The organism is Pseudoalteromonas sp. 2CM39R, from assembly GCF_023161845.1.
The window spans coordinates 519,043-634,385 of record NZ_JALNTM010000003.1; the positions used below are offsets into that span (position 1 = coordinate 519,043).

The 115,343-nt window shown below is 39.2% G+C and carries 100 protein-coding genes and 2 pseudogenes (2 of these 102 only partly in view); 33 read left to right on the plus strand and 69 right to left on the minus strand.

The window, feature by feature from the left end; all coding sequences use genetic code 11:
• Positions 1-1,286: the beginning of a glycosyl hydrolase family 18 protein gene (locus MTF66_RS09580; RefSeq protein WP_138621752.1), read on the minus strand. The gene continues 1,888 nt to the left of window position 1, outside the view; only the first 1,286 of its 3,174 coding nucleotides appear in the window; its start codon is at positions 1,284-1,286; its stop codon lies beyond the left edge, outside the window.
• 262 nt (positions 1,287-1,548) lie between these two features.
• Complete coding sequence (locus MTF66_RS09585) at positions 1,549-4,053, minus strand: S8 family serine peptidase (protein ID WP_248527108.1); 2,505 nt, start codon at positions 4,051-4,053, stop codon at positions 1,549-1,551.
• Between the two features lie 572 nt (positions 4,054-4,625).
• On the opposite strand from MTF66_RS09585, the gene MTF66_RS09590 reads away from it, so the two are divergent.
• The 4 genes from MTF66_RS09590 to MTF66_RS09605 are packed head-to-tail and all read left to right on the plus strand — an operon-like array spanning position 4,626 to position 7,750.
• Positions 4,626-6,128 carry a curlin gene (locus MTF66_RS09590; RefSeq protein ID WP_010389315.1) on the plus strand — a complete coding sequence of 501 codons (1,503 nt, stop codon included), beginning with the start codon at positions 4,626-4,628 and terminating at the stop codon, positions 6,126-6,128.
• Positions 6,129-6,168: 40 nt separating this feature from the next.
• Positions 6,169-6,561 (plus strand): curli production assembly/transport protein CsgE, encoded by a 393-nt coding sequence (locus MTF66_RS09595; RefSeq protein WP_010389316.1) that lies wholly within the window; start codon positions 6,169-6,171, stop codon positions 6,559-6,561.
• On the plus strand, positions 6,555-6,977 hold the full coding sequence (locus MTF66_RS09600; RefSeq protein WP_010389317.1) for a curli assembly protein CsgF: 423 nt from the start codon (positions 6,555-6,557) through the stop codon (positions 6,975-6,977). Before MTF66_RS09595 ends, MTF66_RS09600 begins: the two co-directional genes overlap by 7 nt.
• The gene (locus tag MTF66_RS09605; protein WP_010389319.1) at positions 6,977-7,750 is read left to right on the plus strand and encodes a CsgG/HfaB family protein; all 774 of its coding nucleotides are present in this window, start codon (positions 6,977-6,979) and stop codon (positions 7,748-7,750) included. The genes MTF66_RS09600 and MTF66_RS09605 overlap by 1 nt, the downstream gene beginning before the upstream one ends.
• Positions 7,751-7,782: 32 nt before the next feature.
• On the opposite strand, the gene MTF66_RS09610 is transcribed toward MTF66_RS09605, so the two are convergent.
• From MTF66_RS09610 to MTF66_RS09625, 4 genes are all read right to left on the minus strand, one after another.
• Entirely contained in the window at positions 7,783-8,472 is a 690-nt protein-coding gene (locus MTF66_RS09610) for a LuxR C-terminal-related transcriptional regulator (protein WP_010389322.1), read from the minus strand.
• A gap of 110 nt (positions 8,473-8,582) precedes the next feature.
• On the minus strand, positions 8,583-10,085 hold the full coding sequence (gene treF / locus MTF66_RS09615; protein WP_138621748.1) for an alpha,alpha-trehalase TreF: 1,503 nt from the start codon (positions 10,083-10,085) through the stop codon (positions 8,583-8,585).
• Between the two features lie 15 nt (positions 10,086-10,100).
• Entirely contained in the window at positions 10,101-11,339 is a 1,239-nt protein-coding gene (locus MTF66_RS09620; RefSeq protein WP_138594315.1) for a sugar MFS transporter, read from the minus strand.
• 169 nt (positions 11,340-11,508) lie between these two features.
• Positions 11,509-12,516, minus strand: a complete 1,008-nt coding sequence (locus MTF66_RS09625; RefSeq protein WP_054201369.1) for a LacI family DNA-binding transcriptional regulator — start codon at positions 12,514-12,516, stop codon at positions 11,509-11,511.
• 280 nt (positions 12,517-12,796) lie between these two features.
• Between MTF66_RS09625 and MTF66_RS09630 the strand changes: the two genes are divergently transcribed.
• On the plus strand, positions 12,797-15,046 hold the full coding sequence (locus tag MTF66_RS09630) for a TonB-dependent receptor (RefSeq protein ID WP_054201370.1): 2,250 nt from the start codon (positions 12,797-12,799) through the stop codon (positions 15,044-15,046).
• Positions 15,047-15,081: 35 nt separating this feature from the next.
• Here the strand turns inward: MTF66_RS09630 and MTF66_RS09635 are convergent, their stop codons facing one another.
• The 3 genes from MTF66_RS09635 to MTF66_RS09645 are packed head-to-tail and all read right to left on the minus strand — an operon-like array spanning position 15,082 to position 16,742.
• On the minus strand, positions 15,082-15,699 hold the full coding sequence (locus MTF66_RS09635; RefSeq protein WP_076921961.1) for a GDSL-type esterase/lipase family protein: 618 nt from the start codon (positions 15,697-15,699) through the stop codon (positions 15,082-15,084).
• 2 nt (positions 15,700-15,701) lie between these two features.
• Positions 15,702-16,226 carry a DsrE family protein gene (locus tag MTF66_RS09640; RefSeq protein ID WP_248527109.1) on the minus strand — a complete coding sequence of 175 codons (525 nt, stop codon included), beginning with the start codon at positions 16,224-16,226 and terminating at the stop codon, positions 15,702-15,704.
• A 51-nt stretch (positions 16,227-16,277) separates the two neighbouring features.
• A complete protein-coding gene (locus tag MTF66_RS09645; RefSeq protein ID WP_248527110.1) occupies positions 16,278-16,742 on the minus strand; it encodes a flavodoxin family protein in 465 nt (154 codons plus the stop codon).
• A 98-nt stretch (positions 16,743-16,840) separates the two neighbouring features.
• Between MTF66_RS09645 and soxR the strand changes: the two genes are divergently transcribed.
• Entirely contained in the window at positions 16,841-17,299 is a 459-nt protein-coding gene (gene soxR, locus MTF66_RS09650) for a redox-sensitive transcriptional activator SoxR (protein ID WP_248527111.1), read from the plus strand.
• Between the two features lie 68 nt (positions 17,300-17,367).
• Here soxR and MTF66_RS09655 read toward each other — a convergent pair whose 3' ends face one another.
• The 39 genes and pseudogenes from MTF66_RS09655 to tagH all read right to left on the minus strand — a co-directional run bounded on the left by MTF66_RS09655 (position 17,368) and on the right by tagH (position 58,766).
• Entirely contained in the window at positions 17,368-18,534 is a 1,167-nt protein-coding gene (locus tag MTF66_RS09655) for a lipase family protein (protein ID WP_248527112.1), read from the minus strand.
• Between the two features lie 27 nt (positions 18,535-18,561).
• Positions 18,562-19,059: a DUF6795 domain-containing protein gene (locus MTF66_RS09660; RefSeq protein ID WP_338390801.1), complete on the minus strand. Its 498-nt coding sequence runs from the start codon at positions 19,057-19,059 to the stop codon at positions 18,562-18,564.
• Between the two features lie 37 nt (positions 19,060-19,096).
• Positions 19,097-19,606, minus strand: coding sequence for a DUF6795 domain-containing protein (locus MTF66_RS09665; protein ID WP_082360125.1), 510 nt, complete (start codon positions 19,604-19,606; stop codon positions 19,097-19,099).
• Between the two features lie 179 nt (positions 19,607-19,785).
• Positions 19,786-20,571 carry a hypothetical protein gene (locus tag MTF66_RS09670; protein ID WP_054201376.1) on the minus strand — a complete coding sequence of 262 codons (786 nt, stop codon included), beginning with the start codon at positions 20,569-20,571 and terminating at the stop codon, positions 19,786-19,788.
• Between the two features lie 60 nt (positions 20,572-20,631).
• Complete coding sequence (locus MTF66_RS09675) at positions 20,632-20,898, minus strand: hypothetical protein (protein WP_054201377.1); 267 nt, start codon at positions 20,896-20,898, stop codon at positions 20,632-20,634.
• 102 nt (positions 20,899-21,000) lie between these two features.
• The gene (locus tag MTF66_RS09680; protein ID WP_054201378.1) at positions 21,001-21,585 is read right to left on the minus strand and encodes a hypothetical protein; all 585 of its coding nucleotides are present in this window, start codon (positions 21,583-21,585) and stop codon (positions 21,001-21,003) included.
• Positions 21,586-21,587: 2 nt separating this feature from the next.
• A complete protein-coding gene (locus MTF66_RS09685; RefSeq protein WP_028834225.1) occupies positions 21,588-22,352 on the minus strand; it encodes a ChaN family lipoprotein in 765 nt (254 codons plus the stop codon).
• Between the two features lie 3 nt (positions 22,353-22,355).
• Positions 22,356-22,538 carry a hypothetical protein gene (locus MTF66_RS09690; protein WP_241773564.1) on the minus strand — a complete coding sequence of 61 codons (183 nt, stop codon included), beginning with the start codon at positions 22,536-22,538 and terminating at the stop codon, positions 22,356-22,358.
• A gap of 79 nt (positions 22,539-22,617) precedes the next feature.
• The gene (locus tag MTF66_RS09695; protein WP_054201379.1) at positions 22,618-23,097 is read right to left on the minus strand and encodes a hypothetical protein; all 480 of its coding nucleotides are present in this window, start codon (positions 23,095-23,097) and stop codon (positions 22,618-22,620) included.
• Entirely contained in the window at positions 23,090-23,401 is a 312-nt protein-coding gene (locus tag MTF66_RS09700) for a hypothetical protein (RefSeq protein ID WP_075170028.1), read from the minus strand. Before MTF66_RS09700 ends, MTF66_RS09695 begins: the two co-directional genes overlap by 8 nt.
• A gap of 90 nt (positions 23,402-23,491) precedes the next feature.
• A pseudogene (locus MTF66_RS38650) lies at positions 23,492-23,556 on the minus strand (Mobile element protein); the annotation flags it as partial.
• A gap of 143 nt (positions 23,557-23,699) precedes the next feature.
• Complete coding sequence (locus tag MTF66_RS09705) at positions 23,700-24,293, minus strand: hypothetical protein (protein WP_024602679.1); 594 nt, start codon at positions 24,291-24,293, stop codon at positions 23,700-23,702.
• Positions 24,294-24,297: 4 nt separating this feature from the next.
• Positions 24,298-25,056, minus strand: coding sequence for a ChaN family lipoprotein (locus MTF66_RS09710; RefSeq protein WP_024602678.1), 759 nt, complete (start codon positions 25,054-25,056; stop codon positions 24,298-24,300).
• Between the two features lie 173 nt (positions 25,057-25,229).
• Positions 25,230-26,402, minus strand: a complete 1,173-nt coding sequence (locus MTF66_RS09715; protein WP_024602677.1) for a lipase family protein — start codon at positions 26,400-26,402, stop codon at positions 25,230-25,232.
• Positions 26,403-26,419: 17 nt separating this feature from the next.
• Positions 26,420-26,911: a DUF6795 domain-containing protein gene (locus MTF66_RS09720; protein WP_054201381.1), complete on the minus strand. Its 492-nt coding sequence runs from the start codon at positions 26,909-26,911 to the stop codon at positions 26,420-26,422.
• Between the two features lie 32 nt (positions 26,912-26,943).
• Positions 26,944-27,804 (minus strand): immunity 49 family protein, encoded by an 861-nt coding sequence (locus tag MTF66_RS09725; protein WP_096042754.1) that lies wholly within the window; start codon positions 27,802-27,804, stop codon positions 26,944-26,946.
• A 22-nt stretch (positions 27,805-27,826) separates the two neighbouring features.
• Positions 27,827-32,542, minus strand: a complete 4,716-nt coding sequence (locus MTF66_RS09730; RefSeq protein ID WP_248527113.1) for an RHS repeat-associated core domain-containing protein — start codon at positions 32,540-32,542, stop codon at positions 27,827-27,829.
• Positions 32,542-33,387, minus strand: a complete 846-nt coding sequence (locus tag MTF66_RS09735) for a hypothetical protein (protein ID WP_138621723.1) — start codon at positions 33,385-33,387, stop codon at positions 32,542-32,544. The genes MTF66_RS09730 and MTF66_RS09735 overlap by 1 nt, the downstream gene beginning before the upstream one ends.
• Positions 33,384-34,409: a hypothetical protein gene (locus MTF66_RS09740; RefSeq protein ID WP_138621721.1), complete on the minus strand. Its 1,026-nt coding sequence runs from the start codon at positions 34,407-34,409 to the stop codon at positions 33,384-33,386. Before MTF66_RS09740 ends, MTF66_RS09735 begins: the two co-directional genes overlap by 4 nt.
• 2 nt (positions 34,410-34,411) lie before the next feature.
• Complete coding sequence (locus MTF66_RS09745) at positions 34,412-34,702, minus strand: PAAR domain-containing protein (protein WP_010389361.1); 291 nt, start codon at positions 34,700-34,702, stop codon at positions 34,412-34,414.
• A 38-nt stretch (positions 34,703-34,740) separates the two neighbouring features.
• Positions 34,741-35,100, minus strand: a complete 360-nt coding sequence (locus MTF66_RS09750; protein WP_054201386.1) for a hypothetical protein — start codon at positions 35,098-35,100, stop codon at positions 34,741-34,743.
• A complete protein-coding gene (gene tssI, locus MTF66_RS09755; RefSeq protein ID WP_054201387.1) occupies positions 35,100-36,953 on the minus strand; it encodes a type VI secretion system tip protein TssI/VgrG in 1,854 nt (617 codons plus the stop codon). Before tssI ends, MTF66_RS09750 begins: the two co-directional genes overlap by 1 nt.
• Before the next feature lie 74 nt (positions 36,954-37,027).
• Complete coding sequence (locus MTF66_RS09760; protein ID WP_010389365.1) at positions 37,028-37,507, minus strand: type VI secretion system tube protein Hcp; 480 nt, start codon at positions 37,505-37,507, stop codon at positions 37,028-37,030.
• Between the two features lie 220 nt (positions 37,508-37,727).
• Entirely contained in the window at positions 37,728-40,346 is a 2,619-nt protein-coding gene (tssH, locus tag MTF66_RS09765; protein ID WP_055011524.1) for a type VI secretion system ATPase TssH, read from the minus strand.
• Positions 40,347-40,368: 22 nt separating this feature from the next.
• The gene (tssG, locus tag MTF66_RS09770) at positions 40,369-41,358 is read right to left on the minus strand and encodes a type VI secretion system baseplate subunit TssG (protein ID WP_054201389.1); all 990 of its coding nucleotides are present in this window, start codon (positions 41,356-41,358) and stop codon (positions 40,369-40,371) included.
• A complete protein-coding gene (gene tssF / locus MTF66_RS09775) occupies positions 41,355-43,181 on the minus strand; it encodes a type VI secretion system baseplate subunit TssF (RefSeq protein WP_054201390.1) in 1,827 nt (608 codons plus the stop codon). The genes tssG and tssF overlap by 4 nt, the downstream gene beginning before the upstream one ends.
• A complete protein-coding gene (gene tssE / locus MTF66_RS09780) occupies positions 43,178-43,663 on the minus strand; it encodes a type VI secretion system baseplate subunit TssE (RefSeq protein WP_010389371.1) in 486 nt (161 codons plus the stop codon). The genes tssF and tssE overlap by 4 nt, the downstream gene beginning before the upstream one ends.
• A gap of 15 nt (positions 43,664-43,678) precedes the next feature.
• Positions 43,679-44,458, minus strand: coding sequence for a type VI secretion system accessory protein TagJ (locus MTF66_RS09785; protein WP_054201391.1), 780 nt, complete (start codon positions 44,456-44,458; stop codon positions 43,679-43,681).
• Between the two features lie 2 nt (positions 44,459-44,460).
• Positions 44,461-45,987: a type VI secretion system contractile sheath large subunit gene (gene tssC / locus MTF66_RS09790; protein ID WP_010389374.1), complete on the minus strand. Its 1,527-nt coding sequence runs from the start codon at positions 45,985-45,987 to the stop codon at positions 44,461-44,463.
• A 37-nt stretch (positions 45,988-46,024) separates the two neighbouring features.
• On the minus strand, positions 46,025-47,515 hold the full coding sequence (gene tssC / locus MTF66_RS09795; RefSeq protein ID WP_010389377.1) for a type VI secretion system contractile sheath large subunit: 1,491 nt from the start codon (positions 47,513-47,515) through the stop codon (positions 46,025-46,027).
• The gene (gene tssB / locus MTF66_RS09800) at positions 47,512-48,015 is read right to left on the minus strand and encodes a type VI secretion system contractile sheath small subunit (protein ID WP_010389380.1); all 504 of its coding nucleotides are present in this window, start codon (positions 48,013-48,015) and stop codon (positions 47,512-47,514) included. Before tssB ends, tssC (MTF66_RS09795) begins: the two co-directional genes overlap by 4 nt.
• Before the next feature lie 15 nt (positions 48,016-48,030).
• Complete coding sequence (gene tssA, locus MTF66_RS09805) at positions 48,031-49,146, minus strand: type VI secretion system protein TssA (protein WP_248527115.1); 1,116 nt, start codon at positions 49,144-49,146, stop codon at positions 48,031-48,033.
• A 203-nt stretch (positions 49,147-49,349) separates the two neighbouring features.
• Positions 49,350-50,147, minus strand: a complete 798-nt coding sequence (locus MTF66_RS09810) for a protein phosphatase 2C domain-containing protein (RefSeq protein WP_248527117.1) — start codon at positions 50,145-50,147, stop codon at positions 49,350-49,352.
• The gene (gene tagF / locus MTF66_RS09815) at positions 50,140-50,868 is read right to left on the minus strand and encodes a type VI secretion system-associated protein TagF (protein WP_010389388.1); all 729 of its coding nucleotides are present in this window, start codon (positions 50,866-50,868) and stop codon (positions 50,140-50,142) included. Before tagF ends, MTF66_RS09810 begins: the two co-directional genes overlap by 8 nt.
• Complete coding sequence (gene tssM / locus MTF66_RS09820; RefSeq protein WP_010389390.1) at positions 50,850-54,359, minus strand: type VI secretion system membrane subunit TssM; 3,510 nt, start codon at positions 54,357-54,359, stop codon at positions 50,850-50,852. The genes tagF and tssM overlap by 19 nt, the downstream gene beginning before the upstream one ends.
• A gap of 10 nt (positions 54,360-54,369) precedes the next feature.
• Positions 54,370-55,650 (minus strand): type VI secretion system protein TssL, long form, encoded by a 1,281-nt coding sequence (gene tssL, locus MTF66_RS09825; RefSeq protein WP_054201393.1) that lies wholly within the window; start codon positions 55,648-55,650, stop codon positions 54,370-54,372.
• A 22-nt stretch (positions 55,651-55,672) separates the two neighbouring features.
• A complete protein-coding gene (gene tssK, locus MTF66_RS09830; protein ID WP_010389395.1) occupies positions 55,673-57,001 on the minus strand; it encodes a type VI secretion system baseplate subunit TssK in 1,329 nt (442 codons plus the stop codon).
• 16 nt (positions 57,002-57,017) lie between these two features.
• Complete coding sequence (gene tssJ / locus MTF66_RS09835; RefSeq protein ID WP_010389398.1) at positions 57,018-57,482, minus strand: type VI secretion system lipoprotein TssJ; 465 nt, start codon at positions 57,480-57,482, stop codon at positions 57,018-57,020.
• Between the two features lie 15 nt (positions 57,483-57,497).
• Positions 57,498-58,766, minus strand: coding sequence for a type VI secretion system-associated FHA domain protein TagH (gene tagH, locus MTF66_RS09840; protein WP_054201394.1), 1,269 nt, complete (start codon positions 58,764-58,766; stop codon positions 57,498-57,500).
• 393 nt (positions 58,767-59,159) lie between these two features.
• On the opposite strand from tagH, the gene MTF66_RS09845 reads away from it, so the two are divergent.
• Both MTF66_RS09845 and MTF66_RS09850 read left to right on the plus strand, forming a co-directional pair.
• Complete coding sequence (locus MTF66_RS09845) at positions 59,160-61,133, plus strand: serine/threonine-protein kinase (protein ID WP_010389402.1); 1,974 nt, start codon at positions 59,160-59,162, stop codon at positions 61,131-61,133.
• A gap of 178 nt (positions 61,134-61,311) precedes the next feature.
• On the plus strand, positions 61,312-61,656 hold the full coding sequence (locus tag MTF66_RS09850) for a PEGA domain-containing protein (protein ID WP_138594345.1): 345 nt from the start codon (positions 61,312-61,314) through the stop codon (positions 61,654-61,656).
• Positions 61,657-61,703: 47 nt separating this feature from the next.
• Here the strand turns inward: MTF66_RS09850 and MTF66_RS09855 are convergent, their stop codons facing one another.
• Positions 61,704-62,063, minus strand: coding sequence for a DUF1294 domain-containing protein (locus tag MTF66_RS09855; protein ID WP_248527119.1), 360 nt, complete (start codon positions 62,061-62,063; stop codon positions 61,704-61,706).
• Between the two features lie 48 nt (positions 62,064-62,111).
• On the opposite strand from MTF66_RS09855, the gene MTF66_RS09860 reads away from it, so the two are divergent.
• A complete protein-coding gene (locus MTF66_RS09860; protein ID WP_075170044.1) occupies positions 62,112-62,642 on the plus strand; it encodes a hypothetical protein in 531 nt (176 codons plus the stop codon).
• A 75-nt stretch (positions 62,643-62,717) separates the two neighbouring features.
• Here MTF66_RS09860 and MTF66_RS09865 read toward each other — a convergent pair whose 3' ends face one another.
• Positions 62,718-63,260 carry a carboxymuconolactone decarboxylase family protein gene (locus MTF66_RS09865; protein WP_054201398.1) on the minus strand — a complete coding sequence of 181 codons (543 nt, stop codon included), beginning with the start codon at positions 63,258-63,260 and terminating at the stop codon, positions 62,718-62,720.
• A 112-nt stretch (positions 63,261-63,372) separates the two neighbouring features.
• Here MTF66_RS09865 and MTF66_RS09870 point away from each other — a divergent pair, with 112 nt between their 5' ends.
• Positions 63,373-63,960: a TetR/AcrR family transcriptional regulator gene (locus MTF66_RS09870; RefSeq protein ID WP_248527121.1), complete on the plus strand. Its 588-nt coding sequence runs from the start codon at positions 63,373-63,375 to the stop codon at positions 63,958-63,960.
• A 64-nt stretch (positions 63,961-64,024) separates the two neighbouring features.
• On the opposite strand, the gene MTF66_RS09875 is transcribed toward MTF66_RS09870, so the two are convergent.
• The 5 genes from MTF66_RS09875 to MTF66_RS09895 all read right to left on the minus strand — a co-directional run bounded on the left by MTF66_RS09875 (position 64,025) and on the right by MTF66_RS09895 (position 69,493).
• On the minus strand, positions 64,025-66,142 hold the full coding sequence (locus tag MTF66_RS09875; protein ID WP_010389410.1) for a methyl-accepting chemotaxis protein: 2,118 nt from the start codon (positions 66,140-66,142) through the stop codon (positions 64,025-64,027).
• Positions 66,143-66,253: 111 nt separating this feature from the next.
• Positions 66,254-67,474 carry an organoarsenical effux MFS transporter ArsJ gene (arsJ, locus tag MTF66_RS09880; protein ID WP_109875106.1) on the minus strand — a complete coding sequence of 407 codons (1,221 nt, stop codon included), beginning with the start codon at positions 67,472-67,474 and terminating at the stop codon, positions 66,254-66,256.
• Positions 67,475-67,489: 15 nt separating this feature from the next.
• Entirely contained in the window at positions 67,490-68,503 is a 1,014-nt protein-coding gene (locus MTF66_RS09885) for an ArsJ-associated glyceraldehyde-3-phosphate dehydrogenase (RefSeq protein WP_010389412.1), read from the minus strand.
• Between the two features lie 22 nt (positions 68,504-68,525).
• Complete coding sequence (locus tag MTF66_RS09890; protein ID WP_008108943.1) at positions 68,526-68,879, minus strand: metalloregulator ArsR/SmtB family transcription factor; 354 nt, start codon at positions 68,877-68,879, stop codon at positions 68,526-68,528.
• A gap of 185 nt (positions 68,880-69,064) precedes the next feature.
• Positions 69,065-69,493: an organic hydroperoxide resistance protein gene (locus tag MTF66_RS09895; RefSeq protein ID WP_008108945.1), complete on the minus strand. Its 429-nt coding sequence runs from the start codon at positions 69,491-69,493 to the stop codon at positions 69,065-69,067.
• Between the two features lie 130 nt (positions 69,494-69,623).
• Between MTF66_RS09895 and MTF66_RS09900 the strand changes: the two genes are divergently transcribed.
• The 5 genes from MTF66_RS09900 (at position 69,624) to MTF66_RS09920 (ending at position 75,938) form a co-directional block, all read left to right on the plus strand.
• Positions 69,624-70,112 carry a MarR family winged helix-turn-helix transcriptional regulator gene (locus MTF66_RS09900; RefSeq protein ID WP_008468659.1) on the plus strand — a complete coding sequence of 163 codons (489 nt, stop codon included), beginning with the start codon at positions 69,624-69,626 and terminating at the stop codon, positions 70,110-70,112.
• Between the two features lie 348 nt (positions 70,113-70,460).
• The gene (gene astB / locus MTF66_RS09905; protein WP_248527122.1) at positions 70,461-71,807 is read left to right on the plus strand and encodes an N-succinylarginine dihydrolase; all 1,347 of its coding nucleotides are present in this window, start codon (positions 70,461-70,463) and stop codon (positions 71,805-71,807) included.
• Between the two features lie 128 nt (positions 71,808-71,935).
• Positions 71,936-72,934, plus strand: coding sequence for a DUF4382 domain-containing protein (locus MTF66_RS09910; RefSeq protein ID WP_248527123.1), 999 nt, complete (start codon positions 71,936-71,938; stop codon positions 72,932-72,934).
• Positions 72,935-72,990: 56 nt separating this feature from the next.
• The gene (locus MTF66_RS09915; protein ID WP_248527124.1) at positions 72,991-73,668 is read left to right on the plus strand and encodes an SDR family oxidoreductase; all 678 of its coding nucleotides are present in this window, start codon (positions 72,991-72,993) and stop codon (positions 73,666-73,668) included.
• 182 nt (positions 73,669-73,850) lie between these two features.
• Complete coding sequence (locus MTF66_RS09920) at positions 73,851-75,938, plus strand: bifunctional diguanylate cyclase/phosphodiesterase (protein WP_010389421.1); 2,088 nt, start codon at positions 73,851-73,853, stop codon at positions 75,936-75,938.
• Positions 75,939-75,975: 37 nt separating this feature from the next.
• Here the strand turns inward: MTF66_RS09920 and MTF66_RS09925 are convergent, their stop codons facing one another.
• The 7 genes from MTF66_RS09925 to MTF66_RS09955 form a co-directional block, all read right to left on the minus strand.
• Positions 75,976-76,773, minus strand: coding sequence for a response regulator (locus tag MTF66_RS09925; protein WP_109875101.1), 798 nt, complete (start codon positions 76,771-76,773; stop codon positions 75,976-75,978).
• 120 nt (positions 76,774-76,893) lie between these two features.
• Positions 76,894-79,821, minus strand: coding sequence for a TonB-dependent receptor (locus tag MTF66_RS09930; RefSeq protein ID WP_248527125.1), 2,928 nt, complete (start codon positions 79,819-79,821; stop codon positions 76,894-76,896).
• A 241-nt stretch (positions 79,822-80,062) separates the two neighbouring features.
• Positions 80,063-80,878 (minus strand): TlpA disulfide reductase family protein, encoded by an 816-nt coding sequence (locus MTF66_RS09935; protein ID WP_248527126.1) that lies wholly within the window; start codon positions 80,876-80,878, stop codon positions 80,063-80,065.
• A 154-nt stretch (positions 80,879-81,032) separates the two neighbouring features.
• Positions 81,033-81,752, minus strand: a complete 720-nt coding sequence (locus tag MTF66_RS09940) for a Sir2 family NAD-dependent protein deacetylase (RefSeq protein WP_248527127.1) — start codon at positions 81,750-81,752, stop codon at positions 81,033-81,035.
• Positions 81,753-82,034: 282 nt separating this feature from the next.
• Positions 82,035-82,280: a YfhL family 4Fe-4S dicluster ferredoxin gene (locus MTF66_RS09945; protein WP_055011536.1), complete on the minus strand. Its 246-nt coding sequence runs from the start codon at positions 82,278-82,280 to the stop codon at positions 82,035-82,037.
• 10 nt (positions 82,281-82,290) lie between these two features.
• Positions 82,291-83,676 (minus strand): tRNA 5-hydroxyuridine modification protein YegQ, encoded by a 1,386-nt coding sequence (gene yegQ, locus MTF66_RS09950; protein ID WP_248527128.1) that lies wholly within the window; start codon positions 83,674-83,676, stop codon positions 82,291-82,293.
• Positions 83,677-84,041: 365 nt separating this feature from the next.
• Positions 84,042-85,367, minus strand: coding sequence for a methyl-accepting chemotaxis protein (locus tag MTF66_RS09955; RefSeq protein ID WP_248527129.1), 1,326 nt, complete (start codon positions 85,365-85,367; stop codon positions 84,042-84,044).
• A gap of 270 nt (positions 85,368-85,637) precedes the next feature.
• Here MTF66_RS09955 and ndk point away from each other — a divergent pair, with 270 nt between their 5' ends.
• The 9 genes and pseudogenes from ndk to der all read left to right on the plus strand — a co-directional run bounded on the left by ndk (position 85,638) and on the right by der (position 95,648).
• Positions 85,638-86,069 carry a nucleoside-diphosphate kinase gene (ndk, locus tag MTF66_RS09960; RefSeq protein WP_008111339.1) on the plus strand — a complete coding sequence of 144 codons (432 nt, stop codon included), beginning with the start codon at positions 85,638-85,640 and terminating at the stop codon, positions 86,067-86,069.
• 183 nt (positions 86,070-86,252) lie between these two features.
• On the plus strand, positions 86,253-87,383 hold the full coding sequence (locus tag MTF66_RS09965) for a bifunctional tRNA (adenosine(37)-C2)-methyltransferase TrmG/ribosomal RNA large subunit methyltransferase RlmN (RefSeq protein ID WP_010389431.1): 1,131 nt from the start codon (positions 86,253-86,255) through the stop codon (positions 87,381-87,383).
• A gap of 114 nt (positions 87,384-87,497) precedes the next feature.
• Positions 87,498-88,397: pseudogene (gene pilW / locus MTF66_RS09970) on the plus strand (type IV pilus biogenesis/stability protein PilW); the annotation flags it as partial.
• A gap of 372 nt (positions 88,398-88,769) precedes the next feature.
• Positions 88,770-89,639: a RodZ domain-containing protein gene (locus tag MTF66_RS09975; RefSeq protein ID WP_248527130.1), complete on the plus strand. Its 870-nt coding sequence runs from the start codon at positions 88,770-88,772 to the stop codon at positions 89,637-89,639.
• A 5-nt stretch (positions 89,640-89,644) separates the two neighbouring features.
• The gene (ispG, locus tag MTF66_RS09980; RefSeq protein ID WP_008111348.1) at positions 89,645-90,763 is read left to right on the plus strand and encodes a flavodoxin-dependent (E)-4-hydroxy-3-methylbut-2-enyl-diphosphate synthase; all 1,119 of its coding nucleotides are present in this window, start codon (positions 89,645-89,647) and stop codon (positions 90,761-90,763) included.
• A 187-nt stretch (positions 90,764-90,950) separates the two neighbouring features.
• Complete coding sequence (gene hisS, locus MTF66_RS09985) at positions 90,951-92,231, plus strand: histidine--tRNA ligase (RefSeq protein ID WP_010389440.1); 1,281 nt, start codon at positions 90,951-90,953, stop codon at positions 92,229-92,231.
• Positions 92,232-92,275: 44 nt separating this feature from the next.
• Positions 92,276-92,896 carry a tetratricopeptide repeat protein gene (locus MTF66_RS09990; RefSeq protein ID WP_054201417.1) on the plus strand — a complete coding sequence of 207 codons (621 nt, stop codon included), beginning with the start codon at positions 92,276-92,278 and terminating at the stop codon, positions 92,894-92,896.
• 10 nt (positions 92,897-92,906) lie between these two features.
• A complete protein-coding gene (gene bamB, locus MTF66_RS09995) occupies positions 92,907-94,085 on the plus strand; it encodes an outer membrane protein assembly factor BamB (protein ID WP_248527131.1) in 1,179 nt (392 codons plus the stop codon).
• A 93-nt stretch (positions 94,086-94,178) separates the two neighbouring features.
• Complete coding sequence (der, locus tag MTF66_RS10000; protein WP_010389444.1) at positions 94,179-95,648, plus strand: ribosome biogenesis GTPase Der; 1,470 nt, start codon at positions 94,179-94,181, stop codon at positions 95,646-95,648.
• 54 nt (positions 95,649-95,702) lie between these two features.
• Here the strand turns inward: der and MTF66_RS10005 are convergent, their stop codons facing one another.
• Together MTF66_RS10005 and MTF66_RS38470 are read right to left on the minus strand one after the other, a co-directional pair.
• Positions 95,703-96,209, minus strand: a complete 507-nt coding sequence (locus MTF66_RS10005; RefSeq protein WP_010389445.1) for a zf-TFIIB domain-containing protein — start codon at positions 96,207-96,209, stop codon at positions 95,703-95,705.
• Between the two features lie 40 nt (positions 96,210-96,249).
• A complete protein-coding gene (locus MTF66_RS38470; RefSeq protein WP_282454060.1) occupies positions 96,250-96,372 on the minus strand; it encodes a hypothetical protein in 123 nt (40 codons plus the stop codon).
• Between the two features lie 264 nt (positions 96,373-96,636).
• Here MTF66_RS38470 and MTF66_RS10010 point away from each other — a divergent pair, with 264 nt between their 5' ends.
• Positions 96,637-98,364, plus strand: coding sequence for a DUF885 family protein (locus tag MTF66_RS10010; protein ID WP_248527132.1), 1,728 nt, complete (start codon positions 96,637-96,639; stop codon positions 98,362-98,364).
• Between the two features lie 131 nt (positions 98,365-98,495).
• Positions 98,496-99,806, plus strand: a complete 1,311-nt coding sequence (locus MTF66_RS10015; protein WP_248527133.1) for a DASH family cryptochrome — start codon at positions 98,496-98,498, stop codon at positions 99,804-99,806.
• A gap of 40 nt (positions 99,807-99,846) precedes the next feature.
• Here the strand turns inward: MTF66_RS10015 and MTF66_RS10020 are convergent, their stop codons facing one another.
• The 3 genes from MTF66_RS10020 to MTF66_RS10030 all read right to left on the minus strand — a co-directional run bounded on the left by MTF66_RS10020 (position 99,847) and on the right by MTF66_RS10030 (position 103,322).
• Positions 99,847-100,305 (minus strand): thioredoxin family protein, encoded by a 459-nt coding sequence (locus MTF66_RS10020; RefSeq protein ID WP_248527134.1) that lies wholly within the window; start codon positions 100,303-100,305, stop codon positions 99,847-99,849.
• A gap of 62 nt (positions 100,306-100,367) precedes the next feature.
• Positions 100,368-102,323, minus strand: a complete 1,956-nt coding sequence (locus tag MTF66_RS10025) for a hypothetical protein (protein WP_248527135.1) — start codon at positions 102,321-102,323, stop codon at positions 100,368-100,370.
• Between the two features lie 120 nt (positions 102,324-102,443).
• Entirely contained in the window at positions 102,444-103,322 is an 879-nt protein-coding gene (locus tag MTF66_RS10030; RefSeq protein WP_248527136.1) for a LysR family transcriptional regulator, read from the minus strand.
• A 96-nt stretch (positions 103,323-103,418) separates the two neighbouring features.
• On the opposite strand from MTF66_RS10030, the gene MTF66_RS10035 reads away from it, so the two are divergent.
• Genes MTF66_RS10035 through MTF66_RS10050 form a run of 4 tightly spaced genes read left to right on the plus strand, consistent with a single transcriptional unit; the run spans position 103,419 to position 109,227 of the window.
• Positions 103,419-104,987: an NADH-quinone oxidoreductase subunit L gene (locus MTF66_RS10035; protein WP_248527137.1), complete on the plus strand. Its 1,569-nt coding sequence runs from the start codon at positions 103,419-103,421 to the stop codon at positions 104,985-104,987.
• On the plus strand, positions 104,984-107,410 hold the full coding sequence (locus MTF66_RS10040) for a YbcC family protein (RefSeq protein ID WP_248527139.1): 2,427 nt from the start codon (positions 104,984-104,986) through the stop codon (positions 107,408-107,410). The genes MTF66_RS10035 and MTF66_RS10040 overlap by 4 nt, the downstream gene beginning before the upstream one ends.
• Before the next feature lie 3 nt (positions 107,411-107,413).
• A complete protein-coding gene (locus MTF66_RS10045; RefSeq protein ID WP_248527140.1) occupies positions 107,414-108,211 on the plus strand; it encodes a DUF6671 family protein in 798 nt (265 codons plus the stop codon).
• 8 nt (positions 108,212-108,219) lie between these two features.
• Positions 108,220-109,227 (plus strand): L-threonylcarbamoyladenylate synthase, encoded by a 1,008-nt coding sequence (locus tag MTF66_RS10050; RefSeq protein WP_248527141.1) that lies wholly within the window; start codon positions 108,220-108,222, stop codon positions 109,225-109,227.
• A gap of 2 nt (positions 109,228-109,229) precedes the next feature.
• Here MTF66_RS10050 and MTF66_RS10055 read toward each other — a convergent pair whose 3' ends face one another.
• The gene (locus tag MTF66_RS10055) at positions 109,230-111,407 is read right to left on the minus strand and encodes an EAL domain-containing protein (RefSeq protein ID WP_248527143.1); all 2,178 of its coding nucleotides are present in this window, start codon (positions 111,405-111,407) and stop codon (positions 109,230-109,232) included.
• Positions 111,408-111,915: 508 nt separating this feature from the next.
• Here MTF66_RS10055 and MTF66_RS10060 point away from each other — a divergent pair.
• Positions 111,916-112,401 (plus strand): hypothetical protein, encoded by a 486-nt coding sequence (locus MTF66_RS10060; RefSeq protein WP_008114385.1) that lies wholly within the window; start codon positions 111,916-111,918, stop codon positions 112,399-112,401.
• A 36-nt stretch (positions 112,402-112,437) separates the two neighbouring features.
• Here the strand turns inward: MTF66_RS10060 and MTF66_RS10065 are convergent, their stop codons facing one another.
• A complete protein-coding gene (locus MTF66_RS10065; RefSeq protein WP_138621663.1) occupies positions 112,438-113,643 on the minus strand; it encodes an anhydro-N-acetylmuramic acid kinase in 1,206 nt (401 codons plus the stop codon).
• A 152-nt stretch (positions 113,644-113,795) separates the two neighbouring features.
• On the opposite strand from MTF66_RS10065, the gene MTF66_RS10070 reads away from it, so the two are divergent.
• Together MTF66_RS10070 and MTF66_RS10075 are read left to right on the plus strand one after the other, a co-directional pair.
• Entirely contained in the window at positions 113,796-114,302 is a 507-nt protein-coding gene (locus MTF66_RS10070; protein ID WP_055011550.1) for a GNAT family N-acetyltransferase, read from the plus strand.
• A gap of 160 nt (positions 114,303-114,462) precedes the next feature.
• A protein-coding gene (locus tag MTF66_RS10075) for an NADP-dependent oxidoreductase (RefSeq protein ID WP_138621661.1) crosses the window boundary here: on the plus strand, positions 114,463-115,343 show its 5' portion. Its footprint extends 148 nt past the window's final position; 881 of the gene's 1,029 nt are visible here — the first part of the coding sequence; the start codon lies at positions 114,463-114,465; its stop codon lies off the right edge, out of view.

Genomic DNA, 115,343 nt, shown 5'->3' on the forward strand with positions numbered 1-115,343 from the left:
CCGGTTTCAGCCCAACCACCTACAGATATGAGTGTTTTTACATCTGGGTGTTGTTTTTTGTATTTGTTTAACAGGTTAAAGTGACCTTTGTAGTTAAACTCTGGGTCCATTTCAGCGCCAACTACGCCCGGCCATTCCATATTAGTAGCAGGATTATTTACTGAAGTAGGATCGCCAATAGATACTTTGTTGTTTGCATCAACATGGGCAAATGCATAGTTGATGTGGGTGATTTTATCCCACGGAATATCGTTCACTAAATAACTGGGTTGACCATTAGCGCCATTACGCCAGCTAGTAAAGTATCCAATTACACGGCGTGGATGATCTGGGCCCATGATCTCACGGCCATCAGCGTCATAAATCGTACAGTAAGGCGTGTTTACACCGGGAGTTTGATATAAACCTTGGGGACGACAGTCAGTGCCCGTAACTGGGCCGGTATTTTCATCAACAACCGTTAATACTTTTGTTACTTGCGCTGTTGCACCGTCGTTATCTGTCACCGTTAGGGTGAAAGTTGCCTGACCAAGTGCCGTTGCTTGCCATGCAAAACTGCTCGCTGGTGAGCTTGATTGATGAACATCCACCCCGTTTGCTGCAAAGCTCAGAGCCGTTACTTGGCCATCACTATCAGTTCCAGAAAGTGCAAACACCACCTGCGAACCAACAACTAGTTGATCCGGTAGCGTGCTAAATGAAATAGCGGCAACTGGTGCTTGATTAACAGGGTCAACAATCACTGAATCACTTACACTTATCGTATTAACAACTTCAGCAGAGTTCGCGCCTTTATCGTCTGTTGCTACAGCACTAATTTGATGTTCGCCCGCAATAGCTTGCCAGTTAACACTAAACGGCGCAGTGTTATCAACCGCAATGGAAGTACCGTCTATAAAAAACTCCACACCTGCAACCGAGCCATCTGAATCAGTTGCTTGCGCCAAAATGACAACGCTGTCTTTATCGTTAAATAAAGAACCATTCCCAGGTGTTATCTCAGTAATTATAGGCGATTGATTATCATTGACAGCGCTGTCACATACATCCAAAAGTAACCAGTCTTGATATTGACCTGCATTCTCCAAAGGATTGGCTTGTGTCCACCACTTGGCTTCATAGGCATTATTTTGTGCCTTAACTTGGCTTCCTGCTGTATGAGTTTGCCCTAACTCCCATGCCGTTAATGTACTGCAATCAGTTGATGCGTATACATTTAAACTAAATGCACTTAGAGATAAGGCACTTAATTTGAAGGCATTTTTTATTATTTTCCGTGAGCTCATTTGCTCCTCCGCTTAGTGTGTTAAGAAATGCTATTGTCAGTTTCCATTTATGAAACTAGCATGAACAAAGTAAATATCAAGTAAATAAAGTGTAATTAATGAACAAAAAAAGCATTAATTAACTAATTAATAATATAAGACTAGTTATTTATACGTATAAAAATCCATTCATATACTAAGCTCAAATAAATGACACTTATCAATCGAGCATAAAAAAGCCCAGAAAACTGGGCTTGGTTTACATTAGGAATGTATGTTTTATTTAATTAAATGAAACCGTAATAATATTCGAACATACGTTTTCAGATACACATAACTGATAGTCGTATGCAGGTAATGTTGCGTTACGAACGTAGTCACGATAACGACCATTGTCTGATACGGTGCCTACTAGTTCACCATTTCGGTATAAGCTAAGTGACTCAGCACCCACTTCTTCCCAGTTTAACTCTACACGCATAGTATCAAGACGTGACTTATTAGCGCGTTTTAGACTCAACTCAATTTCAACATCACTCACAACAACTGTTTGTGTGAATGTATCTGAGTTGTTTTCACTATCTGTTACAGTTAGTTCAACTTCATAACTACCTGATTCAGCGTAGGCATGAACAGGGTTTGCATCAGTTGAAGTTGCACCGTCACCAAAGTCCCAGCTCCACTGTGAAATATCATCATTTGCATCACGACTTGTATCTACAAATGTTGCTGTTAAGCCTTGCGTATCAACATCAAAACCAGCGCGAGGCGGTTGAGGGCTTACTTCACCTATAGCACTAAATGTAAGTGACCAACCATTTATAGTGCCGGTATCTGAGCCTGCAGTATCTTCAACATGAAGTGTCCAATCACCTGTTGCAACTTCACCGTTAAATGCACTTGAGGTAAATGCTTTAACAATATCATCTTGACTACCGCCTTCATTGCTTTGCAATGTTACTTCATTACCTTGCGCTGAAATAAGTGTAAGTACTAAATCGCCAGACCAAGTATGCGAAATGTCTACATCAGCAGTGGTACCAAAAATAGTTAAATCATCGGCTACTGTTATGACAGAGCTTGCACCTTCCGGAGAATTATCTGGAATCGCAACACTTTCATCACTAGTGTAAGTAAAGTCGTTCAAACCAGCAGGTTGCAACATTAAGCTTACTGTTTGCTCTTTAACTTGCTCGTCTGTTGTCGCGGTTACAGTAAAGTCATAATTCCCCCACTGAGTTTCGCTATTAGTTGCCACTGTAAGTACAACTTCATCGCCTGGACGAGCAGTAGTTGCGCTTAGTGATGCATCAGCAAGATCAGCAGCCAAAGCCAGTGAAACGTCGCCATCCCATTGTGCAATTGAACCAATCGTAAAGGTATAAGTGACTGTATCACCTACAGTTGCTTGCTGAGAAACAGGCGATACAGATAATTTAAACCCAGGAGTTGGATCAGCATCAATCAGTGCTTGGTTTATATTTAGGCGTGTACCTGCAACCGTTTTACCATTTAATGCCGCATTAGCATCACCACTAGACATAAGTAATTCTTTAAGCTCTAGTGTTGTTAAATCAGGATTAACTGACAGTACAAGTGCAGCAGCACCGGCTACATGTGGCGTTGCCATTGATGTACCAGAGTAACTTGCATAGCCGCCACCAGGAATGGTTGATAAAATCGCACTACCTGGCGCGCCCATATCAACACTGGTTAAACCCCATTGTGAAAAACCAGACATATTGTCGCGACTATCTGTGCTTGCAATAGATAATACATTATCATTTTCATAATTAGATGGGTAATGAGGGTTTACATCGTTGTCTACAGCATCATTACCAGCAGCAGCTACAAATAAAATATCAGCTTCTTCACTGGCAGTAATCGCATCAGCAAGTGCTTGGCTATAACCACCACCGCCCCAGCTATTGTTTAATACACGAAGGTTAACACCTGAGTTTTTAAGGCCTACCATGTAGTCAATACATTTAATAGCGCCAGATGTAGAACCTGTACCATCTGCAGCTAAAAACTTACAACCTGCAATAGATACATCATGGTTTACACCTACAATTCCCACACCATTGTTACCACTGGCACCAATTGTACCTGATACATGTGTACCGTGGCCTTCGTCATCCATTGGGTCGCCAGCATCGGTAATCGCGTTAATACCGTGCACGTCATCAACATAACCGTTACCATCATTATCGATACCATCGCCAGCAATTTCACCGCTATTTACCCACACATTCGCAGCTAAATCAGGATGACTATAATCTACACCGGTATCAATAACACCCACAACAACATCACGGCTACCAGTTGAAATTGACCATGCTTCTGGTGCATCAATATCAGCATCAGCAGTGCCATCAGTTTGGCCTTCATTATTTAAGCCCCATAAATCTTCAAAGCGAGGATCGTTTGGTGTTGCTGCAATGCTCACACGATAGTCAGGCTCAACATACTCAATGGCTTGATGAGATTTTAAGCGCTCAATAGCTTCTTTAGCACTCATTCCAGATACTTTAAATTTAGCAAGACGACCAGAAAATAACGAAGTGAAGTTATCATCAACTTCATCGCTGTTTAAATCAGATATTTTTGCTTTAACTAAAGAGCGGGCTTGCTTCCGCATTTCTGGCGAAGCATTCTTTTTATATTTAACAATAATCGAGTCACTGCTCGCGGTTACTTTTTGAGTTGTACTGTTAGCATCAGGTAATTTAGCTGCAGCTAAACAAGGTAAAAGTGCAAGTGTAATAATAGATAATTTTGTTTTCATCGTTTTATCCGTAATTAAGTTAACTTAGCTTTACTAAGTAGAAAATTTACGTCTAAGAATTTAAGAAATCACGTGGCAAGCTTTAAGAAAACGGCTAAATAACGACTAACTCAAGTAAAAAAAGCAAAACAAGGTACAAAACCATCATTTTTAACTAGAAATATAGCGATAAAAACATAAAAAACATCCATTTTAATGAGCAAAACCCATAAACTTTAACATGCCATTAACCCATTATTTTTTACTAGATTTTACTGTAAATTTAATTCAACCCCAAAATAACACTTCAAGGCATTGAAAATAAAGCACTTTAAATACCATTAAAAAAGATGATTCAAAATAAGTTCATTGAAGAATACAGTGATTGAGCAGTTATGAATTAGGTAACGGTAAATTTACTTATTAAGTACAAAAAGCCGGTTTCTACTTTCATAATTAAAACGCACCTTACGTTTAAGAATAAAAAAGTTAATCACACATTATCACAGCACGGCATGCTGTAACGACAAACACCTTATTAAAACTCAATAAATAATCAAGGTGTTTAATTTTGTATTTCAAGGAGAATAATAATGAGACTAAATAAGTCAATTCTTAGCTGTGCTATTGCAATCGCAATGGGATCAAGCTTTGCTGTTCACGCCAACACGGCAGATAAAAATGTATCGACCTCACCTTTAAGCGCACAAGTTTCAATTCAAAGCGATTCAAACTCAATTACTTTAGAGCAAGTCCTTAACAATAATACTGCGGTGCTCATGCAAGACGGTGACAGTAACACCATGATTGTAGAAACCGTTGGTGAAAACAATACAAATGAAGTCACCCAATTACAGTTTGGCAATTACACTAAAGTAACGACCGTTGGCGACAATAACGATCAAGCCTATTTTCAAGATGGTACTGCAAATGGCGCATTAACAGAGGTTACAGGTAATAATAATAATGTTTACGTTAGCCAAAACGGTCAAGGCTTTTTAGTTAACAACGAAGCTATTAATATTGTAACTGGCGATGATAACTACGTTGAAGTAGAGCAAGGCTCTGGTGGACATTGGTTTTACAACATGGACATGCAAGGCAATGCCAATGAAATTACTGCTTTTCAAAGCGGTGAATGGAGTGAAGCCGAAGTATCAATGCTAACCGGTGATGATAATTTAATATACCTTAGCCAAGCAGGCTTCTGGAACACATTTAAAGTTACTTCGCTACAAGGCAATGATAACGAAATTGATGTTGTGCAAGAAGGTGACAGAAATGCGGTCACTTTTAATAATATTTCAGGTGATGTTAATGAAATTCTCGTTGAGCAAGAAGGCAATACAAATGCGGTTGCCTTCACTGATGTAGTCGGCAGTGAAAACAGCATTGATATCGACCAAGAAGGTACTGATAACGTAGCCGATTCGGCTTTGTTCGAAGGCCAAGGTAATGAAGTTGAAATTACCCAAGTTGATACTGAGAACATGGTTACTGCAGAACTTATTGGTGACAATAATGAGTTAAAAGCAAACCAAAATGGTGCATCTAACGAAGCATACATGGGTGTATTAGGCTCAAATAACGAATTTGATATTAATCAAATGGGAAATTTAAATTCAGCGCATTTAGCTAACTTTAATGGCTCAGACAATGACGTTAATCTAACTCAAGCCGGTGATGAGAATGCAATTTTAGTTCAGTCTTCTTACCCGAATATGGCATTAACATCTAACAATAATGATATCGATATTAACCAAACTGGTAATCAGAACGAGGCAATCGTAACTCTTGCTGGTATCTTAGATAGTAACTCAAACCAAATTGATATTGCCCAAAATGGCGACATCAACCTTGTGGATATGATGGTTGAAGGAAATGGTCATAGCGTTGATATTTCACAAGAAGGTATTGGAAACTGGGTTATTGGAACTGATGATTCAGCATTTTTACTCGGTGGTGAAAATGTAGCATTTAATGTTACTCAAACTGGTAATGATAATATTGTTGAAGGCGCTGTTATTGGTTTTAATAGCACTGTTTCTGTTACTCAATTGGGTGATGGCAATACAACAACAATTACACAAATGTAATTGATAAATGAGAGGGAGATTGACTCTCCCTTTTTTCTTTATGATAAAAACAAAACACACCTACTTACTTGCCGTTTTACTCTTTTGTTCACCAGTGGTAACGGCTGCTGATGACCTAGAGATAGATGGTTTATTGCTCGATCGTAGTATTAGTCGCTTTGGTCATCAGTTTTATTACGAATTTTCTAATTACTGGCGAGATCTCCCCTCTACCGCTGGCTTTAATATAGAGATTAAAGAAACCGTCATTCCAAAAGCAGGTACGAAATTAACCTTAATAATGAATAATCAAGTTGTTTATGCAACATACTTAGGGCGAAGACTAGAGCCACTTGATGAACGTGTAGAACAAGCTGTTTACACAGTTATAGACGCCATGGCGCGTTCCAATATGAAAGTCTCCTCTCCTGATATGGCATTAAATGGATGGTAAAAATGAAAAAAATAGCATTAACAATAATAACAACTTTAAGCTTTTCAGTCTCCGCTACTGAAATTATTTATACCCCTATTAACCCGAGCTTTGGCGGTAATCCACTCAATGCCAATATGTTACTTAGTAAGGCACAAGCACAAAATAAACATAGAGCACCGGTTGTCGAAAAAGGATACGCTGAGCAATTTCAAGACTCATTAGAGCGAACATACTTAAACCGTATGGTTAGAGAAATAACAGATATGGCCTTTGGCGAAAATATTGAAGACAGTATTTTTAACCAAGACTCTATATTTATGAGTGGTGATTATCAAATAGAAGTCATCACCAGCACAACCGACACAATCACTGTAAAAATAACAAACATAATTGATGACTCTGTGGTGATCATTGAAGTTCCGAGGTTTGGATAATGTATAAAGTAATTATAATAACAATCGCTCTTTCTCTTAGTGGTTGCTCTACTATGGGTAATTTAATTCCTCCATCAAAACAAAGTGCGGTAACGTTAGAGCCAACAGATGTTTTTTCTGATTTAAAAAGCTTACCTAAACCTGCGGGTAGCATTCCAGTTTCGGTTTATTCATTTCGCGATCAAACCGGTCAATATAAACCACAGACTAATGTTAGCTCGTTTTCAACGGCCGTCACTCAAGGTGCAAACTCTATTCTAGTGCAAGCATTACATGAGTCTGACTGGTTTACGCCGGTTGAACGTGAGGGTTTGCAAAATATTTTGACTGAACGAAAAATTATTAGAGCGGCACAAGCGACTAACCCTAGTCAAGGCGAGCTACCGCCATTAACCACCGCTAAAATTATTTTAGAAGGTGGCATTATTAGCTACGATACCAATGTAAAAACTGGCGGATTAGGGATGGAATACTTTGGTATTGGTGCCTCTGAGCTATATCGTGAAGATGCAATCTCAATTTATTTGCGCGCAGTCGATGTAAGAACTGGGCAAGTACTGTTATCAGTAGCCACCAGCAAAAAAGTATTGAGCCAAGAAATGCGAGCAGGCTTCTTTAGATATGTTAGTTACAAACGTTTAGCCGAAGCCGAAGCTGGATTTAGTGATAACGAACCTATGAGTATTTGCGTGACACAAGCCATAGAAAAAGCGCTTACTGATTTAATTACTAAAGGCATAGATCGAGGACTTTGGGCTAAAAAACAAGCTTAAAAAATAAAAGGCTATACATATAGCCTTTTCATTTAATTATCTAATGGAAGTAATACCGAAATATAGCGCTGTGCCCAATTTGCAAGCTCTATACGGTTACGCGATTGAGTCTTTTTAAACGCACTATAAAGGTGGGTTTTCACTGTGTGATCACTAATATTGAGTTTGTTCGCTATTTTATCGTTACTCGCACCCTGCGCTATTAATTGAATTACCGATTTTTCGCGTTTAGTTAAGTTTTCGTAATCCGATTTACTAAGTACTATGTCGTCGTGCAATAAATTGTGAGATGAGGCTGCATTTAATATATCTTTGAATGCACCAGAAATCACTTTACGAGTAAACCATAGCTCGCCATCGGTTATTCTTACAAGCGCTTTAAAAATATCCTCTGCAGCATCTGAGCTATAAAAAACACCATTGAAGTGGTTTAATAATAAGTTTTTCTCACATACAGCACTTGATTCAACATTAAATAAAATCACCTTATGTTGCTTAGCTAAACAAATTAATTCGGCAGGAATCAATGAGTGCCAATCTTTATCAGCACCATCGATGAGGAACAACTCAACATTATCTCGTTGCCCAATTTTAGGAAGCGCATCATCCATTTTAATATCTTTAAACAATACATTTAACGTATTTAAAACAGTAGTGTAGCTAGCTGCATAAGCAGAAGATTTAAACGTTGTTTTGATAAATGCACACTTCTTATTTAACATAAAATTCATCCTTGAAACGTTTATGTCACATTACCTAAATTAACTACAAAACACAATGCTCTTTTGGTATACCTTAGTAGTGGATTACTCTGTAAAGCAGTTAAGGCAAATCAACCTTTAGTAAGCATATAAAAGCGCGATGTTACACCGTTAGTCCAACCAAATCCTTGTTGTACTTGATATTCCCCCCCGCTGGCTTTTTTTTGCGGTGTGCATACGTTATATTTTTCGAGCAAGCATTTATTTTCAATAAAGTCTTGTTCTACCATTGTTAGCCAGTTTTTCATTATGCGTGTAGCTAATTGTTCAATACCATAATTACGCAAGCCTTTTACCGCAAACCATTGCAATGGAGCCCAGCCATTCGGGCTGTCCCATTGCTGTGGAGTATCAACAACAGTGGTTACAATGCCGCTTGCTTTTAAAAACTGCTCGCTCAATACGTTTGCAACCAGTTCAGCTTGCTGTTGCGAGGCTAAATTAACAAAAAGCGCGGTACTTGCCGCTGCACTTAAAATGACAGACTGGCTAGATAGCTTATGATTATAGTCAACAAAAAAGCTCTGCTCACTACTCCAAAGATATTGATTAATAAGCGACTTTCTTTTTACAGCATAGTTGCTGTACGTTTGTGATTGTTGCTCATTGCCAAGCAATTTAAAACATTCACTAAGCTGATTTTCTAAATTGTACAGTAGGCAATTTAGATCTATAGGTACAATATCTGTTGTTTGAATTGAGCTTAATAAATTTGGCTCGGCTAACCAGCGCGAGCTAAAATCCCAGCCAGACTCGCATGCGGCACGAATATTACGATAAAACTCAGGTTTTTTATCATCACTAAACCCTGATGCAAGCGCTAAGTCTTCTCTTAATGACTCTGCGCGAGGAGCCGCCTCATCATCCCAATAGCGATTTAATACCCCACCACATGGCATTGTTACCACGCGTTTTACACTTGTTTGCGCATCATCGAGTGTATCTGCTCCTTGCATCCAAAATGCGTGCTCTTTTCTTAAAGCTTCAACACACAATCTAAGCCAAGCTAAATTATGTGTTTTACTGTGAGTGTGCTGCCATAAAAGATCAACCATCAGCGCTAAAATAGGCGGTTGTGAACGCGATAAATAATAACTGCGGTTACCATTGGGAATACAGCCGTAATCATTAATTAAATCTATAAAATTCTGTAGCATGTCTTCTACTACATCACTTTTATCTGCATCAATTAAACCCAGCGCAGTAAAATAACTATCCCAATAATAAATTTCTTGAAAACGTCCACCAGGTACAATATAGCTGTGCTTTAAAGCGAGTAAAGAATTAGCTTTGGGTGTATCGGCTTCACGTCGAAGGCCGCTCCACAGTGAGTTTATGTAGCCTTTTACACTGGTGGTATTTGCAGCCGCTTTCATTGTTAATAAAGGCGTTGTTATAAAATGCGCATCAACAAAGTCTCTTAATTGAGTTTTATCAAGGGGTGCTATTTGCTCATACTGTATACAGGCACTTTGCCAATCAACACGCGCGGTTGCATCAGCAAACGTTTTACAGTCGCTAAATATGTGCTGCGACTGTACATCTTTAAATAATTGGCTATTAAAAAAACTCATAACTGTCCTAATCTATTAACTATTGACTGCGTGTTGTGAAATGGCATGGGTGCGTTTTTTAAAAATAATCACGCTAATAAAAATTAAACTAATGGGCACAAGTGAAAGATAAAAAGCATGCTGGCCACTAAAGTGCTCAAATACATACCCGGTTATCACCGACCCTGTGGTGCCACCAAGTGCTGAAAACACAACGATTAACCCTGTCATTGCAGCATGTTGATGCTTTTGAAGCGCACTGAGCATGACTGAGTTGAGTACCGGATAAATGGGCGCCATAAAAAAGCCAATTAATGGCAAAACAAACGCCGCCAGAGGCGCATCAAATAAACTATTCACCTCGCTTTTAGGTAAGTTTTCCGTTAGTGGTAAGGTAATAATGATCAATGCAGCCATAGCAACTAAACAACAGCTAAGTACTACAAACCAATGAATATGCTTTAATACTTGGCCCGCCACTAAGCGCCCTAAAGCAAGAGCTGCGGCAAAAATACTCGCTAGTTGTATACTAATAGCTACTGGTAATTGCAAAACTTGATTATTAAATGTAGGCAACCAAGTCCCTACCCCTTGCTCGATTAACACATACAAAAATGCACTAATAATAAAAATCAGCACTAACGGTTGATAGGTAAGTTTGAGCATAGCAATAAAGTCATTCCAACCCGAGTTGCTTCTTTGACCTTTGATAGCAGGCTTTATTGGTGCTATCACAACACTAACAACCACCAAAAGCGTAAGCGCTGCTAATAGGTAATAAACATTCAACCACGCATTGCTATCAACAGGGTCTATAAATGCGGTGAATACCCAATAGCCACTTAATACACCCACCATAAAAATGCCTTCTATGGTGTTCAGTAATGATGAGTGACTATTTGCATCCTCAGTCACTTGGCCAATAATTGAATAAACCGACACCTTAACGACCGCAAAACCACAACCCACAGCAGCAAATAACACTTTAAACATGTAAAAGTCACTTATTACAGCCGTACTCAAACACGCTATAGCGACAACTATCAGTGCTAGCAGCATTGCAAGCTTGTAGCCTAAACGTGGTATAAATGAAGCAACAACAAATGACATTATTGCAATTGATAAGTCTTTAAACCCCTCTAAAACCGAGGCTTCGGTTTTGCTTACTCCTAGTGTGTTTATAGCCTGCAAAATAACAGTGCCTACGCTATTTAATAGTATTGCGAAAATAAAATAGCTTGCAGCAATTGCCAGTGTGATTTTTATTTTACTCATTGCTTGCCTCGTTTATAGCTACATACGCCATAACTTTTATAAAGCAAATTACCCATAGCTGGTAAATTACCGTGTGTGTTAGTCAGTAAATCCAGAGTTTAGTGTAGAACAAATACCATTGCAATCGTTTGCATTTTAAATTTAACAATTAATATACACGCATACTAGATTAACGTTTGCTTGACTGGCGAGTAATTAATTCTATATCAATAACTTGTGATTCGGCTTTTTCACCTGAAAACTGCTGTATTAACTTTTTAACTAACAAAGTCGCAGCAAATTGGGTGTTTTGTTTAATTGTAGAAAGTGAAGGGTGGCTAATATCAGCCATGGCAATGTCATCAAATCCAACCAGTGCCACATCGTTGGGAATACTTACATAGCGCTCTTTCAGCGCTTTCATCGCCCCCAGTGCAACCATGTCACTACAGGCCATTATCGCGTCAAAATATAAGCCTTTTTCACGTAATAACTGATTAATTACTTGATACGCTGAGCGACTGGTAATATCAATGGATATAACATGCTGCTCAAGTTTATGAGTAGAAAGTGCAGCAGCGTAACCACGATGCCTTTCACTAATTTCACCATGCTCAGGATCGCCTAAAAATAAAATACTTTTAGCACCGTGTTCTATTAAATGAGCGGTCGCTTGCATTCCTCCTAAGTAGTTATCGCTGCCGACAATAGGATAATTGCTTTGTGTTTTTGGATCCCCCCATACAACTAAAGGAATACCCGCATCGGCAGCCGCTTCTATATTAGTTTGGTTTTTTCCTTGCCCCACAACAATAATACCGTCTGCTCGGCGGCCATTAATAAAGTAATTAGCCCAGTCATCTTGCGCCATAATAGAGTTAGATAACAACAACTCTAAACCCTGTTGATTAAGCGCAAGGTTAATTTCGCTCACTACCTTGAGTAAAAATGGATCGCTGATTGACTGCTCGGTTTGCTCATCAAGATTAATAATAACGGCAACAACATTGGTTTTTTGCGTACGTAAACGGCTAGCTGCCGTGTTAAGGCTAAAATTATGTTTTTTTGCAAGCTGCTGAAGCTTGTCGCGGGTTTCTTGTTTTATAAGCGGGTTATTATTCAGCGCGCGCGAAACCGTTGAGGTAGACACCCCTGCAAGCTTTGCTAAATCAGCTAATTTAATTTTTTTATTATTCATAAAACTCTAAACGCTCCACTGCGGCTGATGCTATATCTAACTTGCTGACAATATAGCATTATTATTTTTTACTGGCTTGCCCATTAACTTAAAAATTACGCTCTTGTGTAATTACGCTCAATAAAACAACAGCCCATATTAATAAATAATTTACAAATAAACATTGCAAACGTTTGCATTTATCTCTAGAGTTTCAATTTATACAGCTTGTTTACATTAAAATTTAATCAATCTCGCTGTAATACACACTGTTTAACACACTAAAAACGGGATCTCACACATGAAATTCAATAGAGCAAAAAGCATGCTAGCCTGTGCAATTACTTTAGCCCTAAGCACACACGCTGCTGTTGCAGCAGAACAAGCAAAAGAAAAAAAAGTTGAGCGAATTGTCGTTTCTGGTACCCCCGCAGGTGTTGGGATCAGAAAAATTGATGCCAGCTACGCAGTAACAAATATTGATTCATCACAAATTATAAAATTATCACCAAAAAGTACTGCTGACTTATTTAAAGCTGTTCCCGGTGTGTGGGTAGAAAGCTCTGGTGGTGAGTCTGGTGCCAACGTATTTGTACGTGGTTTTCCAGGAGGTGGTGATGCGCCATTTTTAACACTCAGTATTGAAGGCTCGCCAGTTTACCCTGCGCCTACTCTTTCATTTTTAGAAAACTCATCGTTATTTAGAATCGATGAAACGATTGAAACAATGGAAGCACTGCGTGGTGGTCCTAACCCTGTGCTATCCAATGGTCAGCCTGGTTTAACAACCAACTTTAGGTTAAAGCGTGGCAGTGAAGATACTCAAGGCTTATTTAAATACACCACCTCAGATTACGACTTACAACGGGTTGATGCTGTGCTAAGTGGTGAAATCACCGACGACCTATATTTCATGGTAGGCGGCTATGTTAAAAGCTCACCGGGTATTCGTGATGCAGGGTTTACCTCAGAAAAAGGAAGCCAATTTACAATTAACATTACTAAAGAGTTAGACAATGGCGAGCTTAACTTTTATACCCGTCAAACAGACGATCACGGTGCTTGGTACTTACCCACCCCATTAAACGTTGACGGTATTGACGCCCAGTATACTCAATTAGGCACACTTAACCGTCAAGCGACGATTTTTACCGGCCCAGATGCGCAAGCACACGATATTGACCTAGGTGATGGCCGAGGATGGGATGGCCATGTATCCGGCGGTAGCATTAAACTAGAATTTGATAATGGCTGGCAATTTATAGATCGTTTTAATATTACTAAAGGCGATGCCAATACATTTGGCCTAGTACCTAATGGTTCAGCAACGACAATTGGTGAAGTGGCTGACAATGGTCAAACGGCATTCGGTGCAGTGACTAACACCGAATATGCTAGTGACACCGCGATTCAGCAACTGGGTCGCTGGGTAGTATTAAAAGAAATAAGCTCGTTTACTAACGACTTAGCCTTTTCAAAGCAATTTGGCGATTTATCGGCCACTTTTGGTTATTACACCGCAAGCACATCTGCGAGCGATTGGTGGAGCTTAGGCAATACGGCGTATCACGTGCTGGAAGCCGGTGGTGAGTCATTAAATGGCATTGAATGTAACCAAAGCACTGACGGGTGTGGTTTTAATTACGATATTAGCTCAACAGGCGATGCACGCACCAATGCTTTTTACTTTACAGGCCAATACAAATTTGCAGATGCATTTACGCTTGATTTAGGTGTACGTAAAGAAAACCATGACGTGCAATACAGTGTTGATGAAGACCTTGACGGTATTATCACTAAAGCCGTTGATTACGATGAAAGTAAAACCTCATGGACAACCGGTCTAAACTATTCAATTAATGACGACATGGGCGTGTTTGCACGTGTTAACCGTGGTTATAAAATGCCATATTTTGATGACTTTAGAGATAACTTTGGCGCATACCAAGGGGGTGAAAAACTAATTAAAGAAGTAACGCAGGGCGAACTAGGTTACAAACTTATTTCAGACTCTACCGACTTCTACGCCACCTTTTTTGTCAATGAAGTAAAAGGCGATACCTTTGTAAGTCGCCCAGGAGTACCGGCTGAAATTTTAACCAACGAAGCGTATGGTGTTGAACTTGATTATAACTTTAATCATGAATCTGGCTTTTCTGTTAATTTAAATACCACATTACAACAGACCGAAATCACTGAAAGCCCTGAAAATAAAGGTAACGACGCACAGCGCCAACCTAAATGGCAAGTACGTGTAACACCAAGCTATGACTTTGAAGTAGACGGCATGTATGCCACTTTATATGGTACCTTGTCAGCAGTGGATGACCGCTTTGGTAATAACGAAAACACCGTGACACTTGATGGCTACGAAAAAGTAGACTTAGGTTTAATTATTGAACCAATGGAAGGCATTAAACTGCAATTAGCCATAGATAACCTAACCGACGAGCAAGGTATCACTGAAGGCGACCCGCGCAATGCCGACGCCCCCAATGGCCGTTACATTATGCCACGTACAACACGCTTAAGTGTTAGTTACGCATTTTAATACACTCCCTAAGTAATAAATTAAAGTCGCGGTGATTAATATACTGCGGCTTTTTTTATTATAGGTGTCAACCTATTAGCAAGCTCTCTATGCTCACTAACAGGTAAATGTATGCCCTCTTTATTGCAAGATTGTATCAGCGGATAACAATCTAAAAACACACACGTGTGACGATCAGCGGCGGCTTTAAATTCAATAGATAATTGTTCAGCTTTTATACCTGCACCTGCGTAAATACTTTTATAACTTCCCACTTCATGAACCTTGGGCGGGCTTATAATGATAATCTTTGGTATTGTTTTACAATGATAAAAGGCTTTAATGGCTAAAATCAACTCCTCAAGCGCTTTGCTAATATCGATAGCAGACAGTGCAAAACGGGCTTTTAAATCATTGGTGCCAAGCGCAATAATAACAACATCAACAGTGTGCGCTTCCAGATACGGTTTTAAATACTTTACGCCTGATTTATCGCCGCTAAATGGCGGGTTATTCACTAAGGTACGATTAGGCTGCCCAGCTTCAATAACGAGGTGCCCTGTACCCAACAGCTCTGCTAATATGCCCGGCCAGCGTTCATGCGCAGGCAGCCGCTTTCCATCAACGGGTGATGTACCAAAGGTATTGGAGTCGCCAAAACAAAGAATATTCATGTTTAAAACGGATTCAACGTATAGCCTTGTTGCTGTAACTGCGCATGCGCAGTCATCGCAGAAAGCGCCATTTTCACCCCAGGTATAAGCTGATCTGCAGCTACCTTCATATGCATTGCCGACTGCCCGCATATATATACCCGCGTGTTATTCGCAAGCAGCTGTTTAATTAAAGATTCGGTTTTGTTATCTTCTTCAAACCGTGCTTTATAAACGCTGTTTTGAAGTACATCAACACTGGCTCCACCGTGTACCACTAGCGCCAGCTGGATATTTTCTGGTTTTACGCCGTGAGCCACATGCATATTGATAAAGCGCGCTAACGAATTAATATGATTATTTTGCGCGCCTTTTTCAGCGCCATCTCCTACATCAAAGGCAATTTTAAACTGCGCTTGGCTTAAATCAGATTTATGCTCGTGCACATTATAAAAATAACCAAAGTCTTTAATAACAGGCGCAGGCTCTGCTGCCAAACTACTAAAGCTAGTTAAAAGAAGGCTAAGACCTAAAAGTGATGTTTTCATAAGTTTCCATTTTATTGTTGGCTTAGCCTACCCTAACGCTATTTAAAGCAATTAACTAGCCTGAACATGTGAGTGCGCTATAAACGTCATCCCTAAATAATTGAATGTATGTTTAAACATATCGATAAATGCATCCGGCGCAGAAGCAGACGTAGCATTAGACAGCAGTGAAAACTGTTTTTGTCGTAAAGTTCTAAGTTTCGGTTGTAACGCCTCATCATCCATGTAATCAGTAATTCTATCCATAAACGCTTTCATTTGTGGCGTGGTGTTATACCAATAAATAGGTGACGCAATTACCCAATGCTCAAAGGTAAGTAACTGTTCAAATAGAGTGTAAAAATCATCTTCAGGGTAGTTTTTGTCATAGCGATAAGGTGAGATAACAAAGTCATCTATGCAAAAGCCTTGCCCGCCTTCCTTAGCTATATAATTGTTGACTTGTGTACTGGTGTTACCTGATTTACGGGCACTTGAAAAAATTATGGCTGTGGTATTCGTTGATTTATCTTGCATTTGTATCACTCCTTTTTTTATGATGGAGCAAAGTTTAAAACCTCAAGTTAAGTTCAGGTAAATAAGAAATAATTTAATTTTTAAAAGGAATTAAAGTGATGGCGGTACAAAAAAAACTTACTGAAGCCAACTTAACGGTTGGGTTTGTCGCTAAACGCAGTGGCGTTAAGGTATCTACACTGCACTTTTACGAAAATAAAGGGTTAATACGCAGTTGGCGAAACAGTGGCAATCAACGACGCTTTAAACCAGATGTACTAAGGCTAGTAGCAGTTATAAAAGCAGCACAAGCGATGGGGATCACGCTCGAAGAAATTAAACAAACTCTGGCAACGTTACCAGAGCAGCGTACACCAACACAAAAAGACTGGTCTGCACTTTCAAAACAATGGCAAAAGAAACTTGATGAGCGTATTGCTTATATGCAACGTTTACGTGAACGGGTTGATGGCTGTATTGGCTGTGGGTGTTTATCAATGAGTAAGTGCCCTATTTATAACAAAGACGACCACTTAGGTGAAGCCCAAAGTGGTGCCATTTTGTTAGAGCGAGATTAAGGCTTATAAAACCTTAATCTAGACCATTTAAGCCTTCTCGGTAGAGCGAGATTAAGGCTTATAAAACCTTAATCTAGACCATTTAAGCCTTCTCGGGCAGCGCGATATAATGCCCCTAGAGTTGAATCAAATACTGATTTAATAAAACTGTAAGTCAGCTCTACTGCTTTACTAATAACTTTGCCAGCAAACACTAACATGTGCCCGAGTAAACCTAAGGTTTGTGTTGCAAATGAAGCTGACGCTTTGGCTATTTTATCAAGCGTTCGCGCGAGCATATCGTAAAAAGTTAAACCTGTACCTATGGCTGCTTGCGCCGCAACAGCACTGTAGTAGCCCGAATCTTTTAATAAGGTAACTAACGCAGCGCCAAGTTTATCTGCCCAATGCGAACTAAATGAAGCTTGATTTCTGTCTTCAAACTTCAAACGTACCGGCGCGCTTAAAAAGTGGTTAGCTTTTACAGTTAAATTGCCCCAGTCATTACTGTTTGCGGTATTAACATAGCCTGGCGTACCACTTAATTTGTGTGCTGCGCCTTTAAGGCCCTGGCCGTTATCAAGGCGAATTTCTTGGCCATTGTAGGGCGCATGTGAAAATGGCCACAAAGGCACTTTTGTAACCGGATCAGCGCCGTGTGTACAGCGGTATATTTTATCAATACGAGAGGTGGCAGCGCGTGAAAAGTTATCAAGCCCCACTCTTGGTGAGCCGAACGTATATAATTTAACCGGCAACGAATACTCTGCTTTTATCCAATCGGCTGAAAGCGTAGCCAATGCACCACCTAAACTATGACCAACAATGTGCACACAGCCGGTCATTTTGTCTCGAATGTTAGCTGCTACAAATTCTTGTAGTGCAGGTTTCATACTATAAAAGGTTTTATTAAACCCAGCATGTACCATACTGCCGTTAGAGCCACCGCTTAAACCAAAGTGTGCATCTGTTAGGCCATCTCTAAGAGAAGCCGTACCACGAATAGTGATTACTGAATCACCTTGAAATGAATTTTTACCGTGTGCAACAAGGCCAAACCCAGTACTTAAACCAAATAAATGAGAGAAAAACCCGCCTGACACACCTTGTATGGATCTATTATTGATAGAAAAATCAAACTGATCTCTTAAGGATGCATGCAATAGCCCATTTAATAGTTTTGTATTTTTTAATTCTTTAGCATCATAAGCAAGTGATGCTAATTGGACTGCCTGAGTAGGTGTTAACGTATTCATTTTAAATCCTTTTATTGGCTTTAAACGTTAGAGCTTACAGGTGGTAAAAACTGCAAATGTATGCTGTTTATCATTTTTAGCAGCTATATCAAATGTTTCTGGCTCATTTGCGATATCACAAACCAAATTACTTAAGTATTCGGTTAGCGTATCTTTATGCTCGTAAGGAAATAGCCTAACTGCCCAAATAGTAACTTCCTTTGCATTCTCATCTAATGTGTATATGTGTTGTATAACAGATTCGTTGTCGAACATGTTTGATGGCTTTGATGTTTTGATAACTTTTTTAGGGAAAGAGAAACGACCATCACTACTTGTTGTTACTTCATCAATATATTCATCGCCATAATTTAGTCTACGAAATACCTTTTTACCAGCAACAGGTTGCTCATCAAAAAGCAAACGCCCTTCAACTGGAGCTGATAACACAAAATCTTCCTTACTAAAAAAACCAAACATATTTGCAAAAACCTGTGTTGTAGTAAATAAAATTAGAATAGCCACAACTACAATGAGTAATGGCAACTTAAACCGCTCCATCAAAAATATAATCTCCAATAAATCAAATGCATGCACCATATACCGTAAAGAAGTGCTCTGGCGCTTCTTCTATAGGTATGTCGTATGTTTGTGGGTCTTTGGCAATATCACACTCTAAGTCAGCGAGTAAGCTTTTTAGGGTATCACTCCCATCGTGCATAGACACGGTTGTGTACCAAAGAACAACGCCCTCAGGCGTACCATTTTCTAAATAAACATGTTGAACCAGTGATTCATTATCAAACATGTTTGCAGGCTTACTCGTTTTTATAGATTTTTCTGTGAAGGTAAAAAAACCATTATGATCGGTTATTGCTTCATCTTTATATTCATCACCATAAGTAAGCGCACGTACAACCTTAGCATTTGCAACAGGCTGCCCTTTATCTAATAATTGCCCCTTCATCGGAGCCGATAAAACAAAATCCTGCTTATTAAAAAAACCAAATATATCTGCATAAGCCTGTGTTGTAGTAAAAATAATAGCAATAGATATAATTACCAAAATGTGAGCTTTAAAACGTGATAACAAAATATACAAGCTCCCAACTATTAAACTCAAAATACACGTGTCGTATTGCTATTTAATGACGTTTTAAACTCTTAACTATCAGCGTTAATGAAATTGCCCATTTCAACTAAAATTTATTCTAATTGGGTACAAAGCGCACTGCAAGCATTTAGAGCAAAAAACAAGCAATACATCATTCCCTAAAAAAACAATTCATAAACCAGCTTACATATAATGCTAAACCCAAGTCCCATCATTAATATATAGCCATATAAAATAGCAATAGCGCCACCCGATGCATCCCCTATTTTGTCTATTTCGATACATGTAGAGCACACTATAAAAAAAATAAAAAAATTAGCAATTAAGCCTAATATATAAGCTTCGCCAAATAGTGGGGAAATACCGACTAATATAGCACTTAGCATAATAAGTATGCCTGAAAGCGCCTCCTTTAAAGAAAACTTGTACTCAATAATTTTGAGCACTAAGGTCACGACCATTAATGCTAAAAAATAAACCGTAGGTTTAAACTGGCTATACAAATAATCCACACTAAACATTTGGCTAATCGTTAATGAGGGCTCTTTAGCTGGGCTTAAATCTTCTGTTATCGCGCTTGAAGCGTCATCGATAAAAAAATACGCTACCGCAACAATAATTAACTTTATCATTCCAAAAAAGATAAAACTGGCGACCATAAACCCTATTGAATCGTCTCTGGTCAATCGCTTGTTTGCTTTGCTTTCTACAATTTTAGCTAGCAATACACCCAATAAGCACACACTACCTAAATAAAGCAGCGCGACCCAAAACTGATCAAGATAAAAAACCGATAAGCCAGGGGCAATAAATAAAAACATTGAATCTTCATTATCTAACGAGCTTTTGGGCTTAACACTGTATTTTGACTGTTTAAATAGTGCTAAATAAACAAATAATGGCTGTAAAAACAGCATTAAAATGCAGGTGTTTATAAGAGTCATTTATCATCCTTGATTACAGCCAATACACTGCGCCGAGAGTATTGGCAATTACGGAACTAATTAAAGGTTTATTTTTTGCAGGTAGGTTTTAAGCTTTAATAAGCCTGACTCAAGCTCAAACTTTTGTATTTTAGGGTTTTTAAACTTAAACCCGTTTGAAATGTGAGTATTAATCATCGTCGCCATGCCTTCAAAACCCGCAGGGGCAGTTGCAACTAAATCGCTCAATAGTGGTTGAATAAGCTCTTGATGCTCTTCAATTTTAGTTGGATCCTCGTAAATATCGTATACAAGGTTGGTTAGTGTATGTTGGTGTTGTTGTTCCATAATAATTCTATAGCGCCTTAAGTTTGGCGTTTATAGCTCCTTTTTATTTCAATTAAATCTGTCATGCGAATATCAAAGTATCAATTTTACTAAAATTGCATTTTATTGTTCTGAGTCAATAGATATTCCCGCTTCTCGCATTTGTTTTTTTAATATAGCTTCTTTATTTTCTTTATAATTACTTTCATCTAAAAAGCGTTTCTGTTTAGCTGCGTTTTCAAAATCACCTAACTTTGTATATATCAAATATAGAGCTTCATGGGTTCTGATTACTCTCATTTTCTCTTCTTCAATACCTTGGTTTTCATTTAAGTATTGACTATATAAAGCAATTGATTTATGTAGGTTTTTAGTAACAAAACGCCCAGACTCATATGCAAAAGCCAATGCTAAGATTCCATCAGGATCACCATTTTCAGCATGTAATTGAGCCTCCGTGATATAACGGCTTCCATCACTTGTATGTAAACCTATAACTTCTAGCGCCTGCCAATATCCCATTTCGTATGCTTTTTCGCACCATTTTTCAAGCTGTCTAGGCGCATACATCAGGCTTTTTTGGCATTGAAGTATCACTGTGTTTTTGGATAACTTAGGATCATTAATATCATGCTTTGGAAATAAAGTTCCAGCAAATGAGCCGGAACATAATATAAGTACAAAAAAAGTATAAATTAACTTTTTCACTACTATATACCTTTTACTATCGAGGTATTTTCAGGCAGGTGTACTTGATAAGATTTTACTGCAGTTTGAAATGGAAAACCTTCTCGTGAAAAATATTGCTTTTTAAGATTACCCTTTTCATCAGAATAACCCTCACAACTTCTTTGTGAGTAACAAGCAGTACCACCAATAAAGTCAATAAATCTAAGTTTTAGCGTGCCTTCCATTTTCACAAGTGTATCAAGACCTTCTTGATATTTAGTTGATCTAACAGCATGCCAACGATGCATAAAAGCAACAACGCGATTTTGATTAGTTTGATTTAAAATATTACTTATATTTTGAGCCCAAACCATATTTCTAATGGTGTGACTATTAAAACAATTACCTGCTAATGAATTATCATAATCACACGATTTATCAATAACCTCCATCTCATCCAAAGTCAAATCAAGTGCAATTATTTTTAAGCCTACTTCCCGAGCGGCTTTAACCAGCTCGCCATATGCTTTAGGAACTAAATAACCCCAAGCCCAATTATCATTAAAATATTGCTGAATTACATTAAACCCTTTACCTGTTCGTTGATAAAACTCTATTTTTTCTTGCATAGAACGAGGTAACATTTCAATTGCAAAATGGGTAAAGCCAGCTGTTTTAAGTTGCCTAAGTGCTTTTATAGCTTCATATTTGTAGATTGCGGGATTGTGGCTTGATTCGCCTAACATAACTAAACGCGCATTGCCCGCCATTGTTCTGTAATTTACATCCGTGTTTATTTTATTCATTACCTATCCTTGATCTTTATTTAAATTTTCGAAACACCATTTATAAAATTCAATAGCGTCATTATTCTCAGAGCTGTAAGGAGCAACTGCATATTCATAACTCATTGCAAATAAAAGCGCTTTTGCAGTGAAGTTACACATTTCACTTTTTGAATAACATTCCTTAACTCCACGCCATAATTTCATTGCGCGGCTAACATACTCATCGCCCTACTTTTATCTATGTTCCTTTGTATTTTAATTCAATAAGCAAAGCTATGCAGACTTACTTTTTCTTTCTCTTATTTCCTTTAGCTATCTCTTTTTCAACAGCGGCCCGAGCGTCTTTTATATCCTTAAAAAAGTTATATTGATATTTAATTAAGCCTTGGTATTTATTTCCTTTAATCAAATAAAAAGACAGCAGCATAAAGGCTATATTAGTAACTGTAGCTATATGATAACCATTTCCCTCTAAAATTATAAATGATGGTAAGCAAATCAAAGCTAAAAATAGAGCATAGTATTTCAATAACTTTGCACATAGAAAAGAGCCTTGACTAACTTTAAAGTTTAAAAGGCAAAACATAATTCCAACGGAAAACAAAATGCCCAACAGCCACTCAGGACTTGTATCAAAGTACTGTGTTAACAATGTCATGCCTGAATAAACAGTTCCTATAAGTAAGATAACCGTTACTAATAAGAACCTACGTAAAAGCTTCCATGGGGGAAATAATAAAAACACCTCTTCGTTTTTAAACACTAAAAACTTCCCAACACAAGCATAAAAGTATAAATATTAATACAGGGGCTACTTTAAAAAGCAGTTGAGGAAAATAGCTTGCTTGACCCCATGTAACAAAATACCTATCCTCTTTTGGTAATTCTGACACGACTCGCAGGTAAACAATCATATATGTTATTGAGCCAATCAGCCAAAGTGCTACACCACCTAATTGAGATAATGCAACAGAATATAGCGAAGCAGGAAATGGCAATAAAAACGAGATTACATATACAAGTGCATAAAATTCCACTTTATTTTTTTGCTTATCACTAAAAAACAAATCATTCCCTCTATATTAGCTCGCTTAGATAAGCGCATCGACTTACATATTTCATTACAACTTTAATCTTATAGTTATCTCTGCGTGTTGAGTGTGGTTACTCAAAACTGCGTAAACACATACATCAATACAAAACACCTTTCGAGCTTAAGCAACTTATCTTCAACTCAGCCTCTGCGAAAATTGAGGGTTGACCTGTAGAATGCTCATCACTATACAAAATGCAAGCCGAATGAAACGCTATATAAAGTGGTAGTACTTTGTTTACTAAACTGCAAAATTAGAATGGGTGTCTAGTCTATTCATTCAATGATTTATTCTTAATCAAAATTTCTTTTTTAGCTAACTCTAACAAATCAACAGCTCGTTCTTTATCATAAGCTAAAGGGCTGTGGTCAATAACATATTGTGCATGCTCATTTACTGCAAGCCAATTCTGCTGCGATTCATATAAGTTTGCTAACTTAAAGTGCGCAGCCGCAACTAACGAATTTGGCAATTCTGCATCTAATGCTAAAAATTCTTTGTAAAGGGAAATAGCATAATTAATATCTTGCTCCACAAACATACCACTGCCATATAACCAAGCTAAAGTTGAATAAGCTTTTGGCTCTTTTGCCGCAACCCGCTTTTTGGCCTCCTTTAATAATCGAGTTCCATCTCCATTATGAAGGCTTAGTGTAACCAGTGCCTTCCAGTATCCCATTTCATAAGCTTTTTCACACCACTCTTCGAGATACTCAGGCGCGTTAATTAGGCTTTTATGGCACTGCTCTGCGGCAGCTGATACAGTTAAATCAGGAGCGTTTATATCTATTGAATTATCCCATCGAGGCCCTGCGGCATTAATGGAAGGCGCTATAAGAATCAATATTAATAAAATTTTAGCCATATTATCATTTCCTTAAAATGGCTTTTTCAGGAATATGAACTGTGTAAGAAGGTAAAGACGAAGGTATATACGTTCCTTTCCTATAAAAATAAGTTTCCCTTAATGGTTTATCGACATCACCCTCCCCCTTACAAACACCATTGTCAATACAGGTAGATCCACCGATGTACTCTATGATACTAATACGACTAACTTTTGAATTTAACATAATAGAGTCAATTCCAATATGCTTATTGCCAGCATGAAACGCATGGTACCTATGCATAAATGCAACAATTCGGGAGCCTTCTTCTAACTTTAAATTTTTATTTAAAATATCTGCCCACATATGGTTTCGTTCGATATGAGAGTCAGTACATGAACCGGTGTCTGCTTGCTCCCAATTACAACGCCCGTCAATCTCATCCATCATTTCAATAGGCATATCTAAAGGAACAATTTTCATCCCTAGAGAATTAGCCGCTTTTACTAACTCCCCATATCCTGTGCTTGAAGCATTAGTCCAATTCCATTTTGATTTGAAATGCTGTTTGATTACGTCAAATCCCTTACCAGTCCGCTGATAAAAATCTATTTTGTCCTTTATTCTTGTAGGTAGCATTTCCATTGCAAAATGAGTGAAGCCAGCCGCCTTAAGCTGTTTTAAGGCCTTTATAGCCTCATATTTGTAAGATACTGGGTTATGGCTCGACTCGGCAATAATAACTAAACGCGCATTACCGGCCATTGTTCTGTAATTTACATCCGTGTTTATTTTATTCATTACCTATCCTTGTTTTTTATTTATGTGATTACAGCTACTTTAGATGTGAGTAGAAACAATAATTAGAGGTTTTTAAATTTCAACCAATTGAAATAGGTTCCTTTCAATTCTTTATAGCTAATCTTATTTATTATTTAAGTGGCTCAGAAGTTATCTGAGCCTTTAAAACAATTTTAGTATCCAATACCCATGTAAGGAGATACTTTTACAGCTGCTATCACTACCTGATTTAGTTTTTCTAACATCCAATACAAAATTCGCTTAGCTTGCGCGTATGTATAATCAACAGCTATCACACCAGGCTTCCCAACAAAGTTAAGTATATGCCCTAATAACCCCTGACAATCTTCAGCATATTTAGATGACATTTTAGATATTTCAACGAGGCTACGAGCTAAAGCATCATAAATAGTTAGCGTTCCAGCAACCACACCTTGAGCAAGAATACTGGTGATTTTTCCACTTTCTCTTAGTAACGTTAGTAAAGCGCTCGTTATTTTTTCAGCCCAATGAGCATTAAAAGAAGCATGGTGGCGATTGTTGTATTTTAGACGTGTCATCGTTAAGTTAGATAAAGAGCCCTTTTCCATGCTCTTATAATCAGGATAACGTGATGCAGTATTGATATACCCAGGCGCATTTCCCGCCATTTTATGTGCAGCCCCCGTAAGTGATACGCATGTGCTTATTCTGTACTCATTCCCTGCATGAACAAATGGCCAAACAGGAACCATAGGTACAGGGTCACTTCGGTGTACTGCCCTATAAATTCCATTTAGGCTGGTTTCACTTTGAATAGCAAAAGGATTATGACCAACTCTTGGAGAACCAAAAGTGTATAATTTTACAGGCACTTTATATTGCGCTTTAATCCAATTTGCTGCTAGCGTTGCTAATGCCCCACCAAGGCTATGGCCAACACAATGAACGGGGCGACCACCTACCTTACTCAATATAGCTTTTAACTGAGGCTTGATAGACTCAAAAGTACGGTTAAACCCAGCATGAACTGCTTTATAATTTGGCCCAACAGTTAAACCACAATGTAAATCCGTCAAAGTATCAGCAATACCTGCTGTACCACGAAAAGTTAGTACAACTTCACCTTTATGAGCGCCTTCTTTAGAACCAATTCCAAAAAAGCCAAAACCCGTTGCATGATTTAGCACGTGTTCAGCCACAGTACCTGAAATTCCTGTAAAAGCAGATTTTTTTGAATCAAACACAAAGTGCTTACTTATTATTCTACTCGGCTCTATGGTTGATGAGCTATTTGATACTGCTGCAATACTGTCATATGCAAATTCAGCTAATTGTGCCGCTACACTTGGCGATAAAATATTCATGTAAATTCCTTTTCTATTTAAAAATCTTTAAAGTAATCTTCGCTATCTTCTATCTCATAAATTTCAAAATCATGTTCCCATCTACAAATACTTGAACCATCAAACTCCAAATTTGGATTTTCATGATTAGGAAAAACAAAGTTTACTTCTGTAGAATCTAAATCAGCATTTAAACTGCTCAGCTTTTGTTTGTATTCACTAGGCTCACTTATTCCGCTTAGCTTTGAACCCCAAAGTTTGTATTTTTTATCAGCATATACAGCCGTAATAGTTTGATAAGTAACCTCATGCGAGAACATATCTCCGGGTATTTTTGATTCAATAACGACTTCAGGTAAATAAAATGAACCATCAGGAGCTGTTATTACCTGATCTTCTTTTTCAACTTTATGTGCAAATTCCAGGGTGCGATTTATTAAAACACCTTCAACGGGATTACCGTTTAAAGTAATAATCCCTTTAACTTCAGAGCACATGTGTACGTCATATTTTTTTATTAAACCAAACATAGTGGTTTGAGCCTCCTTACCTATATTTCTAATTATTTAAAATAAGTTCCATTAATTAAAAAACGAGGAAGTGAATCACTTTCAACCGTTACCTCATTACCCATATCGTGCCACATGCACGCCATGCCGAGTAATTGCAGGGGTAAGAATGAATCTACAGGGGCATGATCTGGACCTGCCTCATAAATGTGATAGCGCTCTTGCGCTTGTACGTTTTTGGCAAGTGCTTCATTAAAATCACAACCAACATCAAAAGTTGCTGGTGATAAAGCAGCTAGAGTTTCTAAGTATCCGAAAGCAATATATATCGCCCAGTCATCATTTTGCTTAACAGCCATTCCCATACACTCGTCAAGCAATTTTGGGTAATCGGCTTGATGATGGTGATAAGCTTGAAATACTTCAACGAGCTTATAAGAAACGGGGCCTGCCTGTGTCGCACTTTGTTTCATTGTTTCTATAGGGAAATTTGCCAAGCTATCCATACTTTCAGTATCGCGAGTAATAACCGCTAAAAAATAGGCATCAAGCCATTGCGATGGAGCTGCGCGTCCAGATTCTAACATCCCCTTTCCATTCCACTTTACTTCAGGTAAATCATATATTTTAAACGTAAGGTCTTGCTCTGGGTACTGTGCAAGCTTTAAGAACGCTGCGTACATTTTTGACGCATAACGTAGCCCTGTTGCTGACTTTTTCTCTATCTCTGGCGTTTGAACTTCCCAAGTGAGCCAGCGAGCAAGCTTTATCATATCCTTTGATATCGTCAATAAATTGTCCCTTTTAATTTCAATATTTTCTGCAATTTCTTCATAAGCTCGCTCTAATCGCTTTAAACGTCTTTTAAGAGGTATTTTTTCAAATTCTGGAATGCTATTGCGATTTATAATCATATTTAACCTATTATGTTATTTTTTATATATCAAATTCGGAAATTTCTACACTGCCGACGAGCGAGCCATTCTCTGTTTTAGTTATGGGTGTTTTAACGTGTAAATATTGAACCTTTTTATTCTTTGTGTCAGCATTGTAAATTGCTTCAGCAGCATCTAATTCAGACTCTTTCTCGCTATCTGCCATTTGTTCCGTAATGGCTTCTGCATATTCCGTTGTACCTTGCTGATAATATTCATCACCTATTTTCATTTTACCCAATGGGCTACTGCCCCCCTTGGCTTCAACAATAATTACATCACCATTAGCATTATGATAAACCATATCAAAGTTACCCTTTACCGATGTAGAACTATCTAAGCTAGTTGGGTGAATGCGAGTATAACCAGGGTACTGTATTTTAATCGCTGCATCAGCAGCCTTTTCACCAATTTTGGCTGATTCATTGTTAATCAGTGGTATTTGGTCGTTATAACGTTGTGTTTCTTCTGGTGAAGCTTTCGCCTTGTGCTTATCTCGCTCGAGCATTTCCGCATCACGAGTATTCACATTCTCTTTCAACGTTACAGGAAGAGAAGAAACAGTCCGTTTACTGCCTGCCTTTTTAGTTGCTTTATTGAGTTTTAACTCATTCTCAGTCAACGTTCCTGTTTCACGAGACCATTCTTCATTTACCACTTTGCCATCAATAACATGCCCACCAACAAACTGTTCAATGGTCATCGTAGTTTCAATCACTTTATCGCCTACTTCTCGTGTTAAAGTAATTTTACCGTTATCAACATCCATAGATTCGATACTATATTCATGCTCAAGTCTATTTTCACCATTAGGTCTTGTTACTTTAATATTACCAGTTCTGGCATCTGCTGGAGAACTGTCTTCAGCAATTTTTAATATTTTGGCTTTTGTTGCTGGGTCAACGATGTCGCCTATCATCTTAGAAAGCTTTTTCACCCCCTCTTTACACAATAACCCCATCGGATCGACCCAATTCACCGGGTTTGGTGCATATTGGTAGTGGTTTATGCCACCCACAAGGCCAATCGGGTCTTGGTTTATAAAGCGTTGTTGTTTGGGGCTGTAATAGCGGTAGCGGTTGTAGTGCAGGCCGCTTTCCTCGTCTAAATATTGCCCTTGAAAACGTATTGGCTGAGTGAAGATGTCTTTTTTATTTGACTCAGGCTCGGCTTCTGATTCTTCATAGCCATACACATCCGCTTGGTTTTTCCATACTACTTCTGCTTTGCTGTTGGTAACAAAACGTGGGGTATTCAGTTGGTCTAGGTGGTAGTAGTACACCTCACCTTGTTTAATTAGCGCTACTGGGTGAAATTGATTTGGCAGGTTGATGTACCAAGTATATTCACCGTGTTGGTATTCGCCGATTAACTGATCGTTATCCCAAATGTAGTCAATTTTACCGTGTTCGGTGTGCTTGGCAATACGACGCCCGAGTGGGTCGTAGTCGTATTGAGTAAGCGTGCCGTTATTATTAAAACAACTTAGCTGATTAAATGCGTTATATTCACGGCGGGTTTTTATGCCTTTACCGGTTTCGCGTATTTGGTTACCGAATTCATCATAATGAAAGTCGCTGTCGCCAAAGTGGGTTAAACGGTCTGCATCAGTGATGCCTGTAATAACCCCATCGTCTTCGCTTAGCTCACTAGCAACCGTTGCTGTACTTGAATCACTGTACTCACTATGAATTACATTACGTGTGCTTTCTGACTGATTACTTTCAACCTTATTGATGGCATCGCTATCATCATTGTGCTGAGTAGCTTGTTGTTCGGATAACTCGTTATTTTGAATTTTTGATTGGCTAACTGGGTTACCAAAACTGTCCCACTGGTATTGGGTAGTTTTTGTGCTCTCACCACTGGCTAGATTTTGTTGAATTAACTGGCCTAGGCTGTTGTACTCAAAATTAATGTTATGACTACTAACACCTTCCTCTTTACGCGCAATAAGTTGGTTTACGCTGTCGTAATTGTACGTACAGGTATCAAATAGTGCTTGCGCAGGATGGGTTAACTGCTGCTGTGTTAAGCGGTTAAATACATCAAATTGTTGGGTAAGGGTTACGTCATTACCAAACTTTTGCGTTTGAATATTACCTTGGCTGTCATAGCTAAGCGCTGCAAGTTCAACAGCCGTGCTATTGGCTTGCTGTAAGTGAATAGCACTTAGCTGGCCAAATTTATTGTAGCTATATTTAAGCGTACTTGAATCTGGCAGGGTAAGGGTTTGTCTTCTGCCGTAGTCGTCATAACTGTATTTTAAGGTATGCGCTTGTTGCTGATTATGTACTTGCTCAGCACGCAGTAACCGCCCGCCTTTATCAAACTGCTGCTTTAAAGTTGATTGTGCATTATGCGCACGGGTAATTTTACCTTGCAGGTTATAGCTGTAGTAATTGGCGTTATTAACGATGTGAGTATCGGTTGCCAAACTTACATGCTGCGAAATCACGCGGCCTAATTTATCACGCTCTATTTTTACATGACGTTTATCGCTTTGTGTAACCGAGGTTAACCGATTACAAGCATCGTATTTATACTGCTGCAGCGTACCGTCAAACCCAGTTACTTGCGTTGGGTTTTCGTTTGCGTCATAGCTTATGCGGTATATATGGCCGTCGCTGCGCTCAATGGCTGTTAAGTTACGCTCTTTATCGTAAGTTAAATGCAGTGCACTGCCGTCGGGCTGAATAACACAATGTGGCTGGCTTAGCCCTTCAAAGTGTTGCTCGGTAGTATCACCCTTACTGTTTTGCGAGCTAATTAACCGCCCTGCATCATCGTAACTAAAATGTTGATGCTGTTTGTTCTCAGGAGCTTTTTCGTCAAAAGCAATGGTTTGCGCAAGCTGGCCGTGCTCATTGTATTTATATTGAGTCAACAAACCTGCGTTATTAATGGTGGCATTTACACGGCCTAAACTGTCGTAGCTATAACGAATAAGCTCATCGTTATGGTGCTTGGCTAAAAGCTCGCCTTGCTCGTTCCATACAAATTTAGTGACTTGCCCATCTTTATTTATGTGTTGGGTTAATTGGCCAAATTTGTCATAGCTGTAAAGTACGGTACGACCGTCGCCAAAGGTTTCACTTTGCAGCAAACCCGCCACGCTATATTTACGGGTAATGGTTTGGCCATCAGGCAAGGTGGTTAATACACGCTGACCCAATTGGTTGTAAGCAAATTTTGTGACACTGCCATCTGGCTGCGTAATTGATTCTAACTGGCCGTAAGGGGTATAGCTGTATTTTATTTCACTGCTATCTGGCTTTATTTCAGTAACTTTTTGACCTTGTGCGTTATAGCCGTATTGCCAAACATTACCATTAGGGTCGGTGTGCTTAACTAACTTACCTTGCGCGTTATGTACAAAGTGTTCTTTATGCCCACGCGAGTCTATACAGGTTGTTTCACCAGCGTCTAAATTATATTCAAACTGATATGTATAGGTGTTGTTATCGCCCCACTGTTTTATACATTTAGCACTTGATGAATAACTGTCCCATTCAAAGTGATGGCTAAAACCACTGGCACGAGTACGCTTAGTTAATAAGTTAGCGGCGTTATAGCCATAATGCTCTGTTTCACCTTGCTGATTGGTCGCGCGAACGAGGTTTTTGTTTTCATCATAATCATATTGCGCAAGTAACGGCGTAAGTAATACTGGCTTGTTGTTATCACCTGTACGGTAAGCCGAAATGTTTGCCAGCAACCCTTGCGGGTTATATTTTAAAATACAGCCACGCGCTTTATTTACCTCAACGCGATGCAAGCGCTCTTTCGCATCGTAATAAAAACCAATACTTTGGCCTTTTTCGTTAATAACTTTTTCGAGCAACCATGAGTTCTCGCCGGCTTTAAACGTAAGGTGTTGATCATCTGGGGTTACCAATACTTGCTTACCATTAGTTTGGTAATGCAACGCCAAATTACTGCTTAACTGATAGCTCGATTGCCCCGGTTTTACTTTTTCAAAGCGGTGTTTAGCGCCATGCTCATCTTGGTATTCTAACCAGTAGGTGCCCTTTTGTTTTGGGCCCACTTTAGGTGGCGGTAAATAGTGCTCAGTTAACTGCACCATAAAGTCATGTCGCCAACCATTACCCATCACACTGCACACATCCGCATGCGATGAGCGGTATAGGCGTCGCCAAATTAATTGTTTGCTGCCTGCTAGGGTGAAATCAATAAGCGGCAAGATTTCTTCACCCGAAAGCATAGAAACTGGATCAGAGCGGCACTCTTGTTTGGTGATAGGTTCTTCACTTGGGGTATTATTACTTGCACCGCCACTGTTTTTAGCCGGCGCTTGAGAGGCACTTTTACCTGAGGCTGTTGAACTGCTCTTACTACTTGGCTTTTTACCTGCTGCGCCGCTATTGGTGTTATCGCTTACCTGAATGGCCGACTTAGCTTTTTGGTGATAACAACTAATAGTACCTGCAACCAAAGCTTGGGTTAATACACTTGCGGTTTCACGTGCTGACGCACCGCGCGAACAGCTTACTCCTGCAAGGTTAAGCAAGTTAATAACGTCTAAACGTTTAGCTGCGTCGCTTGAAAGTGCACTACCTACTTGCGCAATTTGATTTTTGGCACTTTCCGGCGTCTTAGCTGCTACAGCAACAAAGCCCGACGGCGCAGAACCTTTACCTGCGACGAGGCAAATTGGGTAACTTATTCCCTGTAAAACAACGGTATTACTTTGCATTAGCTGTGTACTTCCTCACTTATCCATAAGTATGATGCTGCACCTTGATGCTTAGCTTGCTCCTGTGAAAGCATTAATGCATGACTAAAATGCTCAACAATTGCAGGGCTTGTGGTTAATTGGTACAAATTAACCAACCCTTCTAGTGCGCCTATTTTCCCTAATTTATAATTGGGTAGTTCGTAATAAGTGTGCTCATCAATTAAGCTAGTAAGTAGCTGTAAATTGTTTAGCCAACTATCATCATCTACCCCATTTCCTGGTGCAAAAATTAGATCAATCTTATTCTCTGTTTTTTCAGCTAATCGCGTAAGCATACCTGCTAGCTGATTATGTTTGCTAAAATCAATTGATGCTGCAATTTCATGGCTTACCTGCGACCACCCACAAGGCACCATTTCAACTAGGGCCAACGCGCCACCTACACCTTGATAAACAAACTGCTGCTGTTTATTTGCTTTAAAAGTTGCATCTAAAGCAATTACATTAAATTTTTGCCATTTTTTTTCACCGGCCAAAGCTATAGCAGAGTGTGCACCTGTTGATCCATGAAAAATCAGCTCGTTGCTATGAGCGGGGTATAACTGTTGTAAGCTCTGAGTTAATAACTGTTTTAGCTCATCTTTAAATGATAACGCTGGAAGTAACCAAATCATCGGCAATGTGCTGTCTGTGACTTCTGCCATTAATTCTTTAGATTTAATTATGCAATCGTAAACACAGGCATCCCAAGACTGCCATTGCAGTTCATTAAAAACAGCACTGTTATCGTCAAATAATAATGCATCTACACTGCAAATATTTGGGGCAGAAAAGCATACCATCTCTATTGAAAATGCACTCATGATGCCACCTCGTCCTGAGCTTTATTGGCAGCGAGGTGTTGATAATAGCGATATAAGTTAAACACCCCTTGGCTATAGCTATCCATGGCTGATAAATAAATGGCATTAGGCACTTCATCAAGAGGGTGTCCTGAAATCAATCGTAAACTCGACATGGCGGTTTCATATTTAGGCCAGTTATGTTTTAACTGCTGCTGAAAATTTATTAACGCGCTTTCATCGCCTTGCCAAGCAAGTCGTTGAATATCGTATTCCACTAGCTGATCGAGTTTATCACCTAACATGCGCCTTATTAGCGCAATAATTAACGCGGGTTGCTCTACCTGTGATAGCAAAGAATTAGCTAAAACAATCAGTTTTACAAAACCGCTTTGTAATAAAATATGCAATGTTTGATCAACCGATAAGGTATTACTGGCATGATTACTTAAGCTGTTTACTTGCTCAAAATTTAACGACAACAAAAATAACGACATTAAGGGAGATAGATGGGCTTGCTCACTTAATGCATCAAAAATAGCCGTTAATATCTGTGGCCCGTGGTGCTGCGCAAGGCTGGTAATTTGATTTATAGTGACCAGTGTTTGCGGCGGAATTTCATCATCAGCACTGTAAGCAAAAAACAAGGTGTTTAAATTTAATAGCCGAATTAAGTTAAAGCTATGCTGTTGAATAACCACTTTATTTATAATGATTTTAAAAAAAGCACTCAGCGCTGGCTGATTAAGCAGTTCATTTATAAATATAATATTTTTATTTTGTGGCAAGTTAGCCATAACTTCAATACATGCTTGGGCAACTAATTCATCGTTTTTAGTGTTAGTTATTATTTCGACTAGTTGCTCAGTGGTGGGCAATTCAAAATTATTTTTTTGATTATTGTTTTTTGCGTTTACCCAGCAGCTTTCTAATAGGGTTTTTCTTAAATAACGAACATGACCTACACACGTAAACGGGCACAATTGAGCGTTACTAATTTGTAGTAATTGTGCTTGATGATCACTTAAATAGGTCGCTAGCAAAGTTAGCCACCAATTAAAACAGTTGGGTTGCCCACAACGATTTTTCCGCCGTGGCCACTATCATCGCCCATTCTGGCGGCGGGTTTGCCATTAATTTTAACGCTCCCCGAGCCTGTTTTTACGCTATCTGGCGGGCCAATACACACTATCATGTCGCCTTTGCGCGCCGCGGGCATGCCACCTATTAACACATTGCCAGAGCCGGCTACTATAGGTCCACCCACATGTGGCACTTTAGCGGTCACTTTAGGGCATACATGCATATGACCAATTGTAGCAGCGGGTTTACCCATTTTGACTCCTTGTCGTATCTTTGCTTGTTTATGAAATACTATTCATACAGTGGAATAACTAGTAGCTTGTTAGTCGTCACTAATAGCGAAATTTCTTCAATTAGCTCATCTTTACTGTGATCAGCAAGTGCCACTGTGCTTTGAGTTGCATATTGATATAAATTTGAAATTACATTTTCACTATTAAGTGAATCACTTAAATGAATAAAAAACTGCTGTGCATAATAGCCATTCATAGCTTTTAAATGACTTAAAGCAGGGCTTAATAATGGATCATCTGGCCTATTTATTGGTAAACACACTAAATGCGGTAAACCATAGCGGCAGTAAACAACGTGCCCGTTATTTGCAATGCCGTTTCTGAATCCTGATTGAAAGTTATTGACTATTTCCATCATTAATTTAACTTAATTACACCAGCAGATAAGGTAATGGCACTGCCATCTACTTTTACATTACTGCCTTTAATATCAATGTTTGTACCTTCAATAGTGATATTGCCACTACTGCTCATTTTAATTTGCGCAGAGCCTGTTTTTATCACTATTTCGTCACCCGCTTCAATATTAAGTGTTTTACCTACTTTTAAGGTATCGTTTTCACCCATTTCCGCAATACGGTTTTTTGTAACGTTAAGATTATCGTTATTAAGAATTTCAACATTACGATCGTTATCTATTTTTTCGTTTTGATCGTTTTTAACGTAAAGCTGTTTATCTTTTTCGGCTTGCATATACACAAGCTCGCTGCCTTTTTTATCCTCAAAGCGCAGCTCATTGAAATTATCTGCTCCACCTTCTTTAGTTGAGCGAGTTTTAATACCACTTTGCGTTTTTTCGCCGGGTAATGCGTACGGAGGCATTAAGTCTGCGTTATAAACAGCACCGCTTATAATAGGTTGATCTGGGTCGCCATTAATAAAATCAACCAAAACTTCTTGTCCTACGCGAGGGAAGAAAAATGCGCCCCACTTTTTGCCGGCCCAGTTTTGTGCAACTCGGATCCAACATGAACTTTTAGAATCTTTTTTACCTTCACGATCCCAATCAAATTGCACCTTTACGCGGCCATATTGGTCAATCATAATTTCATCGGCGCTATCACCCGTTACTATGGCTGTTTGTACGCCATTGATAACCGGTTTCTTTTTGCTCACTTGCGCTCTGTATGGAATGTCTTTTGGCACACATTCAAAGTGGTTAGAATACACTTCATCACTTGATGATTGTAAAGCGCCTGATTGGTTTGGTACTACAATCGATGTCATCATCGAAGTAATAGCAAAGGTTTTACCTTCAAGGCGTGGGTCTTCATGTTTTTTGAAACTAAACAGTTTACCAACAGAAAATGAGCGGCAGTCACTACGCCCGCTTGAGAGCTTCATATCTCTTTGTAGCGACTCTAATTGTACAGATGCCAAATTAGCCGCGCGAGGATGACACTCTGCTTCTGCTGTATATTCAAAAATTTCTGATACCGATTGCGTAGGTAACTCGGCATTTGCTTGCTCTGCATCAGGGTAACGCGATGGCTGTTTAAAATCGTAGCCTAAACGCTTAAAGCTGCCTGGCGCTAAGCTTAATCCGCCTTGCCAACGCGAAACATGAGATTCGCTTAAATGGCCAGTTGAATGAACAACTTTTGCCTCACCACACGTTTCATAGGCAGTGATATCATCTGCCAAAACTAATGTATGGTTGCTTTTTGTATGCTCAAAGAAGTAAAAAATACCTTCGCTTTGTAATAAGCGTTGGATAAAGTCAAAATCTGACTCTTGATATTGCACACAGTATTCGTATTTGGGGTAGGTTTTACTGGTTTTGTCTGAAAAAGCCACATTGTGTTGGCCAAACAAATCAGCAAATATATCTTTTATTGTTTTCTTTTGGAAAATGCGGCTGTTCTTGCGATTACGCATAGAAGCGGCAAAAGGCACAATGGTAGCTTGATAATCAATGTAATTTTTTTGTTCATCAACGTCCGCAGTACGACTGCCGTTAGAAACAAGCTGACTCACAATACCGTGATAATAACGCTCTCCCCCACCTTCGGCATTTTTTACCTTTATCGATACCGGCTTGCCAACCAGATCTTCATGTGCAATTTGTTGGCCTATGGTGTACATATTGACCGACATAACAAATAAATCTGACATGGCTTCTTGTGCAACGAAGCGCGTTAAATAAAGGGCGTCTTTACCAACAGGGGTACTAATTTGAATTACGTTTTTATCTTGTGTTGCTTTTTGCATTCCTTGCTTTTCCCATCCTGAAGATCAAAAAAAGCTCTGAGCATAAGCCCAGAGCTACAATCGGGTAACAAATATTACATTTGTTGACCTTTAACACCGCTGTAACCATATACTAGTGGTGCAGTGATGTTGTTTTGATCGTCAGTAGGTGTAACAGTCATCATCATTTCAGTGTAGCTGATAGTGATTGTTTCAATTGGACGGTCGTTTTGAACAGATACTGAGTAGCTAGAGATCATGGCATCTGTAAGTTCGATTTTCATGATTTCTTCAACTTTATCACCTTGTTTAGTGATATGGAAAACAGCAGGTAGACCTTTACCAATAGTTGCTTCTTTGAAAAGATCCGGAGATGCTTTATCTTGAAGCTTAGTAATAGTCACGTCGCCTAGACGAGTAGAGCTAGATTCACGATCCATCGCTGTACCAGTCGCTGAGCTAATTTCACGGCTAACGTTCCAATCTAAAGATAAAACTGTAATTAAATCTTTGAAAGACTCGGCAGTAGTTTCGCCTTTGATTGAACCGTATTTTAAATATGTATTTGCTTGCATTTGATAATGCTCCTTTTTATTAAACAATATTATCCATTATGTGGATTCGTTTACTTTGGTTACCCAAAATTCCTTGAAATCATTATCTCTAAAACAGCAATGAAAAGGTCTTCAGAATTCCTTTCCCTAGATGAAGACAATGTCTCAAAAATTCCATGTTTCTATATAAGACACACGAATTATAATGCTCTAAAACTAAAGAAACAACCATAAAAACAGGTTATTTTAAATTAACTTTAGTTAGCTCAATATCAAACTCATTATCCTTAATTAACAATGAGATAGATGTCACTTTTTCACCATCAACCATGCTCGAAAGCAAAATTTCAGACAATAGTGGTAGTACTTTATTCTGTAATATGGTGTGAATATTTCTTGCACCCGAACCGGCATTTTGACAATTAGCAATAATGTGCTCAATCACGTCATCGTTATACGTTAATTGCGCATCATAATGCTTTTTAACACGCTTAATAATTTTGCTAATTTGCAGCGCTGCAATTTGGGTCAGAATTTCATCACTTAACGGAATATAAGGAATAACATTAATGCGCCCTAAAAATGCGGGTTTAAATGCGCCTAATAAATCATCTTGTAATGCTTTTAATAAACCTTTAATACTCGGCTTACTTTCTTCATCTTCAAATAAACTCATTGTGGTATCAGTACCCACATTTGAGGTCATAATAATGATGGTATTTTTAAAGTCGATATCGCGACCTTCGCCGTCCTTAATCGTACCTTTATCGAATACTTGATAGAAAATATCTTGCACGCCTGGATGGGCTTTTTCCATTTCATCAAGTAGCACCACACTGTATGGTTTTCTTCTTACTGCTTCGGTTAAAATACCGCCTTCGCCATAACCAACATAACCCGGAGGAGAGCCAAGAAGTAATGACACTTTATGCTCTTCTTTAAACTCAGACATATTAATAACTGTTACGTTATCTTCACTGCCATATACTTCTTGAGCTAGTGAAAGCGCTGTCTCTGTTTTACCAACACCGCTTGGGCCTGCCAGCATAAATATACCATTAGGGCGACTTTCGTCTGCTAGCTGAGCACGGGAGGTTTGCACCACTTTAGCCATAAGTTCAAGCGCATGATCTTGGCCAACTACACGTTGTTTCATTTGCTCAGCTAAATTTAAAATGCCATGAATTTCATCTTCATGCATTTTACCAACAGGAATACCAGTCCAATCAGAAATAACCTGTGCAATCAACTCTTCATCAACTTGCCAATGCACCATATTATGTTCGTACGAGGCTAGCTTAAGCTTGCTTTCTTTTAACTGCTCAAGTACTTCAGCAGAAGAGTCTGCATCGTTGGTATTAATCGATTCTAGCGCTTGGTTTAACTCGGCAACTATATCCTTCTCAACATTGAACTGCTCATTTAATGGTTCCAGTTGCTGTTCAATCTCAACTAGTTCAGATTTAAGTGCTGATAATTGTTCGCTGTGATCTAAACCGGTTTTTTGCTCACGATTTAACATTAAAACTTGCGCTTCAATTTCACTAAGCCTGTTAATTAACTGCTCAATCGCATTAGGTGTCGATGCTTGACTCATAGCAACACGAGCACATGCCGTATCTAACAATGCAACGGCTTTATCGGGTAGTTGTCTGGCAGTAATGTATCTGTGCGATAGATGCACTGCACTTTCAAGTGCTTGCTCTGAAATAAACACTTTATGATGTTTTTCCATCACAGGAACTAAACCACGTAGCATAGCAACCGCTTTTTCTGGTGTTGGCTCTTCAACTTTAACCACTTGGAAGCGACGTGTTAGTGCTGCATCTTTTTCAAAAAACTTTTTATATTCAGCCCACGTTGTTGCTGCAATAGTGCGTAACTCCCCTCTTGCTAGAGCAGGCTTAAGTAAGTTAGCAGCATCATTTTGACCTGCTTGTCCGCCACTACCAATCATAGTGTGAGCTTCATCTATGAAAAGAATCACAGGATCAACAGCGTTTTTCACTTCATTAATTAGCGACTTTAAACGATTTTCAAATTCACCTTTCATGCCCGCACCCGCTTGCAGCAAAGCCAAATCTAGGCTGTGCAACTTAACGTTTTGTAATACTGCAGGTACATCTTTTTGAGCGATTCTTAGGGCAAGTCCTTCAACCACAGCGGTTTTACCTACACCCGCTTCACCCGTTAATATTGGATTGTTTTGACGACGTCTAGTTAAAATATCTACCATCTGACGTATTTCGAAATCACGACCTAAAATTGGGTCTATTTTTCCTGCTTTTGCTTGAGCGGTTAAATCGACGGTAAATTGATCTAAGCTTGGTGTTTTAGATGAACCATTTGCAGGTGTTGTAGCACTTGCAGTGGTAGTATTACGCTCTTGCGATTGGGCAACAATTTCAGGCCATGCATGTAGTAGTTGTCCAGGTTCTATATTATTGAAAAGCTTGCTACAACGCGTTACTAAACTAGACAAGGTATCGTCTTTTGTAAGCGTATAAATAACGTAAGCACTGCGAATTTGCTCATCAGTAAATTCTATACTGGTGCTTAACCATGATTGTCTAAGTAAAGTAGTAACATGTACCGACAGACTAGGCGACGAATCACTGCCCGTTTTAAATGACTCTAATGATTGATTTAAATCTTGCTTTACCTGATCAATATCAATATCGAAAGCACCGAATATGAGTCTAACATCGTCTAGTTGCTGCTCAATCATAGCTAACAGCCAATGCTCTAATTCAACCGTAAAATGGCTGCGGCTATTACAAATTGCGACCGCTGCTTCTAAGCTCTTTCTACAATCTGGGCTTAGTTTCTCAACTAATTTGTTTAATGTCATCGTTGACATACACTGTTCCTTTTAATTTTAATTATCCTTTAAACGATAACTTAGTAGGGTTAAATTTAGGGGTGTTTTTACTCGCCATTAAAAAGCTATTTGCGCCTAGTTGGCATTCACTTTTTGACAGCTGCACCGCATCAAGTTGTTGAAAATCTGACTCAATAACAAGTCGAAATGAAATAGCATTGCCGGCATAGTCTTTGACAATTTTTTTAGCTAATTCAAATAACTTGCCTTTAGGTAACAAGGATTTTGCTTTATCAAAATCGCGGGTACTGATATGGATCTCGATATTAGAAGAAATATCCCATATCTTTTTACCAATTACCGTATCAACACCTAAGCGGGCATGTTGTCCCTCATAAAGGCGTTCACTTGCTAAACATGTTTGCTCTTGTGGCTTCAAATCGTGCCACTTACCTATCATTTGTTTAATGACAACATCACAGCCAAGATATGAGCTCAGTACACTTTTTAAGTCAAAAGCATTGCGAATTTTTCGGCTATAAAGGCCTGAAAAGTGCAACTGATGTTCATCATAACCGCCGCTTAAAAGCCCTAATATTTGCGTGTATGGGTCTTTGTTTTTATCTTTATTTATATGATTTAAAGACGGTTTATATTTTTTCCACGCTCGATAATATAAAGACACCAAACGGTGATTAAACATGTCGTAAAAGTCGCGCATGGTTGTATCTTTATAGCGAAGACGCTGCATCACCAGTTCGCTATAAAATTGAGGCAAAGCGCCCGAACAACCCGTTAATCCCATAAAAGAGATCTGCATGTTGACTTTATGTAAGCCATCTTCAAAGCTTGCTTGTTCTAATTTTGTGATAGCGTTACCTGGGTAACCAAATTTTTGAGTTGCGGTAAACTTAATTAACTCTTGCTTTGGACTACTGTCATACCCTACGTAGCGATACTCCAAGCCATGCTTTTTCAGCTGGTTTTCAATAATGAAAACTGCTTTATAAAAGTCAACTTGTGACGCTTGAGAAATAATATGTTGGATCATATTAACGGGCTTTCCCCAACTCGCGCAGGCCATTGGTAATACACTTGCTCTTGTTCTTTTAGCCTTAAACTAACGCGAGTAAAGCTATTAATTGCTGCAAATTGCGCAAAGAAATGATCGAGGATAGAGGCAAAGAAAAACATGCCACTACCTGAAAAGTCATCATTGGCGAAGGTAATTTCAATTTCACTTCCCGTTGCAAAGCTTACTCGCCCTTTTTGCACAACACGAGCCGTTGCGGGTTCTACAACCACACGGTAAATATTATCAATAAGGCCTTTTGTTTGCGGAGATGCTCTAAAATCATAAAGGCGTAGCACTTCTTTAAGCTTATTACATGCATCATCTCCACTAAACGCGTCGAGCGTTAAATGATTAACTAATTGCCAACGTGTTGCATCGGCTAATATCGGTCTAACTGCATGAGTAAATGGAATTAAACATCTAATTTTTTTAATTACATCGCCGCGCTCTGGCATTAATAAGCCTAGCTCATCGTCTCCAAAAGGCATGCTCGCAGGGAGGTTTCGATTACTGCAATTAGCACGTACGGTTAGGACCGTGTTCCCTTCAGCATAATCCATAGCGCTATTTTCAAATCGTGCATCTACCAATGATAGAAACGATTCGGTGCCTGACTCAACATAACCCCCTGCCCATGAGGCAGTTTCTCTGCGGATATGCCAAAACAAATCATCGTGGCCTTGGTATCGTGGATGCGTTTGTCCATAAAACGGACAAACTATTTGTTTATTTCCCTTATGGTCAAAGGCAATTACTTCTGAAATACCAATTACTTCTGAAATCTCAGAGTCCATATAACGCGGCGTTAATTGGTATTCGTATTCGCTCAGCTCAGGGCGAATAGGTTCTAATTCTTGTTCAAACATATTAATTATGGGCGTACACCCCATCAAGAACATGTCTTTGTCTACTTGCTTTTCAAGCTCTGAAGATTCAGCATCAAGATAAATATACACTGTGCATTTATTAGAATTTTTAGGCAACGATGAGTGAATATTTTCAAGTTCAAAAAAACGAAACTTTTCAGGAAAGGTAAAGTTTTCGACGAGTAAGCGATAGCCGGCACTTGATCGCTGCGAATACGGTACAACCGCTTCATTTGCATCAAAGCCAACCGCTTTAAGTTGAGTTTTAGAAAGGTACTTTATACCCTCATCACCATTATCAAAAGCAATGCCAATAGCGTGCTTAAACAATAATTCATACACTTTAAGCGTATGATGCCATTGGCCATTTATAAATAATCGTAATTTTTCCAGCCCAGTTTCAGCCAGTGATACACCCGGGTATTCACCGGTTAGCTCAAGTTTGAAAATTGACTTTGCTTTCTCATGCCAACGTGGTTTTGGTGCCACAAAAGGACTGTTATCAAATTGCGCACTGGTAATTTCAACAGGCCATAAGTAAGTTTCATAACAGGTTTGAAACTTACATTGCTTCATTGACTCAACATTGGTTTCAACTTCACTCGCTCTTGGAATGACTACTCCCGTGGTTGAGAGGTTTTCAGCCTCTAATTTAACCACCGACATTGAAGGAATAGGCGCTTGATAGTCAGGTAACATTTGCCCTAATAAAGCATCAGTAAGCTCAGGAAAGCTATCATCTAACTTTTGCCTAATATTAGCCGTTAAAAATGCGAACGATTCAATTAATCTAGATACATGAGGGTCTTCAATATGATCATCGCTTAGCTTTAATCGCCCTGCAACTTTAGGGTATTTTTCAGAGAAGTCTTTACCCATATGACGAACAAACGCCAATTCACGATTGTAATATTTTAATAATTCATCGTTCATAAAGAAGCCTCAATAATCTTCATCCCTAAGTTCACAGGCTCAACTTCAGAGTCAAAGCTAATAAACTCAGGCTCTGGATCTGCATATAGTAAAGCGTTTATTCGCAAGTTTAATACTCTATTTACGGGTACTTCATCGTCAGTAAATACCTCAACTTCAATGAACCGAGGCTCAAATTTCAAAATTGTATTTCTAACGGTTTCACATAGCAGTGCCCGCCCTTCGTGAGAGCTCACCGACATACTCGAAAAGTCAGGTAAACCATACGATAAACAGGATGTTGCTAACTCTGCGTACTGTGCTGGCCACGTGTGCCATTGAATTCGCGCATTTAGCAGCGCTTCTATGTCTCTGCGCACATTTTTTCTCAGCTCACTAATGCTGATCCCCTCAGTACGAGATGGGGCATCCTGAAAGTCTGGCTCATCGTCAATGAGCCTATCTAAAATGGATGCTTGAAGCTGCTGCTTATGCTCTATCATAATTATTTACTATGCTTACTCAGCTGTTTCTAGGACGTTTATTTTAAGGTTTGGAACAGTGATGGCTTCATCGTTGACAAACAACATTTTCATTCCTTTACCTATAATAAATTCGTCTTGAAGTTCTTCCCAATCAGATACTTGGCCTAGCTTTTCTAGATCTGTATTTGAGTTTGCGTAAACTAGTGGCAAGTGAGCGGTACCCGATGGGCCGTCTTTAATAGTAATTTCAACGCGTAACCAAATACCCTCTAATAATGACGTTACAGGTTCTACTTTTAATGTTTCAATTTCATTAAAGTTAGCCAGGTAAAACTCGCCATTCGTGCCTAGCACTTCTAAATAAGGACTTAAGCTATCATCTAAATCTCGAATTGCTGATTGCTCGTCTTCAACACTCTCCAAGCGAAGCGCTTCCATTTGTTGTGCAAGACTGGCTGCTTCAGATGTTTCACCTTCAAGCAAAGCAACATGCATTTTTAAAAACAAGGTATCTAGCTCATTGGCTTCATGAAAAAGTTTAGGAATCCCCTTACCTTGATAAAAATCTACGCGCGATTGCTGGGCACGAATTAAATGTCTAAGGTTAACTGCACCTACAGCAAACTCTGGGTTCTTTTGCACCATAAAGTCGAGTTGTTTGTCTGCTTTTTCAAGCTCGCCATTAATGCAAAGTAATTCAGAATAAATACTTCTAATGTCAAAATTTAAAGGCTCATCTTGCAACTCGGTAGCGCAGCATAATAAAGCATCAGCAAGTTTTCCCTCGCGAATTAAACTGTGTATTTTTTTCATGATTATTCCTTTATTTTATGATGAGGACTGAGCTCTGTTATTAACTTAATACTCGAGACCATTTGGTCTAACTGAAAGTGGGGCTGTAACTGCAAAACCGAAAAGTAATGCCCCGGGTTTGCTTTATTTTCACTTACTTTTATTTTTGCATTACTCAGTGGATATTTGCTTCTGATATGCTCAGACGCGGAATCTGACGCAGTTGTGTAGTTATTTATCCAGGCCTGTAAATCTCTCTCACAGGCCTGTGCTGTGCTATAAGAACCGACACGATCTCGGGCTAATAATTTTAAATAGTGCGCAAAGCGCGATACACACAAAATGTATTGCAACATAGACGATAAGCGCGCATTGATATTGGCAGCACTTGAGTCGTAATTTTTTGTTTTTTGAACCGATGCATTACTGTAAAAAACAATATGTTCCGTATTTGTAACCGAAGAAGCTGGGATAAAACCGAGCTCAGAAAATTGCTTTTCAAACTTACTGGTTACTAATAAATCAAGTGGCGGCTTTGCCTCTTTTTGATAGGTATCGTTTGCAAAGCTATCACGAGCAAGTCCTGTTACTAATCCCTTAGAGACTTTACCTGGCTCTATACCACGAATGTGACCAAACCAACCGCTATCGCAGTAAGCTCTAATTATTGTTGATACGAATTGATACGCTGCACTGCCCCACAACATATCTGTTTCTGGATTTTTTATTTGCTCTTTGAAGTAAAAATCTTGATGGCGTTTGCCATCATTAACATAAGGCGGCCTGACTAATACATGAGGCAATGTAAAGCCCATAAAGCGCGCTTCTTCCATTTTTCTAAAACTTTGCCATTTTATATATTCAGGCTGTTCAAACTGATTAAATAAATCAGAGTAATAACCTAAATCTGAAAAGCTATCAGCACCAAATAAATTAGCCGATGCCGAACATATAAAAGGAGAAAATGCAGCCGCTGCCGTTCTTGATACCTCTTTTATGGTATCAATATCGTTGTAAATAGTGCCTGCTGAGCAACCATTACTAATTTCGTAATCACCAATTACAATACCAAAAGGCTCGCCTCCGGCACTGTCAAACTCGTTTTGATAAAGTAACTGAAAAAACATACTTTGATCAAAATCAATCGCTTTGTTCACGTCTTTTGAGAGCGTTGACCAATCACAATTGAGCAATTTAACTTTTACTTTTTTTTCTTTGTCTTGTTGCTCTGTTTGTAATAATAACCACCATAGATTACGCCAGCTAGCTTCTAAACGTTGAAAGCTATTAGCATGAATTATGTGGTTGAGTTGCGATGAAATAAGCTGATCGAGTTCAATAATTACACGTTGTAAATAAGGACTTAAAGACTCCTTATTCCAAGAAAGGGGAGAATCAGAAGAGCCTTCAAGCCATAACAATAACGCTTTATCTAGGTTTTTTTCATTTAAAAACCTATCGAGCAAAGCGTCATTATCACTAATTCGAGACTGTGACTTTTGTTGAAAAGTGAAGTCTTGATTTATAAATGAAAACTCTTCGTGATTCATTCTATTGCATCATCCTTAATGCGAGAGAGCGGTATTATTAACCGATCTCTGGGATTTTAGCTACAAGACGTAAAGAAGACGTTAGTTCTTCCATTTGTAACCAAGGTTTCAACCAAGCAACAGCGTTGTAGGCACCAGGTTGACCTGGGATCTCTTTTACAGATACTTTTGCATCTGCAAGAGGGTAACGTGCTCTGATGTCTTGACCACCGCCCTCTGTCGCATTTACATATGACAGGATCCAACGGTTTAACCATGATTCAACGTCTTCAGCTTCCATAAAGCTACCAATCTTGTCACGTGCCATTACTTTTAAGTAATGCGCAAAGCGAGAAGTTGCCATTAAGTATGGTAAACGAGCTGAAATAGCAGCGTTAGCCGTGGCATCAGGCGTTGAGTAAATTTTTGGTTTTTGACAGCTTTGACCGCCAAAGAAAACAGCATAATCAGTATTTTTATAGTGACATAGAGGTAAGAAGCCTAACTGACTTAACTCTGCCTCACGACGATCTGTAATGCCAATTTCTGTTGGACACTTAAGATCTGGATCACCATCATCACTAGTGAATATGTGAGTCGGTAAGCCTTCCACTTTACCGCCACCCTCTGCACCACGAATAGCAGTGCAGAAACCGTATTGAGAAAACGCAGCGGTCATGTTAGTTGCCATAGCGTATGCTGCATTACTCCAACAGTAATCACCGTTATCAGTGCTCACTGAACGACCGTCTTTTGGCTCAACTTCAAACTCTTCGTAGTTGAACTCTTCAACAGGTTTAGAAGCAGCACCATAAGGTAAACGCGAAAGGAAACGCGGCATAGTAAGTGATACAAAGCGTGAATCATCGCTGTCTCTAAATGAGCGCCATTTAGTGTATTCTAATGATTCAAATACTTTTTCTAAATCACGTGGTTTAGTAAGCTCTTCCCAATTATCAAAACCAAATAAAGACGGTGAAGAGGCAGCAATAAATGGACAGAAGCCAGCTGCAGCCACATTAGACATTAAGCTTAATGTTTCAACATCTTCAGGGTGATTAGTAAATTCAAAGTCACCTACGATAGTGCCATATGGTTCACCACCCGGAGTACCAAATTCAGACTCGTAAATTTTCTTGAAGGTTTGGCTTTGATCAAACTCAACAGCTTTACTCAAATCTTTATGTAGCTCTTTTTTCTTCATGTTTAAAACACGAATTTTTAATGTAGAACTTGTTTCAGAGTTCATCACTAAGTGATGTAAACCGCGCCATGAGCCTTCAAGTTTTTGAAACTCATCCGAGTGCATCACCACACTTAGCTGTTTGGATATTTTTTGATCGATTAACTGAATAGCTTCATTAAACGTCACAGTCATGTTTTTATTCCATTGAACTGTGCCTTTTAATGCTTCTTCGGTTAATGTTTTTAGTAACTCTTCAGCACGGCTCGACTCTGTTTGTTTAGTCGCACCAATTGCTTGCTCTAATAGTGAAGAACTTACTTCTGATACCGATTCTGATTCTGTTGCTAATTGTTCAGTGCTCATTTATCAGTCTCCTCTAAGTTAAGTTCTTTAGCCATCGAGTCTAAGCTTGCTGTATTGCTTAATACTTCTTCGAGTACATTCTCAAGCTCTTCTGAACGGTCAATTTTGGTCATCAAGTCACGCAGCTTGTTGCGCGTTTCCATCAATTTGCGTAAAGGTTCTACTTGGTTTACAACCGCAGCAGGCTCGAAATCGTCAATCGACTTAAAGTTCAAGTTAACTTCAAACTGAGAACCATCATCCGTTAATGTATTGTCTACTTTTAAACGCAGAGAAGGACTCATACGTTTTAAAACATCATTAAAGTTATCACGATCAATTTGAATAAAACGTCTATCTTTTAGTGGTTTAAGTGCTTCTGTGTTATCACCAGAAAAATCACCCATTACACCTACTACAAAGGGTAATTCTTTTTTTACTGCCGCGCCCTCAGTTTCCACATCATAAGTGATATGTACTCTTGGTTTACGAACTCGTTTTAACTTATCATGGATACTCATTGAGAACTCCTTTTACTATGTTTCAGTTTCGCTGATCTTAATGCCAGACAACTTAAAGTATCCAGTCCTAGCATCACTATCTGTAATTAACTCATTTAATAACTCAGGTAGCGATAATTCGCTCCATCGAATAACTTGTTCTATCGTGTAAGACATTGGTGAATGAGGTTCAGTTTTTCTGAAAAATGTCGCAATTTCTTGAAGTTTTTTTATTGCGTTTTCTCTCGAATCAATCTCATCACTGACACGCTTTTTAGGTTGCGCTGCGTCTGCTTCACTCGCATCTTCAACCGCTTCCTCTTCAGGCTCAGCATTTGCCTTATCTAATGCAATTTTTGCTGCTTCAAGTTTATCTGCTGCAACATGGTTTACCGCAGCTAAGCTCACTTCTAATGCTTGTTTAATATTAGACGTAGGTTGTGGCTCACCCGTTACCTCGTCCATAACTTCACTCAAAGCGGCAAACTTTTCTATCGCATCTTCAATATCATTTTTTAAAGATACAAAAAACTCAGTACTGGTTTCGGCTGCACTTTTTTCAAGCTGTTCAAAATCAACGGCACCTTGGGTTATCTTCTTTTCGCGTTTTTCATCACTTAAACGTGAAATGTCATAACCTTGCTGATATTCCCAAAAAGAAAAAGGATCCATACTGACACTGTCTGTCATGTATATACTTTTAATTGGAATAATTAACGTACCCTCACCAGCACTGCCATTTAAGCCAACTAATGCAGACACTTTGTCTGAAATTTCATCACCGTCATCAAGTGTTGGATAAAGTGACTCAAAATGATGTTCCAAAAGGTGCTTAGCAACACTAAAACCAAACGCAATGCCTTTAAAGCCATGAACGCGGCACAAGCCTTCAATTAGCCATGCTAGGTATTCTATATCTTTACTTTCGGTTTTAATTGCCTCACTACATTGCTCAAGTAACGGAATCCAATCTCGAGAAAGCGAAGCAATTCCTTCTTCATCGACTAACGCATTTCTTTCAGCCGCACGAAGTTGGTTTCTTAAATCTTTTAAGGCGTAGTAAGTAGACGTTGGAGAGACATCTGAGCGCGGATCACTACCTGCAAACTCAGTATCTGAAATAGGGGAAATATACTCTTCAAATAAAAACATTCCATTGTCCTAAATATTATCCATATTCTCTAAAGCTTAGAGCGTGAATAATATTACATTCTTTAAATTAAATTACAAGCTTCAGCGCCATTGTGCCGATAAGCTGGCTAATGTTATTTTATAAATAATTGAAATAACAGTTTTTTTGTTCCTGATATATTTACAATTTTTTTTCTTAAATATACTAAAACAGGCTTAATCAGCTACTTAGTGAACAATGGAATCGTTGCCTCATCTTGTATATTGCAAGATTGTATCGATTGATTGGCATCTACATCATCATATTTCACTAAAATACAAGTCACATTATCTTTAGCACCTCTGACTAACGAGGAGTGCATTAAAGCCATTCCTGAATCAATAATACTACTGGGCTCTAATGACAAACATATGTCTTCATCTGATAATTCACCGGTAAGACCATCTGAACATAATAAAAAGATATCGCCTTTGTTTATATCACCCTCAATTACATCAACTTTCACATCATCCATTACGCCCACAGCACGAGTAATAACGTTAGATAATGGATGGTTTTTAGCTTCTTCAACAGAAATCATTCCCTCGTCGATTAAGTCATTAACTTGACTATGATCTCGAGAAACTTGCTTTAGTTTACCATTGCGTAATAAATAGGCTCTGCTATCACCAGCCCATAATATGTAATAGCGCTCATTCTTAACAAACAAAGCTGTTACCGTACTGCCTGCTGTTTTATTACTTAAGTATTCAGCGCTATATTGATTTAATTGCTTATTTGCATCTTCTATGGCTTTAACAATATGGTTTACGGTTAAGTCTTCTAACCTGAGCTTTTCAACGGTAGTTCTAATCACATCAACCACTAATTGACTAGCAACTTCACCCGCTTCATGCCCGCCCATACCATCAGCCACAACCCATAAGTTATGGCTGTTAATTTCTACGTGCGCATCTTCATTAAGCTGCCTCACTGCACCTCTATGAGTAATGGCATAACTTGTACTTAAATTGCTAATCACTATTTTTTACCTGTGTGTAATTCCATTCCCAATGCTTCCAACGTCCATCTAGCATAGCGGCTACTTGATTAACTGGCGGCAAAGCTGAAGTGATCAGTACCATCGGTTTTATATTACAAGAACCATGTGTCCACCAAACACTATAATCACCATACTTTTTATGTAAAATAGCATGCATGGCATCTTGTAAAATATGATCGCTTAACTCTGTACCTGAAAACTCTAGTGCGACTGCTTGTTTGTTTTTATCTTTTGAATTGGCATAACTTACTTGCTTTTTATTTGCAGCAACTTCACTTAATGTACTGGCTAGTTCTTTTCGCCAAGAGAACAAATCCACAGAGCCATCAAGTACTTTAAGAACAGCATCTTCGTACTCTAATGAAAAAACACCAGAATGAAGCACATCAACCGGAGCAATATGAGTTGCACGAGTTACTGTTAGTGGATAGTGCCTGCCTACTGCATCCATACTGGGCAATAACGTACCCATAATGCCAGTATCACCCACAATATTGGGGCTTAAGGCAAAGTGCCAAACAGGGCCTGTTAGGTAGCTTTCTTGCCAAACATCACCAAGTTGCTCTTTGCTCACAGCAATGGCAGCTTGTAACCATTGCTCCCAATGCTCTGAAAACTCTTTAGTTACGTTATCTTGAACAAAGTCGCCTAAACAAGGCACCTTGCCAAGATAACCAATATCTACAATCGGGTCGGACATGAAAACTTCTCTACACTGCTGTTCCAAAACGGATGCCTGATTGAGCTAGGCAGTAATTCTACTTTTGCGTTGTTCCCCATCAAAGAGAAATGTAACTCTAGATCTTGACGGGTTTTGCTGCGCTTTTCACTGAGCTCATCTAGCATTCGATAAAGTGACCACTCGCCTTGATAAGTCGTGTTAATTGAACGCCCACCGTTTGGCGGTGTAAACACAACGCGAGTTTTACTTTGGCCACTGGCGCCAGGCCATACAAAGTTTGTAACCTTGAGTGGACCATGACGGTAAATCATTGACTGGCCATCAATTTCAATCATTAAACTAGATACCGTTTTATCTAAATTAAAAGTACGTAAGCCAAACTCAATTCGGGGTGTATCACTACCACGTTCAAAAAATGCGGTTTGAATTTTGAAAGCGTGCTCAAACATTTTTAAGGTGTTATTGCTAATACCAATATCTTTTTCAAATTTCCACGGGCTAGAGCTCATGTCCACACTCGGAGCTACATAGCTATTAAAAAAGTTATCTATGGTGCCATTGGGGCCAAAGAAGCGAGTAAAGTCTTTAATGCTGACTTCTTTTTCTGCCTGTGGAGCAAATGGGTAACGCCCCACAATTGCCGCGTTATACTCGCGCAACACTTTGCTTTTCCAAATTTCATTTAAATGTCTGTTAGCACTATTTTTGGTGATGTTGCTAGTATCTCTACTTATATCAAGCAACCAACTATTAAACGGATAAGGCAAATCACTACTTTGGTACTCTAATTGGCGAATAAAACTCGGTTTACTCTTACCACTTATTTGATCTTTAATTGAGTATTTAAGCTGATCGCCTCTATCAAGTTTAGTTAGATAAATATTCAACTCTCTTAAGTTTTTCTGAATATTATCAAGCTGCTGAATGTCTATATCGATAATATCTTCAAACGCCTCTTCGACTTGATAGCCCGGTAGCTGTACCTCAAACTTAGGCGCTTCGTCAGGTAAGAAGCGTTTGATTCGATTTGCTTTCGTTTGCATCGCAACTTTAGCTGCATTAGCCGCAATATCCCCTGCGACTTTTTGATTTTCAGAAACAGGTAGCTTAGTTAGTTGAACATTCTTTTTAACTGCATTGATGATATTTTTTATTGGCGCTTCTGAGCCGGCTAATACATCAGTAATATTCACACCCTCAGCAGGTGAGCTGTATTGATTAAGACTCAAGTCATCTAAAAACGACTGCCAATAATAGATATAATCTTGAAAGTAACGTTGCTCTAGCTTCTTTTCTATCTCTGCTTTAGAAATATCATACGTGCCAGAGGCTTCTTGACCATACACCCAGCTACTGGCCATTAAGTTGCCAAGCATTTTTCCTTTTTCAATATTAAAAATGCCATGAAAACCGTTAAAAGTGTATAGCCCCGGAATACTGCGCGTTAAATCACCATTATTACGAAAAGTAAATTTTTGCGCACTTTCAAAGCTAATAATATCGGTTAATCTGAAAGGCGGAATACTGCTATCAAGAAAATCAGCTTGAAGTCGCTGGTATGCTCTTTCTGCAATCGGTAGTTTAGTGAGTTCTGCACGAGCTACGCGAACCGCCTGATTATCTATTTCGGTTTGTGTTACGCCCTCTTTTAACAACGCAGCAATATGATTCATCAACTCATTACGCGTCTGCATGTTCAAATCACCAGGCAAATTTCTATCTAAATATGCACTAAACCAAACGGAAATATCTTCACTTTCAAAATATTCAGGTTTAAATAGCATTAAGTAGCATCTGAGCGTTTCATATAAATAGCTAAGATGCTCTGGGTGAGCCTCCATTTCCTTTATTAACGTGTTTGCAATGAAGGGCTCTAAATAGGTTTGCAAAGAACGTTTGTAAGCATTAGCAGAAGACTCTTTAATTTCAGTAAGCTTATTAAAGCCAACTGAAGATGCATCTTCAGGATCAATTAACTGAGCATTGGTTGCTGGCAAGTTTCTTAATGCATTTAGTCTGTCATTTAGTACCAGTAGATTATTTCTATCAAAAGAAGATGAGTCTAGTTCTTGGTACGTGGCAACTGCTTCATCTGTTGCATCAATTAAGTTGCTATTCCACGCAAAGCTGAAATACCAAGAAATTGAAAAACCGAACAAAGCAATACACGCAAGTGACACACTAGCAATTCGAAGCCACTTATTCTGTTTATCATGGTGTTTGTTAGTGCTTGCTAAGTTTTGCTCAGGGAAAATAACGCTCTCTAAAACGTTTTTAATAAAAAAGCTTTTAGATTGGTTTATGTAATCGGTTTTATCTGCACTTGCATCATTTAAAAAGCTCGAAGGGGTACCCTCTTGAGTGGCGCTGGTTAGATACACGCCTCTAAACATAGGTAACTCTTCATAAGCGTTAGGAGTAAAAATCTCTTTCAAGAAGTCATCAGCAACGCCTTGTAACACACGTAACTGTCTGGGGAACTCAAAGATTTTAGCTCGAATAGCTTCATTACGTTCATTGATCAATCGACGGTTTAACATCTCTGTAAGTTTAGAAATTAAAGCGTGGAATTCTTTATTGAATGCATCGACTTGGGTATCTTTGTCTAAATCAAGCTCAAAGGTGATCCCCCAAACTTGCTCACATTCTTCCTCAGTAAGTTCGCCAAAGAACTCTCTGAATCCTTCAATTAAATCTACTTTAGAAAAAATAACATAGACGGGAAATGTCATACCAAGCTGGTTTTGTAATTCTTGAAGGCGTTGTTTTATAGCACGCGCATGAAGATTTCGCTCAGTTTTGGTCTGACTCATAAGTTCAGAAATCCCCATACTGATCATTACCCCATTTATAGGGCGTAATGGGCGATGCTTTCTTAATAAGCCGAGAAAGCCTTCCCATGCTCTAGAGTCGTGTTTAGCGTGGCTACTTTGCGTTGTGTAACGCCCTGCAGTGTCGATTAATACCGCTTTATTGGTAAACCACCAATCACAATTGCGCGTACCACCAACACCATGTACTAAATCAACCCCAAGCTTATCCTTTAATGGGTAATCTAGGCCTGAGTTATGAATAACCGTTGTTTTACCTGCGCCAGGTGGACCAATCATGATATACCAAGGTAATTGGTATATATTTTTACCTTTAAATAGTTTTACGTCCTTGAGTAAATCTATGGCTTCATTCATCCTGGTTTTTAGGGTGGTTATTTCTTCGTTAACTTCACTACTGTTTGCATCGTTATTATCTATTAACTCATCTGCCATTTTTTCATCACGTTTGCTTTGCTGCATAAGGCGATAAATTTTGGTTACTGAAAAAACGAGTACTATCAATAAAATAGTTAATAGTCTTGCTGCGACACCGGCAAGCGGAACATAATCGGCCACTGCAATTAAAGGACCACCAAACCAAATTAATAATGATAAGGCTAAAAAACCGATAATTAACATAGCGGTTCGAGACGTTAGTGCGTAGGTTATTTTCTTAAATTTTTGTGAGAAACTCATTACAGCCTCATTAAAATAATAGATCGATTTCAATTCTGCGGTTTAACGACCGAGAAGCTGAATCTGAATTGCTGGCGATAGGCTCTGCTGCGCCCTTTCCTTCTGGCCATAGACGACCGCTCAAGTTGGTGCTTTTAGCCATTAAATTAGCAACTTGTGTTGCTCTGGCTAAAGATAGATGCCAATTAGAAGGGTACGTATCAGTACTAATTGGTAAATCATCTGTATGACCTGTTATGAGGACTCGCCCTTTAGTTCCTTCTAGGCTTAACGCTAACTTTTCTAAAATAGGCTGGAATGAAGGGAGAAGTTGCGCGTCTCCTTGCTTAAACAAGTTTTCACTGTTGATTGTAATGCGGATCCCATCTGAGGTTTTAGCAACGGCAACAATCCCCATTTTAATTTCTGTTTGCAACAACTGTTCAAGGACACGTAATTGCTGATCTTTTTTATCAACCGTCTGGTTGACTGCTAAGGGGTGAATACCGGCTAGCTTTTCATTAATCGCAACAACATCATTATTTAGTTTCATATTTATTGATAAATAGATCATCAATAATATTAGCCCCAATACAGAAAATATAACCCATAGCGGAACTTGATTTCTCAGTTCAACACCGGCTGCTACTCTTTGCTTCCAGTTTGGAGACAGCTTGTTGTTAATTGGCCCATTAAGTTGGTTTAATAAATGATAAAGTTGTGAACGATATTCTTCGATTTTTGTATCACCGCCGGCACCTAGGCGGTATTTACCTTTAAACCCTAAATTTAAGCAGTGATATTGCAACTCTAAAAACTGTTGATTTCTTTCTGGTTGACCTAAGCCTGAATCAAGTAACGTATAAAAATATTCACCGCCAAATGTTTCTTTATGAAAAGTAGAAAGTAGACTTTCATCTGCCCATTCCATTGAACTCCACTTTGAGTTCAATACAGACTCATCAAGAATGGCACACAAACAATAGCGCGAATTATTGATCACTTCTTTTGATAAGTGTTGATTGCGAACTTCCACTTCAAATCGTTTGATTGCCTCAACACAACGATGTTTAAGCGCTGCGAGGTTGCTCATTTCAAGCGATTGATTAATTGAAATTACAAGAGAAAAACAATCGGTTGCTGCTTCTAACAAAGGATTTTTAAATATCGATACTTTGTTACTACCTAATGGCTTTGAAGAAGGTGGCTCGACCGACATCACTGTTTTATCAGCATCATTTTGTGCCGGATTACTACTTGGCGTATTTCGCCCTAATCGACCTGGGCGAGGTTTGATAATGGTTTCGTCCATTGAAACTCTTCCTTTTAAAAAGTTAAGTTCTTATCGCCCAAAGGCTTAGTTGTAGCTCTGGGTAATTTCCTGAGAGGTGAATAGCAATTCCCCCGCTGGAACGTAATTTATCCCAATGTTCACCATGCCTATTTAATTCAAAATAATGAAAACCAGCATGATAAGGAATTTGTCTTGGTGCTGTTGGTAAATTGCTAATCGTAATACCTGGAATTTGGTTATTTACCAGATCTCGAATAGTTTCTACACTGCCAATTTTTATTTGCGAAGGCAGAATTTTTCTTAATTCTTCATGTGGCACACTTGCTTTGATTGCTAAAACAAATTGAGCTGAATTGAGAATTGACTTGTCTTTTAACGCACCAAAAGAAATACCAAATTTACTTTGCTCAAGTTTAATTTCAGTTGCTGTTTGCTCAATAACATGGCTTAACGATTGGTATAAAAAGTTAACCACTTCATTAAATACCTGTCCTAAATTAGTATGATCATAATTAGGTAATTTAGGTACCCTCTTATTAGCTGTGCTGAAAGTTGACAACTCGCCCGCAAGCTCAATTAAACGACTATAAAATACATTAGGGTGTAAGCTATTGACACTAAGCAAGTTATTAAATATCGCATCATACTTATTTAGTGTTTGCAGCATGATAAAATCTGCAACTGAGGTACTCCCTGCATAGCCTTGACTGAGCCTAGCGGCTATACTTTCAGCGCGCTGCTTTATCATTGAGCCAATTTCTCTGACCAGCCCTGATAAAGGTTTGCATTGCCCTACTTTTAAAGAAGGAGGAATATACTTAGCATCTAACTTTATTTGCCCTTCACTACTCACATCTATAATTCTAGCTAAAGGTAATACGATATAGCCTGAATGATCATCAGAAGACAGCATCAATTTGCTATACACTTTCGCAACTTGAATAATTTCCTGAGATTGTGCCCCTAATAAATCATCACTCACTGACAAGTCATTGAGCTTATAGCGAGTCACTGTATTATCGTCGGCTGAAGATATATTAATCCCGCTATTTTTTAGCGCAGGGATAGCAAGATAAACAATCTCATCAAAAACATCTTTATTAACCACTAGCGGTTCAGGTAATGATGTTGATTGAGGCATATCTATTGGTAATAAATCTGGAGTGATTGCTGATAATGCGTCTACAGCAAACTGCCCGCTGTTAAGCAATTCATTATCAATACTTATATCGATTATTCCCCACGGATCCGCAAGATTGCCACTGCATACTTGCTTGATAACATTAGAAATATATTTATCTGCTTGTTGAAAGTGCTGAGGTCTTAAAAACATTCCTTCAGTCCAAGCAACACGAGTGTTATCACCCATTTTTAAAAATCCTTTTTTATTGCTCTCTCATGTATGTCGCAATTGCTTCTACATTAACATTGATATCGTCATAGCCGGTAGGGTCAACTTCTATAACCGCTCTCCACCTTGCTTGATCTATATTTCTATAAGCAACAACAACCCCAACGTAACGAGTATTACGATTAAGGCTCATTTTATATTGTTGTATTGAGTCAGGCTGAAGTTCTAATTCATCTTTTTTTAATAAGTCAGGTCCGAGGATTTTTTCTGGTGTGTCGTACAAGCTAAAAAAGTCCTGCGTGTCAAAAATAGTTCTTGAGCTAAGCTCAAAAATTTTCATTACCACTGGAGAAGGACGTTCTGACGTATCTGGATTAACATTTTTAGATACATTAATGATCAGATCGGTAGAAGGAGGTACGATTTTATTCATCGTAGTACATCCCATAACCAAAAATAGTAAACTAAAACTCAATAAGTAGAGCTTAACTTTGTACATTATTTACTTTCCTTTCTAGTGCGTTTCTTTGATTCGATCGTTGTATGCCTTTAAAAAATCATCAGACATTGCCATGGCGCCTTTAGTGTTCACTTCCTGAGAAATATCATCATATAAACTTTGATATAACTTCCAGCATTTAGACTCTATTTGACCAGGGATAATTTTTAACACGTTAGAATTATCGTTTGCCTGTTGATTAATTTGCATGGGAGAAACCTGCGATAACATCCCTTTTAACACACCATCTGCACCAGCGAGTAAAGCATGCTCATGCTTACGTGTGTCTATAAAGCTTTCTTTAATAGATTCATTCGAAGACAGAAAGCTTGCACTATTTTTTATGAACAAGTTCTGAATAACGTCATCAATATTGGCAGAAAATTTTAATGGATTGTTTTGTTCAGCCTGAAACATCGTATGGTTCAATCTTAATTTGTTTTTTACAATCGCGCGTTGACGTAAAGATTCCATAAGCTCAGTGAGTAATAAATTAAGGCCTTGGCCCATTTCAAACCACAGTTTTTCATTATCTAACGAATTTTTAAGCTCATCTTTAATCCCTAACCCTTTTAAAAACGCATCAGATAACGCCTTGTCATTTTGAACTACGTTCTTTATTGGTGCAGACTGTTTGTCAGGTTTGTGCTCATTAGCGTGGCTATTTGAACGAGGAGGTTCTTGAATAGGCGCAGGAGTATCAACAGGTGCTGATGAATTGCTAACATTATTGCCAATGTCAAAGTCATCGGTATTCATAAGGCGCGTTAATTCATCCCAGTCTTCAGGAATATGATTATCTGTTGTTTGTTGCGCAGTCACTGATATCTCAGGCATCGACTCATTCATAATCGAGTCATCGAATGAAGGTATAGACTGCTCAGCCGGTTGAGAGTTTTGCGTAGCGAAAGTATCTACTGATTGAAAATGACTTGGAGCAGAACTACTCACATCAGCTTGTTGATCTGATGTTAGCACTACATTGACTTGAAAATCGCCGATGGTTAATACGTCACTGTCTGACAAACGTTGTTTGTTGCCTTGACCAAGCGGCGCTACAGCAAAGTTAATAAATAATCCATTAGTTGAATTATCGTATACGTAAAAAGAGTCACCTTCTTTTTCTATTATACCGTGTTTACTTGAGATTATTTTTTCGGGATCGGGTAAATGCCAATCGCACGCTTCAGAGCGACCAAAAGTTAATGAATCTGTTACAGTTTTAGTGGCTTCTATTTCAGGCGAAAGTCTGTGATAACTAGTGATGTTTAGTATCAGTTCCATTTGATAAGTCAGTCCCTTATATCGTTATTGTGAACAGGATAAAGTAGAAGCGAAACTATTGTCAACATTGAAATTAACACAAGAAAATATTGCGCTCTTGATTTTGTCTCTAAAACAAGATGTTTGATAAACACATTACACAGCGATGAAAGATTTTACCGTAATGCTTTATAACTAGGCCAAAAACAGCCTGTTTAGAGACCCCTTCTAGCTTTAAACCGACTTTTTCAATATATTGTAAGGGAAATTTACCAACAACAATATGTCACTCAGGCATTGCTATAATTGTATATTTTTGTAAAATACAAACTCATATCAGAGGGAAAATTGATAGATAAGCAGAGAATATTTACCTTTGTAATTATTTAACTTAACACAATAAAAGGATTTTTTATGAGTAGTACTAATGATCACAACGATAAAACTCAGATTGCTTCCCTAGACTCAAACACAAAAAAAACGTCAAACATTCGCAAGCAAAACCTACTTGGCAAAAAAATATCTGGCCGCTACTTAATTGAAGAGCTGATTGGCCAAGGCGGTATGTGCTACATTTATCGGGCGCGCGATACTTTTTTAGAAAGCAGTAATCGCTCAGAAGCAACGGTAGCAATTAAAGTACTTCAGGAAGAGTTTTCAAGCTCTGAAGAAGCTATTTCATTACTAAAAGATGAAACAGCAAAAACACAGCAACTTTCCCACCCAAGTATTGTAAAAGTGTACTCAGCAGATTCTGATGGCGATTTATATTATGTCACTATGGAGTTAATTGAAGGGGAAACACTGGAACAAATTATTAAACGTAATAAACCCTCAGGTTTAGCGTTTAAAAAAGCAAAAATTATTTTAGAGCAATTAACCAATGCGCTAATTTATGCCCACTCGCGAGGCGTAATTCATAACGACCTTAAGCCCTCAAATATTATTTTTGACTCTAACGGCAACCTTAAGGTGCTTGACTTTGGTATTGCCAAACACAAAAGCTTAGACGATCAATACGCTGTAAAAAATGACAGTGAACTGGCAACTATTGGCGGCTACACCCCAACATATGCAAGTCCTGAGCAATTAAAGGGTAGTGAAGCATCAGTAAAAGACGATGTTTTTTCTTTTGCCTGTATTGCCTATGAACTACTTAGTAGTAAACACCCATTTAACCGTGTTGCTGCAGACAAAGTACCTAAAAATACAGCAGTTAAAAAACCAAGTAACTGCCCTATTCTTTTGTGGAACAATTTAAATAAAGCATTAGTTTTAAATGCGAATCAAAGGCTTGAATCATTAGAGCCCATTTTAAAAAGTCTCACAACAAACTTAAAGCCAGCCATTTTTGCAAGCGTCGCCAGTATCGCCATTATTGGTTTAATTGCGCAAAATTATTACTCAAGCTCAGATAATACAAAACAATTACAGGCACAACTCGATAATGCCAAAGCGATTAACCAACAAGTAGAAGCGTGGATGTCTTGGCAGGGGCCAACTATTTTAAATAAACTTGAACAAATTCCACCACAATATGAAGTGCTTAAACAAGGGTTACTAAGATCAAACCAGCAAAGCATATTAGAGAGCTTTAATGATGAAGCTAATCAGTTTAATAATATTGCAGGTCGTAAATTTAAAGATTTCGATAAAATCATAGCCGTCTACTCTGATGCATTAGATTATTACCCTGATTCAGAAAAACTATCGATGCAATTAGAAAGTGTACTTAGAGAACGCCAATCAATTATTTTTGATATTACAGCCAGAATCGATTTATTACTTGAACAGTCGCGTTATAACGAAGAGCAGCCCAATAGCATTGCTCACTTAGTTTCAGACTTAAAAGAAGTTGATAAAACTTACCGTTATCAGCCAACAGATCTTCACCTTGATAATTTCACTGTTGCGTTAAATACCGCTATAGAAAGTGACGATGTGATCACCCAAAAAGTTCTCTTAAACGTGGGTAAAATCGTTTTTACAAACAACAAAAAAGCGGATGAGTTACTAGCAAATTTAATGCAGCGAGAGTCTGCTATTAATGCATTAACTGCGTATCAGCAAAAGGTTAATTTAGGCGAACAAGCCGACTTTCCGCGTGCCGATGCAGTGGTGTTTTATGGTCCTAAGTTTCAACGTTTCTCGGCTCAATTAGAAACAATAGAAGATCATAAAGCGTTAATGGAGTTTGAAGAGTTTATTAAGTCTGAATCAACAGCATTACCGAATGACTTCTCACTTTTAGTCTCGTTGAGAAAAGAATTATCGAGACGTTACATCAGCACAGCTAACGATTTAATGAAAAAAAGAATGTATAAAGCTGCTGAGCGCTTAGTTGAAAAAAGTGAAGCGATTACTCAGTCTTTAGATAATATGCTTTAAAAAGAGCATATGTTTATTGCTCAAAAATAGCACAGCGGTGATTGAATAACGATTACATAGCTATTAGACTAAAATCAAAATACAGATAACAAAGTCAAGGACGACGAGTGCATTCATATCATCATACACTCCGCCAAGATTTTACATATTTAGAGTTTTTATAATTAATGGAGTACCTATGAAAAAATTAAGCTTACTAGCTGCAGCCCTCATACTCTCAGGCTGTTCAGCAACATCTAAAACCAGCAAAACTGAAGATGTCGTTATTGAGCCAACCCCTCAAGTGAGCGAAGAAAGTGCACCAATATCACTTACGGTTATTACTAACCCAGCTGATTCTAGAGTACGGATAATGAATATAGTGCCTGTATATCAAGATGCAATTGAACTAGATGCAGGTAAGTATGATATTGAAGTAAGTAAAGCGGGCTATGTAACTTATAGAAAATGGGTAACGGTTGACAAAAAAACCATTTTAACTATAGAGCTCGATGAAAAACAGTTAAGCCAATCAGCGCAATAGACTGTTTAAGAAAGTGAAATGCCTTTAATGAATAAAGGCATTAAACATTAATAATAAACATACCATGCATAACTACCCAAGCTTAAATTCACCGCTATACACAGCCACAATATCACTATAAATACACGCTTTTGTGACTTATGCCTTAAAGTCTGCTGCGCTATAAGTGCACCAGGCCATCCTCCTAATAGAGCACAGAGATGTAAATGTCGTTCAGGTATACGACTTACTTGCCTGCGATTCGACTGCACTGATTTTCGTTTGTCCCACGCATAATATAAAAATGTAATACCACTGAGTAGTGAAATATATATCGGTACGAACATCTCAATTTTATGATTTAAATAAGCAAGCCATAATACAGCTATAAACACGCTCGAAAATATAATTAAGGTACTTTTTATCAAAAAATAATCGCCTATAATAAGAATAATAAATAAACACTCGGGTTAATTATGACATATTTAAAGGCCGCGATGCTGCTGTTATCGCTATCTATATTTAGCACTCTAGCGAATAATAAAACAGAGTCACTAGCACCAGAACTTGCGATTTTCACGCCCTACTTAGGCACTTGGCAAGCTGATTTTAATACCGAAAAAGGTGAGCCAAGCATTCAAGATGTGAGTAAATGGCAGCGCGTACTTAATGGTAAAGCCATTCGTACTACACACTCTATTAATGAGGGTGAGTATGGAGGGGAATCAATGATTTTCTATGATCGTAAAAAACAGTCACTTGTTTTCTATTATTTCACAACAGCTGGCTTTTATACTAAAGGCGTCATGAAAGTACTGAGCCCAACACAATTTGTGGCCTATGAAGATGTCACTGGTAGCCAAGAAGGGATCACTAAAGTGAAATCAACCAGTGAATTTAAAGACCAACAGTTTGTTGTGTCTACTTCTTATTTAAAAAAAGGTGAATGGACTAAACCGGAAGTTCGCACTTACTATCGCAGTAATAAAGACGTTAAATTTAAATAAACAGCTTCATCTTTTTATAAAAATTATTTAGCCATTAAATCGATATAACTTAATGGCTAAATAGTGGCTAACCTATCATTTTACAAATTTCTTAAACGCATCATCCACTGGCGTATCTGCAAGATGATTGGTGTAATTACTCATCACCTTTTGCGCAAGACCCAATACAATTTCTAAAAGCTGTTGCTTTGTATAGCCAGCGGCAAAAAACTTATCCTGCTGTGACTGGCTTAGCACACCTCGTTCGCGTGTCATCTCAAGGGTTGTTTCACGAAGAACTTCAAGTTTTACATCCTCCAGTGGCGTTTTATTAACTAGCGCATCAACAATACCTTGATCAACTCTCATTGAAGCGGCAATTGCGCTGTGTGCTGGTACACAGTAATGGCATTCGTGCTCAACATTAATTGACTGCCATACCACTGTTAGCTCTTCTGCGTTAAACGATGTTTTTTGAAATAGCTCATGCAGTACTTGGTAGCCTTTAAGTAAGGTTGGCGCCTCAGCCATTACAGCATGAAGGTTGGGTAACATACCAAAAGCAGCAATAGAGTCTGCCAATAGAGGTTGTGCTTCTTCTGATGCATTTTCTTGTGTGTATAAGGTAAATTCGGCCATCACTAACTCCAATTAAAAAATAGTTTTAAGTAACATCGAGACACATACTATTTGATTTTGAGCGATCGCTCAAGTTAAAATTGAACAGTTGCTCAACTTAATAGAAACTATCATGGCCAATAAAGTTAAATTTGAACGCGAGCAAGTTGTTTATGCCGCTAGTCAATTATTCTGGGAGAAGGGCTTTCATGCTACATCTACCCGCGATTTACAAGATGCAATTAATATGCGTCCAGGCAGCATTTATGCGGCATTTGGCTCTAAGGAAGGTTTATATTGTGAAGCGATAAAAAATTATGCCAAGCAAATGCAAAGCTTAATAGATGAACGTTTAGTATCATGCAACAGTATTCTTGAAGCACTGCAAGACTTTGTAGAATATGTTGTTATTTCCTCACAAAGTCATACTCCAAGCTCTATCTGCATGTTAGTTAAGGCAAATAATGAGTTTGTTGATAAAGACAGCTATCTTTATCAAATCAGCGTAGAGCTGATGATAGACTTTGAACATTACCTTACTGAACTATTTACAAACGCTATAGCTAATAAAGAGCTCAGTGGAAATACCTCGGCTATAGATTATGCTCGTTTTTTCCAAATACAATTTACTGGCTTACGTAGTTATTTTAATCGACCAAATGTAGAAAAGTTGGCCAAACCAATGATCGAAAACATGTTTTCACTCATGAAGAGTCTTTAGCTTAAAATAAAAAGGCAGCTAATAAAGTTAGCTGCCTTTTTAATTTAAAACCAAAGTTCGACGTCTAGGTTTTTAATTTATTAAGCTCAGAGTCTTGCTGCGCAACTAGTTTATTTAACTCTTCGCTGCTATCGCCTGCTTGAGCAGATAAATCAGAAAGCTGTGAAGCAGCATCAGAAATTATCGTCAAGTTGCGATTTATTTCTTCGGTGACTAAGCTTTGCTCTTCAGCAGCCGTTGCAATATGAGTAATTTGATTGGTTATTTCATCTACTTTCACAACCACACTGTGCAGTGCATCAAAAGCTGTTGAGGTTTCATCTACTGCAGTTTCGGCGCGTACTACACCTTTTTCGATAACAGTTGATGCATTACCCACTTCTGAAAGTAAGCTATCGATTAAACTACTAATGTCATCGGTTGAGGAGCGCGTTTTAGATGCTAAAGCTCTAACCTCATCAGCAACAACGGCAAAACCACGTCCGTGATCCCCAGCTCGTGCAGCCTCAATAGCTGCGTTTAGTGCTAGTAAGTTAGTTTGCTCAGAGATAGTTCGGATCACATCAAGTATTTGAGTAATATCATTACTACGCGATGCTACTTTTTCTACTGCCTGATTAGCTTCTTTAATTTCTTCAGACATGGTTTTAACTTGCGTCATAGCCGATGATAAGCTCGATTCGCTACTAACCACTAAGGTGTTAATTTCATCAGCTTGTTGCGCCGACTGCTCTGAAGCTTTTGCCACTTCAAGTGCTGTCGCGCTCATTTCGTTCATTGCAGTAACCACACTTTCAATTTCTTTAAACTGTGCCTGCACATTATGCTTGGTTTCTACCGCAATATTTGAGGTAACTTCACCTTGGTGCTTGGTTTGATCTGAGACCGCTTTAAGCTCACTGATCAATTCACGAAGTTTTGATAAAAACTTATTAAATCCTCCAGCCAGAGCTATAAGCTCAGCGTGAGTATCAACATGCAGAGTTTGTGTTAAATCACCTTCAGAGCTTGCTAAGTTGTCAACCCGCTCCTGAATTTGTCTAAGAGGAGCCACAACACTGCCTACTACAAGCTTCATTACTATAAATGCCAATACCGCAATCACAGTCCCGGTGATCAAAATAATCACACCCAGCTCTTTTGCAGCCTCAGACATGCCCGCAGTTAATTGAATAGGTCCTTCAAAGGCAAGTTCAGCGGGTACTTCAATTAGCAGCATCCATTTCACATCAGCAAGCTTAATTTCAATCGGGTAAGACACCATTATTTCAGCGCCCTGTTTGTTTATTCCTTTAGTGCCTTTTAGTGCTTTGTAACTCTCATAACTTTTAGCGCTAACAGCTTCTTTTAGTGGGCGGCCTAATTTTTCTTTGTAATGACTTGTACCAACAATTAAACCCAAATGACTAAGTAACGTTACTTTTGCTTTGCCATCGTAAAGCGCCTTTGAAAGCTCTTCTGTTAGTTTTTGAAATACAGGTAAAGTTATATCCGCCCCTGTAACGCCTACAAACTTGCCTGATTTAATAACAGGGACAACAAGTGAGGTCATCATTTCTGAGTAACCCGGTGTAATCTCATACAAGTAGGGTTCCATAATGCATGGTTTTAGCTTGTCTTTAGCACACAAGTACCACTCTGCCTCACGTAAACCAAATTCGTTTATTTTATCCGCGTATTTTTCTTCCGCGTCTTCCACAACCTGTTGCTCAACCAAACCATTGCTATTTTTAGTGAAATAAATTTCTAATGTTCCAGCACCGGCAACAGAGTGATTGTATCCTTGAGTAAATTCACTATCTTTACCATCAAAACCATTTTTTTCAAACTGTGAATAAATAGAGGAAATAACATCATTACTTTCTAATATTGAACGATTTAAAGAAACAACTGAATCACGCTTTATTGAGGCTTTATCGGCATCTTCTAAAATACTACCAAGTGAAAAAGGTATTCGGTAAGCTTCATTAATAAAGGCGGCAATTTTTTCACCATAGGCGGCTGCATTTGCTGTTAATCGCCCATCCACCTCATTAACAATTAGAGTCTCAGCTTCTGCAGAAGTGTTGGCATTACTCGATGAGAGTTTAGACCAAAGTATGCCTGAAAATAGTACTACCGTTAAAAGTATACTTCCGACGCTTATCCATAATAACTTTTTTGCTAACGCTATTTCCCGCATTTATAACTACCTTGCTTTACTTATTTATTTTTAGTTTAGACCAAATTAAACAACATATTATTAATTATTTTAAAATAATATGGATAACTTAATCTCATAGCCAACGACCATTTAACTTTGCTTATTTAGTCGCAGAGTCACTAACACAACAACAAAAAGCAAGCTAACACTTACCCACAAGCAAGCTTGTAATCCATATAGTTTATACACTAATCCTGAGAATACTGTCCCAACCAGTCGACCGGTTGCATTAGCCATATAATAAAAACCCACATCTAATGATACTGCATCGCTTTTAGCAAGACTGACTATCAGGTAACTATGCAAAGAGGAATTAACCGCAAAAGCAGCACCAAAAACTAACAAACCGATGAGCAAACTAATATGAATAGCAATATTAAACTGCATGAGCACTGCTAATATAAAAGTCACCCCCGTTAAAGCAATGGCCCAGAAGTATGCCTTATTAAGCACATCGATTTTATTAGCCGAATTACCAGTTATTTTAGGGGCTTGTGACTGCACAGCTCCATAGGCAATAACCCACAGTGCCATAAAACCACTTACCCACCAATGATCCCAGTTAAACTGAGCGGCCAAATAAACAGGTAGCGCAACTACAAACCATACATCACGTGCAGCAAATAAACATAATCGCGCAGCACTGAGTAAATTAATGGCTCTGGATTTTGAAAATAACTCCTTAAATTTAGGCTTATTTTTGGCTTTACCCATATCACCTTTTAAGTAAATAAGGCTAACCAACCAAGCAACGCCTAATAAAGCAATCAGGACAAATAATGCGCCTTTAAAACCCACTAGAGTTAATAGTAACCCACCTAAAAAAAAGCCTATGCCTTTGAGCGCATTCTTTGAACCGGTTAGTAACGCAATCCATTTATATAGTTTACTTTGCCCTGTTTCGTCATCAGGCACTAAATACTTAATTGCGCTTTTAGCACTCATTTTATTCAAATCTTTGGCAATACCACTGAGCGCTTGTGCAGCCATAACGTAAAAAACGCCCAGCCAATCACTAGGTACACATAACATAGCTAGGGCAACAAGCTGTATGCCTAAGCCAATATTCATGGTTTTATTTAAGCCTAAATGCGCGCCAAGCCACCCCCCCACTAAGTTAGTGATCACCCCAAACACTTCATAAAACAAAAACAGCATAGCGATGGCAAGTGCATCATATCCTAGCTGATGGAAATACAGCACCACCAGCATTCTCAGCGCCCCATCGGTTAAAGTAAACGCCCAATAATTACCGGTAATAATTAAATATTGTTTTATCGCTTGAGGTAAATCACTAAGTTGAGCAAACATGGTTAATACCTTGGGCTAATTAACTACATCACTTTTTGCTACTTTTAGCATAAGTTCGGCGGTACGGTTTGCATATCCCCACTCATTATCGTACCAAGCATATAATTTAAGCTGGGTATTATTAATCACCATGGTAGAAAGCGCGTCAATAGTACAACTACGCGGATCGGTTTTATAATCAATAGACACAAGTGGCTTCTCTTCATAACCTAAAATCCCTTTTAATGTGCCCTCTGCAGCCTGATAAAACCACTCGTTTACTTCATCTTGCGTAACACCGTGTTCAAGCTCAAATACACAGTCGGTAATTGATGCATTAGTAAGTGGTACACGAACAGCATGGCCATTAAGTTTCCCTTTAAGCTCAGGGAAAATATGCGTAATAGCCGTAGCACTGCCTGTTGTGGTGGGAATTAAACTGGTACCACATGAGCGAGCTCGACGTAAGTCTTTATGTGGGGCATCAATAATAGTTTGGGTGTTAGTTATATCGTGAATAGTAGTCATAGAGCCGTGTTTAATACCCACTTTTTCTTGTAGTACTTTAACAATTGGCGCTAAACAGTTTGTTGTACATGATGCCGCTGTAACAATTTTATGCTCATCAGGATTATATAAATCATCATTTACGCCCATCACTACATTTAAAATACCGTCTTCTTTCACCGGTGCAGTCACTACCACACGTTTTACACCTTGAGCTAGGTAGTGATTTAATAATTCGGTGGTTTTCATCACACCGCTGGCTTCAATGACTACATCGCAATCTGACCAATCAGTATCATCAATGTTTTTATTATTAGTTACAGCAATGGTGTGTTTACCTACACTAAAGCTGTGCGCTGATGCTGTTACATTGTGTGCCAAACGCCCATGTACTGAATCAAATTCGAGTAAATGTGCATGCGTTTTAGCATCGCCAGCAACATCATTAATTTTAATAAATTCAATTTCAGGCCAATCAAGTGCAGCACGCAATGTTAAGCGCCCCATACGGCCAAAACCATTAATCCCTACTTTAATTGTCATGATAAATACCTTTAAAAGTTAATTAACAGCAGTTTGCTGCACGCTCAGGGCGGTTACCCATTGCATTGAGTCGATTTAAATCATCGTTATAAAATTCAATATTAGCGCTACGGGTTTGTGCTAGTACATTTTCAGCCCACTCTGGTAGGGCTTTATTAATACTGTAATACACCCATTGATTTTGCTTACGATCGCTCAATAAGCCACATTGCCTAAGCTGGGCTAAATGACGAGATACTTTAGGCTGGCTAAGCTCAAGGGCAGCCACAAGCTCGCATACACATAATTCTTGCTCATGGCTAATTAGCAGCATGGCTTTTAAGCGCGTATCGTCAGCTAAGCATTTATAAAACTGTAGTGGGTTGAGTTGTTCCATAGCGTCCTCGTTTGGTTTATGCACATACAATAAAACAAAAAACAAACATATGGAATAGTGAATATATGAAATTTCGAATGTAACTGAATTTATCTATTTTCAATTCATTTAAAAATATAGTAGCGAATAAAAAACACGCGATGATCACTCATGGCGTGTTTTTATAAACAATATAAAGAGGTAAATTAAATAACTGAAAGTTCTACCTCAATATTACCGCGTGTTGCGTTTGAGTATGGGCATACTTGATGTGCTTTATTTACCAGCTCTTGCGCCGCTGCTTTATCCATATCACCTAGTGATACAGCAAGCTTTACAGCAATACCAAAACCGCCTTCAATAGCACCAATAGACACTTCAGAGTTAATGTAAGTATCGCTTGGTAAAGCAACTTTTTCGCTACCGGCTACAAATTTAAGCGCACCAATAAAACAGGCTGCATAACCTGCTGCAAATAATTGCTCTGGATTAGTGCCTTGCCCATCATCACCACCTAACCCTTTAGGCGTTGATAAGTTAACATCTAAACGACCATCATCCGATTTAGCTACCCCTTCACGTCCGCCTGTTGCCGTTGCTTTTGCTGTATAAGCTACATTTTGTAATACATTCATAGTGAACTCCTAAGATTTAAAATTTTCACATTACTTACTTTGTGTGCAAAATAATAGAACAACTAAATTCTGATTGCAAATACTTTGCATGCAAACTAAAATACTCTGTATTGAAATGAAGGATAAAACGATGTCGTTTGAACAGTTAAAATTAAAAAATCAGTTATGCCATCGTTTATATATGGCGTCTAACAGCATAGCCCGTGCCTATCGAGAACCTCTAGCTGAGCTTAACCTTACCTATCCTCAGTATGTTGTTATGATGGCGCTGTGGGAACAAGATGAAGTAACCATCGCCGAACTAATCGATAAAACCGCAATTGATGGTGGCGCGCTTACTCAAATATTAAAAAAGATGACCAGCAAGTCATTGCTTAACGTTATAAAGGACGAACACGATAAGCGTAAGCGTTTGGTGCAATTGACTCACACCGGCCAATCTTTAAAACTTAAAGCTGCTGATATTCCAAAAACAATTTTCTGTAAATTTGACAGTATCGACACTAACCAAGCACAGCAATTAATGCAGTTACTCGATTTAATCGTTAGCGACTTAAGCACCCAGACTGAAGATGAAAGTGTCGATGCTAAAGACAGTCCCAAGTTAGTGCAAACCTAGCGTAAATTTATCCAATGTGGTGCTTAAGCTTTTTTATAGTTTAGTTATAAAAAATTAACTTATTGATTATTATTCATAAAATATTCAATTAACAATTGGCATACTTCTTCCTTCTCTCTTAATGACGTTAGCAACACCAAGGAAAAGTTATGTCTAATTTATACAACACTCTTTATTTTTTATGGCGCTTAGATATCACAGTGTGGCAAGTAAATGAGCCAACAAATACGCATACCACCAGTGAAAAAGAGCGTATCTATTCGCGTTAAACTATTTTTGAACAGACTTTGCAAGCTACCTCATAGCGTTGTATTGTAAAAGACTATTTAATTGGTTAGTGGAACGTGTATGCATGCTTTAGAAGTTAATTTTGACGGCTTAGTCGGCCCTACTCACAACTACGCAGGTTTGTCGTATGGTAATGTTGCTTCGTTAAATAACGCGGCGAGTTTTTCAAATCCGCAAGAAGCTGTATTGCAGGGCCTGGCTAAAATGAAAGCTATGCATGATAAAGGCTTAACCCAAGGGGTGTTTGCTCCTCATGCTCGCCCAGATTTAAATGTACTTCGCCGTTTAGGATTTACTGGCAACGATGCGCAAGTCATTAATAAAGCTTTTAAAGCTGATCCTATTTTATTGCGCGCCTGTTACTCTGCCTCTGCCATGTGGACCGCTAATGCAGCCACCATATCGCCTTCACCTGATACTAACGACGGCAAGGTACACTTCACTGCGGCTAATCTAAATAATAAATTTCATCGCTCTTTAGAGCCAAACACCACTACACGTTTGCTCAAAGCGATGTTTAATAACGAACAATACTTTGCACACCATTCACATTTGCCTGAGCAAGGTTTTTTTGGCGATGAAGGCGCAGCAAACCATACTCGGCTGTGCGACAGCCATGGTGAAACAGGTCTAGAGTTATTTGTATTTGGTGCAAGTGCCTTTAACAGTAAACTTGTTAAGCCCGTTAAGTTCCCTGCAAGGCAAACTTTGGAAGCGTCTGAAGCCATTTGTCGATTGCACAATATAAAAGATACCAGCCAAATACTATTACAACAAAACCCTGATGTGATTGACCAAGGGGTGTTCCATAATGATGTAATTGCAGTGGGTAACGCCAATGTTTTATTATGCCATCAACAGGCGTTTTTAAATCAAACGCAAGCATTAGACGATATCCGCGAAGCCTATGTAGGTAACAAACAGCTTTATATTATTGAGGTGCCAACCAGCAAAGTGAGTATTCAAGATGCCGTCTGTAGTTATTTATTTAATAGCCAACTGGTTAGCATGAATGACGATGCAATGCTGCTCGTTGCCCCACAAGAATGCCAGCGCAACCCTGCTGTAAAAGCGTATATTGAAGAGCTAATTGTTGCCGATAATCCCATAAATCAAGTGCAGTTTTTTGATTTGCGCCAAAGTATGCAAAATGGTGGTGGGCCTGCTTGTTTGCGATTACGAGTTGCATTAAACAGCCACGAATTAGCAGCGGTAAATCCTGATGTGATCTTAAATGAGCAAAAGTATACTCAATTATGTGATTGGGCTACGCGCCATTACCGCGATAAGCTTGGTGCCAACGACTTTGCAGACCCTGCTTTACTTACCGAAAGCTACCAAGCCCTTGATGAGTTAACACAATTACTGAGCTTGGGATCAGTTTATCCCTTCCAATTAGAAGCCTAAGCTTTTTTTTATAGGGGGAAGATACACAGTATTTAAATCTTCTTCCTGTAATTAATAATTTTAATTCAATTTAGGTTAAGTTTTTGTATCTATACTGAGTGATACTTTAAAGTATTTGGAAACCTAACATGAACTTAAAATCAACATTACTTAGTAGCGCCGTCCTATTAGCATTAACGGGTTGTGGTTCATCAAATGATGACTCCCCTATTACTCCTACCGATCCGCAAAAATCAACGTTCAGTTTAGGAGTTTCAGATGCGCCAGTAACAGGCTTAAAAGCGGTTAATGTAGTTTTTGACTCTATCACCCTTCGTTCACAAGGTGGCGAAGATTTTAGCTTCGAAACACGTGAAGCCAGCGATTCAACCGAAGCTGAAATGGTTAACTTATTGGATTACACTGGCGATGATATTTTTTCCTTACTAGAGGGCGAAGACGTACCTGCAGGTGAATACGCGTGGATACGTGCTGATGTAATTAATGGTGATATAAACAACCTAACCGAAACTTCGCATGTTGTTTATGAAGATGACAGCATTGCACCGTTAATCGTAAAACGAAAAGGCAATGACGGAATCGGTGAGATTCAACTTGATGGTTTTACTCTGAATCAAACGGACAACACTTTTGTACTTGAATTTGATCTTAAAAAATCGTTAGTTGCGCCGCAAAGCGGTAACGAAATAGTATTAAAACCACGTGGAGTTCGTCTTGAAAACCTTGCTGAGTCACAAGATATTGAAGGTACAGTAAGCGAATCACTTTATGCAAATTGTGAAACCGATAACATTGAGGTTGCCGCTGAAGATGGTTCATTCGGCCATGCTGTTTACTTGTATAACAGTGATGTAGAGCTACCACTTGATAATTACGAAGTCACTGAGGGTGAAACCCCTGTAGACGCACCATTAGCTACTGCAAATGTGGTACTTAACAATGAAACTAGCCAATATGAATTTGAACTAGCATTTATTACGCCTGGCGATTATCAGCTAGGTTATACCTGTAACGCGCATATTGATGATGCCGAACTACAAGATGAAGCGTTTACCCTATATCAAGTTAAGCCGGTGGCGGTTGTAGCCGGTGAAGATACCGAAGTGACATTTGATATTGCTCAGTAAGCATCAACTTTATAAATTCTAGCCCGCACCTGCGGGCTTTTTGTTTTGGAGGAACTATGACACATAAAGTAATTTTAATTACCGGTGCCTCTAGTGGTATTGGCGAGGCGACCGCTAAAACATTAGTTAATAATGGTCACAAAGTAATATTAACTGCGCGCAGTGAAGATAAACTCAATAAACTAGTTGATGAGTTAGGCCATGAAAGTGCATTTAGCGTTTCAGCCGATGCCACTCAGTTTAGCGAGCTTGAGAGTGTAGTAAGTAAGGGCATTGAAAAGTTTGGGCGATTAGACGCAGCATTCGCTAACGCGGGCATGGGTGTGTCATCAGCTGGCACCGAAAATGGCGACCCCAATGAGTGGTCAACCATGGTTGACCTTAATATTAAAGCGTTGTTGTGGACCGCAAAACTCACTTTGCCTCACTTACGTGAAAACCAAGGGCATTTTATTTTAACCAGCTCTGCAGCAGGAAGAAGACCCATTGACGGCTCTATATATGGTGCTACTAAATGGTTTGCACATGGCTTTGGTCAAAATTTAGCAGAGGAAATGAAACCATGGCATGGTCGCTGTACCACTATTGCGCCAGGTATGGTAAATACGCCTTTTTTTGATGAAGCAAAACCCGATAAGCTCGACCCACAAGATGTGGCCGATGCGGTATTATTTGCTATTGAGGCCAACCAGCGTAATAGCGTACGCGAAATCTATTTAATGCCCACCAACTAACAAGATAATCCAAAGGCCAATCTTTATTGGCCTTTGCTTTAAAAGTACTTAATTGTGCTTTGTTAAAATTACTTTCGACTAAATCAATGAAAAGTCACACATTGAAACCTCCCTTACCATGCTAAATCTCAACTTTATGTCTAATATATAAATAAAGTAATTCAATAACTGGAACCCATTTAATGGATCCCCATAAAGCCCATAATATGCCAGCCCATCAATATGTTACTAATGATCCGTTGCATCAACTATTTGATGCAGTCGATTCTATATCGGTGCAAGGTTATGATGAGCAACGGCGTGTAATTTATTGGAATAAAGGCAGTGAATTGCTTTATGGGTATTCGCAACAGGAAGCCATTGGCAAAAAACTCGAAGATTTAATAATACCCACACCAATGCGAGAGCCCGTAATTGAAGCCCATAGTAATTGGATTAAGCATGATATTGAAATTCCCGCCTCAGAGCTTATCCTCAAACATAAAGAGGGTAATGATGTGGCTGTATTTTCAAGCCATGTTATGTTTACTAATCAATACAATACCAAACAAATGTACTGTATTGATATTGACCTTTCTGAGGTTCACAAGGCACAAGCAGAAGCCACATTTAATGCCAGTATGTTGAAGACTATCTTTGAAGCCATTCCCGACTTATTTTTTGTACTAGAGCAAAATGGCATCATTGCTGATTACCATGTTAATAATAGTAAGGACCTGTATATTTCACCTGAGCAGTTTATTGGTAAAAAAATGATTGATGTACTGCCTGAAAAAGTAGCGGAAAAATTTCAAATTCATATAGAAAAAACAATAGCTCAAAACAGTATGGTCAGTTTTGAATATGAATTGAGCATGCCTGAAGGCGTAATTTATTATGAGGCGAGATTGCGCCTACTGCCCAAAAAAAACCAAATCATGGTGATTATTCGTGATATTAGCGAACCACACCGCTCAGCAGAATTGATCCGTCATCAGGCTCTCTTTGATAGCTTAACCGATTTGCCTAACCGCTTTTTGTCTTTAGATCGCTTGTCACAAATATTAATGGAAGTACAAAAGAGTCATGAAAAAGCAGCGGTGTTTTTTTTAGACCTTGATGACTTTAAAAAAGTGAATGACTCATTAGGGCATGAAGTAGGCGATAAACTGTTAATTGCAGCAGCCGCTAGATTACAGCAAACACTAAAGCAAAATGACACTGTCGGTCGATTAGGGGGTGATGAATTTATTGTTTTAATATCCAGTTTAAACGATGAAAATGATGCTTTAGCAATTGCTGAGCGGTTACTTCAAGCATTTAGAAAACCCTTCAAGCTCGAAGGCAGAGACTTAATACTGACATTAAGTATTGGTATTGCGATTTCTCCCAAAGACGGTACGTGTGCCTCGGTGTTGTTACGTAATGCCGACACCGCTATGTACCAAGCAAAAGCGATGGGGCGCAATACCTCCTCTTTTTTTACCCCGCAAATGAACGTTGCTATGCGCCGGCGTTTTGAAATAGAAGAGCAAATGCATGGAGCCCTGGAGCGAAACGAATTTGAGCTTTATTATCAACCGCAAATAGATGTAAAAACAAACACCATCATTGGCGCTGAAGCCTTGCTACGTTGGCATAATATAGTGTTAGGGGAAATCACCCCTGATGAATTTATTCCCATTGCAGAGCAAACAGGCTTGATTGCGCCTATTGGTTTATTTGTTCTTCAACAAGCCTTACGCTTTTTGAATGAATGGCAATCAATTAACCAGCAAAACTATACCATGGCGATTAATTTATCGCCGCGCCAATTCAGAGATCCGGAACTGGTTAATATAATTAAACATACTCTACATAAAAATAGCATTAATAATGAATGCTTAGAGCTGGAAATTACCGAAGGGGTACTAATGAATAGCCAAGCCTCAATTCATGATGCCTTAGTGCAAATTGATGAGCTGGGCATAAAACTGTCAATGGACGACTTTGGCACAGGCTATTCATCATTAAGTTACTTACGAGAATACCCTTTTGATGTGCTAAAAATTGACCGTAGCTTTATTGCAGGGATAACAGATAACAAGGCCGACTGTAATTTAGTAAAAGCGGCCATAGCTATGTCACACAGCCTAGAAATAAAAGTAGTTGCAGAGGGAGTAGAAACCAAAGAGCAGCTAGATTTACTCAACGAGCTAAACTGCGATATTGCTCAGGGGTTTTATTTAAGTAAGCCCTTATCTGGTGCCAAGTTACTTAATTTTTCATTACATTACTGCAAAGCGACTTAAAAGCACTTTAGTTAAAAAGTGCTTTTACAGCTGCGAGTTAGCTCATGATTTTAAAAAGCAAATCGCGCACCGTTGCAGGTTCAAATGGTTTGTCACAAATGGCATCCACCCCGGCTTGAGCAATATTAGCTAAATGAGTATCGTTGGCCTCTGAGCTGACCATCAGAACTGGAATATGTGAGTACGTATTCGATTTTCGAACGGTTTCAGTTAACTCTTTACCATCCATTTCTGGCATATTGTAATCTGTAACAATTAAATCGAATGATTGATTATTAAGCATTTCAATCGCTTGTTTACCGTCTTCAGCCTCTACAGGTTCAGGAATACCCATTCCCGCTAGCACTCGTATTATATGTTTTCGTGCAAAGCGACTGTCATCAACCACCAACACGCGAAGTAAAGTGACATCAAAGTGCTCTAGTTCCACCTCTTGCTCGCTAATAATATCCAGAGTCGCTTTAAGCGCACGGGTGATCTCGTCGGCATTAAACGGTTTAGGTAAAATAGCTAATACGCCCGATTGCCTAAGTTGCTCTAAATGGCGCTTATTACGTTCGCTCGACACCAGCATAAACGCCTGCTGCTCAGTATTACTGTTACTGCGTATTGCCTGTAATAAAGAGTCTGCAGTACCGTCGCTAAAATACATACTGCTGATCACTAAGTCAGGGTGATACTTTGATAAAGCGGCCAGCGCATTTTCTTGAGTGCTGGCCGTTTCAATTTGTGTAACACCACACTGAGCCAGTGATTTTTTTATTAGCTTTTGTTGCACTTCAGAAGGCTCAACTAATAAAATAGATAAGTTGGCTATTGCCGTTAAATCACTCATTTCAATCCTGTTAATATTAATTAAATAATTTTTATAATGCTCATTATAAAGTAATAACTTACAAGAAAAAGCTAAAACAGCAACAAAACAGCTTGTTTACCTAAACTCAACAAACTCAGCTTAAAAACGATAGTTTATGCCCGCATAATATCGTCTACCCGAATAGCTTGAGTTTAATAACCGAGACTCTGTGTCATTACCTAGGCGCTTTACCGACTCAGATTTAGTTAAATTTATCACAGCGGCTGTTAGGCTCAAGTCTTCTAATAAAGTAATTGATGCATTTACATCAACTTGCTCGTATGGGTCTTGATACACGTTTAAACCACTATTTAAACCCAACACGGTTTCACCCCGCTTGTTGTAAGAAGCACGAATATTAAAAGCATCTCCCTCATAATATATCGAGGTATTGTACTGGTACTTAGCACTGCCAATTAAAGGCGATTTACCAAACTCTTTACCATCTACTTCTACATCGGCCTTATTGGTTTTGTTATAAGTGTAGTTTGCGTAAAAACCAAAACCACTATCAAAGGCATGCTGTATAAATACTTCAGCCCCTTTAGATACGGCATCAGTGCCATTGCCTACAGTGCTATATGGCGACACAGTAATATTTCCCGAATCAACTATGCCCTCTTTACCTGCAAAATCTTGTTGTACGTCAATAACTAAAGGAACAACAAAATTATCAACAGTTTTATGAAACAGTGCTAAACCAACAGCAGAGCCTTCGCTGTAATAATATTCAATAGATAAATCAGCTTGCACCGACTCAAACGGTTTTAAGTTTTTATTACCGCCACTGCCACTAAAACCTGGAATTTCATTAAATTCAGCTCTGTCGTCGGCCCACTCATCTGAGACAAACGTAATGCGTTGTTGTGCGCCTAAATCGGCATAATCAGGGCGAGACATTACTTTTGCAATCGCGCCGCGCACAACAATATCTTCGCTGGCATCCCATGCAATATTAAAGCTAGGTAAAATTTGGGTATCGGTATTCTCTTGAGTAATGAGTTGATAATCTTCAACAAATCTATCGTCTCCGGTTACCGCCTCCCCGCTTTCATCGTCAGTATGATCCAGCAAATAGGTGTATAGATCGGTTGATGATGTCATGGTTTTCGTGCGTACAACACGTACCCCTAGATTACCGCGCACGCTATCAAATTCAAAATCACCTTGTAAATAAAATGCCGCTATTTGCTCTTCAATATCATAAATGAAATTATCTTCTTTACGCGTATACGGAACATAATTACTGGTCACAATATCGCGGTATTTATCCCAATCAATGCCAGGCATTTGGTTTATGTTAAAACCACCCGTAATATTACCTTCGTTGATAAACACATCTTGTGCTAGTGGCATACCGTTATTCCACTGGTAACTATCAAAGCGTGTGATCCCACCCTTACTGGCTTCTGCTGCGGCAATATCAAAATTAGGATCTAAAAAGAAGGTATTACCGGTTTCGCGGTGAAGCGTAGCTTCTCGATACTTAACCCCAGTTTTAATTGTTCTTAAAATGCCCCAATCGGTATAAATATCAAAATCAGCTTGGTAGTAATCTTCTTCAAGTTCACTACGCACAAAACTTGAATTTGACGAACCCGGATCGCGCCCACCACCCACACCATTGAGTAAGTTAGCTAACGTATTTGGATCTATATTTAAACTAATATCGTTCTCATTAATTTTCCAACCCGCTGTTTGCGCGGCATTTTCTATGCGGTTTTCATTTTCACCCGCGTTAGAACTTTTATAGGCTGCTTCCCAACTCTCTTTCGGGCCACCTTCAGAACGTGTATTACCCGCCACAAAACGGGCTTTGAAGTAATCACCTTCGTAGGTTAAGTTGAGATCAAAAGTGTCAGAGGTTGACTCTTCACGTACATAGCTGCCTCGCATCCACGGCAATTGCATATCATTTTCTATGCCACTTGCAGCTGCATCAAATTGCATTCCATTAACTATCGTGCCCGACTCATCCAAACTTACATCGGTTAAAAAGTCAGGATTTAAAGACCACTCAGGTATATCAATCACCGACTCAGTTCTATTTTTATCAAGTGAAAATCCAAAATAGTTAAAACCAATTTCTACTCGGCTAGTTGGGCGCCACTGCGTGCTAAATTGTACCCCTTCTCGCTCACGTAATTCGTTTACAATTGAGCCACGAACCACTTGAGGGAACCAGACATTGTCATAGTTATTGCCCCGAGCATCGCTTATTGAACCCCACTGATTATTATTTTCAACCGGCGCGCCATTAACATCAACCGGGTTTTCACCAATAAAGCGCCACACATTTGCATCGGTGCCACCCGAAAGAGTTCGGTTAGTGCGTTTTTGTGAGGTGTAACCAAACAACACACCAAAAGTATCAGCATCGTTCTTCCAAGAATAAAGTGCGGTTACTTGCGGCTCAGATTCTTCAGTCACATCGGCATAAGTGCTTTCAATATTAATCACCCCTGAGTTTGCATCCATGCTTAGCGGCTTACGACTATGCATTAATACCGTGCCGCCCACTCCACCTTCATCTAAACGTGCCTCTGGTGATTTATACACTTCCACGCTTTCAATCATGGCTGAGGGGAGTAATGCATAATCAAACGAACGAGATGGCTCGCCTGGTGATGACGCAATAAAATTACCATTTAACTGAGAAAAGGTGAGTTCAGATGATAACCCTCTAATACTTACCGATGAGCCCTCGCCTCCGTCACGGTCAATCACTACCCCTGGTACGCGTTGTAATGAGTCTGCGACATTTTTATCAGGGAACTTACCAATATCTTCCGCTGTAATCGCATCAACCACAGAGCTAGACAAACGTTTTATATCTAAATTAGCCGCCATACTGGAACGGATACCGCGTACCTCAATTACTTCCATATCTTTACTTTTTAATGCTTTATCTGCTGCTTCATCCGCATATGCATGATTAATCACAGACAAAATAGACATACACAGAGTTGATTTAATAAAAAGTGGGAGTGAGTGATGTGAAGCGTTGGTTTTCCGATGAGCGGTCATAGTTTTAACAGTTCCATTTAAAATACAGTTAATACTTAAAGATGATCGTACTAGCTAAAGATGGTACGAAAAAAGTAGCTGTATTTTACATAACCAAGCTTAATAGCTTGTTAATGCAAACTGATGAGTAACTGAATACCTTATCAATAAATAGCCAATTCAAATATAAACAAGAAGTTAAGCAGCAAAATAACTATTTAGCTGCTTAAGAAGGAGTAACTAGATCAAACAACAAACACTATTATTTTTTATCACTAATAGCCTGAATATAATAGCCTAAACTCGCATGAGAAAGCTCACCCATATGGCTGGTAACTAACTCTCCTTGGCTATTATAAAACAAGGTGGTTGGTAAGCCTGCAGCACCTGATTCGCGACTCACATTACTGCTTTGATCAAAAAATACATGATTAAGATCGAGTTGCTGTTCATCAAGGAACGCTTTTACCGTGTGTAAGTCCTCACCTTGATTGACAAACGCCACTGTAATGTTTGGGTTATTTTTTTGAGCCGCTTGTAACACCGGCATTTCTTTTCGACACGGCGGACACCACGACGCCCAAAAGTTAATAACCACCGGCTTACCTTTGAAGTTTTGTAAGTTAATTTGCTGCCCTTGAATATTATGCACAACAGACTGCGGTAACTGCACACCCGTTTGATAAATAGACAGCGCAAAGTTAGGAATAATCATTGAACAAAAACCAACAAACCCAGCAATAGCGTAGTTTTTCATTACCGTTTTTTTACCACGCGCATAAAACGCTAAAACCACTATACCGCTGAGCCAACCATAATAACCAATAAAGCCACCGTCGCTAATATTAAAAAGCTGCCACCAGTTACCTTGATAGGCATCCCACATGGTAAACACAAACGCTAAACGCGAGACTAGAAAGCCCACAACAATCGCTTTAAAGACTGTGTCTAAAATCGCTTTTTGTAATGGGTGTTGACGCGTCAATAAATAGGTAAGCCCCCAGAAAATGCCTAACCCTAAAAAAATAATTAACTGTGAAATAGAAATAACCAAAGGCCCAAGAGAAATACTTAACATTGCTACCGACTTCTTATAATGTATTTAAGTACCTAAAATAACGAGTACCAGCGTGAATTAAATGCCAACAATAACATAATGTAAGCTGTACTGATTATTAATAACGCATAATAAATTATGTATACCAGCAGCAATATATAACCTAGTTACCTAGTTAACCTTGTTGCTGTATGTACTCCAATGCAGTCATTTTTTTATAACTTACATTTGAGTGCAGTACATGAGTAGGTTCAGGGTCAACAATTTCAATTGGAATAGCATAATTACGTGCAATCTCTAGTGCCATTTGGGTAATGTTTACACTAAAAGAGGTCCCCATAAATACCATTTTATCAGCCGTAAGCATCCGCGATTGTGCTTCACTAATACGATAAAGCTCAGTGTAATATTCATCAAATAACAATACAAAGGGCTTTAAAGAATGATTAAGCTTTGGCTGATGGTTTTCAATATTGAATAACTCAAGTAGAGAGCGATGTAAGTTGCTCTCATCAACATTACTCCATAGCGTCGCTTGTGGTGTGACATCATCACCCTGATGATGAAACAGCGTCATTTGATCAAGCCGACCATGAATCGCAATGTAATCTTTATTACCCGCCTTACCATCAAGCCCATCAATATTTTGAGTTATTAAGTTTTTATCACTAAGCCAATGATGAACTTCGTTAGGACCATGATGACGATAAGTTGCAAAGCGATGATAATACCAAGCTAAAAACTCACTTGGATTATTTTCATACATTGCACGAGTGGCCATTTCCATCGGCGTATAATTTTTACTACCAATGGTCCAAAAACCATCTTCACCACGAAAAGTAGGAATACCACTAGCAGCACTTACTCCAGCACCTGTAATGTATAATGTATTCATAAAGCCATCTCTTATTTTCAATAAACCTATAATACTTTATGACACTGTATATTTGAGGCTTCACTTTTTTTGCTATTAAATTATTTTAAGCTACGGCCATTAACTTAAATAAACACGGGTACCAAAGAAACTCTTTATACTTTTAGTTTCGCTCAAGTGCACTACAAAGCCTTCTTTAATTGTTGAGATATTGAGAACTATAACAACAATCACAGCAACTAATTAGTTACAATGCACTTAGCTTTCTAATAAAAACAGATCGTTAATCTACTTATTGAGCAACTAACCTACCAACCTCACATACTTTTCAGCCAGTTCGTCCACACTTTCTCGATGATTAGGATCGGGCTTTATGCAGTCAATGGGGCATACACTGACGCACGTTGGCTTGTCGTAATGACCTACACATTCTGTGCATTTTTCAGGGTCTATTTGGTAAATTTTAGCGCCCATATAAATTGCTTCATTTGGGCACTCTGGATCGCACATATCACAGTTAATGCATTTGCTATTTATGAGTAGAGCCATGATTTAACCGTTAAACAGCTTGTTTGAAAGGATTGCGGGTGTCTTGGTTTTCATCCAAGTTGCGCATCAGTATGGCGTGCTCTAAATCGATAGTGTCAGGCAGTGGAATTTTTACGATATGGCCAGAGCCTTTAGCATCAGTAATACTTTCGCCTTTTTTGTTTTCCATACTCTCAAGGGTAAAGCTAATATTGCCTTTTGGCGTCATTAGCTCTAATGAATGACCAACACAAAATTTATTTTTTACATCTATTTCAACTAAACCATTAACATTACGACCAAGTACTTCACCTACAAATTGCTGCTTGGTAGAAACTGAATGGCCGTATTCGTAATTCTGATAATCTTGGTGGGCGTGGCGCTTTAAAAATCCTTCGGTGTAACCACGGTGCGCTAGGTTCTCAAGAGTTTTGAATAAATCAGCATCGAATGGTCTACCTGCAACGGCGTCGTCAATCGCTTTACGATACACCTGAGCGGTACGCGCAACATAATAAAATGACTTAGTACGCCCTTCTATTTTTAAGCTATGCACCCCCATTTTTGTTAGCTGCTCTACGTATTGCACGGCGCGTAAGTCTTTTGAGTTCATGATATAAGTACCATGCTCGTCTTCAAATGCGGGCATGTATTCACCTGGGCGGCCTTGCTCTTCAAGCATAAATACATCGTTACTTGGCGCGCCTTCACCTAACGTAGGTATAACCGTTTTAGGATCGATTTTATGTACCATTTCACCGGTTTCGTTCTCAGTGCCAGGTTTAACATCGTATTCCCAACGACACGCATTAGTGCACGTGCCTTGGTTAGGATCGCGCTTATTAATATAGCCTGAGAGTAAACAGCGCCCTGAATAGGCCATACACAGAGCACCATGGACAAATACTTCTAGTTCTGTTTCTGGGCATAAAGAGCGAATTTCACTTATTTCTTCAAGCGATAACTCACGAGATAAAATTACCCGTTCAATCCCCTGCTTAGCCCAAAATTTTACGCTTGCAAAATTAACTGCATTGGCTTGAACCGACAAATGAATTGGCATATCAGGCCATTTTTCACGTACTAGCATTATTAAACCCGGATCGGACATGATCAATGCATCCGGCTTCATAGCAATTACTGGCTCTATATCACGTAAATACGACTTTACTTTCGCATTGTGTGGGGCAATATTAGACACTACATAAAACTTTTTATTTAGCGCATGTGCTTCGTTAATACCTAGTTGTAATGTATCTAAATCAAATTCGTTGTTGCGAACCCTTAAACTGTAACGAGGTTGGCCTGCATAAACAGCGTCTGCCCCATAGGCAAAGGCATAACGCATGTTTTTTAAGCTACCTGCTGGGCAAAGTAGTTCAGGAATAAACGGGGTTGAAGAAGTAACTGCTGACATGTGCGCTCCATACATCGAACCGAGTTCAAGTCGGTTGCATGAATAATTATACCAACCCGCAATAATACTTAATCATTTTACGGGGCTAAACGTGTCGCTACCTGCGTTAAAAAAATCTCATTTACGACTGCATGGATGCAGAAGGTAGAGCAATGCAGGAGCAATTGCCGAGAACAACTAAATAGCAAGTTTTTTGCCTAGCTATCAACACGTTTTTCCAGCCTCAAAATAGACCACTTAATTAAGCGAATTGGTATCAAGGAAAATAAACCGCGCAAGTATAATGAGGGGGCAAAAGAGAAACCTTGATCAAGATCATCAAAATTTCTCTTCTACGATAATAAATGAAGAGCAGCAGATTTAAGTTATTTTTTACTGCTTAATTGGTTCGAGAATTGACTAACGGCATCAACAACTTGTTGCGCGCCTTTTTTAATATCACTCATTACATCACCAGATTCTTTGGAAAGGTCTAAGCCTTGTTGCGCTTTATTTTTACCTTGCTCAATTACAGCAACGGTTGATTGAGTTAAATTTTGGTTTTGCTGTACAACATCCACTATTTCTTCGGTAGCTTTACTGGTTCTTGAAGCAAGTAAACGCACTTCATCAGCCACCACAGCAAACCCACGGCCTTGCTCGCCAGCACGCGCGGCCTCAATAGCCGCATTAAGCGCCAATAAATTAGTTTGATCAGCAATGCTGCTAATACTCTGCACTATGCTCGCAATAAGTTGCGATTGTTTATCTAATGCTGAAATTTCTTGAGCAGCTTGCTCCATTTGTACCGACAATTCGTTCATAACCTGTACAGTTTTTTGTACCACCTCCGCGCCTTTATCCGCGTTATTGTCAGTTTCGATAGAGGTGCCATGCGCAATATTTGCCGCTTGCTCTGTAGCCAGTTCTCTTTCTACTTGATCAGTGATCACCGTGGCAAATTTTACTACTTTGTAGAGCTCATTGGCTTCATTAAAAATCGGATTATATGATGCTTCTAACCACACCTCATGACCGTGCTTATCAATACGTTTAAATCTGCTCGCAATAAACTCACCATTGCGCAACCGTTGCCAGAAGACTTGATACTCTTTACTACTCGCTTCTTGCTCATCACAGAACATGCCATGATGTTTGCCCACCACATCTTGTCTTGAATAATTCATACTTTTTAAGAAGTTGTCATTAACACGCAGAACCATACCCTGAGTATCGAACTCAATAACCGCTGTTGAACGATGCAATGCTTTGATTAAATCTTCGTTTTCTCTTGAGCTTTCAATTATTTGTGTAAGCACAGTGCAATGCAGGGTTAAATACTCAAGCTGACCTTGCTCATTTTTTATTGGGTGTAAAATACAGCGTAACCAATCTCGTTGTCCGTTTTCGTGGGATACTTGAATAGCGCCAGCAAAATGTTCGGCTTTACTTAACGCTTTTTTAAAGGCATGAAAATCAGCGTTATTTCTCGCATTTTCTGAAATGAAATCTAAAATGTTTTTATTAATTATTTTATTATTTGAGTAGTTAAACTCTCGCTCAAAGTTTTTATTTTGTCTTAAAATAGCGCCTTGTTTATCAAGCTCTAATACCAGCATTTCACTGTCTAAACTTTGCTTAACCTGCTCCCTCACTGAAAGCTTACTTTGTAAATCAGCAATTTGAGTTTTTAAAGGTTGGTTAAAAAACATATTTTTACCTTAAAGTTTGCATGTATTCTTCATGCATTTGGAGTCGATAGACGCATTGATAATCGCTATGACTAAAAAAATACAAATCAGATGTGGCACTAATTTATAAACTCATATTAACGTTATAGCCACTTTTTTAGTTCAGTTAAGTATAGGTTGTTAAATTAAAATATTCGTCAACGTAGAATAAATTAGGTTTTTTTTACTAAAACGCGTATAATTCGCGCCCGTTAATATTCAACCTTTTATTTAAATTATTGGAGCACAAAGATGGCTTTAGAGCGTACTTTTTCAATCGTAAAACCTGATGCAGTTGCTAAAAACCACATCGGCGCAATCTACAACCGTTTCGAAACTGCGGGTCTTAAAATCGTTGCAGCTAAAATGGTTCACCTTTCACAAGAGAAAGCTGAAGGTTTCTACGCTGAACACAGCGAACGTCCTTTCTTTGGCGCTTTAGTATCTTTCATGACTTCTGGCCCAGTAATGGTTACCGTTCTTGAAGGCGAAAACGCTGTTCTTAAAAACCGTGAAATCATGGGTGCTACTAACCCTGCTGAAGCACTAGCTGGCACTTTACGTGCAGACTACGCTGATAGCATCGACGAAAATGCGGTTCACGGTTCTGACGCTGTTGAATCTGCTGCTCGCGAAATCGCGTACTTCTTCGCTGACGAAGAACTTTGCCCACGTACTCGTTAATTCGAGTTCACAGCTAACCCTGTGATGCAAAGTATGAAAAGGGCTTTCGAGCCCTTTTTTAGTCATTAAGTAAAGTATTAACCGTTTATTTATGATGTTTTACTTAATGATTATAGTGGATGAATTGTGTACAATTCGTCCTTGTAAATTTTTACCATCACCGCCACCGATTGAGGTTGTTACATGACCGAGCAAAAAAAGATTAACTTATTAGATTTAAACCGAGATGCAATGCGAGAGCTATTTGTATCATTCGGTGAAAAGCCATTCCGTGGCGATCAGGTGATGAAATGGATTTATCATTTTGGCGTAGATAATTTCGACGAAATGAGTAACGTAAACAAAAAGCTAAAAGAAAAGCTTAAAAATGAATGCGAAATTGTTGCACCAGAAATATCAGTTCGCCAACAAGCCAGCGACGGTACCATCAAATACGCACTCGTTTTAGAAGGCGGTCAAGAAGTTGAAGCAGTTTGGATCCCAGAAAAAGATCGCGCCACGCTATGTGTATCTTCTCAAGTGGGCTGTGCACTAGAATGTACTTTTTGCTCAACAGCTCAACAAGGCTTTAACCGTAACTTAAAAGTGTCTGAAATTATCGGCCAAGTATGGCGAGTAGCCAAAGATATTGGCCTTGATGGCAACAGCGAAAAACGTCCTGTCACTAACGTAGTGATGATGGGTATGGGCGAGCCGTTACTTAACGTTAAAAACGTGGTACCTGCAATGGAATTAATGATGGACGACTGGGGCTTTGGTTTATCTAAACGCCGCGTTACATTAAGCACTTCAGGTGTGGTACCTGCCCTTGATTTATTGAAAGAAAAAATAGACGTAGCACTGGCAATTTCATTGCATGCGCCAGATAACGCCCTGCGTGATATTTTAGTACCGATCAATAAAAAATACCCAATTGAAGAGTTTTTAGCTGCGTGTCGTCGTTACATTGACGGTTCAAAAGCCAACAAAGATGTGACTATTGAATATGTAATGCTTAACGGCGTTAACGATAGTACTGATCAAGCTCATGAACTGGTTAAAACGTTAAAAGGAACACCCTCTAAGGTAAACCTTATTCCATTTAACCCATTCCCAGGTAATGAATATACTCGTTCAAGCAACAGTCGAATTGATCGCTTCTCTAAAGTATTACAAGCTGCGGGGATTACCTGTATTGTTCGCCGTACTCGTGGAGATGACATTGACGCTGCCTGTGGTCAACTAGCTGGCGATGTTGTAGACCGTACGAAGCGTATGGCGAAAAAGAAAATGCGTGATGACAATGCAATTGCAGTGAATATTCATCAAGCCTAATTTTTTGAGTAATCAAGAGCCTTTGTGATATATCGTTTATTTTTAAATAAATGATGCAACACAAAGGCTTTGAGGTAAGATAGAGGTTATGGATATAAATAAAGAGACAAAGTAATGCGATCTTTACTTACGTTAGCACTATCAACACTGTTTTTAAGCGGTTGTGTTACCGAGAATAGTTACAACGGCAGCGATAAACCGGTCCTCGAGAATAAAATTAATAACGATGGTGCAGCTCGCACGCGCATAGCATTGGCATTACAGTATTTAAATACAGGCAATAACTCTCAAGCGAAATATAACTTAGAGCGTGCCAGCGAGTACGCCCCAAACTTACCCGAAGTACACTACTCTTTAGCATACTATTACCAACAAGTTGGCGAGAACGGATTAGCCGACAAAGCCTATCAAAAAGCGTTGGCCATTAAGCCAAATGATCCTAACACCTTAAACAACTACGGCACGTTTTTGTGCAGTATTAATGAATATGACCGCGCCACCGATCAGTTTTTAAAAGCGATTGAAATACCTAGTTATATTCGTGTAGCGCAAAGCTATGAAAATTTGGCTCTATGTGCCATTGAGTTTAACGATTTCACCAACGCCGAAAGCTATTTTCAGCAGGCACTAAACCATAGTTCACAACGCGCATCTACATTAATAAGTTTAGCAGCTCTGTATTATGCAAAAAGTGACTTGTACAAAGCAAGCAACTTAATAAAACGTTATGACGATACCGCGCAAGTTTCTTCTCGCGCTTTGTTGCTTGGCTATTTGGTTAAACAACGAATGGGTAAAATTGAAGAAGCAGAAAAAATTGCGACAACCTTATTACAAACCTACCCTAGTAGTATGCAAGCTAACGCTATTCGCGATAACCAGTTAAGACGAACAGAATTTGAAGTACTACGTGAAAAATATCGCCAAGCACAGTTAGATGAATTACAAGAAAGCAATAATAACAATCAAATTATTGCTGAGCCGAAAATAAAGGTTATTCGTAAAAAAAGCCCAGTACCGGCTTCAAATAGCGAAGCGTCTGGTGAGCAAACAAAAAAAATACGCTAGATAATTACACACCTTTTAGCTGTAAACCAAAATAAAGCACAAAAGGTGATGTGCAAATGCTTGTTTTAGGGGAAAGCAATTTAGCATTTCAGTGTGATACAATGCTAGACTACTACGAATAAGGTGTATTAAAGGACTTAAAAACACATAAATTTTATCTAAACACGGTATAGTTTTTAAGATATTGAATGTAGTCCCTTTTTATAGTGCGCCTTAGCAACAAGAATTAACGAATACCAAAAAATAAAAACGAAGTCTTACTCTGGTTGTTAAGCCAAAACATAAACTTTTACTAGTGGATCCAAACTGATACACATTATGAATGAAGATAATACACAACCGCAGAACGATGAACCCTCTGTAGGTCAAATACTAAAAACACATAGAGAAAATGCAAACATTAGCCTTGCTAAGATTGCATCATTATTAAAGTTGACTGAATCGCAAGTTGAGCATATTGAAAACGACGAATATCATTTACTAGGCGCAAAAACATTTGTTAAAGGCTACATAAAAAATTATTGTCGCACACTAAACATTGATAGCACTGCTATTCTAACTATGCTGCCAGCCTATAGTGCTTCAGATAAGCCTGTAGATATGCAAAGCTTTTCAAGACGTACAGAAAAAGAAGCGCATGACAGCCGACTAATGACGGTAAGTTATTTAATTTTAGCCATTGTTATTGGCTCATCTGCTGTATGGTGGTGGCAAAATGCAATGCCTATTGATGAACAAACTAACACTATTAATGCAAATAACTCTCTTATCTCGGAGCAACAAAAAAGCACAAAACTGTTAGCAGAAGCTGCCGATGAAGCACAATCAAATGAGATTGAGCCTGCACCACAAGCAAACTCAAGCGTATTCAATGAACAACAAACAATTCAAGCTGCGCCAGTTAATAATGCACAAAGTCAAAGTGAACCAACAAGCAGTGATTTAAGCACTATTATTATGATGTTTAATGACGAAAGCTGGGTTGAAATCCACGATGCCAACGATGAGAAAATTGCATTTGGTGTAAAAAAAGCAGGCTACGAAATGACCTTGACTGGTGTAGCGCCTTTTTCAGTGGTATTAGGCAAGCACGATGTTGTTCGTATTACCCTAAATGGTGAGCCAGTTGATATTTCGGCTTTTCCTAAAAACCGTTTAGCTAAATTTAAATTACCCTTAGCAGAGTAGTCGCTATGTTTTCAGAATCTCCTATAAAACGCAGAAAATCCACCCGCATTAATGTGGGTAATGTTCCAATTGGTGATGGTGCACCAATTGCCGTGCAGTCAATGACCAACACAGACACCATGGACATTGATGCCACTGTAGCTCAAATTCAAGCGATTCAAGATGCCGGTGCTGACATAGTACGTGTATCTGTTCCGACCATGGATGCAGCTGAAGCATTTAAAAGTATTAAAGAGCAGGTATCGATACCGCTGGTTGCTGATATTCACTTTGACTACCGCATTGCATTAAAAGTAGCAAAGTATGGTGTTGATTGTTTACGTATTAACCCAGGAAACATTGGCAGTGAAGAACGTATTAGAGCGGTTGTCGACTCAGCCCGTGAGCATAACATTCCGATTCGCATTGGCGTAAATGGTGGCTCACTTGAGCGCGACCTACAAGAAAAATACGGCGAGCCAACACCTGAAGCTCTACTTGAATCTGCTATGCGTCATGTAGATATATTACGTCGCTTAGACTTTGACCAATTTAAAATTTCGGTGAAAGCATCAGACGTATTTTTAGCGGTTGGCGCGTATCGTCTACTTGCAAAAGAAATCGATCAGCCACTGCATTTAGGCATTACTGAAGCAGGCGGCATGCGCTCTGGTTCAGTTAAATCGGCCGTTGGTTTAGGCATGTTATTGGCTGAAGGTATTGGTGACACGCTGCGTGTATCACTAGCAGCGGATCCAGTTCAAGAAATAAAAGTAGGCTTTGATATATTAAAATCATTGCGTATTCGTTCTCGCGGCATTAATTTTATTGCTTGCCCTAGCTGTTCGCGCCAAGAGTTTGATGTAGTAAGCACCATGAATCAGCTTGAAGAGCGTTTAGAAGATATTATTGAGCCAGTTTCAGTGTCAGTCATTGGCTGTGTGGTTAACGGACCAGGCGAAGCATTAGTGAGTGATATTGGCCTTGCCGGCGCAAACCGTCGCTCAGGTTTATACATTAATGGCGAACGCCAAAAAGCCCGAATTGATAACAATAATATTGTTGATCAACTTGAAGGCTATGTACGCGATTTCATTGAACAGAAGCAACAACAAACTCCAATCGACATAAAAATCGTAGAGTGATGTGTTGTTACAACACTATGTATTTAAATGACCTTTTTTAGTCGCGGTATTCACAACGTAGTATAAATTACGTACGCTCCGCTACGCTCGCAATTACCTTATAGTTAAGGTTATAATGCAGGGTCGATTTTTTAGTTTTACGTGGTTGCAGCCCAGGGTTGCACATAAACAGATTTAGGATTTATCAGTGGCAAAACAAATTCAGGCAGTTCGCGGTATGAACGATTGCCTGCCAGGCGATACGCAAGTTTGGCAGAAAGTAGAACACATTTTACGCGAGACCGTATCATCGTTTGGTTATCAAGAAATTCGTTTTCCAATTGTAGAATCAACCGACCTATTTAAACGCTCTATTGGTGAAGTAACCGATATAGTAGAAAAAGAAATGTACACCTTTGCCGATCGTAACGGCGACAATTTAACCTTGCGCCCGGAAGGGACTGCAGTGTGTGTACGTGCAGGTAACGAAAATGGCCTGTTATACAATCAAGAACAACGCCTTTGGTACATGGGCCCTATGTTTCGCCATGAACGCCCACAAAAAGGTCGTTACCGTCAATTTCATCAGTTTGGTTTAGAGACTTTTGGTATTGCCAGCGCCGATATTGACGCCGAAGTTATTTTACTCACTGCGCAACTTTGGGAAGCATTTGGCATTACTGACCATGTGCGTTTAGAACTTAATTCATTAGGTTCAAACGAAGCTCGCGCACAGTACCGCGATGCCTTAATCGCCTTTTTAGAACAACATACCGATGTACTAGATGAAGATTCAAAACGTCGTATGTACTCTAACCCACTGCGCGTTTTGGATACTAAAAATCCAGATATTCAGGCAATCTTAGTCGATGCACCAAAGTTATCTGAACATTTAGATGCTGAATCAAAAGAACATTTTGAAAATTTATGTGAACGATTAGATGCCGCAGGCGTCAAATACACGGTTAATGAAAAGCTGGTACGTGGCTTAGATTATTACAACCGCACTGTATTTGAATGGGTAACCGACAGCTTAGGTGCACAAGGTACTGTATGTGCTGGTGGTCGTTATGATGGTTTAGTAGAACAATTAGGCGGTAAATCAACCCCTGCGGTAGGTTTCGCGATGGGTTTAGAGCGCTTGGTTTTACTGCTTCAAGCACTTGAATGTGTAGGTGACATACGCCGTAGTGCTGATGTATATTTAGCAGCTATGGGCGACAAAGCCAGTATTCAAGCGCCTATAATTGCATCTACCTTACGTCGTGATGTACCTGGATTACGCGTAATGGTGCACGCTGGCGGTGGTAACTTTAAAAAACAACTTAAACGTGCTGATAAAAGCGATGCTCTCGTCGCAATTATTATCGGTGAAGATGAATTAGAGCAAGGCGTTGTGACTATAAAATACTTACGTGAACGTAAAGAACAAGTCACACTAGAACTAGAACAAGCTAAAACGTTACTTGCAGAACTAATTAATAGCTAAATTATATAAAGCGTAAGTAGTGAAGCGCTTTAACAGAGGTAAGCATGGAAATTTATTCAACAGAAGAACAACAAGCAGAAGCAATTAAACGCTTTTTTCGTGAAAACGGCCTTTCACTAGCGTTAGGCGTTATTGTTGGTTTAGGTGGTTTATATGGCTGGAAAGCATACAACCAAAATCAAATAACGACTGCAGAGCAAGCATCTGATGCATACACTAAGCTTGTTGAAAGCGACAGCGTATTAGCGTCTGCTGATGCATTTATCAGTGAAAACAAAGACACTCAGTACGCAACTCTAGCGGCATTTGTTGCTGCAAAAGAAGCTGTAGATGCCCAAAACTTAGATTTAGCAAATGAAAAATTAAGCTGGATCGTAACTAACGTTGATAACGCCCAGCTTAAAGCCATTGCAACAACACGTTTAGCACGTGTGCAAATTGCTCAGCAGCAATACGATGATGCATTGAGTACATTAAATGCTCCTCTTCCTGAAGCATTTAACGCAAATGTGGCTGAATTAAAAGGTGATATTTACACTCAACAAGGCAATAAAGAGCAAGCACGCGTAGCTTACCAAGCTGCTGTTGATGCAGGTGGATTAACGAGTAATCCTCTTTTACAAATTAAGTTAGATGACCTAGCAGTAACTAGCCCAGCGGCATAAGGTTTTAGGCATGAGAAAAATAACAACAGCAACGCTTGCCCTATGTATGGCAACCCTAATGGGGTGTTCTTCAAGTGATGACGAAGAAGAACTGGTACTTCCAGAAATAGCCAATCAATTTGAAACTGATGTGGTATGGCAAGAATCAATTGGTAGTGGTGTAGAGCATTACTTTTCACGCTTATCACCTGCTGTTTATAAAGAGACAGTGTATGTTGCTAGCCGTGAAGGCCAAGTAGAAGCCTTATCACTTGCCAATGGCGATACCCAGTGGGAAACCGACGTTCGCCAGGATTTATCGTTTTGGCCTTGGAGCGATAACGATAGTGCAAAATTATCAGGCGGAATATTACAAGCTTATGGTAAAATCTATTTAGGCTCTGAACATGGTTATGTAATTGCACTTGACCGTGAGACTGGTAAAGAAATCTGGCGTAAAAAAGTACCTGGCGAATCACTCTCTAAACCCGCTGCAGGTGATGGCTTAATCTTTGTAAATTTAGCCTCAGGTAAGTTACTTGCGCTTCACCCAGATACTGGTGAAGAACGCTGGAGCTTTGAGCAAGAAGTGCCACCGCTGACTTTACGCGGTCAAAGCTCACCTACTGTGGCTAACGGTGGTGTGTTACTAGGCCTAGAAACAGGTAAGTTAAGTGTTTTAATTTCTGAGAGTGGCTACTCGGCATGGAGTGCAGAAATTGCAGTGCCAAAAGGCGCATCAGAGTTTGAACGTTTAGTTGATGTAGATACGCAGCCGATCATTAGCGGTCCATTTGCTTACGCTATTGCATACAATGGTAACTTATCAGCAGTAGATATTCGTTCAGGTAATGTTGTATGGAAACGTGAATACAGCAGCTACCGTGAAATTAGCATGGATTTGCAAACAATTTACGTTGTTGATAGTAACGGCGTTGTTTATGCACTTGATAAAGATTCAGGCATTGAACGTTGGAGCCAACCCGCTCTACGTGGCTGGTACTTAACAGGTCCAGCGGTTGCCGGTAATTATTTAGCGTTAGGTGACCAAGAAGGCAATTTGCATTGGTTAAATAAAGACACTGGCGAGCTAGTATCTCGTGAAGACTTTGACAGCTCAGGTTTTTTTGTTGAGCCCGTTGTCGCTGACGATAAATTGATTTTATACACCCGCGATGGTGAAGTTAGCGCGGTAAAAATACCGAACTAACTGTCTACTATTAGTGTAAGGCACTAATAGTTAATTATTTTTTGTAAGGCTTCGCACTGCGAAGCCTTTTGTTGTTTTTTAAAGAGGTAGTTTATGCTTCCCGTGATCGCTCTTGTAGGGCGACCCAATGTGGGCAAATCCACATTATTTAACCGTTTAACACGTACTCGTGACGCACTCGTTGCCGACTTTCCTGGCTTAACGCGTGATAGAAAATATGGCCAAGCAAATTACGATGGCTTTGAATTTATCGTGGTAGATACGGGCGGTATTGATGGCTCAGAAGAAGGTATCGAAACCGAAATGGCTGATCAGTCATTACTAGCCATTGAAGAAGCGGATATTGTTTTATTTTTAGTTGATGCTCGCGTGGGTATGACAGTGGCTGATCAAGCTATTGCTAACCACTTACGTAAGCAAGAGAAAAAATGTTTTGTTGTTGCCAATAAAACAGACGGCATTGATGCCGACTCAAACTGTGCTGAGTTTTATCAACTTTCACTTGGTGAAGTTCATCATATCGCTGCCGCACATGGCCGTGGTATTACTTTACTGCTTGAGCAAACTCTTCAGCCTGTTATTGCTGAACTTGCCGCTCTTGATGAAGATGTAGCCGATGACGATGAAGAACTTATCGACTTATATCAAGAAGGTGAAGAAGATGACACCGATCACCAAGCGTTTGCCGACAAGCCGGTAAAGCTGGCAATTATTGGTCGTCCAAATGTAGGTAAGTCAACCCTTACTAACCGTATACTAGGTGAAGACCGTGTTATTGTATACGATATGCCAGGTACAACCCGCGACTCAATTTACATTCCGATGACCCGTAACGACAAAGAATATATTCTTATCGATACCGCTGGTGTGCGTAAACGTAAAAAAGTAAGTGACGTGGTTGAGAAATTCTCAGTCATTAAAACGCTACAAGCAATCGAAGATTGTAACGTCGTGTTATTAGTGGTTGATGCCCGCGATGGTATTTCTGATCAAGACTTAAGCCTGTTAGGTTTTGCGCTTAACTCAGGGCGCTCATTAGTTATTGCCGTGAATAAGTGGGATGGTCTAGATAACTACGTTAAAGACCGTATTAAGACTGAGCTTGATCGTCGTTTAGGCTTTATTGATTTTGCCCGCCTACACTTTATCTCTGCTCTGCATGGTACTGGTGTTGGTCATTTATTTGAATCAGTTGACGAAGCGTATGAGTCGGCAACTAAGCGGATTAGTACTGCTATGTTGCGTCGTATTATGGACATGGCACAGGCCGACCATCAGCCACCACTTGTTCGTGGACGTCGTGTTAAGCTTAAGTATGCGCATGCTGGGGGCTACAATCCGCCACGTATCGTTATTCATGGTAACCAAGTACATGACTTACCTGATAGCTACAAACGCTACCTCATGAACTACTATCGTAAAGCACTAAAAATTATGGGTACGCCAATCAAAATTGAATTTAGAGAAGGCGATAACCCATTTGCAGGGCGCACTAATAAAGTAACCCTGTCGCAAAAACGTAAAATTCGCGCGTTTAGTAAAGAAAACCGCAATAAGTCATAACGATTTTGATTAAGTCAGTTTAATAAAACGGTGTACTTTATAGTACGCCGTTTTTTATGATTCAAAATTAAGTAATGCCAATTGCACCAGCCGTTCAACTGTGGTGCCTTGAAGGTTTTTAGGCGCTTTAGGATAATATTTCGATTTTGGCGTTTTAATAGTTATAAACCCATGATTGGTGGCCATTTCGTGGGCTAGCAGTTTTCGTTCTTTGGGTGTTAAATGGTTTTCATGTATTTTGCTTAATTCGCCACTATCAAGCCATATTCCCGCACAGCTAGGGCACTCATCTATTTCAACTGCTTTTAGCGGTGAAAAATACCTACGCATCATCACTATGCTTGGGCATTTAGGGCAATTTACTCGCATTGCGACTTCACCCTCACCTTCGGCATAATTACTTAAATACTTAAGTAAAACCTGACCATGTTTTAACTCTGGCGAGCTAAATTTAAAAATTTGGCTGTTATCGAAAAAAACGCCTCCTAACGACGATGTATAAACAGTGATACCGCCAACTAATATAGACTCCAATGGTGTATTCGTACGAGGGCACAACATTTTCAAAATCCTTTTTATTTTAATACCTAAAGTTAAATAGTTATTCTAACGCTTTGTGTATCAGGCCAATTAATGGTGGTAGCAATGTAGTGTGACCTGCCAATACAAACTCATGTGCATCATCTGACATTTTTTTCACGTACAGCAAGTAATCCCAATCCATTTCTCTTCATCATAATCGGATTTAGAACCTGCAAAGCTAAGCATGAAATGCTCAATAAATATTTGGGTGTTGGCTATTCGCCTTATCAGTTAGCAAAATACGTTATTAAATATCGCTACTCCAATATGTTTTATTTTAAACACCAGTAAAACAATAAGCTAGACTGCTGTTAAAAACCAACGCATTAATTGAGTGAACTTGTTATTATCGTAAAATAGGCACGCGCATGAATAACAATTAAAACTCTAAAAAGTGAAATTCAACATGTTTAAAAAAACAATTTTAGCTATTTGTTTAGCAGCCACCTCGCTGCCAAGCTTAGCCGACAGTAGCAGCGACTTAACAACCATTATTGATAACCATTGGGAAAATGCGAAAGCAGAAAAAATATTTTTTAGAACCGATCCAGACGGTTGGAAACCAAACGGCACATTGCCAAATTGGAGTGAGCAAGCCATTGCTAAGCGCCAAGCTTACAACAACAGCGTACTAAAAAGCTTAGCCAGCATTGACCCAAAAACACTCAATAGCGAGCAGCTAATGAACTACCGCTTATTTAAATATGAGCGCGAAACCGAGCAGCAAAGCTACCTTTATCAAGATAAGTATTTTCCGGTTAATTTTTTAAGTGGCTGGCATACTTACTTTGCAGAAGCGCCAGCTAACATGGCCTTTTTAACTGCCGAGGATTACGATGCATTTTTAGTTAGCCTTAGTGACTACCCTCGTTTTAATCAGCAAAACATTAATTTAATGAAAAAAGGCATTCAAACCGGTTTTACACATTACTGCGAAACGTTTAAAAATTATGGCCAAAGCATTAACGCTCATATAGTTAAACAACCTGAGAATAGCGCCTTATATGAGCCATTTACCCGCATCCCTAATACATTTAGCGCAGCGCAAAAAGAAACTTACCAAAATAAAGCTAAAACAATAATTGCCTCAAAAGTTGTGCCTGCTTACGAGCACTTTTACGACTTTTTTGAAAACGAATATATGCCGCACTGTAGAACGCAGCCGGGTATTGCAAGCATCAAAGGTGGCCTTGATTATTACAAGTACACGGTTAATTACTACACCACCACTAATGCTACTCCTAAACAAATTCATGAACTTGGTCTAAAAGAAGTGGCGCGCATTAAAGCACAAATGCAAGCCATTATTGATAGCGTTGGTTTTGAAGGCAGCTACAGCGACTTTTTAAAATTTTTAGCAACCGATGAGCAATTTTACGCAAAAGACGCCCAAGACTTGCTAGAAAAAACCGCTTTTATAACGCAAAAAATGTATGGCAAACTCCCCACTTACTTTGGCCATTTACCGCGTAACACCTTTACTATAAAAGGCTCAGCGAGTCGTGGTGCGTTTTATATGCCACCGCCAGATAACCGCTCACCTGGCACTTACTTTTTAGCCTCAACACCTAAATTGCAGCCTTTATATAATTTAGAAGCACTTAGCCTGCACGAAGCTATTCCTGGGCATCATTTACAAAACGCCATTGCAATGGAGTTAGACGTTCCTGAATTTAGACGCACACTGAGTCACTCAGCATTTGGCGAGGGCTGGGCACTTTATACAGAGCGTTTAGGTAAAGAAGCGGGCTTTTACCAAAGTCCATACAGTGACTTTGGTCGTTTAGGCTACGAAATGTGGCGCGCAGTGCGCTTAGTGGTTGATACCGGCATTCATGCCTTTGGCTGGAGCCGCCAAAAGGCGATTGATTATTTGGCTGATCATACCGCCTTGCCACAAAGCGCCGTGGAAGATCAAATAGACCGCTATATTTCTTGGCCAGGCCAAGCGCTTTCATACAAAATGGGCGAAATTAAAATACGCGAACTGCGTGCAAAAGCCGAAAAACAGCTAGGCGCTAAATTTGATATACGCAGCTTTCACGACACCGTTATTGGTCAAGGTTCACTTCCTATGGCGGTACTTGAAGATGTAATTAACGACTGGATAGCACAGCAGAAATTAGCTATCTAAGATACAACGGAAACAAATTGAGAGGCGGTATTGTTACCGCCTTTTTTTAAAGCCCTATTAAACACCTTAAAACTAATCTCTGCTCGCTTTTGCTTCGTAAAATAAATGATTTTAAAAACCAGAGCATAAGTATGAAAAAACGTATTCTGTATTGGCTGCAAAATGATTTGCGCATTGACGACAACCCCATACTCAATGATTTATCACAGCAACAATGTGAGTTGGATCTCGTCTTTGTGATTAACCCTGCTTGGTTTAAAAGCAATAACTACCAACAAAAACCCTATGGTGTCCACAAACAACGCTTTTTAATGCAAAGCCTATATGAGCTACAGGAGTCTGTTTTAGAGCTTGGCCAAACTTTACATATTATTGAAGGCGTTCCACTTGAGGTATTAACACAGCGTATTAATGAGCTTAGCATTGACGAAGTTGTATATAGCCAGCAAATAGGTGTATATGAACAGCGCCAAATTAGTGCTCTTAAGTCAAAATGCACTACTGTGGTATTTAAATCTGTGATGCAAGATACTTTATATCAACAACAGCAACTGCCCTTTGAACTAGCTAATTTACCAACCGGCTTTACACCTTTTAGAAAAAAAATTGAAGCGGCAGAAATTAGTTTAGCCACACATGCATTTTCAGCAGCAAGATTGCCTCCACCTATTATACTTTGCGCAAAACAACCGATAGAAAAGCCAGCAACAGGGAATACACAATTACTTGGTGGGCATCAGGCTGCGCTTGAGCACTGCCAGCAGTACTTTTCATCGGCTTTACCGAGTAGCTATAAAATCACTCGCAATGAGCTGGATGGCTTTGATAACTCAACAAAATTTAGTAGTTGGCTGGCTTTTGGCTGTATTAGTGCCAAGCAAGTTTTTTGTGCTGTAGATGCTTATGAAGCGCAGTATGGAGCAAACGAGTCAACTTACTGGATCAAGTTTGAATTGCTCTGGCGTGAGTATTTCAAGTGGCATGCAATTAATGTTAAGCATCAGTTATTTACCTTTAAAGGTAAGAAACAAAGCTCGCCACTTACCACGTTTAGCCCGAATCGTTTTGCTAAATGGTGCCAAGGCAGTACACCTTACCCGTTAGTTAATGCCATTATGAAAGAGCTAAACGCAACGGGCTTTATTAGCAATCGCTCAAGACAAATCGTTGCTAGCTGTTTAGTAAACGAACTACAACTAGACTGGCGTTATGGTGCGGCTTACTTTGAGCAACAGTTAATCGATTACGATGTGGCGTCGAATTGGGGTAATTGGCAATATATTGCTGGAGTTGGTGTCGATCCGCGCGGCGGACGTCACTTTAATTTGCAAAAACAAACTCAGCAATATGATCCGCACGGTGAGTACATTGCCAAGTGGCAAGGAAATGAGCATTGCGATGCACAATTAGATGACTTAGACGCCGCTGATTGGCCAGTGTAAAAATAAAACCTCGAACATGATATTGGCTAGCTGACTCTCGTTATAAGCCTAAGGTTAAATCTTGGGCGAGAGTGTCGCTGGGTTTTTCTACTACGCGGTTAACTTCAACCCCGTTATGCTTAACAATAAAAGTGGGGGTATATTGTAAGTCATGCGCTAGGGCAATACCTGCCTCATCACGTTTGTCATAACCGACTGTAACAAAAGTTATTTTCGAGAGTTTAACCTTAGACTCATCGAGTAACTTTATTAATCGAGGTACTTCACGGGCACTGTCATGACACCACGTACCTAAAAGCACTAACACCTCTTTACCTGCTAGTTTTTGCATCAATGCAACGTCTTGCGGTGTAGGCGAAAATGTTTGGTATTGCTTAGCAAATTTATCGTGCTCGCTTAATAAGCGCTTAGCAGTAATAGCGTCCGAGTGTGGTTTGAACGTTGCATTCACTGCCAGTGGTAAACTCAACATTAAAAGAAAAATTAATTGTTTAAACATAATCTTATACTTAAAAAGCATTTTAGTTACTATACCCACAATCGAGCTTAAGTAAATAAAAGTTACTTGCTTTTATCCATAAAATCATCCACTTGTGATAAAACGGCTAAGTACTCACGTTTGGCTTCTTTGTTTTGTTCTAATTTATCTAAGTCACCGATTAACGTTACTAATTGCGTATGTGAATAACTCGATGTTGTTCTAAACTCGTTCGACGCCCCCACACCACTGAGTCGTTTTCTTTCATCCATACTATGACTATCTTCATTTTTCTCGAGCCAAATATCATTAATAAGACGAATATTACTCTCACTGGTGGTGGTTTCTTTCAATTCTTTTTTTAGCTCGTATTGAGATATTTCGGGATTAAACTGATACACTTTTTTATCTACATCCACCTCATGAGCCTGATCAAGGGCAACCAATTCGTTATTTTTTACAGCGGTACCAATAGTGTAATTTTCTTGTTTGTCATAATAATCAGGAGGGATGTCAGAGCGGTTACCTTCTTCATAATTAAAACGCGTGCTCGCCGTTTTATCTTGAGTAACTCCAGTTAACCCTGCTGATTTTTGGTGTTCTGTATTTTGACTCAGCTTTGTGGTGCTTGTTGCTATGTAATCCCCCTGATCCATTGCAAAAGAGAATTTTGCATCAAAATCAGCTAACTTAGAAATACCATCACCTAAGGAATTTTTATTACTGCTACCTAGCCCTTGGTAGCGCGGATCTTTGGTGATCATATTGTCAACTAAATTAGCGACAAGCTCGCGTCCATTACTAAACTGCTTTGTAGCAACCGACTCAATTTCACTATAGCGCTCAGCAGCTGATGACATACTACTAAACGCACTTTTAAAAACAGCCAACCCTTGTTTCATCACTTCATCACTTTTGTGACCAAACGCAGAACGTGTACTTTTCTCAGAGCTATTGAGCTGGCTATCTTCTAAGCTTTTATCGAGCGCTTTTATGTATTGTTGCATTTGGCTTTTGTCTTGAGCGCCAATGGTTGACATATCAAGCGAAAAATCAATATTGTTTTGTCCGTTTACCGATTCAAACTCCAGTATTTGCTGCTCAGAATCCTCATCAAGGGTATAACTTAAATTAAGCTCATTATCTATTCCAAGGAGCGCTCCATCAGCATCGCCAGTATTTCCCTCTGACGTTGAAAAGTACAAATCAAAACCCGAAAGTTCTTTGTTATCAAAATTGCTTAGAAAGCTTAAATCTAAATCAGCTTGGTTTGCGGGTACGTAACGACTGTAAACGCTTTGTTTAGCCTTAAAAAATTCATCCGCCATTTCACCAACACCAGAAAGTACTTGCGTTAATGCTTGGTGTTCAGACTCTGATAAGTCGCCATCTACTTCATAACTTATGCTAAATTCGTCAGTGGTTTCGCCTGTTTCCTCATCATAACCTTGCGCAGAATGAAAGGCGATATTGATAACATCACCTTCTTTGGTTTTTACCGAAAGCTCAAACCCATAGTTATCATCGTCTTCAAATCGCTCGCGATTAAAGCTTTCCATGAAAGGATTAAGTGAGCGTTCAACACGCTGTTGGCTAGATGCTAAAAATGTTTTTTGATTAAATCCCAGTTGCCCCAAGTTTGATAAAATATCGCTAGTGTTGGCATAAGCACCTTGGATATTTTTTACCGAAGAATTTAAGCGCTCAATTAACTGATCGCTACGTTCGTTTTTTAATAAGCCCTCTTGCTGAGAGCTTATTACCGTACGTAGTGCAACCTCTTCACTAGAGGGCTTATAATTTGAGCCACTGGGTGCGCTGGAAATCGTGAGTAACGAGGATAATTGCTGATTAAGTATTTCATCGACTTGTTGGTCACTAAACTGACTAAGCATTTCATCAGTGATTGTTGCCGAACTTGGCGCTAAGTGAGCACGCGATTGCAAACCTGTGGGCATACTGGTTTGGTTTGAATTATTGACCGATTGGGCAAGCAACGCATTTAAGTTAGCATAATTGCCTTGTAGTTTATTAACCATGATTATCCTTAATCTTCAGTACAATATAAATACGGTATCGGCCAACGAATTAAAAGCTTTAATTATTTTTTTATTATTCAAATATAAAGTATTAACGCAAAAAACATTTTTTAAAAATAATTAGCAGGTTTTGGCAAGCAGCGACTTTAATATGTCTGGTACAAATTTTCGCTGCGCGGTAATGGCATAGAAGTGTTCGAAAGCATCGGGTAAACGCTGATATTCAACTAGTAGGCCTTGTTCTATTTCATCCTTTACTACAACTGATGGCAATACCGATAGTGCACCACTATCACGGGCAAGTAATCGCAGCATAGCCATATCATCAGCCTCTGCTTTTATTTTTGGCTGATATTGCCAACGAGCGCATAATGCATTAAATGAGTCTCTAATGGCGGAGGTTTTACTGGGTAGCACCCACTGTGCATCCGTGTAACCTGATGGAAACTGGCCGCGTGTTTTTTTATCAGCTGGGCCAACTATAGCTAATGGCTGACGAGATACCAACTGACTTTGCCAAAGCTGATCGTAGTGCTCAAGCCCGATGGGTTTATTGGTTAAAACTAAATCCAGTTCGTGCTCTGCCAAACCATTTAGCAGCCCATCCATACGCCCTGCAGTCAGCGAAAAGCGCACTTCGTCATTGCTCATTAAGGGATTTATAAACTCTTCGATAAAGTTACGCGAGAGCGTATTAAGCACCCCGATTGATAAATGCTGGGTTTGCGAAATCAGCCCTTTGTGAATAAAAGAAGACAGTTCTTCCCCTTTGGTGAATATATCGTTGGCGTACATTTGCACCCGCTTTCCCATATCGGTTAATGCGAGTGTGCGGCCTTTACGTTCAAATAACTCAATATTAATGGTGTGTTCTAATTGTTTTATTTGCGTAGAGAGCGCTGACTGCGACAAATGCAGCTCTTTCGCCGCTTGGGTTAAGTTACCAATGCGAGCAACCGACCAAAAATAATATAAATGATGATAATTTAAACGGCTCATTATTGTTCTCTTTTATAGAACGTTTACATACATTATATCTATTTTTATTTAGTTATCTAGTTTGCCATACTTTGCTCACTAAATAAGGAGCACTGAATGAGTGAGTATATTATTTCGTTGTTACTGCTAATAATGCCTTTGAGCACATTTATAGCAGCCTGGTTAATTGGCCAACAATCGCGCGCTTCAAATGGTCATGTGCTGTTTAAAGTAATGGTGTTTAATAGCATTGCATTTATAACAGCTATTACGCTTCATCAAATTTATGCTTTTGATTTACTCAGTTTCTTATCGCTGACCATGACCCGAATTATTATGCTGGGGCTTATATTATTTATCACGCTGATATTAATTCGCTTTTGTAAGCACTATATGCAAGGTGAGCCACGTGTAAACTACTTTTGGCGATGGCTATTACTTACCATCACTGCCGTATTAGTTGTGGTTATGAGCAACCACTTAGCGCTATTTTGGCTAGGCTGGGTGGCGATAAGTTTAGCACTACATAAACTATTAATGTTTTACCCTGAGCGCCCTCGAGCGGTGCTCGCCGCCCATAAAAAATTTATTGTGGCACGTGTTGCCGAATCCTTATTACTGATTGCATTTGGTATTTTGTGGTTCATTCACAATAGTCTGTACATAACTGATATAACCGCCTTTTATAACACCACCACGCTACCACTGTCTTTTGCAGAGCAAGTCGCTGCTTTTTTAATTGCCTTTGCGGCTTTAATAAAATGCGCTCAACTCCCAATACACGGCTGGCTAATTAAAGTGGTTGAAGTACCCACACCGGTGAGCGCTTTATTACATGCCGGAGTCATTAATTTAGGAGGCTTTTTATTAATTTTATTTGCGCCTTTGTTTATTCAAGCTAGCGCAGCACAATGGTTAATTTTAATTGTTGCTGGTTTAACTACAGTGATCAGCGCATTAATAATGACCACTCGAATAAGCGTTAAAGTTCGGCTTGCTTGGTCTACCAGTGCGCAAATGGGCTTAATGCTGGTAGAGTGTGCGCTGGGGTTATTTGAACTGGCTCTGCTTCACCTTGTTACCCATTCGACTTATAAAGCTTTCGCATTTTTAAACTCAGGTAATGGCGTAAATGAAGATCTTATCCGCCGCCATATTCCAAAACAATCACCCACATGCTTTGCTTGGTTAACAGGTGCGTTAATTTCAATAATAATAGTTGGCGCAGCATGGGTTATTAGCTCTTATCAGGGAGCGGTAAGTATTTGGCTGCTTTTAGCATCAGCATTAACCATTTTGCTTGCTAATCAGCATGGTACGGCTACGGCAAAAACACGTAGTAAAAAACTGTTAATTGCACTATTAGTGGTCTTTAGCTATGTGGCAGCTAAAAATATCTTTGCGTTTGCACTTCCCCTTGAGCAGTGGCGCGAACCTGCATTTAGCTTAGCCGACAGTTGGGTAATAGCCCTTATTTTAACCTTAATGATAGCAAGCTACTGTTTGCGCTATCAATCTTGGCGCCCTCAGGTTAAATCACTGTCTACTTTATTATTTGCAGGCTTGTATTTAGATGAGTGGTTTACACGACTAACACTAAAAATATGGCCGATAAATTTGCCTAATAATGGCCACACTGATTTAAAAAATCATGCCGCTGGGATCACTATTGAGGAATCAAAATGAGCAGCCTAACGCCTTCAAATAACACTGCACTCTCGCTAAGTGACAGTCAAAACAACCTACTTAATAAAGTATGCGGTTACATAGCACCAAACTGGCCGCTAGATCAGATGATTGCAGTAAACCCATTTTGGGAAATGCGCCATATGCCAATTGAAGATGTAAGCGCACGACTGGATACCTTATGTAATGCCAACATGCTGATGTCTAAGGATTTTTATCTACAAAAATATAATGCTGGCATGATTACCGACAAACACTTAGCCGATGCCGCAACGCTACTTAATAGTGACTTTAATAAAGAGCAACTATTACAAGCGCTTAGAGTTGATGTGCCATTAGTAGACTGGCACAACATTGCTGATTTACTCGACCAGCAACGTAATAAGCATAAAATGGCTTGGCATGATGAAATTACTCATCAGTTGAGTCAGTTTTGTGCTGCACATTATCAACAACTCGGTCCTATGCTGCATCGTAATGACACTAAAGCTCCATCTGAATTATATCGCCATTGGCTAACTGTTATTCAAGCGGATAAAGGCATTAGCATTGTTATGGATGAACGGCATTTAAATGGCTATTTTAAGCAATTACCCACATCCGCAGATGAACTGATTGCACTGACCCTTAAAACGCTTAATATAAACAATGATTCGTTAGAGTTATACGCTCACTCATTGCTTTTAGATATTAACGGTTGGGCATCGTGGCTTGCGTATTTACGTTTTCAAGGTCAGCTTTACGACACGCCAACAGATGAGATGAAGCAACTTCTGGCCATGCGCATGGCATGGGACTTAGTGATTTGGCAGTACCTAGCCAATCACGATAGTACTACATTTAAACAACTGCAAAGTCAGTGGCAACAAGAAAAAGCGCTTGTCGTTGAGCGCTTACATGCACATAAACTAGCACAAAAACCATTATGGGTGTGGGCAAAAGCGCTAGAACTAAGTTTTCAATATCCACTTAATGATGCGCTGCAAACCGCGACTAAAGCCCCGATGAAAAACGCTCAATTACAAGCGGTGTTTTGTATTGATGTTCGCTCGGAAGTGATTCGCCGTGCGCTAGAGTCTCAAAGTCAACATATTGAAACGTTTGGCTTTGCCGGTTTTTTTGGTTTACCGCTGGAATATCAAGAAAATGGCAGTGCTATTACTCGCCCACAGCTCCCTGGGCTACTTAAACCGGCTATACATGCCACGCAAACTCACAAAGACGCGACACTTGAAGCATCACGCCAAAATAGTGCCACATGGCAAAGCTGGTCAAAATCGGCCCCTTCATCGTTTTCTATGGTTGAGTCAGCAGGTTGGCTGTATGCATTTAAATTAATAAAAAATACCTTTTTATCTAAAGGCGATGCTAAAAAGTGCACCCCAACTGACTGGCAATTAACACAAAACCAGCAGCAACTGACCCTAAAAGACAAAACCGATTTAGCCCAAAAAGTGCTTACTACTTTAGGTATAAAAGCGTTGGCACCACAGGTAATGTTAGTGGGTCATGCTAGCCATACAACCAATAACTTACACAGCGCAGGCCTAGATTGCGGCGCCTGTGGCGGACAAAGTGGTGAAGTAAATGTACGAGTACTCGCAAGCCTACTTAACGATGATCAAGTACGTCAAGCGCTTAAAACTCGGGGACTCACACTGTCAGAAAACACCCAGTTTATTGCAGCCATTCATAATACAACCACAGATGTGATAACCACCTATGATGCTCAACTGGATGATAATCTAAAAAAATGGCTCAGTGTGGCAACACAAACAGCTCAGCGCGAACGCTTAGTTAATATAGAGCCAAAGCTGATTGATAAATCAGCGGATGAAATTAATCACGCTTATCATCAACGCGCCCGCGATTGGTCGCAGGTGCGCCCTGAATGGGGACTTGCAAATAATGCCGCCTTTATTGTCGCGCCGCGCGCATGGACGCGAAATATTAACTTACAGGGACGCTGTTTTTTACACGATTATGAGTGGGAAAGCGATGGCGACTTTGCGATATTAGAGCTTATTATGACTGCGCCTATGATAGTCACCCATTGGATCAATAGCCAATATAATGCCTCGGTTAACGATAATCACAAATACGGCAGTGGTAATAAAATACTTCACAATGCGGTGGGCGGTAATATTGGCTTATTTGAAGGTAACGGTGGCGACCTGCGCATAGGCTTAGCCATGCAATCGCTACACAATGGCGATAAATGGATGCACGAACCTATTCGCCTTAATGTATATATTGCTGCGCCACGATCAGCAATCGCAGCAATTTATAACAAGCATACGATGGTGAAGGAGCTAATTGATAACCATTGGCTAACACTCATTCGTTGGGGCGATGACAATACGCTAGAGCGCTTTGAAAATGGACACTTCACTGCAATTGCTCTCTCTACAGAGCGAGTATAATTTATGTTAAAAGCCGTCATTGCCACTAAACATAAAAAGGCACCTTTGATCGCTCCTGCATTAGAACCACTTGGCTATAATGTGGTAACAACCAGTCTATTTGATACCGATACGCTTGGGATGTTTACTAATGAGGTGCAGCGTGATTGCAGTGCCCAAACAGCGGCACTAATAAAAGCTCAACGCGCATGTGAACTCACTGGCGAGCAATGTGGGCTTGGTAGTGAAGGCAGCTTTGGAGGTGGGCCATACCCTGGGTTAATGAACTGGGATGAAGAAGTAATTTGTTTTTACGATAAGCGCACTAATACTGCTATTTATGGACACGCTGGCGGGCCATTTTCACCCAGCAGCTTAGCCATTAACAGCGAGACTAATGTTGAATCGATCACGGCTGCATGCCAGCGCTATAAAAAGCAACACTGGATACTTGATGACACTCAAACACTTAATAAAGGGCTAAGCTTTGAAAGCTTGGTTGCTTTATTTACAGAAAAAGCGCCCAAAGCCGGCATAATCACGCCGGATTTAAGAGCTATGTATAGTGGGCAACGCCAAGCTATTATTCGCCTCGCTGCCGAGGACTTAGCAAGGCGGTTGGCATCAAAATGCCCACAATGCCAATGTGCTAACTTTGTTGCAAAACAGCTCACTAAAGGCTTGCCCTGTGAGCTGTGTAACATGCCCACACAACAAGTAAAATCAACAACCTCTTTGTGTGATAGCTTCGGCTATAACCATATTGAAGCGAATGAAAAACACGTTGCCGATGCAACATATTGCCAGTTTTGTAATCCTTAAGAGTTATTATGACATCAATACAACCGACTCAATTATTAAATACTGAAGAGCGTATTAACCAAGCCGTTGCATTATTAAAAGCTGGCGAATGCGTCGCTTTACCCACAGAAACCGTTTATGGCTTAGCCGCAGATGCGACTAATAGTGATGCTGTAGCGAAGATATTTGCAGCGAAAGGACGTCCAACAAATCACCCGCTAATTGTGCATATTCCCAATCAGTCCCATCTACACAATTGGGCAAAAAATGTAAATAAAGCGGCCATCACGCTTGCTGATGCATTTTGGCCTGGCCCACTCACCCTAATTTTAAATGCTAAAGATAATTTAAACAGCCCGGTAACCGGTGGTTTGCCAACCATTGGACTTCGCGTGCCTGCGCATCCTGAGTTTTTAGCGGTACTCAAACAATTAAACACCGGACTCGCAGCTCCCTCGGCTAATCGCTATAAGCAATTGAGCCCAATCAGTGCAGCTCATGTAATACGCGATTTGAATGGTCGAATTAGTGCGGTATTACAAGGAGGTGAATGTAATGTAGGTATTGAATCGACCATTGTAGATGCAAGCTCAGAGCAGTTACGCATATTACGCCCAGGGCCAATTTCAGCAGCTGATATTCTGCAAAAAACCGGACTGCATGTCAGCACACCACATTCACATAACGAAGTGGTACCGGGTAATGTAAAAGCGCATTATCAGCCTCATGCACCAGCCATGTTGGCTAATACTGAAGATTTCGCTAAAATTTTAAGTGAAAGATCTCAGGGTAAAAGTCACTATTTAATCTATTCGACTCAAGTGCAACAGCAATTATTAGCGAGCGACATTCCATCCGAACGTATTACTAAGCTAAGTAGTTGCCCTATTGAATACGCTAAAAATATGTATAAAGCACTGCATCTTATTGATGAGAAAACACCATTGAATATTTATATCGAAAAACCGCCAGTAGGCAGTGAGTGGGCTGCAGTGAATGACCGACTTAGTCGTGGCACCACAGTATTTGTAGGATAAAGTTAATTAACCGTTAGGTATTCAATAACAGTGGCTGCTGCCACTGGTTTATAAAAGTAATACCCCTGAAAGCGTTTACAGCCAATATCCACTAACATATCAAACTGTGCCTGTTCTTCCACGCCTTCAGCTATAACACTTAAGTTATGGCTGTTGGCAATGGCGATAATACTTTGCACCATACTGTTAGACTTAGGGTCTATTAAAATATCATCTACAAAGCTTTTATCTATTTTCAGTTCATCTATGGGTAAGCGCCTTAATAAACTCAGTGATGAATAACCTGTACCAAAATCATCCATCGAGAAGCGTATCCCTCTAGATTTTAAGCTATTTATCGTATCAATCACATGCTCAAGGTTATCCATAAACAGTGACTCTGTAATTTCTAAGATTATACTTTGCGGGGCAACATTATGGGTTTCTATGCTTTGCAATAATGTTGTAATGAAAGCACTGCTTTGAAATTGCATCACTGAAATGTTGATTGCTAATTCAAGAGGGGTATCGCTGTGTTGTTGCATCTTTGCAAATTCACTAATAGAACGCGCTAAAACAAAGTCACCTATTTTAAATATTAAATCACTTTGTTCTGCAATAGCAATAAACTCGGCAGGTGAAACCATACCCAACTCACCATCATGCCAACGAATAAGTGCTTCCATAGCATGGATTTTTCCCTGTTCATTCACTTGGCACTGATAGACCATAGAGAATGATTGTTCACTTAGCGCTACATTTAATCGCTCTTCTACTTTTAAACGGCGCAAATAAGCTTGTTTTATATCTGCATGGTAATGGCACAGCCATTGCCCTGTATCTTTTGCCCATTGATTAGCCAAATGCGCACTGCGGACCAGCTTACTTTTGGTTATGCCATGCTCTGGGTAGTTGGCCACACCGACACTCATATTTAAAGGACGTTCGGTATTTTTGGTTTCATATTGTTCAATAGAAGATGCTAATATTTGTTCAAAAGCGTGCCTATTTTGCTCATCCGATAAATGCGGTGTAATAATGCAAAACTCATTACCACTGTTTCTAAAAACTAGGTATGGAACTGCGAATGTAGCTTGCAACATTGCGGCATAGGCTTTAATTGCCTTATCGCCATACTCCATACCAAAGCGATTATTCATTGAGCGTAAATTGGTAATGTTTATGATTGCTAGACTAAAAGATGTCTCTTTTTTTGCTTCAAAGCTATCACGCAGTGCTTTTCGATTGGGTAACTTTGTTAAATCGTCGTTCCGAGAAAGGTAAAACAGTTCATCAACTCGTTTTTGCTCAGCACGAGCAATAAACCTAAAACCAAAATATAACACCGTACAAATCAGTAAGTAGATTAAAAAGTACCAGCATACCTTCCAATAAAAGACGTTTTTTATTGGCTGCATTGCCCGATTTGAGAGTGTCCATAATTGATAGCGATTATCAAATTTTGCAGATGTTAAATAAGGCTTACCACCTACATGTGTATCAATACTAAACACCTCTTCTGAGGATTTAAATATTTCTTTATCCTTGCCTGTTTGCTTTATCAAAGCATTATCAGATAACCCTAATGCCTGCTTAATTTTGGTTTTTGTATAGCTAGCTATATCTGCATCTTTTACGGAACTGTATTGAATAAAACCATCAATTTCTCTTGCTAGCATTATGTAATCGTCACTATTACTTTGCAAAATATTGAGGTATTTAGCGCCTCTTGATACCGCCATCCCTGCAGTCATTACAGCAATCACAGTGCCACTTTTGTCTCGTAATGACTTCCTTATTGGAATAACCCATTCTTGTAACGATAGATTAAAATAAGTTTGCCCTAACACCATTTTGTCTGAGCTAAGGGTTTGTGAAAAACTTTGGCGGGTTTTTTCATTTTCTTTCAGATTAATCATTGTTGAGGCATTTAAATTTGAGCTGTAGTAAATAATTTCCCCTTGGGGATTAAACAGTCCAAAGCCTAATAACACGGGGTTTTCTAGTAAAATATTGTCGAGAAGTTTAATTGTTGATGTTTTTTCGGTTAAGTTATTGTTTGAAAGGATGTCTCTGCCAATTAGATCCAGCATAAGCTCTTTATTTCTGAGGGTGCTTTTAAGTGCTTGCGCAGAAAATTCGACACGGTTTTGGGAGCTTGTGCGGTATTCTTTTTCGATATTTCGCCATTCATAAGCCAACAAAACGCTTAATAGGACTAGACCGCCCAATAGCAAAAAACAAAAGAGTTTCCATAAATTATTTTTTATTAGTGCCATCTAATTTCTCACAACCCGTTTGGTAGTGTGTTATGTATTTGGGCCCTTAAATGCACTTTATGGCTAGCTTGGTTTTTTTTCAAGCTATTTTATTGCAAAGTTGAGAAAAACACATAAAAAAACCCCCATTATTTAACATTAAAAATAAAATAAATTAACAATAACGTTGGTAAGTGTTTTATTTTATTGTTAAGACAAGGCTCGTATACATTTGAACCCGGTAAACTGTATTTACGTTTATCGCAGAGGTTATTGAGCGACTATTATAGTTTATTTATTAAATATAATATTGATTTAAAACAATAGCTTTAGTTATAAACTGCAAGTCAAATTAACCCTTGCATCAAGCGCTTTAGTTTAGTCATAATTTTGCAATAATCATCAGCGATAATAGCTGCATTATTAGTCAACAAAGCTTTATAAGACCCTCATGAGCGAATCTATGGTGCAATTAACCTTTGCACTACCGTCATTTGAAGATCCAATGTCTGCGGCATTAAGTCACAGCATGGAATTTGAAACGCTGTCATTGCATGCTAATAGCCAGCATCAAATTGCTTTGCAATGCGTTTTGCCTGAAGCGGCCCATGAAGGTGATATTATTTCGCTGAGTGCAACTTTACCAAATGCACGAGCAGCTCAGTACTACACAGAAAAAAAGCTCAATCAATTTGATTTAGAACAGGGACGGGTCACGCTTAGGTTGAACCAAATAGCGCATAGTCGTGGTTTTGTAATGCAAATGATTTTGCACGGTAAACACGGCACGTTAAAGAATAGTTTGCAGTTCGATATGCATATTAACCAATTTGGTAGTGGATATACTATACCAGTAACTTCGATTACCCCACCAAAGCCGCACCGCGTTCGTCAGTACCTCGCCAGTATGGGAACAGCTTTAATCTCACTTTTTTAGCTCTTGTTATAAATTTTACCATTAAGCTTTAATTAGTTAATCAGCAAAGCTCACTTTACCCATAGTAATATCTAAAATTCCACCTCTTTTATTTTTAGCACTTTGTCGCTGCCCTGCTAAACATTCGTTTGCCAAAATAGCAAACAGCACCGCCTCTTTGGCATCAGGGTGAACACCTAAATCATCAGTATTCTTAAACGCCTTAATATTTGGGCAGTGTATTAGTAATTGCTCCATCAATAATGGATTATGAATACCTCCACCACTGGCATATACCACACAGTTTTGAACCCCTTTAGCACAGTCATTTAACGCCCTAGCAATTGTAGTCGCAGAGAGCGTATTTAAAGTCGCCAACACATCTTCATGGCTTAAATCTTGGGTTGCGGTTTGGGCTTGGGCTGCGCGTAATAAGGCTAAATTAAACACCTCTGGCCCTGTTGTTTTTGGTAGTGGTAATTTAAAAAACGCGTTATCACTGAGTGCTTTAAGCAGCTTTACATTCACCTTGCCCGCTTTGGCAAGCTTTGCGCCCTCATCATAATGCATTCCTTTAAAGTAATACTGTACGTAGGCATCCATAATGGTGTTACCTGGGCCTATGTCACTACTAAACACGCTACTAGCATCACCGCTTTTAGGTAAAAACGTTAAATTAGCAATGCCACCCATGTTTAATAAAATGCGGTTTTCATCAGGGCTCGCAAAAAATAAATAATCGCCATACACGGCCAGCGGCGCACCTTCTCCACCAGCGGCAATATGCTTTTGCCTAAAATCGCCAACAGTGGTAATGCCTGTAGTAACGGCTATTTGGTCACTATCACCTATTTGTAAGGTGCCATGCTTAAAGTCATGATGGTTATGCTGCGACTGCGGACAGTGATAAATAGTTTGCCCGTGGCTTGCTATGGCATCAATACTCGCAGGATCAATACCCCATGCAATTAAACACTGATTAACCATAGCACCATGGAGTTTCCCCACCCAAGGGTGTAACAAAGTCAGCACTTCTAAATCGCATTCGCGCTTGGCAAATACCTGCTTTATTTTAGTTTTATACTCGTCGCTGTATTCAACCGTAGTAAAATTTTTAACCTCTATTTGTGTATGCAAACCTGCACCGGTTATTTTACATAGCGCCACATCTAAACCATCTAAAGAGGTGCCACTCATTAAACCAATAATTAAACGACTGGGCTTTTTAGCGCTATTATAAAGGGCTTCGATATGAGGATGCATAGAGACTCTGTCTGGGTGTTTTTTTACATTTTAAAAGAGTTTTAAGCAAAGTTATACCTGTATACACTTTAATTTTAATGAATTGTTTTTCATTGTTTAAGCGTTTAAAGCTTGCTAAGTTATTGGCTGATAATAACAAACTCATTTGTAGCATGATCACTTTACGAGCATTTAAACAACACGATACCTGCCAAATAGTCACCATTTTGAACGATCAACAAGTAGCTCGCTATTTGTCCTCTAAAATTCCATTTCCTTATACTCAAGCAGATGCAAACTGGTGGGTAAACGAAGGAGCAAAATGTGGCATCATTAAAGCTATTGAAGTTGATGGCCTATGTGTTGGTTGTATTGGTGTTATCCCTGGTGAGTTTGAGTATAGCCGCAGTGGCGAAATAGGTTATTGGCTTAGTCAGCAATATTGGGGGCAAGGTATTATTACCCAAGCCATAGAGTTGATTACTAAAGAAGTGTTTGAAAGTACTAACTTAAACCGTATTCATGCGGCTGTATTTGCTGGTAATGTTGGCTCAATGAGCGCGTTGCTTAAAAATGGCTTTAATAACGAAGCTATTTTAAAGAAAGCAATTTATAAAAATGGTCACTATTTAGATAGCCATGTATTTAGTGTGCTAAAACAGAGTAATTGTTCTAATTAAATTCTTTCGACGGTTGAATTAACCACCTCTCGCCCAAAGCTCGTGTATCAAGGTACAAATCTTTTCTACCTATCCGCGCATTATTGTTGAGCAATGTATAGTTTTAAAGCTTAAACATTCGGTATATAGGTCGTTTTTTCACTCTATCATGGAGATTTTTATGTCCACAACCAGTCGTCAATTTACTTTAGCATCGCGCCCACATGGCGCTCCTACCAATGAAAATTTTGAACTTAAAAACGTAGAGTTACCATCATTAAAAGATGGTGAAGTATTGCTGCGTACTATTTATTTATCACTAGACCCTTATATGCGTGGCCGCATGAGCGATGCTAAATCGTATGCCGACCCTGTAGAAATTGGTGATGTAATGGTTGGTGCAACGGTTTGCCAAGTCGAATCATCTAAAAATGATAAGTTTAGCGAAGGCGAATGGGTATTAGCATATACAGGCTGGCAAACTTACGCTATCTCAAATGGCGAGGGCTTAATGTCATTAGGTAAAGAGCCAACAAATCCGTCATACGCACTTGGTATTATGGGTATGCCTGGGTTTACCGCCTACATGGGATTACTAGATATTGGCGCACCTAAAGCGGGTGAAACCGTTGTTGTTGCAGCAGCTACAGGCCCAGTAGGCGCAACGGTTGGTCAAATAGCTAAAATTAAAGGCTGTAAAGTAGTAGGCGTTGCCGGAGGCAGCGAAAAATGTGCACATGCTGTTGAAAATCTAGGCTTTGATGCATGTATTGACCATAAAGCGGATGACTTTGCCGAGCAGTTAGAAAAAGCATGTGAGCAAGGCATTGATGTTTATTATGAAAATGTGGGCGGAAAAGTGTTTGATGCCGTATTACCTTTGCTTAATACCTCAGCACGCGTGCCTATCTGTGGTTTGGTATCGCAATATAATGCCACCAGCTTGCCTGAAGGCCCAGATAGATTAGGTATGCTAATGGGACAATTGTTAACTAAGCGTATTAAAATGCAGGGCTTTATAATTTTTGATGACTATGGCGATCGTTATGACGAATTTGCACA

Excerpts from the sequence above, each read along its gene's own strand:
- MTF66_RS09585 (WP_248527108.1), bottom strand. The coding sequence starts at position 4,053 with ATGAAAACAAAATTATCTATTATTACACTTGCACTTTTACCTTGTTTA.
- MTF66_RS09590 (WP_010389315.1), top strand. The coding sequence starts at position 4,626 with ATGAGACTAAATAAGTCAATTCTTAGCTGTGCTATTGCAATCGCAATG.
- MTF66_RS09595 (WP_010389316.1), top strand. The coding sequence starts at position 6,169 with ATGATAAAAACAAAACACACCTACTTACTTGCCGTTTTACTCTTTTGT.
- MTF66_RS09600 (WP_010389317.1), top strand. The coding sequence starts at position 6,555 with ATGGTAAAAATGAAAAAAATAGCATTAACAATAATAACAACTTTAAGC.
- MTF66_RS09605 (WP_010389319.1), top strand. The coding sequence starts at position 6,977 with ATGTATAAAGTAATTATAATAACAATCGCTCTTTCTCTTAGTGGTTGC.
- MTF66_RS09610 (WP_010389322.1), bottom strand. The coding sequence starts at position 8,472 with ATGTTAAATAAGAAGTGTGCATTTATCAAAACAACGTTTAAATCTTCT.
- treF (WP_138621748.1), bottom strand. The coding sequence starts at position 10,085 with ATGAGTTTTTTTAATAGCCAATTATTTAAAGATGTACAGTCGCAGCAC.
- MTF66_RS09620 (WP_138594315.1), bottom strand. The coding sequence starts at position 11,339 with ATGAGTAAAATAAAAATCACACTGGCAATTGCTGCAAGCTATTTTATT.
- MTF66_RS09625 (WP_054201369.1), bottom strand. The coding sequence starts at position 12,516 with ATGAATAATAAAAAAATTAAATTAGCTGATTTAGCAAAGCTTGCAGGG.
- MTF66_RS09630 (WP_054201370.1), top strand. The coding sequence starts at position 12,797 with ATGAAATTCAATAGAGCAAAAAGCATGCTAGCCTGTGCAATTACTTTA.
- MTF66_RS09635 (WP_076921961.1), bottom strand. The coding sequence starts at position 15,699 with ATGAATATTCTTTGTTTTGGCGACTCCAATACCTTTGGTACATCACCC.
- MTF66_RS09640 (WP_248527109.1), bottom strand. The coding sequence starts at position 16,226 with ATGAAAACATCACTTTTAGGTCTTAGCCTTCTTTTAACTAGCTTTAGT.
- MTF66_RS09645 (WP_248527110.1), bottom strand. The coding sequence starts at position 16,742 with ATGCAAGATAAATCAACGAATACCACAGCCATAATTTTTTCAAGTGCC.
- soxR (WP_248527111.1), top strand. The coding sequence starts at position 16,841 with ATGGCGGTACAAAAAAAACTTACTGAAGCCAACTTAACGGTTGGGTTT.
- MTF66_RS09655 (WP_248527112.1), bottom strand. The coding sequence starts at position 18,534 with ATGAATACGTTAACACCTACTCAGGCAGTCCAATTAGCATCACTTGCT.
- MTF66_RS09670 (WP_054201376.1), bottom strand. The coding sequence starts at position 20,571 with ATGACTCTTATAAACACCTGCATTTTAATGCTGTTTTTACAGCCATTA.
- MTF66_RS09675 (WP_054201377.1), bottom strand. The coding sequence starts at position 20,898 with ATGGAACAACAACACCAACATACACTAACCAACCTTGTATACGATATT.
- MTF66_RS09685 (WP_028834225.1), bottom strand. The coding sequence starts at position 22,352 with ATGAATAAAATAAACACGGATGTAAATTACAGAACAATGGCGGGCAAT.
- MTF66_RS09690 (WP_241773564.1), bottom strand. The coding sequence starts at position 22,538 with ATGAAATTATGGCGTGGAGTTAAGGAATGTTATTCAAAAAGTGAAATG.
- MTF66_RS09705 (WP_024602679.1), bottom strand. The coding sequence starts at position 24,293 with ATGGCTAAAATTTTATTAATATTGATTCTTATAGCGCCTTCCATTAAT.
- MTF66_RS09710 (WP_024602678.1), bottom strand. The coding sequence starts at position 25,056 with ATGAATAAAATAAACACGGATGTAAATTACAGAACAATGGCCGGTAAT.
- MTF66_RS09715 (WP_024602677.1), bottom strand. The coding sequence starts at position 26,402 with ATGAATATTTTATCGCCAAGTGTAGCGGCACAATTAGCTGAATTTGCA.
- MTF66_RS09720 (WP_054201381.1), bottom strand. The coding sequence starts at position 26,911 with ATGTTTGGTTTAATAAAAAAATATGACGTACACATGTGCTCTGAAGTT.
- MTF66_RS09725 (WP_096042754.1), bottom strand. The coding sequence starts at position 27,804 with ATGATTATAAATCGCAATAGCATTCCAGAATTTGAAAAAATACCTCTT.
- MTF66_RS09730 (WP_248527113.1), bottom strand. The coding sequence starts at position 32,542 with ATGCAAAGTAATACCGTTGTTTTACAGGGAATAAGTTACCCAATTTGC.
- MTF66_RS09735 (WP_138621723.1), bottom strand. The coding sequence starts at position 33,387 with ATGAGTGCATTTTCAATAGAGATGGTATGCTTTTCTGCCCCAAATATT.
- MTF66_RS09745 (WP_010389361.1), bottom strand. The coding sequence starts at position 34,702 with ATGGGTAAACCCGCTGCTACAATTGGTCATATGCATGTATGCCCTAAA.
- MTF66_RS09750 (WP_054201386.1), bottom strand. The coding sequence starts at position 35,100 with ATGATGGAAATAGTCAATAACTTTCAATCAGGATTCAGAAACGGCATT.
- tssI (WP_054201387.1), bottom strand. The coding sequence starts at position 36,953 with ATGCAAAAAGCAACACAAGATAAAAACGTAATTCAAATTAGTACCCCT.
- MTF66_RS09760 (WP_010389365.1), bottom strand. The coding sequence starts at position 37,507 with ATGCAAGCAAATACATATTTAAAATACGGTTCAATCAAAGGCGAAACT.
- tssH (WP_055011524.1), bottom strand. The coding sequence starts at position 40,346 with ATGTCAACGATGACATTAAACAAATTAGTTGAGAAACTAAGCCCAGAT.
- tssG (WP_054201389.1), bottom strand. The coding sequence starts at position 41,358 with ATGATCCAACATATTATTTCTCAAGCGTCACAAGTTGACTTTTATAAA.
- tssF (WP_054201390.1), bottom strand. The coding sequence starts at position 43,181 with ATGAACGATGAATTATTAAAATATTACAATCGTGAATTGGCGTTTGTT.
- tssE (WP_010389371.1), bottom strand. The coding sequence starts at position 43,663 with ATGATAGAGCATAAGCAGCAGCTTCAAGCATCCATTTTAGATAGGCTC.
- MTF66_RS09785 (WP_054201391.1), bottom strand. The coding sequence starts at position 44,458 with ATGAAAAAAATACACAGTTTAATTCGCGAGGGAAAACTTGCTGATGCT.
- tssC (WP_010389374.1), bottom strand. The coding sequence starts at position 45,987 with ATGAATCACGAAGAGTTTTCATTTATAAATCAAGACTTCACTTTTCAA.
- tssC (WP_010389377.1), bottom strand. The coding sequence starts at position 47,515 with ATGAGCACTGAACAATTAGCAACAGAATCAGAATCGGTATCAGAAGTA.
- tssB (WP_010389380.1), bottom strand. The coding sequence starts at position 48,015 with ATGAGTATCCATGATAAGTTAAAACGAGTTCGTAAACCAAGAGTACAT.
- tssA (WP_248527115.1), bottom strand. The coding sequence starts at position 49,146 with ATGTTTTTATTTGAAGAGTATATTTCCCCTATTTCAGATACTGAGTTT.
- tagF (WP_010389388.1), bottom strand. The coding sequence starts at position 50,868 with ATGTCCGACCCGATTGTAGATATTGGTTATCTTGGCAAGGTGCCTTGT.
- tssM (WP_010389390.1), bottom strand. The coding sequence starts at position 54,359 with ATGAGTTTCTCACAAAAATTTAAGAAAATAACCTACGCACTAACGTCT.
- tssL (WP_054201393.1), bottom strand. The coding sequence starts at position 55,650 with ATGGACGAAACCATTATCAAACCTCGCCCAGGTCGATTAGGGCGAAAT.
- tssK (WP_010389395.1), bottom strand. The coding sequence starts at position 57,001 with ATGGGTGATAACACTCGTGTTGCTTGGACTGAAGGAATGTTTTTAAGA.
- tssJ (WP_010389398.1), bottom strand. The coding sequence starts at position 57,482 with ATGTACAAAGTTAAGCTCTACTTATTGAGTTTTAGTTTACTATTTTTG.
- tagH (WP_054201394.1), bottom strand. The coding sequence starts at position 58,766 with ATGGAACTGATACTAAACATCACTAGTTATCACAGACTTTCGCCTGAA.
- MTF66_RS09845 (WP_010389402.1), top strand. The coding sequence starts at position 59,160 with ATGAGTAGTACTAATGATCACAACGATAAAACTCAGATTGCTTCCCTA.
- MTF66_RS09850 (WP_138594345.1), top strand. The coding sequence starts at position 61,312 with ATGAAAAAATTAAGCTTACTAGCTGCAGCCCTCATACTCTCAGGCTGT.
- MTF66_RS09860 (WP_075170044.1), top strand. The coding sequence starts at position 62,112 with ATGACATATTTAAAGGCCGCGATGCTGCTGTTATCGCTATCTATATTT.
- MTF66_RS09865 (WP_054201398.1), bottom strand. The coding sequence starts at position 63,260 with ATGGCCGAATTTACCTTATACACACAAGAAAATGCATCAGAAGAAGCA.
- MTF66_RS09870 (WP_248527121.1), top strand. The coding sequence starts at position 63,373 with ATGGCCAATAAAGTTAAATTTGAACGCGAGCAAGTTGTTTATGCCGCT.
- MTF66_RS09875 (WP_010389410.1), bottom strand. The coding sequence starts at position 66,142 with ATGCGGGAAATAGCGTTAGCAAAAAAGTTATTATGGATAAGCGTCGGA.
- arsJ (WP_109875106.1), bottom strand. The coding sequence starts at position 67,474 with ATGTTTGCTCAACTTAGTGATTTACCTCAAGCGATAAAACAATATTTA.
- MTF66_RS09885 (WP_010389412.1), bottom strand. The coding sequence starts at position 68,503 with ATGACAATTAAAGTAGGGATTAATGGTTTTGGCCGTATGGGGCGCTTA.
- MTF66_RS09890 (WP_008108943.1), bottom strand. The coding sequence starts at position 68,879 with ATGGAACAACTCAACCCACTACAGTTTTATAAATGCTTAGCTGACGAT.
- MTF66_RS09895 (WP_008108945.1), bottom strand. The coding sequence starts at position 69,493 with ATGAATGTATTACAAAATGTAGCTTATACAGCAAAAGCAACGGCAACA.
- MTF66_RS09900 (WP_008468659.1), top strand. The coding sequence starts at position 69,624 with ATGTCGTTTGAACAGTTAAAATTAAAAAATCAGTTATGCCATCGTTTA.
- astB (WP_248527122.1), top strand. The coding sequence starts at position 70,461 with ATGCATGCTTTAGAAGTTAATTTTGACGGCTTAGTCGGCCCTACTCAC.
- MTF66_RS09910 (WP_248527123.1), top strand. The coding sequence starts at position 71,936 with ATGAACTTAAAATCAACATTACTTAGTAGCGCCGTCCTATTAGCATTA.
- MTF66_RS09915 (WP_248527124.1), top strand. The coding sequence starts at position 72,991 with ATGACACATAAAGTAATTTTAATTACCGGTGCCTCTAGTGGTATTGGC.
- MTF66_RS09920 (WP_010389421.1), top strand. The coding sequence starts at position 73,851 with ATGGATCCCCATAAAGCCCATAATATGCCAGCCCATCAATATGTTACT.
- MTF66_RS09925 (WP_109875101.1), bottom strand. The coding sequence starts at position 76,773 with ATGAGTGATTTAACGGCAATAGCCAACTTATCTATTTTATTAGTTGAG.
- MTF66_RS09930 (WP_248527125.1), bottom strand. The coding sequence starts at position 79,821 with ATGACCGCTCATCGGAAAACCAACGCTTCACATCACTCACTCCCACTT.
- MTF66_RS09935 (WP_248527126.1), bottom strand. The coding sequence starts at position 80,878 with ATGTTAAGTATTTCTCTTGGGCCTTTGGTTATTTCTATTTCACAGTTA.
- MTF66_RS09940 (WP_248527127.1), bottom strand. The coding sequence starts at position 81,752 with ATGAATACATTATACATTACAGGTGCTGGAGTAAGTGCTGCTAGTGGT.
- MTF66_RS09945 (WP_055011536.1), bottom strand. The coding sequence starts at position 82,280 with ATGGCTCTACTCATAAATAGCAAATGCATTAACTGTGATATGTGCGAT.
- yegQ (WP_248527128.1), bottom strand. The coding sequence starts at position 83,676 with ATGTCAGCAGTTACTTCTTCAACCCCGTTTATTCCTGAACTACTTTGC.
- MTF66_RS09955 (WP_248527129.1), bottom strand. The coding sequence starts at position 85,367 with ATGTTTTTTAACCAACCTTTAAAAACTCAAATTGCTGATTTACAAAGT.
- ndk (WP_008111339.1), top strand. The coding sequence starts at position 85,638 with ATGGCTTTAGAGCGTACTTTTTCAATCGTAAAACCTGATGCAGTTGCT.
- MTF66_RS09965 (WP_010389431.1), top strand. The coding sequence starts at position 86,253 with ATGACCGAGCAAAAAAAGATTAACTTATTAGATTTAAACCGAGATGCA.
- MTF66_RS09975 (WP_248527130.1), top strand. The coding sequence starts at position 88,770 with ATGAATGAAGATAATACACAACCGCAGAACGATGAACCCTCTGTAGGT.
- ispG (WP_008111348.1), top strand. The coding sequence starts at position 89,645 with ATGTTTTCAGAATCTCCTATAAAACGCAGAAAATCCACCCGCATTAAT.
- MTF66_RS09990 (WP_054201417.1), top strand. The coding sequence starts at position 92,276 with ATGGAAATTTATTCAACAGAAGAACAACAAGCAGAAGCAATTAAACGC.
- bamB (WP_248527131.1), top strand. The coding sequence starts at position 92,907 with ATGAGAAAAATAACAACAGCAACGCTTGCCCTATGTATGGCAACCCTA.
- der (WP_010389444.1), top strand. The coding sequence starts at position 94,179 with ATGCTTCCCGTGATCGCTCTTGTAGGGCGACCCAATGTGGGCAAATCC.
- MTF66_RS10005 (WP_010389445.1), bottom strand. The coding sequence starts at position 96,209 with ATGTTGTGCCCTCGTACGAATACACCATTGGAGTCTATATTAGTTGGC.
- MTF66_RS38470 (WP_282454060.1), bottom strand. The coding sequence starts at position 96,372 with ATGGATTGGGATTACTTGCTGTACGTGAAAAAAATGTCAGATGATGCA.
- MTF66_RS10010 (WP_248527132.1), top strand. The coding sequence starts at position 96,637 with ATGTTTAAAAAAACAATTTTAGCTATTTGTTTAGCAGCCACCTCGCTG.
- MTF66_RS10015 (WP_248527133.1), top strand. The coding sequence starts at position 98,496 with ATGAAAAAACGTATTCTGTATTGGCTGCAAAATGATTTGCGCATTGAC.
- MTF66_RS10020 (WP_248527134.1), bottom strand. The coding sequence starts at position 100,305 with ATGTTTAAACAATTAATTTTTCTTTTAATGTTGAGTTTACCACTGGCA.
- MTF66_RS10025 (WP_248527135.1), bottom strand. The coding sequence starts at position 102,323 with ATGGTTAATAAACTACAAGGCAATTATGCTAACTTAAATGCGTTGCTT.
- MTF66_RS10030 (WP_248527136.1), bottom strand. The coding sequence starts at position 103,322 with ATGAGCCGTTTAAATTATCATCATTTATATTATTTTTGGTCGGTTGCT.
- MTF66_RS10035 (WP_248527137.1), top strand. The coding sequence starts at position 103,419 with ATGAGTGAGTATATTATTTCGTTGTTACTGCTAATAATGCCTTTGAGC.
- MTF66_RS10040 (WP_248527139.1), top strand. The coding sequence starts at position 104,984 with ATGAGCAGCCTAACGCCTTCAAATAACACTGCACTCTCGCTAAGTGAC.
- MTF66_RS10045 (WP_248527140.1), top strand. The coding sequence starts at position 107,414 with ATGTTAAAAGCCGTCATTGCCACTAAACATAAAAAGGCACCTTTGATC.
- MTF66_RS10050 (WP_248527141.1), top strand. The coding sequence starts at position 108,220 with ATGACATCAATACAACCGACTCAATTATTAAATACTGAAGAGCGTATT.
- MTF66_RS10060 (WP_008114385.1), top strand. The coding sequence starts at position 111,916 with ATGAGCGAATCTATGGTGCAATTAACCTTTGCACTACCGTCATTTGAA.
- MTF66_RS10065 (WP_138621663.1), bottom strand. The coding sequence starts at position 113,643 with ATGCATCCTCATATCGAAGCCCTTTATAATAGCGCTAAAAAGCCCAGT.
- MTF66_RS10070 (WP_055011550.1), top strand. The coding sequence starts at position 113,796 with ATGATCACTTTACGAGCATTTAAACAACACGATACCTGCCAAATAGTC.